The sequence below is a fragment of the Mucilaginibacter agri genome, assembly GCF_009928685.1.
Lineage (GTDB): Bacteria > Bacteroidota > Bacteroidia > Sphingobacteriales > Sphingobacteriaceae > Mucilaginibacter > Mucilaginibacter agri.
This window is the reverse complement of sequence record NZ_WWEO01000037.1, coordinates 1-114,096: the sequence shown is the minus strand read 5'-3', so window position 1 is coordinate 114,096 and position 114,096 is coordinate 1. Positions and strand designations below refer to the sequence as shown.

At 44.8% G+C, this 114,096-nt stretch carries 120 protein-coding genes and 2 pseudogenes; 36 read left to right on the top strand and 86 right to left on the bottom strand.

The window, feature by feature from the left end:
- Window positions 1-55: 55 nt before the first annotated feature.
- The gene (locus GSY63_RS03220; RefSeq protein WP_208094451.1) at window positions 56-766 is read right to left on the bottom strand and encodes a hypothetical protein; all 711 of its coding nucleotides are present in this window, start codon (window positions 764-766) and stop codon (window positions 56-58) included.
- Between the two features lie 204 nt (window positions 767-970).
- Here GSY63_RS03220 and GSY63_RS03215 point away from each other — a divergent pair, with 204 nt between their 5' ends.
- Both GSY63_RS03215 and GSY63_RS03210 read left to right on the top strand, forming a co-directional pair.
- The gene (locus tag GSY63_RS03215; protein WP_166584386.1) at window positions 971-1,444 is read left to right on the top strand and encodes a DUF1003 domain-containing protein; all 474 of its coding nucleotides are present in this window, start codon (window positions 971-973) and stop codon (window positions 1,442-1,444) included.
- A gap of 53 nt (window positions 1,445-1,497) precedes the next feature.
- A complete protein-coding gene (locus GSY63_RS03210) occupies window positions 1,498-1,965 on the top strand; it encodes a low affinity iron permease family protein (RefSeq protein WP_166584385.1) in 468 nt (155 codons plus the stop codon).
- Here GSY63_RS03210 and GSY63_RS24780 read toward each other — a convergent pair.
- From GSY63_RS24780 to GSY63_RS03195, 4 genes are all read right to left on the bottom strand, one after another.
- Complete coding sequence (locus GSY63_RS24780; protein ID WP_243749147.1) at window positions 1,877-2,086, bottom strand: PA2169 family four-helix-bundle protein; 210 nt, start codon at window positions 2,084-2,086, stop codon at window positions 1,877-1,879. The two genes, GSY63_RS03210 and GSY63_RS24780, sit on opposite strands and share 89 nt — an antisense overlap.
- A gap of 75 nt (window positions 2,087-2,161) precedes the next feature.
- Window positions 2,162-2,284 carry a PA2169 family four-helix-bundle protein gene (locus GSY63_RS24775; RefSeq protein ID WP_243749142.1) on the bottom strand — a complete coding sequence of 41 codons (123 nt, stop codon included), beginning with the start codon at window positions 2,282-2,284 and terminating at the stop codon, window positions 2,162-2,164.
- Between the two features lie 461 nt (window positions 2,285-2,745).
- A complete protein-coding gene (locus tag GSY63_RS03200) occupies window positions 2,746-3,012 on the bottom strand; it encodes a DoxX family protein (RefSeq protein WP_166584384.1) in 267 nt (88 codons plus the stop codon).
- A gap of 3 nt (window positions 3,013-3,015) precedes the next feature.
- Window positions 3,016-3,798, bottom strand: a complete 783-nt coding sequence (locus GSY63_RS03195) for an SDR family NAD(P)-dependent oxidoreductase (RefSeq protein ID WP_166584383.1) — start codon at window positions 3,796-3,798, stop codon at window positions 3,016-3,018.
- A gap of 129 nt (window positions 3,799-3,927) precedes the next feature.
- Here GSY63_RS03195 and GSY63_RS03190 point away from each other — a divergent pair, with 129 nt between their 5' ends.
- On the top strand, window positions 3,928-4,326 hold the full coding sequence (locus GSY63_RS03190; protein ID WP_166584382.1) for a winged helix-turn-helix transcriptional regulator: 399 nt from the start codon (window positions 3,928-3,930) through the stop codon (window positions 4,324-4,326).
- 144 nt (window positions 4,327-4,470) lie between these two features.
- Here GSY63_RS03190 and GSY63_RS03185 read toward each other — a convergent pair whose 3' ends face one another.
- A complete protein-coding gene (locus tag GSY63_RS03185; RefSeq protein ID WP_166584381.1) occupies window positions 4,471-5,613 on the bottom strand; it encodes a sensor histidine kinase in 1,143 nt (380 codons plus the stop codon).
- 929 nt (window positions 5,614-6,542) lie between these two features.
- A complete protein-coding gene (locus GSY63_RS03180) occupies window positions 6,543-7,331 on the bottom strand; it encodes an EamA family transporter (RefSeq protein ID WP_208094450.1) in 789 nt (262 codons plus the stop codon).
- A 114-nt stretch (window positions 7,332-7,445) separates the two neighbouring features.
- On the opposite strand from GSY63_RS03180, the gene GSY63_RS03175 reads away from it, so the two are divergent.
- On the top strand, window positions 7,446-8,072 hold the full coding sequence (locus GSY63_RS03175) for a CGNR zinc finger domain-containing protein (RefSeq protein ID WP_166584380.1): 627 nt from the start codon (window positions 7,446-7,448) through the stop codon (window positions 8,070-8,072).
- Window positions 8,073-8,364: 292 nt separating this feature from the next.
- Window positions 8,365-10,884, top strand: coding sequence for an excinuclease ABC subunit UvrA (gene uvrA, locus GSY63_RS03170; protein ID WP_166584379.1), 2,520 nt, complete (start codon window positions 8,365-8,367; stop codon window positions 10,882-10,884).
- 243 nt (window positions 10,885-11,127) lie between these two features.
- On the opposite strand, the gene GSY63_RS03165 is transcribed toward uvrA, so the two are convergent.
- Window positions 11,128-11,757: a hypothetical protein gene (locus tag GSY63_RS03165; protein WP_166584378.1), complete on the bottom strand. Its 630-nt coding sequence runs from the start codon at window positions 11,755-11,757 to the stop codon at window positions 11,128-11,130.
- A gap of 126 nt (window positions 11,758-11,883) precedes the next feature.
- Here GSY63_RS03165 and GSY63_RS03160 point away from each other — a divergent pair, with 126 nt between their 5' ends.
- Both GSY63_RS03160 and GSY63_RS03155 read left to right on the top strand, forming a co-directional pair.
- Window positions 11,884-12,282 (top strand): DUF1003 domain-containing protein, encoded by a 399-nt coding sequence (locus tag GSY63_RS03160; protein ID WP_166584377.1) that lies wholly within the window; start codon window positions 11,884-11,886, stop codon window positions 12,280-12,282.
- Between the two features lie 51 nt (window positions 12,283-12,333).
- Window positions 12,334-12,831, top strand: a complete 498-nt coding sequence (locus tag GSY63_RS03155) for a low affinity iron permease family protein (protein WP_317168534.1) — start codon at window positions 12,334-12,336, stop codon at window positions 12,829-12,831.
- A 470-nt stretch (window positions 12,832-13,301) separates the two neighbouring features.
- On the opposite strand, the gene GSY63_RS03150 is transcribed toward GSY63_RS03155, so the two are convergent.
- From GSY63_RS03150 to GSY63_RS03105, 10 genes are all read right to left on the bottom strand, one after another.
- On the bottom strand, window positions 13,302-13,490 hold the full coding sequence (locus GSY63_RS03150) for a YtxH domain-containing protein (RefSeq protein WP_166584375.1): 189 nt from the start codon (window positions 13,488-13,490) through the stop codon (window positions 13,302-13,304).
- A gap of 12 nt (window positions 13,491-13,502) precedes the next feature.
- Window positions 13,503-13,679: a hypothetical protein gene (locus tag GSY63_RS03145; protein WP_166584374.1), complete on the bottom strand. Its 177-nt coding sequence runs from the start codon at window positions 13,677-13,679 to the stop codon at window positions 13,503-13,505.
- A 180-nt stretch (window positions 13,680-13,859) separates the two neighbouring features.
- Window positions 13,860-14,363 (bottom strand): DUF4142 domain-containing protein, encoded by a 504-nt coding sequence (locus tag GSY63_RS03140; RefSeq protein WP_166584373.1) that lies wholly within the window; start codon window positions 14,361-14,363, stop codon window positions 13,860-13,862.
- Window positions 14,364-14,374: 11 nt separating this feature from the next.
- Complete coding sequence (locus GSY63_RS03135) at window positions 14,375-15,382, bottom strand: SDR family oxidoreductase (protein ID WP_166584372.1); 1,008 nt, start codon at window positions 15,380-15,382, stop codon at window positions 14,375-14,377.
- Between the two features lie 31 nt (window positions 15,383-15,413).
- A complete protein-coding gene (locus GSY63_RS03130) occupies window positions 15,414-15,983 on the bottom strand; it encodes a DUF4142 domain-containing protein (protein ID WP_166584371.1) in 570 nt (189 codons plus the stop codon).
- A gap of 11 nt (window positions 15,984-15,994) precedes the next feature.
- Window positions 15,995-16,798 carry an alpha/beta hydrolase gene (locus GSY63_RS03125; protein WP_166584370.1) on the bottom strand — a complete coding sequence of 268 codons (804 nt, stop codon included), beginning with the start codon at window positions 16,796-16,798 and terminating at the stop codon, window positions 15,995-15,997.
- A 41-nt stretch (window positions 16,799-16,839) separates the two neighbouring features.
- Window positions 16,840-17,685: an SDR family oxidoreductase gene (locus GSY63_RS03120; RefSeq protein ID WP_166584369.1), complete on the bottom strand. Its 846-nt coding sequence runs from the start codon at window positions 17,683-17,685 to the stop codon at window positions 16,840-16,842.
- Complete coding sequence (locus GSY63_RS03115; RefSeq protein WP_166584368.1) at window positions 17,685-18,797, bottom strand: NAD(P)-dependent alcohol dehydrogenase; 1,113 nt, start codon at window positions 18,795-18,797, stop codon at window positions 17,685-17,687. Before GSY63_RS03115 ends, GSY63_RS03120 begins: the two co-directional genes overlap by 1 nt.
- Window positions 18,798-18,807: 10 nt before the next feature.
- Window positions 18,808-19,614 (bottom strand): SDR family NAD(P)-dependent oxidoreductase, encoded by an 807-nt coding sequence (locus GSY63_RS03110; protein ID WP_166584367.1) that lies wholly within the window; start codon window positions 19,612-19,614, stop codon window positions 18,808-18,810.
- Window positions 19,615-19,629: 15 nt separating this feature from the next.
- Entirely contained in the window at window positions 19,630-20,841 is a 1,212-nt protein-coding gene (locus tag GSY63_RS03105; RefSeq protein WP_166584366.1) for a zinc-dependent alcohol dehydrogenase, read from the bottom strand.
- 181 nt (window positions 20,842-21,022) lie between these two features.
- On the opposite strand from GSY63_RS03105, the gene GSY63_RS03100 reads away from it, so the two are divergent.
- Together GSY63_RS03100 and GSY63_RS03095 are read left to right on the top strand one after the other, a co-directional pair.
- A complete protein-coding gene (locus GSY63_RS03100) occupies window positions 21,023-22,486 on the top strand; it encodes an FAD-dependent oxidoreductase (protein ID WP_166584365.1) in 1,464 nt (487 codons plus the stop codon).
- Between the two features lie 22 nt (window positions 22,487-22,508).
- On the top strand, window positions 22,509-23,240 hold the full coding sequence (locus tag GSY63_RS03095; RefSeq protein WP_166584364.1) for a DUF72 domain-containing protein: 732 nt from the start codon (window positions 22,509-22,511) through the stop codon (window positions 23,238-23,240).
- 586 nt (window positions 23,241-23,826) lie between these two features.
- On the opposite strand, the gene GSY63_RS03090 is transcribed toward GSY63_RS03095, so the two are convergent.
- Together GSY63_RS03090 and GSY63_RS03085 are read right to left on the bottom strand one after the other, a co-directional pair.
- Window positions 23,827-24,408, bottom strand: coding sequence for a hypothetical protein (locus GSY63_RS03090; RefSeq protein WP_166584363.1), 582 nt, complete (start codon window positions 24,406-24,408; stop codon window positions 23,827-23,829).
- 17 nt (window positions 24,409-24,425) lie between these two features.
- Window positions 24,426-25,754: an OmpA family protein gene (locus GSY63_RS03085; RefSeq protein ID WP_166584362.1), complete on the bottom strand. Its 1,329-nt coding sequence runs from the start codon at window positions 25,752-25,754 to the stop codon at window positions 24,426-24,428.
- A 1,262-nt stretch (window positions 25,755-27,016) separates the two neighbouring features.
- Here GSY63_RS03085 and GSY63_RS03080 point away from each other — a divergent pair.
- The 3 genes from GSY63_RS03080 to GSY63_RS03070 all read left to right on the top strand — a co-directional run bounded on the left by GSY63_RS03080 (window position 27,017) and on the right by GSY63_RS03070 (window position 29,262).
- Complete coding sequence (locus tag GSY63_RS03080; RefSeq protein ID WP_243749141.1) at window positions 27,017-27,454, top strand: hypothetical protein; 438 nt, start codon at window positions 27,017-27,019, stop codon at window positions 27,452-27,454.
- A gap of 126 nt (window positions 27,455-27,580) precedes the next feature.
- Window positions 27,581-28,549, top strand: a complete 969-nt coding sequence (locus tag GSY63_RS03075) for a YihY/virulence factor BrkB family protein (protein ID WP_166584360.1) — start codon at window positions 27,581-27,583, stop codon at window positions 28,547-28,549.
- Between the two features lie 335 nt (window positions 28,550-28,884).
- Complete coding sequence (locus tag GSY63_RS03070) at window positions 28,885-29,262, top strand: helix-turn-helix domain-containing protein (protein WP_166584359.1); 378 nt, start codon at window positions 28,885-28,887, stop codon at window positions 29,260-29,262.
- Between the two features lie 77 nt (window positions 29,263-29,339).
- Here the strand turns inward: GSY63_RS03070 and GSY63_RS03065 are convergent, their stop codons facing one another.
- From GSY63_RS03065 to GSY63_RS03055, 4 genes are all read right to left on the bottom strand, one after another.
- Complete coding sequence (locus GSY63_RS03065) at window positions 29,340-30,410, bottom strand: PAS domain-containing sensor histidine kinase (RefSeq protein WP_166584358.1); 1,071 nt, start codon at window positions 30,408-30,410, stop codon at window positions 29,340-29,342.
- Between the two features lie 412 nt (window positions 30,411-30,822).
- Complete coding sequence (locus tag GSY63_RS03060; RefSeq protein ID WP_166584357.1) at window positions 30,823-31,074, bottom strand: hypothetical protein; 252 nt, start codon at window positions 31,072-31,074, stop codon at window positions 30,823-30,825.
- A gap of 55 nt (window positions 31,075-31,129) precedes the next feature.
- Entirely contained in the window at window positions 31,130-31,261 is a 132-nt protein-coding gene (locus GSY63_RS24955; RefSeq protein WP_262887326.1) for a hypothetical protein, read from the bottom strand.
- Between the two features lie 152 nt (window positions 31,262-31,413).
- A complete protein-coding gene (locus GSY63_RS03055) occupies window positions 31,414-32,358 on the bottom strand; it encodes a manganese catalase family protein (RefSeq protein WP_166584356.1) in 945 nt (314 codons plus the stop codon).
- Between the two features lie 271 nt (window positions 32,359-32,629).
- On the opposite strand from GSY63_RS03055, the gene GSY63_RS03050 reads away from it, so the two are divergent.
- Window positions 32,630-34,834, top strand: a complete 2,205-nt coding sequence (locus GSY63_RS03050; protein ID WP_166584355.1) for a glycoside hydrolase family 88 protein — start codon at window positions 32,630-32,632, stop codon at window positions 34,832-34,834.
- Window positions 34,835-35,390: 556 nt separating this feature from the next.
- Here the strand turns inward: GSY63_RS03050 and GSY63_RS24770 are convergent.
- The 4 genes from GSY63_RS24770 to GSY63_RS03035 form a co-directional block, all read right to left on the bottom strand.
- On the bottom strand, window positions 35,391-35,801 hold the full coding sequence (locus GSY63_RS24770; RefSeq protein WP_317168535.1) for a fatty acid desaturase: 411 nt from the start codon (window positions 35,799-35,801) through the stop codon (window positions 35,391-35,393).
- 3 nt (window positions 35,802-35,804) lie between these two features.
- Window positions 35,805-36,026: a hypothetical protein gene (locus GSY63_RS24765; RefSeq protein ID WP_243749139.1), complete on the bottom strand. Its 222-nt coding sequence runs from the start codon at window positions 36,024-36,026 to the stop codon at window positions 35,805-35,807.
- Window positions 36,027-36,258: 232 nt separating this feature from the next.
- Window positions 36,259-36,603 carry a hypothetical protein gene (locus GSY63_RS03040; RefSeq protein WP_166584354.1) on the bottom strand — a complete coding sequence of 115 codons (345 nt, stop codon included), beginning with the start codon at window positions 36,601-36,603 and terminating at the stop codon, window positions 36,259-36,261.
- Window positions 36,604-36,693: 90 nt separating this feature from the next.
- Window positions 36,694-36,927, bottom strand: a complete 234-nt coding sequence (locus tag GSY63_RS03035) for a hypothetical protein (protein ID WP_166584353.1) — start codon at window positions 36,925-36,927, stop codon at window positions 36,694-36,696.
- 389 nt (window positions 36,928-37,316) lie between these two features.
- Between GSY63_RS03035 and GSY63_RS03030 the strand changes: the two genes are divergently transcribed.
- The 3 genes from GSY63_RS03030 to GSY63_RS03020 all read left to right on the top strand — a co-directional run bounded on the left by GSY63_RS03030 (window position 37,317) and on the right by GSY63_RS03020 (window position 38,816).
- Window positions 37,317-37,472: a hypothetical protein gene (locus tag GSY63_RS03030; RefSeq protein ID WP_166584352.1), complete on the top strand. Its 156-nt coding sequence runs from the start codon at window positions 37,317-37,319 to the stop codon at window positions 37,470-37,472.
- Between the two features lie 43 nt (window positions 37,473-37,515).
- Window positions 37,516-37,710, top strand: coding sequence for a hypothetical protein (locus GSY63_RS03025; RefSeq protein WP_166584351.1), 195 nt, complete (start codon window positions 37,516-37,518; stop codon window positions 37,708-37,710).
- A 923-nt stretch (window positions 37,711-38,633) separates the two neighbouring features.
- Complete coding sequence (locus GSY63_RS03020) at window positions 38,634-38,816, top strand: hypothetical protein (RefSeq protein WP_166584350.1); 183 nt, start codon at window positions 38,634-38,636, stop codon at window positions 38,814-38,816.
- A gap of 821 nt (window positions 38,817-39,637) precedes the next feature.
- Here the strand turns inward: GSY63_RS03020 and GSY63_RS03015 are convergent.
- On the bottom strand, window positions 39,638-39,775 hold the full coding sequence (locus GSY63_RS03015; RefSeq protein WP_166584349.1) for a response regulator: 138 nt from the start codon (window positions 39,773-39,775) through the stop codon (window positions 39,638-39,640).
- Between the two features lie 358 nt (window positions 39,776-40,133).
- Between GSY63_RS03015 and tal the strand changes: the two genes are divergently transcribed.
- Window positions 40,134-42,392 carry a transaldolase gene (gene tal / locus GSY63_RS03010; protein ID WP_166584348.1) on the top strand — a complete coding sequence of 753 codons (2,259 nt, stop codon included), beginning with the start codon at window positions 40,134-40,136 and terminating at the stop codon, window positions 42,390-42,392.
- A gap of 575 nt (window positions 42,393-42,967) precedes the next feature.
- Here the strand turns inward: tal and GSY63_RS24670 are convergent.
- The 9 genes from GSY63_RS24670 to GSY63_RS02970 form a co-directional block, all read right to left on the bottom strand.
- Entirely contained in the window at window positions 42,968-43,498 is a 531-nt protein-coding gene (locus tag GSY63_RS24670; RefSeq protein WP_208094449.1) for a hypothetical protein, read from the bottom strand.
- Window positions 43,495-44,052, bottom strand: a complete 558-nt coding sequence (locus GSY63_RS03000; RefSeq protein WP_166584347.1) for a DUF1543 domain-containing protein — start codon at window positions 44,050-44,052, stop codon at window positions 43,495-43,497. Before GSY63_RS03000 ends, GSY63_RS24670 begins: the two co-directional genes overlap by 4 nt.
- Window positions 44,053-44,249: 197 nt before the next feature.
- A complete protein-coding gene (locus GSY63_RS02995) occupies window positions 44,250-45,941 on the bottom strand; it encodes an FAD/NAD(P)-binding protein (protein WP_166584346.1) in 1,692 nt (563 codons plus the stop codon).
- A gap of 2 nt (window positions 45,942-45,943) precedes the next feature.
- Entirely contained in the window at window positions 45,944-46,066 is a 123-nt protein-coding gene (locus GSY63_RS24950; protein ID WP_262887325.1) for a hypothetical protein, read from the bottom strand.
- Window positions 46,067-46,622: 556 nt separating this feature from the next.
- Window positions 46,623-48,419, bottom strand: a complete 1,797-nt coding sequence (locus GSY63_RS02990) for a YjdF family protein (RefSeq protein ID WP_166584345.1) — start codon at window positions 48,417-48,419, stop codon at window positions 46,623-46,625.
- Window positions 48,420-48,600: 181 nt separating this feature from the next.
- Window positions 48,601-48,996, bottom strand: coding sequence for a response regulator (locus GSY63_RS02985; RefSeq protein WP_166584344.1), 396 nt, complete (start codon window positions 48,994-48,996; stop codon window positions 48,601-48,603).
- Window positions 48,989-49,258 (bottom strand): DUF3072 domain-containing protein, encoded by a 270-nt coding sequence (locus tag GSY63_RS02980; RefSeq protein ID WP_166584343.1) that lies wholly within the window; start codon window positions 49,256-49,258, stop codon window positions 48,989-48,991. Before GSY63_RS02980 ends, GSY63_RS02985 begins: the two co-directional genes overlap by 8 nt.
- Before the next feature lie 387 nt (window positions 49,259-49,645).
- Window positions 49,646-50,506, bottom strand: coding sequence for a sigma-70 family RNA polymerase sigma factor (locus tag GSY63_RS02975; RefSeq protein ID WP_166584342.1), 861 nt, complete (start codon window positions 50,504-50,506; stop codon window positions 49,646-49,648).
- A 269-nt stretch (window positions 50,507-50,775) separates the two neighbouring features.
- Entirely contained in the window at window positions 50,776-50,967 is a 192-nt protein-coding gene (locus GSY63_RS02970) for a hypothetical protein (protein WP_166584341.1), read from the bottom strand.
- A gap of 417 nt (window positions 50,968-51,384) precedes the next feature.
- Between GSY63_RS02970 and GSY63_RS02965 the strand changes: the two genes are divergently transcribed.
- The 3 genes from GSY63_RS02965 to GSY63_RS02955 all read left to right on the top strand — a co-directional run bounded on the left by GSY63_RS02965 (window position 51,385) and on the right by GSY63_RS02955 (window position 52,157).
- Window positions 51,385-51,594, top strand: coding sequence for a DUF2188 domain-containing protein (locus GSY63_RS02965; protein WP_166584340.1), 210 nt, complete (start codon window positions 51,385-51,387; stop codon window positions 51,592-51,594).
- 64 nt (window positions 51,595-51,658) lie between these two features.
- Complete coding sequence (locus GSY63_RS02960) at window positions 51,659-51,907, top strand: hypothetical protein (protein WP_166584339.1); 249 nt, start codon at window positions 51,659-51,661, stop codon at window positions 51,905-51,907.
- Between the two features lie 10 nt (window positions 51,908-51,917).
- Window positions 51,918-52,157, top strand: a complete 240-nt coding sequence (locus GSY63_RS02955) for a hypothetical protein (protein ID WP_166584338.1) — start codon at window positions 51,918-51,920, stop codon at window positions 52,155-52,157.
- 369 nt (window positions 52,158-52,526) lie between these two features.
- Here the strand turns inward: GSY63_RS02955 and GSY63_RS02950 are convergent, their stop codons facing one another.
- Window positions 52,527-53,129 (bottom strand): GIN domain-containing protein, encoded by a 603-nt coding sequence (locus GSY63_RS02950; RefSeq protein WP_166584337.1) that lies wholly within the window; start codon window positions 53,127-53,129, stop codon window positions 52,527-52,529.
- 260 nt (window positions 53,130-53,389) lie between these two features.
- On the opposite strand from GSY63_RS02950, the pseudogene GSY63_RS25160 reads away from it, so the two are divergent.
- The 3 genes and pseudogenes from GSY63_RS25160 to GSY63_RS02935 all read left to right on the top strand — a co-directional run bounded on the left by GSY63_RS25160 (window position 53,390) and on the right by GSY63_RS02935 (window position 54,422).
- Window positions 53,390-53,692, top strand: a pseudogene (locus GSY63_RS25160) (CHC2 zinc finger domain-containing protein).
- A gap of 39 nt (window positions 53,693-53,731) precedes the next feature.
- A pseudogene (locus GSY63_RS25155) lies at window positions 53,732-53,929 on the top strand (TraR/DksA family transcriptional regulator); the annotation flags it as partial.
- Window positions 53,930-54,143: 214 nt separating this feature from the next.
- The gene (locus GSY63_RS02935) at window positions 54,144-54,422 is read left to right on the top strand and encodes a hypothetical protein (RefSeq protein WP_166584335.1); all 279 of its coding nucleotides are present in this window, start codon (window positions 54,144-54,146) and stop codon (window positions 54,420-54,422) included.
- A gap of 72 nt (window positions 54,423-54,494) precedes the next feature.
- Here GSY63_RS02935 and GSY63_RS02930 read toward each other — a convergent pair whose 3' ends face one another.
- From GSY63_RS02930 to GSY63_RS02780, 31 genes are all read right to left on the bottom strand, one after another.
- Window positions 54,495-55,112, bottom strand: a complete 618-nt coding sequence (locus GSY63_RS02930) for an SOS response-associated peptidase (protein WP_166584334.1) — start codon at window positions 55,110-55,112, stop codon at window positions 54,495-54,497.
- 229 nt (window positions 55,113-55,341) lie between these two features.
- The gene (locus GSY63_RS02925) at window positions 55,342-56,595 is read right to left on the bottom strand and encodes a Y-family DNA polymerase (RefSeq protein WP_208094447.1); all 1,254 of its coding nucleotides are present in this window, start codon (window positions 56,593-56,595) and stop codon (window positions 55,342-55,344) included.
- Window positions 56,579-57,013: a LexA family protein gene (locus GSY63_RS02920; protein ID WP_166584332.1), complete on the bottom strand. Its 435-nt coding sequence runs from the start codon at window positions 57,011-57,013 to the stop codon at window positions 56,579-56,581. The genes GSY63_RS02925 and GSY63_RS02920 overlap by 17 nt, the downstream gene beginning before the upstream one ends.
- Window positions 57,014-57,909: 896 nt before the next feature.
- Entirely contained in the window at window positions 57,910-58,521 is a 612-nt protein-coding gene (locus GSY63_RS02915) for a hypothetical protein (protein WP_166584331.1), read from the bottom strand.
- Window positions 58,522-58,532: 11 nt separating this feature from the next.
- On the bottom strand, window positions 58,533-59,306 hold the full coding sequence (locus GSY63_RS02910; RefSeq protein ID WP_166584330.1) for a DUF4099 domain-containing protein: 774 nt from the start codon (window positions 59,304-59,306) through the stop codon (window positions 58,533-58,535).
- Between the two features lie 2 nt (window positions 59,307-59,308).
- On the bottom strand, window positions 59,309-60,466 hold the full coding sequence (locus tag GSY63_RS02905; protein ID WP_166584329.1) for an ArdC family protein: 1,158 nt from the start codon (window positions 60,464-60,466) through the stop codon (window positions 59,309-59,311).
- Window positions 60,459-60,893: a M23 family metallopeptidase gene (locus tag GSY63_RS02900; RefSeq protein WP_166584328.1), complete on the bottom strand. Its 435-nt coding sequence runs from the start codon at window positions 60,891-60,893 to the stop codon at window positions 60,459-60,461. The genes GSY63_RS02905 and GSY63_RS02900 overlap by 8 nt, the downstream gene beginning before the upstream one ends.
- Window positions 60,890-61,294 carry a hypothetical protein gene (locus tag GSY63_RS02895; RefSeq protein WP_166584327.1) on the bottom strand — a complete coding sequence of 135 codons (405 nt, stop codon included), beginning with the start codon at window positions 61,292-61,294 and terminating at the stop codon, window positions 60,890-60,892. Before GSY63_RS02895 ends, GSY63_RS02900 begins: the two co-directional genes overlap by 4 nt.
- A gap of 1 nt (window position 61,295) precedes the next feature.
- On the bottom strand, window positions 61,296-63,287 hold the full coding sequence (locus GSY63_RS02890; protein WP_166584326.1) for a type IV secretion system DNA-binding domain-containing protein: 1,992 nt from the start codon (window positions 63,285-63,287) through the stop codon (window positions 61,296-61,298).
- 64 nt (window positions 63,288-63,351) lie between these two features.
- Complete coding sequence (locus GSY63_RS02885; RefSeq protein ID WP_166584325.1) at window positions 63,352-68,787, bottom strand: helicase-related protein; 5,436 nt, start codon at window positions 68,785-68,787, stop codon at window positions 63,352-63,354.
- Between the two features lie 2 nt (window positions 68,788-68,789).
- Window positions 68,790-69,005, bottom strand: a complete 216-nt coding sequence (locus tag GSY63_RS02880) for a hypothetical protein (protein ID WP_166584324.1) — start codon at window positions 69,003-69,005, stop codon at window positions 68,790-68,792.
- A 6-nt stretch (window positions 69,006-69,011) separates the two neighbouring features.
- On the bottom strand, window positions 69,012-69,806 hold the full coding sequence (locus GSY63_RS02875; protein WP_166584323.1) for a DUF4138 domain-containing protein: 795 nt from the start codon (window positions 69,804-69,806) through the stop codon (window positions 69,012-69,014).
- 55 nt (window positions 69,807-69,861) lie between these two features.
- Complete coding sequence (locus GSY63_RS02870; protein WP_243749138.1) at window positions 69,862-71,067, bottom strand: conjugative transposon protein TraM; 1,206 nt, start codon at window positions 71,065-71,067, stop codon at window positions 69,862-69,864.
- On the bottom strand, window positions 71,015-71,434 hold the full coding sequence (locus GSY63_RS02865; RefSeq protein WP_166584322.1) for a hypothetical protein: 420 nt from the start codon (window positions 71,432-71,434) through the stop codon (window positions 71,015-71,017). Before GSY63_RS02865 ends, GSY63_RS02870 begins: the two co-directional genes overlap by 53 nt.
- On the bottom strand, window positions 71,412-72,026 hold the full coding sequence (traK, locus tag GSY63_RS02860) for a conjugative transposon protein TraK (protein WP_166584321.1): 615 nt from the start codon (window positions 72,024-72,026) through the stop codon (window positions 71,412-71,414). The genes GSY63_RS02865 and traK overlap by 23 nt, the downstream gene beginning before the upstream one ends.
- A 62-nt stretch (window positions 72,027-72,088) precedes the next feature.
- Window positions 72,089-73,258, bottom strand: coding sequence for a plasmid transfer protein (locus GSY63_RS02855; protein ID WP_166584320.1), 1,170 nt, complete (start codon window positions 73,256-73,258; stop codon window positions 72,089-72,091).
- Window positions 73,255-74,034, bottom strand: a complete 780-nt coding sequence (locus GSY63_RS02850) for a hypothetical protein (protein WP_166584319.1) — start codon at window positions 74,032-74,034, stop codon at window positions 73,255-73,257. Before GSY63_RS02850 ends, GSY63_RS02855 begins: the two co-directional genes overlap by 4 nt.
- A gap of 43 nt (window positions 74,035-74,077) precedes the next feature.
- On the bottom strand, window positions 74,078-74,743 hold the full coding sequence (locus tag GSY63_RS02845) for a hypothetical protein (protein WP_166584318.1): 666 nt from the start codon (window positions 74,741-74,743) through the stop codon (window positions 74,078-74,080).
- Window positions 74,740-75,405: a hypothetical protein gene (locus GSY63_RS02840; protein WP_166584317.1), complete on the bottom strand. Its 666-nt coding sequence runs from the start codon at window positions 75,403-75,405 to the stop codon at window positions 74,740-74,742. The genes GSY63_RS02845 and GSY63_RS02840 overlap by 4 nt, the downstream gene beginning before the upstream one ends.
- Window positions 75,402-76,064, bottom strand: a complete 663-nt coding sequence (locus GSY63_RS02835; RefSeq protein ID WP_166584316.1) for a hypothetical protein — start codon at window positions 76,062-76,064, stop codon at window positions 75,402-75,404. The genes GSY63_RS02840 and GSY63_RS02835 overlap by 4 nt, the downstream gene beginning before the upstream one ends.
- A complete protein-coding gene (locus GSY63_RS02830; RefSeq protein ID WP_166584315.1) occupies window positions 76,061-78,484 on the bottom strand; it encodes a TraG family conjugative transposon ATPase in 2,424 nt (807 codons plus the stop codon). Before GSY63_RS02830 ends, GSY63_RS02835 begins: the two co-directional genes overlap by 4 nt.
- Complete coding sequence (locus tag GSY63_RS02825; protein ID WP_166584314.1) at window positions 78,462-78,749, bottom strand: plasmid transfer protein; 288 nt, start codon at window positions 78,747-78,749, stop codon at window positions 78,462-78,464. The genes GSY63_RS02830 and GSY63_RS02825 overlap by 23 nt, the downstream gene beginning before the upstream one ends.
- 1 nt (window position 78,750) lies before the next feature.
- Complete coding sequence (locus tag GSY63_RS02820) at window positions 78,751-79,056, bottom strand: DUF4134 domain-containing protein (protein ID WP_166584313.1); 306 nt, start codon at window positions 79,054-79,056, stop codon at window positions 78,751-78,753.
- Window positions 79,057-79,271: 215 nt separating this feature from the next.
- Complete coding sequence (locus tag GSY63_RS02815) at window positions 79,272-79,562, bottom strand: DUF4134 family protein (protein WP_166584312.1); 291 nt, start codon at window positions 79,560-79,562, stop codon at window positions 79,272-79,274.
- Window positions 79,563-79,565: 3 nt separating this feature from the next.
- Window positions 79,566-79,847, bottom strand: coding sequence for a hypothetical protein (locus GSY63_RS02810; RefSeq protein WP_166584311.1), 282 nt, complete (start codon window positions 79,845-79,847; stop codon window positions 79,566-79,568).
- Window positions 79,844-80,206 carry a hypothetical protein gene (locus GSY63_RS02805; RefSeq protein ID WP_166584310.1) on the bottom strand — a complete coding sequence of 121 codons (363 nt, stop codon included), beginning with the start codon at window positions 80,204-80,206 and terminating at the stop codon, window positions 79,844-79,846. Before GSY63_RS02805 ends, GSY63_RS02810 begins: the two co-directional genes overlap by 4 nt.
- Window positions 80,157-80,822 (bottom strand): ParA family protein, encoded by a 666-nt coding sequence (locus GSY63_RS02800; protein WP_166584309.1) that lies wholly within the window; start codon window positions 80,820-80,822, stop codon window positions 80,157-80,159. Before GSY63_RS02800 ends, GSY63_RS02805 begins: the two co-directional genes overlap by 50 nt.
- Before the next feature lie 17 nt (window positions 80,823-80,839).
- Window positions 80,840-81,784 carry a relaxase/mobilization nuclease domain-containing protein gene (locus GSY63_RS02795; protein WP_166584308.1) on the bottom strand — a complete coding sequence of 315 codons (945 nt, stop codon included), beginning with the start codon at window positions 81,782-81,784 and terminating at the stop codon, window positions 80,840-80,842.
- 392 nt (window positions 81,785-82,176) lie between these two features.
- Window positions 82,177-82,587 carry a plasmid mobilization protein gene (locus tag GSY63_RS02790; RefSeq protein ID WP_166584307.1) on the bottom strand — a complete coding sequence of 137 codons (411 nt, stop codon included), beginning with the start codon at window positions 82,585-82,587 and terminating at the stop codon, window positions 82,177-82,179.
- Between the two features lie 152 nt (window positions 82,588-82,739).
- A complete protein-coding gene (locus tag GSY63_RS02785; RefSeq protein WP_166584306.1) occupies window positions 82,740-83,666 on the bottom strand; it encodes a toprim domain-containing protein in 927 nt (308 codons plus the stop codon).
- Between the two features lie 561 nt (window positions 83,667-84,227).
- The gene (locus GSY63_RS02780; protein WP_166584305.1) at window positions 84,228-85,058 is read right to left on the bottom strand and encodes an RteC domain-containing protein; all 831 of its coding nucleotides are present in this window, start codon (window positions 85,056-85,058) and stop codon (window positions 84,228-84,230) included.
- A 368-nt stretch (window positions 85,059-85,426) separates the two neighbouring features.
- Between GSY63_RS02780 and GSY63_RS02775 the strand changes: the two genes are divergently transcribed.
- The gene (locus tag GSY63_RS02775) at window positions 85,427-85,996 is read left to right on the top strand and encodes a Crp/Fnr family transcriptional regulator (RefSeq protein WP_166584304.1); all 570 of its coding nucleotides are present in this window, start codon (window positions 85,427-85,429) and stop codon (window positions 85,994-85,996) included.
- A gap of 210 nt (window positions 85,997-86,206) precedes the next feature.
- Here GSY63_RS02775 and GSY63_RS02770 read toward each other — a convergent pair whose 3' ends face one another.
- The 3 genes from GSY63_RS02770 to GSY63_RS02760 all read right to left on the bottom strand — a co-directional run bounded on the left by GSY63_RS02770 (window position 86,207) and on the right by GSY63_RS02760 (window position 88,710).
- Window positions 86,207-86,695: an Lrp/AsnC family transcriptional regulator gene (locus GSY63_RS02770; RefSeq protein ID WP_166584303.1), complete on the bottom strand. Its 489-nt coding sequence runs from the start codon at window positions 86,693-86,695 to the stop codon at window positions 86,207-86,209.
- 117 nt (window positions 86,696-86,812) lie between these two features.
- Window positions 86,813-87,670, bottom strand: coding sequence for a sigma-70 family RNA polymerase sigma factor (locus GSY63_RS02765; protein WP_166584302.1), 858 nt, complete (start codon window positions 87,668-87,670; stop codon window positions 86,813-86,815).
- Window positions 87,667-88,710 (bottom strand): DUF1015 domain-containing protein, encoded by a 1,044-nt coding sequence (locus tag GSY63_RS02760; RefSeq protein ID WP_166584301.1) that lies wholly within the window; start codon window positions 88,708-88,710, stop codon window positions 87,667-87,669. The genes GSY63_RS02765 and GSY63_RS02760 overlap by 4 nt, the downstream gene beginning before the upstream one ends.
- 583 nt (window positions 88,711-89,293) lie before the next feature.
- On the opposite strand from GSY63_RS02760, the gene fbp reads away from it, so the two are divergent.
- From fbp to GSY63_RS02745, 3 genes are all read left to right on the top strand, one after another.
- Window positions 89,294-90,304: a class 1 fructose-bisphosphatase gene (gene fbp, locus GSY63_RS02755; protein WP_166584300.1), complete on the top strand. Its 1,011-nt coding sequence runs from the start codon at window positions 89,294-89,296 to the stop codon at window positions 90,302-90,304.
- Window positions 90,305-90,315: 11 nt separating this feature from the next.
- Window positions 90,316-91,896, top strand: a complete 1,581-nt coding sequence (gene pckA, locus GSY63_RS02750) for a phosphoenolpyruvate carboxykinase (ATP) (RefSeq protein ID WP_166584299.1) — start codon at window positions 90,316-90,318, stop codon at window positions 91,894-91,896.
- A gap of 95 nt (window positions 91,897-91,991) precedes the next feature.
- Entirely contained in the window at window positions 91,992-92,171 is a 180-nt protein-coding gene (locus GSY63_RS02745; protein ID WP_166584298.1) for a histone H1, read from the top strand.
- A 144-nt stretch (window positions 92,172-92,315) separates the two neighbouring features.
- Here the strand turns inward: GSY63_RS02745 and GSY63_RS02740 are convergent, their stop codons facing one another.
- The 3 genes from GSY63_RS02740 to GSY63_RS02730 all read right to left on the bottom strand — a co-directional run bounded on the left by GSY63_RS02740 (window position 92,316) and on the right by GSY63_RS02730 (window position 93,301).
- Complete coding sequence (locus GSY63_RS02740; protein WP_166584297.1) at window positions 92,316-92,513, bottom strand: hypothetical protein; 198 nt, start codon at window positions 92,511-92,513, stop codon at window positions 92,316-92,318.
- Window positions 92,503-92,796: a hypothetical protein gene (locus GSY63_RS02735; RefSeq protein ID WP_166584296.1), complete on the bottom strand. Its 294-nt coding sequence runs from the start codon at window positions 92,794-92,796 to the stop codon at window positions 92,503-92,505. Before GSY63_RS02735 ends, GSY63_RS02740 begins: the two co-directional genes overlap by 11 nt.
- A gap of 61 nt (window positions 92,797-92,857) precedes the next feature.
- Window positions 92,858-93,301: an Hsp20/alpha crystallin family protein gene (locus tag GSY63_RS02730; RefSeq protein ID WP_166584295.1), complete on the bottom strand. Its 444-nt coding sequence runs from the start codon at window positions 93,299-93,301 to the stop codon at window positions 92,858-92,860.
- Window positions 93,302-93,633: 332 nt separating this feature from the next.
- Here GSY63_RS02730 and GSY63_RS02725 point away from each other — a divergent pair, with 332 nt between their 5' ends.
- Window positions 93,634-94,017, top strand: coding sequence for a TraR/DksA family transcriptional regulator (locus tag GSY63_RS02725; protein WP_166584294.1), 384 nt, complete (start codon window positions 93,634-93,636; stop codon window positions 94,015-94,017).
- A gap of 245 nt (window positions 94,018-94,262) precedes the next feature.
- Window positions 94,263-94,649, top strand: a complete 387-nt coding sequence (locus tag GSY63_RS02720; protein ID WP_166584293.1) for a helix-turn-helix domain-containing protein — start codon at window positions 94,263-94,265, stop codon at window positions 94,647-94,649.
- An 818-nt stretch (window positions 94,650-95,467) separates the two neighbouring features.
- Here the strand turns inward: GSY63_RS02720 and GSY63_RS02715 are convergent.
- The 4 genes from GSY63_RS02715 to GSY63_RS02705 are packed head-to-tail and all read right to left on the bottom strand — an operon-like array spanning window position 95,468 to window position 97,347.
- Complete coding sequence (locus GSY63_RS02715) at window positions 95,468-95,905, bottom strand: hypothetical protein (protein ID WP_166584292.1); 438 nt, start codon at window positions 95,903-95,905, stop codon at window positions 95,468-95,470.
- A 48-nt stretch (window positions 95,906-95,953) separates the two neighbouring features.
- A complete protein-coding gene (locus tag GSY63_RS24665) occupies window positions 95,954-96,337 on the bottom strand; it encodes a hypothetical protein (RefSeq protein WP_208094446.1) in 384 nt (127 codons plus the stop codon).
- Window positions 96,330-97,100: a DNA-formamidopyrimidine glycosylase family protein gene (locus GSY63_RS02710; protein WP_166584291.1), complete on the bottom strand. Its 771-nt coding sequence runs from the start codon at window positions 97,098-97,100 to the stop codon at window positions 96,330-96,332. The genes GSY63_RS24665 and GSY63_RS02710 overlap by 8 nt, the downstream gene beginning before the upstream one ends.
- Window positions 97,101-97,113: 13 nt before the next feature.
- Window positions 97,114-97,347, bottom strand: coding sequence for a hypothetical protein (locus tag GSY63_RS02705; protein WP_166584290.1), 234 nt, complete (start codon window positions 97,345-97,347; stop codon window positions 97,114-97,116).
- Between the two features lie 66 nt (window positions 97,348-97,413).
- On the opposite strand from GSY63_RS02705, the gene GSY63_RS02700 reads away from it, so the two are divergent.
- On the top strand, window positions 97,414-98,304 hold the full coding sequence (locus GSY63_RS02700; protein ID WP_166584289.1) for a DUF72 domain-containing protein: 891 nt from the start codon (window positions 97,414-97,416) through the stop codon (window positions 98,302-98,304).
- A gap of 409 nt (window positions 98,305-98,713) precedes the next feature.
- On the opposite strand, the gene GSY63_RS02695 is transcribed toward GSY63_RS02700, so the two are convergent.
- From GSY63_RS02695 to GSY63_RS02685, 3 genes are read right to left on the bottom strand one after another with little or no spacing between them, the layout of a single operon-like run.
- Window positions 98,714-99,631: an MsnO8 family LLM class oxidoreductase gene (locus GSY63_RS02695; protein ID WP_166584288.1), complete on the bottom strand. Its 918-nt coding sequence runs from the start codon at window positions 99,629-99,631 to the stop codon at window positions 98,714-98,716.
- A gap of 35 nt (window positions 99,632-99,666) precedes the next feature.
- A complete protein-coding gene (locus GSY63_RS02690; RefSeq protein ID WP_166584287.1) occupies window positions 99,667-102,015 on the bottom strand; it encodes a lanthionine synthetase LanC family protein in 2,349 nt (782 codons plus the stop codon).
- A gap of 5 nt (window positions 102,016-102,020) precedes the next feature.
- Window positions 102,021-102,815, bottom strand: coding sequence for a hypothetical protein (locus GSY63_RS02685; protein ID WP_166584286.1), 795 nt, complete (start codon window positions 102,813-102,815; stop codon window positions 102,021-102,023).
- A 401-nt stretch (window positions 102,816-103,216) separates the two neighbouring features.
- Here GSY63_RS02685 and GSY63_RS02680 point away from each other — a divergent pair, with 401 nt between their 5' ends.
- Entirely contained in the window at window positions 103,217-103,642 is a 426-nt protein-coding gene (locus tag GSY63_RS02680; protein ID WP_166584285.1) for a hypothetical protein, read from the top strand.
- A gap of 461 nt (window positions 103,643-104,103) precedes the next feature.
- Here GSY63_RS02680 and GSY63_RS02675 read toward each other — a convergent pair whose 3' ends face one another.
- Entirely contained in the window at window positions 104,104-105,354 is a 1,251-nt protein-coding gene (locus GSY63_RS02675; RefSeq protein WP_166584284.1) for an MFS transporter, read from the bottom strand.
- Between the two features lie 436 nt (window positions 105,355-105,790).
- Between GSY63_RS02675 and GSY63_RS02670 the strand changes: the two genes are divergently transcribed.
- From GSY63_RS02670 to GSY63_RS02660, 3 genes are all read left to right on the top strand, one after another.
- The gene (locus GSY63_RS02670) at window positions 105,791-108,445 is read left to right on the top strand and encodes a PAS domain-containing protein (protein WP_166584283.1); all 2,655 of its coding nucleotides are present in this window, start codon (window positions 105,791-105,793) and stop codon (window positions 108,443-108,445) included.
- Between the two features lie 302 nt (window positions 108,446-108,747).
- The gene (locus GSY63_RS02665; RefSeq protein WP_166584282.1) at window positions 108,748-110,259 is read left to right on the top strand and encodes an IS630 family transposase; all 1,512 of its coding nucleotides are present in this window, start codon (window positions 108,748-108,750) and stop codon (window positions 110,257-110,259) included.
- A 51-nt stretch (window positions 110,260-110,310) separates the two neighbouring features.
- Window positions 110,311-110,907, top strand: a complete 597-nt coding sequence (locus tag GSY63_RS02660; protein WP_166584281.1) for a hypothetical protein — start codon at window positions 110,311-110,313, stop codon at window positions 110,905-110,907.
- 11 nt (window positions 110,908-110,918) lie between these two features.
- On the opposite strand, the gene GSY63_RS02655 is transcribed toward GSY63_RS02660, so the two are convergent.
- Complete coding sequence (locus tag GSY63_RS02655) at window positions 110,919-111,617, bottom strand: S24 family peptidase (protein WP_166584280.1); 699 nt, start codon at window positions 111,615-111,617, stop codon at window positions 110,919-110,921.
- 238 nt (window positions 111,618-111,855) lie between these two features.
- On the opposite strand from GSY63_RS02655, the gene GSY63_RS02650 reads away from it, so the two are divergent.
- Entirely contained in the window at window positions 111,856-112,872 is a 1,017-nt protein-coding gene (locus GSY63_RS02650; RefSeq protein WP_166584279.1) for a type IV toxin-antitoxin system AbiEi family antitoxin, read from the top strand.
- Window positions 112,817-113,635, top strand: a complete 819-nt coding sequence (locus tag GSY63_RS02645) for a hypothetical protein (protein ID WP_166584278.1) — start codon at window positions 112,817-112,819, stop codon at window positions 113,633-113,635. Before GSY63_RS02650 ends, GSY63_RS02645 begins: the two co-directional genes overlap by 56 nt.
- A 240-nt stretch (window positions 113,636-113,875) precedes the next feature.
- Here GSY63_RS02645 and GSY63_RS02640 read toward each other — a convergent pair.
- Window positions 113,876-114,096: LamG domain-containing protein (locus tag GSY63_RS02640; protein ID WP_166584277.1), on the bottom strand; the 221-nt coding region annotated here is incomplete at its 5' end.

The window sequence follows — 114,096 nt, the reverse complement described above, 5'->3', positions numbered from 1 at the left end:
CGATTCAGATAATTAGGCACATGGTTTGGGAGAAGCAATGTTTCTATAGGTGCGACTACTTCCAAAGCTTGACAAGTCCTTTCCTTTTGGCATACAGCGGGTCGTTGGTCGGAATTGGGACTAGTTGAATTTGATGGTCAGCCTCAGGCCTTTCACCTTCCTCTCCATACTTGACATTGAATTTCATGCCGTGCGGATATGCACCTACGACACCTATACAATTTTCCGCACCCAGATTCTTATGCGCCACACCAGCCGGAATGATCAGCACGTCGCCTTTCTTAATGGTAAGGATTGGCCCTTGTTCTCCGCCTAGTTGCAGTGCGGTTTCACCAGAATAGACACCCAGCACCTCATGAGTGATGCTGTGATAGTGATGATATTCAAAAATCCCGGCGTCCCAGCTATTTGACCAGCCATGTTTATAAAATATCCTGGCTACATATTTTGCCGGGAAAGAATCGGGAATGTGTAATGCACCAGGGTAGAATAAAACAGGAAAGTCACTATTCGGAAATATGCCATCGTCAGATAGCAGAATCTGTTGAATGCTTGCGGATATAACTTTCACCCTTTGTCGATATATAATGTCAATAATATGGCGAACACGACTTCTTCCTTTTCTGAATTGGCCACGAACTTTTTCATTTTGAGCCCGACGTTTAAAAACTGGCAGAGCGGGATTTTGTTTACAGGATGATTTGAAAATGGTACCAGACGTTAAATTAGAATCGCTTGTTTCGTCGGATGCAGTGCCATTGATCAAAACCAACGGTTAGTAAAGGTCGCAAGTTTGGCTATCTTTTTACGATTGACCATGTTGCAGGATTGCATGGATCATAGCTGCCGGTGCTGGATTGCTTTACGCCTGGCAACATAGCGGGCTTAAGAAAGAATCAGCCCGGTCAAAAACTTGCGGATAGGTATTGAGTTTAATAATTAGTTAAGTTACTGCAATTATAAGAGAATTATGACAAAGCAAGCAAAACCGCTCAAATCAGAACTAGACTTTACTAAAACACCAGCCGACAAAATTACCTTAAAATTAATCGACTTTTTGGGCAGCGGCACGTTTCTCACTTTCTGCATCCTCGCCTTTACTTTTTGGATCGGCTGGAACCTCCTACCGCTTGTACATCATTTTGATCCGTTCCCTTTTCCCTTATTGGAAATGGGCGTTTCTATTTTCGCCATCATTTTATCAGTCACCGTGCTGATCAATCAAAACAGGCAGCGGAGGATTGAAAGCATTCAGCGCGATGTGGAATTCGAAGTTAATGTTCGAGCGGAAGAAGAGGTTACCCGCCTGTTAACGCTCGTACATGAAATCCACCGGAAATTAGGGCTCAACACCGCTATTGACGATCACGAACTGGAGGAAATGAAAAACGACACTGACCTGAAGGCGATTCACCGGGCTGTGGAACCCAAGCAAAAGGACTAACCTTTTCAAACAAATCAGGAATAGTACAGTTCTTCCAGCACACTCCTACTATTATGGCAAAGAAAAAAAATCTATTTGAGCGTTTCGCCAATTGGGCGACAACTGCTACCGGCAGTTCTGCGGCATTTATTGTTGCTGCGCTAACCGTCTTTATATGGGCAGTAACGGGACCGGTATTTCACTATTCCGAGACATGGCAGTTAATCATCAACACCGGTACGACCATTATTACTTTTTTGATGGTCTTCCTTATCCAAAAATCGCAAAATAAAGACTCCAAGGCCATTCATTTGAAACTGAATGAGCTCATTGCGTCGCATGAAGGTACAAGTAACCGCATGGTGGATATTGAAAATCTCACGGAAGAAGAATTGGACCGTATTCACAAATTTTACATTCGTTTATCGGCACTCGCAGAAAAAGAGAATGACATCACCTGCACCCATTCCATAGACGCCGCCGAAGAAAATCAAAGCCTGAAAAGTAGCCGCCATTCAAAGCATCGTTGTATGCTTTTTTGATAGCATCTTCTCCCCGCTCTGCTTCCGATAAGATTCCTTCACGGTCGTCTCCGCCAAATAGTGATTTGACATCAATCCAGGCACGATGTAAAGTTCCGCTTACACTTTTACCAGTTTCCAGTTCATCAGCATTGCCAATTAAGGCAGCCGGTTCCCGGCCATCCTTGCGGCTTTGCTCAGCATAACCGTGAAATAATCATTTTAGATCAATGTTCTCATCTTTAATGTCAGCAATTGCTTTCTCAAAACCGGCTATGCGGTCCTTGTTGATTTCAATAAGGTCGTTTAACACACCCGTTGCATTTTCTGAAGTTGCCATAATGTTTATAGTTTTAGATAGCGTTGGTAAAGCCCTAATATCATACCAAACCCATTTAAGGAATACCTTGAAAGTTGATTTGATTAGTGGAACGGTAGTTATGGGATTATTAGAATCAACATTCAGTAAGATGTCAACTAAAAAGAAAAAAGACCCCTGCTGGTCAGGCTATAGGAAAGAAGGAATGAAAAAAAAGGCTGGAAAAAGTCTCCCTAACTGCGTCAAAGATTCGTCCAAAAAGGACGATTAATTGTTTTGGTTTAAGGAAAGCGTTACTCAAATCTGACTGATGTTTTTCTACCGGACTTTCCAACACTATGATATCCTAAATTGAATGTCAACGGCATGGGAAACAAATCATGATAAACCGTGTGTTTGCTATGCGCTTACAAGGTTAGCCATGGGTTAGCACTGATCGGCCTTTCACCTGCAGGTAACCTTTGACAATTTGACGGCCGGGGTTAAACGGGGCGTTGTAAATGCGTGGCAATTGCCCCACCTAAATAGGAAGCCAGCAGCACCAGTCCTATTAATCCTGTCCGTGCTATTGCAAACAAAATTGCCGAGCACAGTTCGATGAATCCCAGGAAACGATAAACTGATGGAGGGATGCCGAAAGATGCCGTCATGTGAAGCGCATGTTCCGTACCGCGCATTTTATCAATAGATGAAGCTGCCATTAGCAGTACAACGACGCCGGTGAATATCCACCCGATTTTGTTTCTCATAACTTATATAGACTTCGTGTGACCGCCATCAACGCGTAATAATGCACCGGTGATATAATCTGACAGCGGACTAGCCAAGTAACTCACTGCTGTAGCCACTTCTTCCGGCCTGCCGAACCGGCCGATATCATTCTGAACAAATTGCGTAACCGCGTTATGTTCTATCTCAGTCCAATCTGTGCCCCAACCGTACTGCCCGGCCATATTCAACAGCATTTTTCGGGTGTTCTCAACCAGCATAGGTCCCGGGGCGACGGTATTGGAGGTAATTCCGGTGCCTTTCAGTTCACGGGCAAGTGAAACGGTCAGGTTATGCCGCGCGGCAGTGGCAGCTAAATAGTCGGGTTGCAGCGCAAAATGCTCTATACCGCCTGAAGATCCGAGCTGAATCATGCGCCCCCAACCCAGGGTTTTCATGGCGGGAAGCAGGCGGTGGATCATGCGGACATAGGCGAGTACATTCACATTATAACTTTCCGACCAGTTGGCCACGCTGGTATCCAGCCAGGCACGTGGTATATAAGAGCCCGCATTATTTATTAAGATGTCAACCGGCCCGGTTGCTAAAACTTCTTGGGTTATCTTATCTGCATCTCCATCAGTGGTCAGGTCACCCAGCACGTATGCTGCGCCGATACTTTCCGCAACAGCTTTCGCACGTTCTTGATCGCGGCCATGTACTATTACCGAAACGCCTTCGGCGGCTAAACTTCTGGCAATTGCTTCACCCAATCCGGAGCTCGAACCGGTAATTAAAGCTCTTTTCCCATTTAATTTCAAATCCATATTGCTTACTTTTGTATTGTTAGTTACTTTTAGTAAGTCAAAGTTAGAAACTGCTTTTACTAAAAACAAGAAGGCACTTGTCCGTCAGTCACTTACAGCGAAGTAACTAATATTGAAACACAAGGAGTTATGTCGAAAGAAAATTTGAGAAAATGTGAGGGTGACCGGAACGATTGTCCGATTAAGGATGTTTTGTACCGCGTTGGTGATAAATGGTCGATGCTGACGGTGATCATGTTGAGCGATCATGGCACGCTACGATTCAATGAACTGCATAACCTGATCGAGACGATTTCCCAGCGTATGTTGACGGTCACGCTCAAGACCCTGGAAGCCGATGGGCTGATTGCCCGTAAGATGTATGCGCAGATACCACCCAAAGTAGAATATTCCCTGACCGAACTTGGTCAAAGTTTAGTGCCACCATTGATGTCGCTTTATGAATGGGCTAATGTCAGCATGCCGGCGATAAAAGCCTCACGAGAGCGGCATCAAAAGCAAGACCTGGTTGCCCCCGATAATAGATAGGTCGTATAAAAAGTTTGCGTAGTTGCCCTGGAGTCATAAACCGCTTAACGCCCGGACTTAAACATTAATAACTTCACAGCGTAAGCACGACAGCGAGATTACGAGCGTTCCTTCCTCAGTTAAGGTGCGACGAAGCATATCAGATCAATTCGGTTTATTGAGGTCCTGGGGAAGCGTAAACCAAAATGTCGATCCTGTTCCGGGTTGACTGTCTACCCCTATTTCCCCGCCATGTTTCATGATAATTTCAGAGGAAATATATAGCCCAAGGCCCAAGCCGGAGATTTGGGCGCCTTTTTTTACGCGATAATAACGATCAAAAATATGAGGCAGGTCCTCAGGAGCAATACCTTCACCCTGATCGGTTACCGACACTTTGATGAAATTATTCTCCACCAGGACTTTGATAATAAATTCCTCGGATGCCGGAGCATATTTGACGGCATTATTTACAAGATTGATCATCACCTGTTCAATCTGATGATGATCAGCATAGATAGTCAGCGATTCCTGCCCGTCGATACGAAATTTGTATTTGCTATCTACCGATATAAGCGGACAGCAGCGTTTAATCAGCTCGGCTATATTAAAGTTCTCCTTATTAAGGTACAGTTGATGCTGCTCAGCTTTGGCAGCATTGAGCAAATCGTCTACTAAGTGGGTTAGTTTAGCTGCATGACGTTCACCGTTCCTGGCCAGTTGAACTAGTTTATCGTTAGCTGCAGAAGTATTCTCTAACAGGCGATTGATGAGTTGAAGTGTTGCCTTTAAGCTGGTAACCGGAGTTTTGAGTTCATGGCTGGCGACACTGATAAATTCGTCCTTCAAAAGCTGCATTTTTTGGGATTGCGCAAGTTCTTCTCGCATTGCTATTTCCTCTTTTTTTCTCAAGGAAATATCATTCTGGATTCCAATATAATGGGTGATTACACCCTTTTCATCTTTAATCGGTGCCACATGTAATTCATTCCAGAAAATGGTACCACATTTCCGGTAATTTGCCAGTTCGACGCTGCATTTTTCACCTTTTTGTAAAGCATCTTTCAGCTCGTAGCGCTGACTTTGCTCGCGATCGGCTCCTTGAAGAAAACGGCAGTTCCTCCCCAATATTTCAGCCTTGTCGTAGCCGGTCATTTCTACAAATGCTTTATTGCAAAAAATGATCGGATTATCCGGCAGTCGCCAATCGACTATAATAATTCCACTTTTAGATGCATCGAATGCAGCATCCAGCAACTGTCTTTGTAATCCTATATTCCCAAATAATGGTATTTCTTTGCCCCTCATTGTTCAAAAGGATTCCACAAATGGAATCACTATCGTTGAATGCAATTAGCGTTCCGCATCGAGAAAATATTCAATTTTAAATTAATAAAATAAATTTGAAGATAACTATCCGTAAAAATGTGTTGCATTTATAACCTGATTTATATCCCCTCCCACTAAAATCCCGGGGTTTGTCTGACGAAAAATTACGCTCAGTTAGACAGAAGAGGACTTAGGTCTTTGGCCACGAGAATTCCATAGGTTACTTTTACAACGCGAACATCCTTACCGGATCCCTTGAAAAATATACCTGGTCTGTTATCCCCAAAAAGCGCCGGGAACCTATTATTATCTAAGAAGGTACTAAAAGATAGACAGCCTCAACGCTGAACGATAAATTTACCTGATTGCCAATCAAACTATTTCTCTTAATATTTATTGCAAACCCAGCCAAAAAACAAGATGAACGCGAGCGCAGGGAATCGATTCAATACGAAGAAATGATGTTCGGTAGACCTTTTTACCATACCGAAATTCGAAAAAATGAATTCATCGGGATGGTCAGTCATGAACTGAAGACACCCTTAATGCGCTACTCCAGGTCGCTAACCTAAAACTACAAAATAGGCAGGATGACTTTTTAGCAGGTGCTGTCGACAAAGCTTATACGAACGCTTCGATAGCTTGTGAACTACGATAAGCTTTTATTCGGTTTAAAAATAACCGTATAGATAAACTAATATTCAAGCTACCTCATCCTAGTGGTATCATTGACATCTTTTTTTTACTCTCACATACAACTTCAATAAGCTCTCGGTTCGTTCAGCATCATCAAAATTTACTTACGAGTTTCTGTTTATTTAACTGCGTGATCACAACCCCTGTCAAAACCACGGTCAGTGCTATAACCTGCCCAAAAGACAATTGCTCCGAGGCTAGTAGCCAGCCTATTAAATGGCTATAACAGGATTAACGTAGGTATGGGTGCTCACAATTGCAGGCGGCTGAACTGTGATTAGCCAGGTAAATGACAAGTAAGCCACCAGTGATCCCATGACCACCAAATAAGCCAGCCCCGCCCAGGCACTGATTGGCACTAACATGGACGAAAAAGTTGACCATTCTCCTTTTCCGGCAGCGATCAAACCGGAAAACATACCGGCAGCCAGAAGCTGCACCACACTGTTAACGAGGTTATCACTATTTGCAGAAAGTTTTTGACTGGCGTATAAAGCACCGACCACCCAGCTTATGGCGCTCCCCAATGTAATTAATGTTCCCAGAATTAACCGGTGCGATGGTGAGGAGCCGGATGGCGCCAAATAAGTAAACAATGCAATTCCTGCGAAACCGATCAACAGGCCGGCAATTATCCCTCTGCTGGAGAAGTAGGCATTCCAGCGCCCTCGGTCAAGCAAGATGAAAAAAAGTGGTTCGGTAGCCACGATCACGGCTGCGAACCCGGAATTGATAAACAGTTCACCCACCACTACCAAACCGGAACCGCCAGTTAGCATTAAAATCCCACTGATAGACAACACCTTAATATCAATTTTTTCAGGCCAGTTGAGTTTCTTGTATCTTATCCACCCCGTTAGGATCAAACCCGCAGCCAGATACCTTAAGGCAGAAATGGTGAATGGTTGTAGTCCCTTTAACGCGAAGGAAATAGCCAGATAGCTAGTACCAGATAAAGTAAATAGCAACAAAAGCGAGAAATAGCAACAAAGGCTTGGCATTTCTAAAGTTTCTCATATCGCACAACACCAGTAAAGTATGTTTAGAGGGTGTTATTTAGAAATAAAATCCGGCAAAAATTGTTTTACTGGTGTGAAATTTTATAGTTTTATCACATGAACAACACATCAACAGTTATAACCATGACCCTGGACGGCGGCACGCCTTGCCTGGATTTTGTGAATACGGGGTACAATCACGAAAAGGGGATCATTGCGGAAAGGCTTCATACTTATGAAGATTTTTTGGAGTTCAGCCGCCGCCTCGAACTGTTGGATGATGGGTTTCTGGATGAATTGCGTCTCGCATCCCTACAATCGACCGCAGCGGCTGAACGGGCACTTATTTTAGCGCGGCAATGCCGGCAACAACTATATGAGCTTTTTAAGGCCTTGGCCCAGGGCTGCCTGGATCAACTCGATGAGCGCATACTAATTGAACTTAATGAACGATTTGCCGAAGCTCTTCAATACGACAAACTCCATATCAATGGTGGAAAACTGCTGGTTTCGTTTATGCCTGAATCGGGGGATTTAAACGCTCCCTTGTGGCGGCTTTTGCTTTCCGCTCATCATTTGATACGAGAAGAAGATATCCACTTGATCAAACAATGTCAGCGCTGCGCCTGGTTATTCCTGGATAGAACCAAAAACCACCGCAAGAAGTGGTGTTCGATGGAATCCTGTGGGAATTCAGAGAAGACCAAACGTTATTACCAACAGCGAAAGAGGAATTTGAGTTAACCCCAAAAGGTCACTGGTTTTTTTCGCCGAACCGGGACATCATTCAGCGTAACTATTATAACGATAACATATAATTCCACTGCGTATGCCCCAGCTATCAGGTAACGCTGGGAAAAAACCCACTGCTGAAAGTGAAACTCAAGAATTGACCTTTCGTGTCGAACTTTCTTTGCACCTTGGATGTCGACCACCTACAGATATAGTGTTTTAGGCCAACTACGGCTTTAATCGGAGACTTTAACTTACTTGTGAGATACCAAACAATCGTTTCACTGATTCGTTGAAATTAGCAATGAGCGATAGGATTGATTTTAGCGGATTTGTAAGGGTGCGGGGTGCCCGTGAACATAACTTAAAAAACATAAGCGTTGATATTCCAAGAGATGCCTTAGTTGTTTTTACCGGTATATCCGGGTCAGGAAAATCCTCATTAGCATTTGGTACGCTGTACGCCGAAGCCCAGCGGCGTTATCTGGAATCGGTTTCGCCATACGCACGCCGCCTGTTTAACCAGATGGCAATTCCTGAAGTGGATGAAATTGAAGGTTTGCCTCCTGCCGTTGCATTGCAGCAACAACGGGGTGCTGCGAGCACTAGATCATCCGTAGGGAGTGTAACTACCTTATCGAACTTATTACGCATGCTGTATTCCCGTGCAGGGGATTATCCGGAGGGTCAAGATATCATCTATGCAGAGTCGTTTTCACCAAACACCCCTGAAGGCGCCTGTCCGGAATGTCACGGCTTGGGTCGTGTTTATGAAATAACAGAAAAATCCATGGTACCCGATGATTCTTTAACGATTCGAGAGAAAGCAATTGCTGCATGGCCTTCAGCCTGGCAGGGGCAAAATCAGCGGGATATTTTGACGACGCTCGGTCACGATATTAATATTCCCTGGAGAGATTTGCCTAAGAAAGATCGTGACTGGATATTGTTTACGGAGGAGCAACCTTTAGTACCTGTGTATTCAGGTTACACTCACGAGGAAATTAAGCGCTTTATTAGAAACAAACGACAACCAGATTACATGGGAACGTTTACCGGAGCGCGTCGTTACGTTCGGCATACGTTTGCCAATACACAAAGTCAACTAATGAAAAAACGGGTTTCGCAATACATGATCAGCAGCGAATGCCCACTTTGCAAGGGCAAGCGTTTAAGGCAAGAATCTTTATCGATAAAGTTTGCCGGCTATGACATTGCAGATCTTTCGGGAATACCACTTAAAGCCTTAGCTGAAATATTTGCTCCTTACGCCACCGGGACAGCAAAAGTATTGAAACAGATAGAAGCACAACATCCGGAAAAAGTTGTCGTATCAAAGCGTATTGCTGAAGATCTTTTAACAAGACTACAAGTTATACTTGACCTGGGACTAGGGTATTTAACGATAGAGCGCGGCACACCAACTTTGTCGCCTGGTGAATTGCAGCGATTGAGATTAGCGACACAAATACGCTCTAATCTATTTGGTGTTGTTTATGTATTAGATGAACCCTCGGCAGGCTTACACCCTGCCGATACCGAAGCTTTACTGAAGGCTTTGGATAAATTAAAGGCATCTGGCAATTCGATATTTGTTGTTGAGCACGAAGTTGATGTGATTGGACATGCAGATTGGATCGTTGACGTAGGACCAGCTGCTGGTGAAAATGGAGGTCATATTCTGTATAGTGGATTGCCCGAAGGTTTAAAAAATGTAGCAGAGTCGCTCACGAGGCAGTATATTTTTGACAAAGCAAAAAGCACAAAACAGGTTTACAGACAACCGACGGGTTGGTTGCAGCTAAATGGCATAACGCGCAATAATTTAACTAACCTCGATGTAGGCTTTCCGTTGGGCGTATTAACGAGCGTAACCGGTGTTTCCGGTTCCGGAAAAAGCAGCCTCGTTAGCCAGGTATTGGTAGAACTCGTAGCCGAGCAATTAGGCTTCCAGGTCGATATTTCCGAAGACACAGATGCGGACCCACTCGAAAATAACGAAGTCCTCACATTAGGTGGTCGTATAATCTCTGGTTTAAAAAACATCGAGCGTATGGTGGTCGTAGACCAAAAGCCGATTGGCCGGACACCGAGATCTAACCTGGCGACCTATACTGGATTGTTTGATCATGTTAGAAAATCTTTTGCAGCAACTCCGATGGCTAAATCCCGCAAATATGATTCAGGGCGTTTTTCTTTCAACGTTGCCAAAGGGCGGTGCCCACACTGCGAAGGCGAAGGTATGGTTATGGTGGAATTACTTTTCCTGCCAAGCGTCTATACCCCCTGCCCTACCTGTGGTGGAACTCGTTACAACCCCGAGACCCTAACAATAAAATATAAGGACAAGAACATTGCAGAGGTACTGAGAATGACCGTGGACGAAGCTGCAATTTTCTTCGACGAAGAACCCGCTATCAGGCGTGTACTTGAAATTGTCCGGGAAGTGGGATTAGGATATTTGCGGCTGGGTCAGGCGGCTACCGAGCTTTCCGGCGGAGAAGCCCAACGGATTAAACTGGCCACAGAATTACAGCGCACTCAAAATGGACAAACATTATACATTTTGGACGAACCTACTACCGGTCTGCACCCGTCAGATGTCGAGCGTCTGCTATCGCAACTCAATCGTTTGGTTGATGCCGGAAATACCATAGTCCTAGTAGAACATGACATGGCTGTCATTGCAGAAAGCGACTGGGTGATCGACATGGGGCCCGGAGCCGGTGACGAAGGGGGACAAATTATAGCAGAAGGCACACCTGCAGCTATCGCGGAAGTAAAAGGAAGTAAAACAGCTTCGTACCTGGCAAAATATATTTAGGTTAAATATGGCTGGTTCCGACGAAGGCCTACCATTCCGGTATTTGCGAGACACCTTGCTCCTTGCTGCATTATCAGATAAAAAGCGTATTAATTTGCTACAGACGGTATGAGATAAATTATTTCGTTTATTTTATTTGTTATGTAAACAGCCAGGATGTGCTGTTTCGAAGCCATCTTATAATTTAAAGTTTCAGGCAGAACCAGTTGTCTTCATATTTGTATCCTGAAGTGTACGTAGAAGCTAATTGTCACTGACGATCGCAGCTTTTTTGCGTTGTTTATTGACACTATGTGGTTTCAAAAAGTTGTAGGTAAAACTAAAACCCATGTACTGCGCACTACGGTTATCATTAGTGCCGTCAAAAAAACAATACCCTTGGGTAACGGCTATCGCAACGTTCTCAGAGATATTAAAATTAATACTATTACAAATTTCAGTAACCAACCCTTCCCTGGCCTTGAACACGTAACCCGCACCCAGACAAAGGGCTTCCGAAAAACGGCCTTTTGTAAAAACATTGATAGTCGGCCGAAATTCCAAAAAACGCGCTGTATCGGCATGAATGGAATTAAACTGGCCGGTTGCGATACCAATGTCGAAAATACCATAGGTGCGTCCAAACTCCAAAGCCGGGGCAAATCGCTTCGCCACCCCTCCTTTCGTATTCACAAAGAAATTGGTGTAGGCAGATGCATAGAAGTACCGTGGTTCCTTGTTTTCTTTGGAAGTATCTGATTCCAGTGTGGTATCTTTTTTCGATTGACCATGATTCAAGATTGCATGGGTCATTGCTGCCGGGGCGGGATTGGATTGCGCCAGGCAACCTAACGAGGTGAAGCAAAGAATCAGCCCGATAAAAAACTTGAACATGGGGTATTTTGGGTTTAATAATTAGTTGATTTACTGCAATTATAAGAGAATTATGACAAAGCAAGCGAAACCACTCAAATCAGAACTGAACTTGCCAATACACCTGCCGATAAATTAACGGTCAAATTGATCGGCTTTTTGGGCAGTGGCAGGTTGCTCGCTGCTTGTGTCCTTGTCTTTAGTGGTTGGATTGGTTTGAACCTCTTGCCCAATGTCCATCATTTTGATCCCTTCCCATTTCCGTTATTGGAAATGGGCCTCTCCATTTTCGCCGTTATTTTGTCGGTAACGGTGCTGATCAATCAGAACCGCCAGGGAAGGATTGAGAGTATCCAGCGTAATGTTGAATTTGAAGTTAATGTTCGTGCTGAAGAAGAAGTGACCCGCTTATTAACGCTGGTCCACGAAATCCATCAGAAACTGGGGCTCAATGCGGTTATCGACAATAAGGAACTGGAAGAGATGAAGAGCGATACCGATCTGAAAGCGATTCACCGGGCCGTCGAACCGAAGCAAAAGGGTTAACACTCAAACAAATCGGGAATAGTAGAGTTGTTCCAGCATACTCCTATGATCATGACAAATAAGAAAAATCCAATAGAACGGTTCGCCAACTGGGCGACAACCGCTACCGGCAGTTCGGCAGCATTTATCATCGCCGCTGCGACGGTTTTGATATGGGCGGTAACCGGCCCGGTATTCCATTATTCCGAAACCTGGCAATTAATCATTAATACTGGTACCACCATTATTACTTTTCTGATGGTTTTCCTGATCCAAAAATCACAAAATAAAGATTCAAAAGCTATCCACCTGAAACTAAACGAGATCATAGCTTCCCATGAAGGCACGAGTAACCGCATGGTCGATATTGAAAACTTAACGGAAGACGAACTGGACCACATTCACAAGTTCTACTCTCGTTTATCGGTTCTCGCGGAAAAGGAAGATGACATCACTTGCACCCATTCCATTGATGCAGCCGACGAAAACCAGAGCCGCAAAAGTAGCCTTTACAAAAAAGCGAAAGTTAATGAAACAAAAAAACCGGTTAAAGTGATTGCGCATAGCTAGGGCAATCCAGAATGATGTGGGCTAAAGAACGTAAAGAAACGATCATGCGCCATTACTAAATTTACTCCCGTCTGAGTGCCTAAAATTGTTAATTGGCTTAGTGATTAAGAGGCACACCTATTCATATAGGTTGTATGTTTTTAAAGTACCCCAACAGATAATATCATTAACTTCAGCCAGTTATTAATTCATACCCCTATCGTTGGAAAAGTCATCCTGCTGTAAATGCGGCGCTCCATTTCATATCCGTGTCAGGCGCGGTTTTTGGGTTAAGCACATGCTATTCTTTCTTCCGCTCAGAAAATATTGGTGCGGTAGCTGTAATAAATCTCGTCTTATATGGTATAGCTAAGAAGCCTCGCAGCATTCTGATAGTGGATAAATTCAGGCTGCCGAATTCCCCGCGGCAAGAATAACAATTAAACTGCCGCTGCCATTTTTGAGGATTTATATTTCGATATTGGAGCTGATCAAGAAATTTTTTCCTTAATCGTTTCAATCGCCTCATCGACTGCCATATCTTTTGCCGCCTTAACTACACTGGCTGGATCATCTAAAAGATCGTCCAACAGAGATCTGCCGTTCTCGCGTTTCCTGGTGATATAATATACCCCGAGAGCAGTCGCAACGCCTAAAATGAAGGTTTTAAAGTGATTCATGGGATTTTATTTTTAGACCATTAATCGATTATTTATTTTTTGGATTACTTGTTCATTACTTTGACTGCACGTTTGGTACTCGTTTGGAATGTCAGCAATGGCTTCGGAAAACTCAGCCACAGCCAGTGTTAATCGGCCATTGGTTTCCTTGGTTAGCGTGGTCGCGTCAGCCGCGGGGCTTGGTTCCACGCCGGGAGCTTTATTAGCCAGCACCTGGCAGTCAGCGAAGTCGGTTCATTTCGGTCAAACGTTTCACATCAAATTCCAGTAATAGCTATTTCCGGTTGTACTAACGTACACACCAAACCCCTTTAATAATAACGGCGTGGCAAAAACTTTTTCTAAAGGAACATTGGGCATCATTTAATATCATCTCATTTTTTCTTCAATGGCTTTTATGTCATCTAAATGCTTTTTCAACGTCGGAAGCATTTGCGTGGCAAATGCTTTGACTACCGGATCTTTGCCCGTTGTTGCATAGTTTTGAAACACCTCCACCGTATTCAGATGCCCGGCAACCATACTATGCACATAATGCTCATCAAAATTACCGCCTGCATTTACCAACAGAAGATCGGGATTTATTCCTCCGGTGGCTGCGGGGGGAAGGGTGACGTTCCGGCTTTTGGCCAAAGCAAGCAGTTTCTGCTCGGCATCACCATGATCTTTCACCATCATCTGCCCAAAAGCTTTAACGTCGGGGCGGCGTGCTTTTTGTAACGCGAGCTGACCGGCGCTTACCTCCTGCAAATTTTTAATACTCGCCACAATCAAAAAGTGTTTAACCGTGGTGTCCGGATCTGGCTGCGGGATTTGTGCCCGGACAGTATCGACGCCAAGGCTGCTAATCAGAATTAAAATTAGTTTCTTCATTTCGATATCGGTTATGGCATACCTACGCCGCCTGATGAGCCATATATCTGTCCGGTGGCGAAGCTGGCGTCGGCAGCAGCTAATTGAACATAAATAGATGCTAGCTCTGCGGGTTGCCCTGGTCTTCCCAGCATCGTCCAGCTCCCAAACATCTGCTGTTTCTCGGGCTGCGCTCCGCCGCTGATTTGTAAAGCTGTCCAGATAGGTCCCGGCGCGACCCCATTTACACGGATGCCTTTAGGACCTAGTTGCTTGGCTAAAGATTTCACGTAATTCATCGTTGCAGCTTTGGTTTGGGCATAAGCATACAAATCGGGTGACGGATCGTAAGCCTGCTCTGAGGTGGTACCGATGATAGCCGACCCGGCAGGCAGATGTGGCAGTGCTTCGCGAATGATCCAGAACGGCGCATAAATATTAGTTTTCATGGTTGAATCAAACTCCTCGGTTGTCACGTCCGCTATCGAGCTGATTGACTGCTGGCGGCCGGCATTGTTAACAATAATATCCATCCCACCCAAACCCACGATGGCTTTTTGCACCAGGGATTTGCAGAAATCTTCACTACGGAGATCACCAGGGATGGCGATCGCTTTGCGACCTTCTTTTTTGATTAGGGCGATTACTTCCTGTGCATCCTGCTCTTCTGTAGGATAATAATTTATGGCCACGTCCGCGCCTTCGCGGGCGTACGCGATAGCAGCAGCACGTCCCATTCCGGAGTCACCGCCGGTAATCAGCGCTTTCCTCCCCATTAACCGGCCTGAACCTATATAACTGGTTTCGCCGCAATCGGGAACAGGGTCCATTTTACTTTGCAGACCTGGCCAGGGTTGTGGTTGACTTTTAAAAGGTGGTTTGGGATACAAGGTGGTCGGATTATTGATTTTCACCGGGGCATCAGTACTTTTTAAATTCAAACCATTACCCGCAAAGGCCGGGGCTACCGCTGCCGCAGCCAGCGTAGTCCCTAAACCCGCCACCACTTGGCGGCGGGTCATTCTGTTTTTTTCATTCATAAATTCTTGCTGTTTAAAAATGTCTGTGCGATTAAGCGCCCAGCTCTTTCAATATCCGACTAGTAATTGCCACGTGTTCTTTAAATACAGCCAGCGACAATGTCGCCAGGTGCCTTCCCTGATTTTCGGCTGGCCCCGCCAGCTTTCCTTTGCTGATGTAATTTTGTGCAAGGTCCCGTAAAAACTGGTGGTTCTCTAATTGTGCTTTGATGTAAACCTTGTCAAATTCTGGCCCTGAAGGTGTAGCTTTGATCTTTTCCAGCGTGGCTTTTGCCTTGGCATCCATTTGTGGTACAGGAGTTCCCAAGTTTTTCAATACACCAGTTACGGCAATTGCTTCTGTCAGTTCAAAGCCGGCAAATTCCTTGGCGTTTTTGTTGGTGGCTTTACTAACTGCAATTTGGCTGGTTGCCAGAGACAATTCAGCAGGGCCTATTACGCCCATTCGAAATTCCTTTTCGTTAGCCGCCATTGGATTATCGACAACAGCTGTCGCCCCGGCATTAAAGGATTGTAGCATACCGCCCGCTAGTGTCAGGCCTGCGCTTAATGCCATGGATTTTTTTAATAAATCTCTGCGCTCAATAGTGTTGTCTTTCATTTTGATTGTTTTTATAAAGTTGATGTAGATGTGGTTTCGTATTGGTGCACTTTGTGCTGCGTTACCCATTCGCTGATATAGGCTGCTACTTCTTCCCAACGCTCCTGGCCGCATGTCCAATGTCCGCGGTTTGGAAAGGATTTAAATTCGCTGATGCTCACCTCGTCGGTATAGGCTTCCGCATTTCTGCGGTTCAACTGATACGGAATAATTTCATCGTTTTCGCCGCCGATAAAAAGCAAGGGCGCGTGTGGTATTTCTATATCAATCTGTCCGGCTTCGCCCATGCAATCCCGTAATACATTCCGGCTATCATGTGTAGCGGTTTCATTATAAGCAATTTGCGTCTCGCCCATGCTCATCGTATTACAGAATGATTCGTGAAAGCTATCTATATCCATTAAAAAAGGCTCATTGCCTTGAAATGGATTCGCTATAAGGGCGCTGTTTTTCATAAAACCCCAATCAAATGCTAACATGGCATTGGGGGCAACCGAATCAATCGGAACACCCAATTCAACTAGGCCTTTTGCTGTTAACAATTGAGTAATTAGTCCACCTACCGAGTGACCAATTACTATTGGTTTTTCAGGCAGCGCGGTCACGATGTTTTCCAAATGGTCAACTATCGTTTGTAGATGAAGATCACCTAAGCCTGCTGGTGGATTATCTCTAAGTTCTGCGGGGTTGCCTTCATGCAATGGCCAGGCCGGAGCAATACATTCATACCCTTTTTCCGTAAAATAGGCAATCCATTCTTCCCAGCTCACCGGGTTCTGGAACATGCCGTGGATAAATACAATGGTCTTTTTCATAAGTAGTAGTGATGATTATTTGTTCATTATTTAAATTCTGATTAACCATTAACCACCTCGCCGCCGTTAACGTGGATGACCTGCCCCGTGATAAACGACGCATCGTTTGATGCAAGGAAGACGTAGGCCGGTCCCAGTTCTGAAGGTTGACCGGCACGTTTCATAGCCGTTTCGCTTCCAAAGGTTTTAATCTTTTCCTTATCAAATGTGGCAACGATCAGCGGCGTCCAGACCGGGCCGGGGGCAACCGCATTCACCCGGATCTTTTTATCGGTCAGATTAGTAGCCAGCGAGCGGGTGAAACTGGTGATGGCGCCTTTAGTCGAAGAATAATCGATCAGGTTGGGCGATGACCGGTACGCGGTGACGGAAGTTGTATTAATGATGCAATCACCCTCAGCCAGGTATTCCAACGCTTCATTCGCAAAATGAAAGTAAGCGAAGATGTTGGTACGAAACGTATCTTCCAATTGCTTTTCATCGATCGACTTTGGATCCTTTTGCGGGAATTGCATCCCAGCATTATTTACCAGGATATTTAATCTTCCGAGTTGACTAACTGTAGCTGCCACTGCCTTTTTGCAGAAGGCTGCTTTTTTTACATCGCCTTTCAACAGCAGGCATTTCTGACCTTCTGCTTCAACCAGACGCCGTGTTTCTTTTGCATCGACGTCTTCGTTAAGATATACAATAGCGACATCTGCGCCTTCCCTTGCAAAATGGATGCTGACAGCCCGCCCGATTCCGGAGTCACCTCCTGTGATGAGCGCCACCTTGCCAGCTAACTTTTGGGAACCAGTGTAGCTGCTTTTAATATATTCCGGTGCGGGGTCCATTTTAGCTTCAATACCCGGCTGTCGGTTTTGCTTTGCTGGAGTTTTTGCCATTATTTTGCGGTTTGATTATTGATGGAAGCCATGTCGATCACATAGCGGAAGCGAACATCCTCGTCCTTCACTTTTTCGTAGGCTTCGTTAATCTCCGGAATATCGATCAATTCGACCTGCGGCAGGATGTTATGCTCCGCACAGAAATCCAATACTTCCTGTGTCTCAGCAATCCCGCCTATTAAAGAGCCGCCAACGCTGCGGGCTTGGCTGGCGATTTCCATGTTGTTTAACGGTTTTTCATAAGGTGCCAGTAATCCTACGGTTACTAAGGAACCCCTCCGGTGGATGAGGCTGATGTAAGGCGTGATATCAAAAGGGTCAGGAATGGTCACTAAAATGAAGTTAAAGTATTTTTCATACCGCTTCATTTCCTCTTCATTATCCGATACGATTACGCTATCGGCGCCAAGTTCTTTGGCTAATTCCCTTTTCTCTTCTTTAGTAGTAATAGCCGTTACTTCCGCGCCCATCGCTTTGGCAATCATTACCCCCATGTGTCCCAGGCCGCCGATGCCCACAATAGCTACTTTATCACCCGCTTTTACCCCCCAGTGGTTTAATGGCGAGTAAGTCGTTATGCCGGCGCAAAGGATCGGTGCAGCTTTCCTGATATCCAGGCCGACCGGAATGCGCAAAACAAAGTCTTCTTTAACGACCAGATTATTTGAATAGCCACCAAAGGTGTTGTAGCCGCTGCCATCAGCAATAAAATAGCCATTATAGGTCATGGTTGGTCCATGCGGATGCTCGCAGAACTGCTCTTCCCCTTCCTGGCAAGCGGAGCACGTTTTGCAGCTGTCTACCATACAGCCCACTCCCACAACGTCCCCTACCTTAAATTTGGTAACGGCTTCGCCAGCGTAGGTAACACGACCGATCACTTCATGGCCGGGCACGCAGGGATAGATGGTATTTTTCCAATCGTTTTCTACCTGGTGCACATCAGAATGGCAGACCCCACAGTAGAGCACTTCAATTAAAAGTTCGTCAGCCTGGGGTGCATCCCGTTCGAAATCCATTGGCTTCAAAGTCTCGCCGCCAATCAGGGCGCCGGACGCGCCGTAGCCCCGGGTGATAATTTTATTGAATACAACTGTTGTAGTTTCCATTGGTAGATGATTAGTTATTTTGATTTTGCTGTTCCTGTCCTACGGGTTTTTGCTGCTCATACAGCTGGTGCGCCACAGCGCTATCCGGCATAAAGTTGGCAGCATTAACCTGAATTTTATTTTTAAAACCTGCAATCACGCGATCTTCACCTGCCATTAATGCATTGTAGCCTGCCTGGGCTACATCACCCGGATCGGCCATGGCTTCCTGATCCTGCACCGCTTTGCTTTCGTTCATGTCGGCTTTGTTAAAGAAATCGGTATCTGTAACGCCCGGCATTAAAGCCGTTAGGGTTACGCCGCTGTCTTTTACTTCCTCGCGCACCGCGGTGGTAAAGGACAATACAAATGCCTTGGTCGCATGATAAACCGCCTGCCATGGGCCTGGTAGTTTACCGGCTACGGATCCGAGATTCAGAATTTTACCTTCGCCGCGGGCGATCATTTCTTTCAAAAAATGCTTGGTAAGAATAACGGTAGCACTAATATTCAATTTCACGATATCGAGTTCGCGCTCCAGGTCGTTATCTTTGAATAAGCCATATACGCCTTGTCCGGCATCGTTAACCAATACGTCAACCGGTGTTGTAATCTCGGTACAGAGCGCTTTTACCTGCTCCAGATCAGAAAGATCTTTTGCAATGGTTGTAACCTGTATACATGAAGTCTGTAGTTCATTCTTAGTGCTATCCAGTTCGCCCACGTTGCGGGCGACAATGATCAGATTATATTGATCTTTGGCGAAAAGCTTAGCCAGTTCTTTGCCAATCCCGCTGGTGCCACCAGTGATCAGGGCTGTTTTTTGTTGGTTTTCCATAGCAGAAGTTTTTGCTTAGTTTTTAATTTTGATCGGATCATCTTCGTTTTTTGTTGGCTTCTGCTGCTCCCAAGGTTTAAGGACCACCTTCACGCAATCTTCTTCCTTCTTGTCAAAGATTTCGTAACCATGCGTTACCTCGCTTAAAGGCAGCGTATGAGTAATGATATCGTCCAGTACTACTTTTTCGGTTTTAACCAGTTCGATGAGATGATCGATATAATTGAGTACCGGCGCCTGGCCCATTTTCAACGTGATGCCTTTGTCAAATATGCGATGTAGCGGGAAGTTATCGAAGGGAGAACCATAAACACCCATAATTGAGACTGTTCCCATGCGACGGACGGCTTTGAATGCCATGTCCAGCACTTTCATACTGCCGACTTCAAAATTCACCAATGCTTTTGCCTTATCGAGCAAATTGCGTTCGGGTTCAAAACCTACGGCGTCTACACAGACATCTGCACCCCGGCCGCCGGTCATTTCGCGGATAGCCTCCACAACGTCCACATCGTGCGGGTTCAATGTATCCACTTTGTTTACTGCCCTGGCTTTGTCCAAACGATAGTTCAACGGATCGATCGCGATTACACGGCTGGCACCATTGATCCAGGCTGCTTTCTGAGCCATTAGCCCTACAGGACCGGAACCAAAAATGGCAACAACCTCGCCGCCTTTCAGTTGAGCCCAGTCAATTGCGGACCAGCCTGTCGGAAAGATATCGGTCAGGAATATTACCTGTTCATCCGTCATGTTTTCCGGAACAATGCGTGGGCTGATATCTGCGTACGGTACCCGCACATATTCTGCCTGCCCTCCCGAATAGCCACCGTACAGATCGGTGTAGCCAAAAAGCGCGGCTCCTTTTTGATCGGCCATATCTCCGTTTGGACCATAATGCTTGTAGTTGGAGTTTTCACATGCCGGTGAGGCATCATGCTGGCAAAAAAAGCAGTGGCCGCAGGAGATCGGGAATGGCACTACCACGCGGTCGCCTTTTTTTAGTTTGGTGACACCTTTACCCACCTCCTCTACAATCCCCATAAATTCGTGGCCCATTACCATAGGATGGGTTTGCGGAACGCCTCCGCTCAGGATGTGCAAATCGGAACCACAAATAGCCGTGGAGGTTACTTTAAGGATCACGTCGTTGTCTTGCTCCAGACGCGGATCTTCTACGGTGTCGTAACGGATGTCGCCGGGTTTATGGAATACTGCTGCTTTCATAGGTTCACATATTTTGATGTCTATATTTAACCTGTAGTAAATTTTTTTGTTTAATAATATATGAGAAGTTTTCAAACACACAGGCTCTGCCAGTTGTAGTAGGTCTATGGTAACAAAATCGGATCAACCTATTGCCCGTGATGGAGCTTTGCAAAGCCCCTGGCAGTCTCCTACGGTAGACATGTCTTCATCCAACGTTGAGTCAAGCACTATTTATGATGCAGTGGTGGTTGGAGGTGGTATTACCGGACTTACCACAGCCTTATTGCTGCAAGAGGCAGGCAAAAAGGTGGTGATTGCGGAAGCACATACTTTGGGCTTCGGTTCAACAAGTGGAACCAGCGCCCATATCAATACATTTGCCGATACCACGTTTACCGAAGCGGAAAGTGCGTTTGGAGCGAAAGGCGCGCAGTTATTTGCTGACGCTATCGCTGAAGGACTCGGCCTCATTAAGGGGTATATTAACAGGTATGGGATTGCGTGCGATTATGAAACGAAGCCTGGCTTTCTTTATGCAGAGAATGACGATGAAGCTAAGCAGCTGGAAGAAATTTACCACGGCGCCGTTAAGGTAGGCGTAGCTGTTAATTACACCGACGAAGTTCCTACGCCAGTCCCGTTTAAAAAGGCACTAATCTGGGATGGTCAAGCCCAGTTCCACCCAATCAACTATTTGCATGGTTTACAAAAAGCCTTCGTAGCGGCTGGCGGGGTCATCCGGGAAAATACAATAATTACAACGATCGAAACCAACTCTGGCATTCATTCGGCCGGTGATATCCGGGCGCGAGCAGTGATTTACGCAACCCATATGCCGCCGAACCTTAATCTTTTCAATTTTGAATGCGCGCCGTATCGTAGCTATGTGATAGCGGTAAAACTCAAGAGCGGCAAATATCCGAATGCCTTAATCTATGACTGTCAGGAGCCCTATCATTACGTGCGGTCACATGTAGTAGACGGTGAACGATTACTATTGGTTGGCGGACTCGATCATAAGACCGGGCATGAAGACCCTGCCAAAGCGTTTGCCGGCCTGGAGAATTACATCCGGAAATATTACAATGTTTCTTCAATCAAATATCAATGGTCTTCGCAGTACTATGTACCGGTGGATGGCTTGCCTTATATCGGACAAATGCCGATGGCGAAACAAGGCATTTACTGTGCAACCGGTTACAATGGTAACGGTATGATGCTCGGCAGCATATCCGGGAAGATTCTGAGTGACGCGGTGTTGGGTTTAGAAAATGAGTATGCGGATTTGTTTCGTCCATCACGCGTTAAACCGATCGATAGTTTCAGTGAACTAGTGAAAGAGAATGCTGATGTGGCTTATCATTTCATAGCTGACCGGTTTGGTATACATGAAAGCGATTCGCTGAAACGGTTAAAGCCCGGTACTGGAAAGGTAGTCGAGGTGGATGGAAAAAAAATTGCTGCTTATCGTGATGATGCAGGAACGATCCACGCCTTAAGCCCGGTATGTACCCATGCCGGCTGCGTGGTAGGTTGGAATAACGAAGAGAAGAGTTGGGATTGCCCCTGCCATGGCGCGCGGTTCGACATAGACGGGAAAGTGTTAACCGGTCCTGCAACACGCAGTCTAGCGAAGATCGAAAATACAAATCCGCAGCACTAGTTAACGTTAAAAAAGCCCTGATATGCCTGGACAATTTTACGGCGGTACAAGTGGAATCAAGATCCCGATGCCGAAAAGGGATTTTCCTAAGGAGCACGCGGAGAAATCACGCCTTGCCTATTATGCCCACCATTTAAACAGCCTCGAAGTCAACAATTCTTTTTATCAATTACCGATGGCCAAAACCGTCAGCAAATGGGCTGCCGATGTTCCCTTGGATTTTCGCTTTACCTTTAAGCTTTGGAAAGAAATCACGCATCAAAAAAACCTCATTTTTAAAGCTGAGGACGTAATCAGGTTTTTGCATGTTATTAATATCTCCGCCGAAAAAAGAGGCTGCCTTTTAGTACAATTTCCACCTAGCGTACAAATTGGTGCGCTCGGGCAGCTGGAAGAGCTATTGCAATTATTAAGTACCAGCGATTGGACCGTGGCAGTTGAGTTTCGCCACAACTCCTGGTATAACGATAAGGTGTACGAGTTACTAAACAGTTTTCAAGTTGCTATGGTCATTCAGGACATGCCCAAAGCGCCATCACCACTGGAAGTGACCTCCGACGAATTAATTTACCTTCGCTTTCACGGACCTGAGGGCAACTACAAAGGAAGTTATTCGGAAGATTTACTTTATGAATATGCAACATATATTCAGGATTGGTTGCAGGAAAACAAGAATGTATATTGTTATTTTAATAATACCGCAGGCGACGCTCTGAACAATTTAAATCTTTTAAAAAGCTACTTAAAAATATAAAGCTTGTGATATCGGTTAATCTATCTACCTAGAGATCAGATATTATATAATACTGGATTTTCTAAACAACAATTAGGCTGACAGCCGTTGAAAAATTGGAAATACTTTTCGCATCGCTTTGAGTTAAAATAGCCAAACAAATATTCGACTATAAATTTACAGGCTATAGTTATGATTCAGGAGAACAATGATACCGGTCTTCATTAATACAGGCCAATGATAACAGAGTCTGTCGCGTGGGAATCTAAAGCTTCAGGCTTCCTAAAAAAGTTCACTTATATTAACATTCAAATATCAGCTATTTGCCACAACCGTTCTAAAGTTAATTTCGACCAGCAAGATTCGATCTTACTATAAGCATTGCATGATATATTTAAATGGGCTTCCAGATCCTCAGCCTTCTATTTTTTGCTATTCTTACATTTTTAATGTTGGAAACAACATCCCGGCAATTGGATATTTCTTTTCCATAAAAATGCCACTTTATATTGATTAGATAATGATATTGAGATCTGTAATTCTATTGTATATGAAAAATAGGCAGCCCTTTTGTGGCTACCTATTTCACTTCTATATTCAAGCAATTCTATTTCATATCGCTTTTTACTTTTCGGGCAGTATTTCTACCTGGCAGGTAAACTTGTAGCCCAAAAGATAAGCCGAAAGTACTTTGATAGCCGGCATCGCCGAAACCACCTACTCCATTATATTTTAGCAACGTCTCTAACCCAATGCTGGGGGTAACAAAGTAGGCAAACCCGGGACCAAAACTAAAATCCAGGCCATTCGTGTGACCTCCACCATCGCTCACATTAATCCCGCCGACACCCACCGTTGCTTCACCGAAAATTCTGCCGTGGCGTAATATTTCGACGTCCTTACCTGTATAATAGCGGCCTAAGCCGCCAATACCATAATTGGTTGTTGTGCTGCTGTTATGTGCAGATTGAATTCCCAGATTAATGTAACCACCAATGGCAACGTTGTCTTTTACAAACCAAGCTGCCTTTGGTGTCAGATCAATACTGATGACCTTAGCGTTATCCAGTCCGAGACTAAGGTTTGCGAAATTACCGCCTACCAAAACATTGCCTTGCTGAATTTGCGCCCGAACGGCAGAACTTGTCGCGAACAGCGCAAGAAAAGAAAAGATTAAATATTTTTTCATGATTATTTGATTAAAGCTTAAAATAATGAGAACTCAACTCGTCTGTTTTTTTGTCGGCCTGCTGCTGTTTTGTTGGAAGCGATTGGCTGGGTTTGTCCGTAACCTGTGGCTTCAATTCTCGATGCATTGGCACCTTGGGCTACCAGGTAAGCTTTAATCGCCTCTGCGCGATCTTTTGAAAGACTTAAATTTAAAGCTGCTGATCCTGTGTTATCGGTATGTCCGGCCAACTTCAAACTAAAATTCTTCTCAACCAACAGGGCTGCGACCCGGTTTAGGGTTGGATATGACTTTTCGCGGATGGTAGATTTGCCTAAATCAAATTCGAGGTCTTTAATCGCTTCATTAACAACTTTACGGTCGGCATCAGTGACAATAACCCTTACTTTCTCAATCGGCGCAGGAACTTTTAGCGGGCAACCAGATCCATCAACTGCGGTACCAGCCGTGGTTCCGGGACATTTGTCGAATTTATTCGCTACGCCGTCCATATCTTCATCAGACATATCTTTGGTATATTGCTGTTCATCGGCTATACGTTGCTGTTCTGCAATGGCCAATTTGTTACGCAACTCCATACTTTCAGCTGCATTTGCTTCGCGTAGGGCTGCAATAGCACTGTAATTTTGTAATTGCGATGATTTCCTTTTACCCAAGGCAATTTCCACACCCGCGTGTGCATAAGTAAAGCGATCATTCATCGCGCTTGCCACGCCATCAAACTGATTAGTCTTCATAAAACTCACCGTGTACCCCAAGTCCAGATTTACGCCTTTCGACAGGCCTATTTTAAATCCGGCACCAACAGGAACAAACCAGTTGCGCTGGTAGCCCAAATTCTCTCCGCCCGGCGTGTTGAACGTTTGTGCGTTATAGGACATGTAACCGGCACCCGCAGTCAAGTACGGCGATAGAAAATTCCGTTTTTGATTCAGGCTTAAATTGGCAATTGTAAAATTGGCACTTACCGAACCAGACCATTCTATATGCGTTTTGAAATGGCTGTTATCCTGCGCTTGTGTTCCTGATGGCAATCCATTGTACCGGAACCCTTTAAGTTTGCCGGCGAGGAAATCTGCCTGAATACCAAAGCCTGGCAGGATTTGTTTTTTGATATATCCACCGTATCCCCATCTTTCTTGCGGCGTTTGAAAATCACCATTTGCATTATTATTAAAGGGTGTATAGTGCGTTAACATACCACCATTCACACCGATTGACCAAGTTCGAAATTGCTTTTTATCAAATCTTTTCGTCGTATCTGACATAGTTTGCTGAGCAAAAGCAGATGCGGATGCACCTATTAAGCCCAGAACTAACGCAGACTTTGTAAATTTAAATTTCATGTATTTTTATTAATTGCAGATTATTCTTGCATGCAGCTATAGGGATAACCGTGCCACAAATACACATTTAGTTAAATATTTATTTTATTAATTAAATTAATTGATATTAACATCAATAATAAAACTCATTTATGAGCTTTACAATCCTGTCTACTCGATTTTCGGCGTGTTCTAATCAATCATAAAATATTTGCCGAATTTTAAATAAGGCGCGGGCAACCTTTCGCAATAATTTTTTTATGTTAGAAATCTTCGATTTAGGACAGGTCGTGATCGAATACTTCAATAATTATGGATTTTGATACATTAACCTTGAAGCAGGTGACTCATGTTAAAAGTAACTAACGATGCTCTTCAGTTAATTATATTCCAGTTTGCGAAAAAGTTTTTAAGTGGTGAAATGGCAATTACGTTTATCATTTCTTATTCTCGCCAACACATATTAGTGTGACTAAGCCGTTATTTCCCATATTCAGTCAATTAAAGTGCGCTTCTTATGGTAATGAAAAACTTCCTTAATCTGTCGAATAGATTACCATTCGGCAGGCGTTAAACGTAAGATCCGGCACATAAATTTTGAAAATCGATACGATTTTATGTTCCATCCACACTCGTTTCAGAGTCGTTAACTTTTTTTCGCTGTGTAATGAAGCGTCATAAGGGTTTCAGTTGAATGCTCCACCGTCACTTCAAGATCAAGATGGATCTGTCCATCTGTTTAAAATGCCACCTTCTACAAAAATAATTGTAGATGGGTTAACACATTTCTCAGTTGATTGTAACGTTTAAAGGAATATTCTTTAGGAAAGCTTAACTGTTCTTCGAACTCATTTATTTTGTCGGGCACGCTTACAAAAATTATATGTGTTGATAGTTTAACCTTCCGAGAATCAGTCCAACGACCCGACCTCAAGCTGTGGTATAACTTTTTAGGGTACAAAAACCCTTTCTCAACAAACCCCAAATCTGCCAATTGTTTCCCCCAGGGTCATTACGATTTAAAATGAATTGTTTAAGCGTGCGAGTTAAATCAATCGTGATACTTAAATCGAACAGCACTTTATCGAGGCATGGAACATTTTAGAATGCATTAACTCTTAATGTCAATTTACTCAAACTATAACATCATGATATTGTTGTGAAAATAAATTAATTAGTAATTAAATCACACATCTCTTGTTCTACCAATACCAACAGTTTTTCATGGGCATATCAACTTTCGTGTCCAATTAGCAAAACGAAATCGGAATATGAAAAAAATCATGACGAATATTATTGCCGGCCTTGCTGGTGCAGTAGCATTAAATATTATCCATCAAACTATTAAGTGTTTTGACGATGATGCGCCCCGGGTGGATCTGGTAGGCGAGGAAGTACTAACCGAAAGTATGCTATCGTTAGGACTAATGCCACTCACAGGTAATGCGCTATTTGCAGCGACTTTCGCGGGAGATATTTTCAGCAACACCCTGTATTATAGCACCATTGGCTTTGCAAAGAATAAGTTCATCCTTTTAACAGGAACCCTTGTTGGCCTGACAGCGGGCATTGGCGCTTTAGAATTGCCAGGCCCGATGGGCCTGAGCGATGCACCGGTCAACCGTACGGAGAAAACAAAATTATTAACCGTTGCCTTGTACACTATCGGAGGATTGGTATCCGCGATCTCCCTTAAAGTCCTCCGGAAAAGGTCGCTTTAACAGTAAAGTAAATCAGGTGAATAAGTTTTGTAAGAAGCCGAGTGTACCACTACTTATCTCGCCATTTGTAATTAAGCACGAAACATTCAATTATCCATTATAAACATAAGCTTAACATCGTTCAATATGATACAAGAATACTTCACGAAAGACGCTTTGCGCAACGGTATAAAAATTGTTAAAGCTGCTTTCAATGGTTTTATGGATGACCGGGCCTTGAAGTTCAGTGCTTCGTTAGCCTATTACACGATATTTTCTTTAGCACCGCTGTTACTGCTGCTGATTTCCATGGCAGGAATTTTTTTAGGAAAGGACGCCATTCAGGGAAAAGTTTTTTCTGAAATAAATGGCATGGTTGGTAACGACGCCGCCAAGCAGATCCAAGACATGATCAAGCATCTGGAAATGTCAGGAAAATCCACAATGTCAGTGATCATCGGAATAATCACCCTGATTATCGGCGCGACTACGGTGTTTGGCGAGATTCAGGAGTCAATCAATATGATTTGGCAAGTAAAACCTAAACCAAAAAAAGGCTGGTTGAAGCTGGTGAAAGACCGATTGTTGTCCGGTTCTTTGATTGTCACACTAGGCTTTTTGTTGTTAGTTTCCCTTGTTCTAAACGGCGCATTATTGGCGCTTAGCGAACGGTTAAAAACCTTTCTTCCTGACATTACAGTAATCGTTTTTAACGTTATTAATATCGTCATCAGCTTTGTAGTAATTGCAGTACTTTTTGGCGTGATCTTTAAAGTACTTCCCGATGTCAAGATAGCCTGGAAAGACGTTCGGTCCGGAGCAATTTTCACTGCGGTACTCTTTATGATTGGACGTTTGCTTATTGGAATTTATATTGAGAAGTCCGGTACCAGTTCTACTTATGGTGCGGCAGGATCGTTAATCGTTATCCTGCTTTGGGTATACTATACAGCAGCCATACTATATTTTGGTGCAGAGTTTACGCGAGCTTATGCCGATTTTAAAGGAGTTAAAATCGCTCCGGCTGAATTTGCAGTCCATATCGAGCAAAAAGAATCGGAACAAGACGTTGATGTTTTACCCAAACAGCATAATATTGAACCTGAAAAAAGTTAGTCGATAAATGGGTTACTCACCATGTCATAGTATTAACAACAAATGGACACGGCTATTTAAAGACGAGACTAACATCAGGGTAGAAAACATCTAATTCTGCAGTTATGATTTCTGATAACGAAAGTTCCCCAAGAATTACTTAGCGTAATATAGCGTAATAATCAAAATTTATTAGGGCTAAAATACGCGAGTGGTAAAATTCCCATTTGTTAGAATTGTACCCAGCTTCGCGCTTCACTTGGTTTAGCGGTGCTGACTATTATCGTGTCGTTTCAATTGGCAATGTGATAAAGAACTTATCATCAAAAACCTAAACCACGTTTTAAATTAAGCTTATGGAATTACATTACGGTCGTATTATTGAGAGGAAAATTAAAATTAGCGGGTATAGCGTTGGCGATGTAGCACGTCTGACCGGAGTAAACAGGCGATCTGTTCACAATTGGTTTAATTGTCGCAAATTAAACATTCAAACCATTGAGCGAATTGCACACGCGTTGAATTGTGACTTTTCACCGGATTTTCCAGATCTTTTTCCAAAGGGTCACTTTAGTAGTCTCGAAAGTGAATTAGAAGATTCTCAAATGAAAAATGGGAACCCGGTTCCACCGGAGAGCTCTGAAGCTTATTGGATAAATAAATACCTGGTGCTCCTGAAATCTTACAACGGGCTTTTGGAGGGACTTGCACAACCGGTACAATGCAATGATTGACAACATACTTATCTATTTTTTACTGATTTTGCGAAAATAAATCCACGTGAGTAGTATAGGAGCTTTAAGTTCACAGGTTAGGATTTCGGCAACTCTATAAAAAAAGTCGTTCCTTGATTTTCAATACTTTCGAACCAGATTTTTCCATGATGCCATTCTACAATAGTTTTAATAATTGACATCCCTAGCCCGGTAGAGTGCTCGCCTTTTAAGCCAGTCCTCCTTGCTTCACTAAATTTTTCAAAAAGTGTTTCATGGAATCGTTCTGGTATACCAATACCATCATCCGCCACTTTGATCATAACACTCTGTTCGCGTTCTTCGACTGAAACAACGATTCTTCCGCCGTCTCTGGTGAATTTAAGGGCGTTTGAGAGTAAATTATTGATAACCTGCAAAAATTTATCTTCGTCGACCTCAATATAGATCTCGGATTGATTAACAACGAACGAAATTTCTTTATGAAGCTTATTTTGATTACGAAGGTACTGCTCCGTTTGGTCCTTTATTTTCTCCGTGAGGTTAACCCGCTTCTTCACCAGGCTAACGCCCGCACTTTCCAAAAACTCATGATCGAGAAAATCTCTGATCAGCTTAATGCAGCTTTTACTGATTTTATTGACCAACTCGATATATTCATTAGCTCTCGAGCTTTGCCATTGTACCGCTTCGCGATGTAGCAAATCAGATAAATTTTGTATCACGCCGATTGGACCCGCCAGATCATGCGCCAGGATACTTAGTACAGAATTCTTCTTTGCATTATGCTTACTGATAATGTTTAGCTGTGTTTTGGCGGCTGTTATGTCCTCGGCATACCCCATTAATAATCGCTCGTCGTCAGTTGAAACTAGATATGCTGAAATATTGATGTGCCGCATTTCTTCTCCCCTAACTATACGACATTCGATCTGTTCCACATTTTTCCCTGCCGTGCAGGCCACAAATCTCGAAATTACATAATCTTTATCCTCCCGGTGTACCATAGCCAGTAAGGCAGGAATGGTAAAGGTTGCTTCCTCCGCTTGGAAAAAATCCTTAAACGCTGGATTAAGGTAAATAACACGTTCACTTGCTAAGCTGTACGAAAAGTAGAGTTGTTGAGAGCTTTCAACCATCTGTAACAAGCTGTCGGAAACGTTAATCATGGCGTTTTTGTTAGATTATTTCCAGCGTACAAATGGTGGGCCGGTTTAGACTTTTCGGCAGCTTTTAAACAGTGCTCTTCTTCTTCCCATCGCCCGTCGGCGACGAATTCGTTTTTCGCGTGCGTCAATTGATTATCATCAGCAAACTTAACTGCTATCTGATTCCGTTTCGCCGATGCACGTACTCTTCCGTGTGTTTGGAACATTTTAATTTGAATTTATAATCTGCAAACTTAGCTTTCTGTAAACCAAGCACCTCGTCCAAAGTCGGGACGAGGTGCTTTCTTCAGAATGGTCAGTTAGTATCCGTTTGCTGGATTTCTTAAGGTATAGATAGATGCCGATATTTTTTTTCGCGTTGCTCTACAGTAAGTTGAAGTTCATGTAACCAATAATACCTACTTGAGCTTTTCTATTGTAAATGAGACTGATCGTGACCTTCCAGTTTCACCAACTTGTTGTAAATACCCAGAAGAAGAAATGGTGCTGCCCATTGGCCAACAAATAAAGCCGTGTGTTTTTTGGCCATAATCTTTAAAGTGAGCGAAACGGTCATTGACCCCAGCGCAGCCCAAAGAAATAAATCGGAAGGTAATTTGGCGGTTTGTTCTTCAATCGCCGTGGCAACCCTACCTTCACTTTTGTCGTTTTGTTTGTTTTCCATCGTTAATTATTAATTAGATTAATTCCCTATCTGGAGGTCAATTATCGCTCCGGACCTATTTCTTTTTGTTGTTAGTTGCTTCGTCTTTAGAAACCGTCTTTTTTCCTGCCTGGTAATCAGACGTACTTTTCTTCTCTTCACTGGCAGGTGCCTTTTTTATGTTCTTTCCGCCTTTATCTTTACTCATGTTATTTTTTGATTATCAATTAACCCTTAATTATATTTTCGTGACTTTTATTAAAAAATACGATTTCCATCTTTACCCTCTTTTGAAATGCACACACATGTACGCATTCAGTAAGTCCAGCTGCCGCCAGGATGCAAACCCAGTTCGTCAGCCTACTTTTCTATAGGTTCTGAATAGGCGCTCCACTGCGCAACACCTTCGGGCTCCGCATTTTTGACTTCAGTACTTTTAATGTCGCTCATTTCCATATCTAATTCCTTGCTGGCTTCTAATTCTTTGCTAAAATCTTCCGGCAAATTGGTTTGGCCTTCAGTTTCCTGTACCTGTTCTAATGGATTGGATACATATTTAAATTCTTTGCCCATACCTTTGATTTCGCCTTCATTCCATGGGCCGCGTACAGTACCGTCGGATAGATTATAAACATTTTGCAGGTAACGGGGATCGGCGCCTAATACCCCCGGAGGGAAGTTCGGCTGGATGCTATCTAAAGCCGCCTCGAACATTTTATAGTGGGTTACTTCCCGAGTCATTAAGAATGACAGCGTTTCCTTCACATACGGATCATCTGTAAATTTCATCAGGTGCTCATATACCAGTTTGGCACGAGATTCTGAGGCGAGGTTGCTGCGCAGATCAACAGTCAAATCACCATTAGAATGAATGTAGCTGGCACACCATGGTATTCCCTGGCTATTACGCAGTGTCGGACCGCCACCGGTAATGATCGGAAATTGTGGATTAGCGGTAAGCGCCGCATGAATTACACTTTCTTTTGCAGCCTTGCCGTTCATAGCCACCATGAAATCGGTTTGTTCGGCCGCGTCTTTCAGCTCGCCGTTGACGCCTTTCAATAACATTTGAATCGTAGCGCCTACGATCTCCAGGTGAGAAAACTCCTCGGTGGCAATATCCATCAGCATATCGTATTTGTCAGGATGGGGCATTTTAGCACCAAAAGCCTGAGTAAAATATTGCATAGCTGCTGCCAGTTCTCCATTTTCTCCGCCGAATTGTTCTAATAATAGGTTGGCAAAGCGAGGGTCGGGGCGTGAAACCCGAGCATTAAATTGTAGTGATTTAACGTGATGAAACATTTCTGTAATTTTAAAAGGTAAACGAATTTGATGTGCCGGACTAAGGCTTATATTGCGGAATAGCTGTGCTAATACAACTGGCCCCAACGATTAATGTTTTCACCTTTGGTTAATTTATTTTCTTATTTTTTAATATGCTTTGAAAAATTCAAACTGAGCGCAAAACATTTTCGAAAATATGCGGTTCTTGATACACAATTATTTTTATTGGCGCTTTACCGACGCGTTCTCGGTGTAATAAATTTTTATTCAGCAATTAAAATTTGATACAATGGACGCACTTTCACCTTGGGCCCGCGCAGTAGAAAATCTTTTCCATAAACGAGATCAGCCGACTATCGCCACCGAAGAAATTGATGGTTATACGTTCAAAGTCCACCTTCTCGGCAATTCGCTGTGGATCGTGGCCACCTGTCCTAAAGGCACCCAAGTGGTCCTTAGGCCCGCATACGCGCCCAACGGCTATTTGACTTCAGGCAAAATTGTCCGGGAGACAGACGGGATCAAGATCAACCTTAACTCCAGCATTGGCGATCATCAAGTTAATGTGAGTTTTCCCGAACCCGGTAAACCTTTGCTGCATTATACCACGACCTTAAAAACACGTGAGCAGCTTTTAATGCCATTCTGGCCCAGAGACATGGTGATTACGGGTCCTGTAGACAAGCAAGCAAAGCCTACAGGCACGGTGCATGTCAGCCAAATCGGCACGCGATCGGGCCTTCAGTATGTTACCTTGGATAAGCCGGCATCGGGCGCCCTGCTCTATTTCCAAAATTTAACAGCTTTAAATGCTTACGCACATGCAACGGAAACTTCGCTTGGCAATGTAGTCGGCGGCAGCTGGCCGGAGCTTGGCTTCGCTTTACCGCCGACCCTGAAAGAAAAGCCGCTGCCTGCGGATAAGGAGATCGTGCTTTCGGATGCCTTTATCGTCTTCAGCCCAGAGCAACCAAAAGATGAGTTGGAGCTTTCAAAGCAATTTCTGAACTTACTTGCCGATATTTATCTATATCTCCCGAAACCCGCAGTTGAATATTTTAATTGGCTGGGTATGGTCGACCAAGGCCTGCACGATTTAGAATTTAGTCATGGCTGCTGGTCACATGGCGCGGAAGAGGATTACCTGAATGCTTATGTAGCGGATTACGCAACGCCTCCTGAACTGATGGTGCAGCTGGCTGTATTGCTGCCACTTACAGACTATCACGACTGGTGCCAGGCTGAACTGCCAGCCATAAAGAAAATTAAAAACGGGCTGGATGCTTTTTATAGCGAAGAACTCAAGACGGTAGTCCGATTCCTTCCCGCACTGGCAAACCAATTAAGCGGCGATGAAGAACAATTGAAGCCCAATGTAATGGATTCTTGGTACCTGCATCATCCAATGCTGAATTTGGGCCGATTAGGTTTACGCGGCGATGAGCAAGCCAAAAAGTTGTTCCTGAATTCTTTGGATTTTACGATTCGGGTTGCACGTCATTTTAAATATAACTGGCCCGTAATGTATAACATGGAAACCTTGGAGGTTATTAAAGCCGAAACTCAGCCCGGTAAAGGCGGTGAGAAAGATGTTGCTGGTCTTTACGCGCTAGTTATGTTGCATGCCTGGCAACTAACCAAAGAAAATAAGTACCTGCTGGAGGCCAAAAAAGCCGCGAAAACACTGCACAGCAAAGGCTTTGACTTGTTTTACCAGGCCAACAACACCGCCTTCGGCGCCAACGCGATGCTTTGGCTTTACAAGGAGACAAAAGAAAAGAATTACCTCGATCTGGCTTACCTCTGTCTCGCCAATATATCCAAGAATTTTCAGTTATGGGAATGTAACTACGGATTTGCTAAGGACTACCGGACATTTTTTGCGATGTTTCCGCTAAATGATGCACCCTATACTGCAGCATATGAAGAGCAGGAGGTTTTTGCCGCATTACACAATTTCCTGTTGTATGCGGAGGATGAAGAGATCCTGCCATCGGTAACTATGCTAATTTCTGAATTTATCAAATACCTGTTACATCGAGCACCTTATTATTACCCGCCAAATCTGCCAAAGGAAATGCTGTCTGATGATGTAAAAACTGGCCAGGTGGACCACAAGCTATGGATTGCGATAGAAGATATTCATGACGGCTGGGAACAGTCCGGCACTGTCGGACAGGAAGTATACGGTGCCGGCGTGGCATTTGGAATTATACCTCGCCATTTCCATAAAATACCCGGCGAAGAGTTTATAATATTCAGTGACTACCCCACGGCTGATTTTAAGTACAATAAAGGGCAAGTGTCATTTACCGTAAAAGGTGACGAGCGGTTAAATTGCCGCTTGATGCTCATTAAGAATGGTAAATCGAAATTGCCTGATCTCAAACTAACGGGCGGCAATGCTGCCCTGTCAGGGGGGGTACATAAAGATGGACATATCGAATTTTTAATTAGCGGAAATCAGCTAATGAAAATCACATGGAAATCATGAACCAATAAAATTTACGTTCTAGCGCAACTCAAAAATTTCATTAGGTCTGCACCCAAGCAAATTAGCATTACACTAACATTCCCCCGCCGGTAGTGAATTCATGGTTTGTTATAGGGAAATGTTGTTCGCAGGTGACGGCCGTTTTGTTCTTGCATTGTTGAGTCAACTGATGGTATTCATCATTGCGCACAACACGGCGTTCGGAAGATTTATCAAGGGCAAAAGATTCTTCTTTTTCAGGACGAAATGATTATAAAAAAGAACATAAAAATGCGTTGCTATAACGTGAGTTAATGCGATGGCCAGTAAACCAGCGATAATGATAAAATATAGAAATAATTTTATGAATCGTGGAGCAAGCGACGAATAAATCAACACATTTTATAAAAGTTAAACTAGTGGAACAGAGTTTGCAGATTATCTGAAGATAAACAATGCAGTCTAATTTATCATTTCAAACATTAAATTCAACATCATGCCTACTACAAAAACAAGTTAAAAGGCGGCTGCAACAGTTGCAAGCCGCACGAAAGAAGCAGAAAGTGCTTTAAAAGAATTATATCCACGACAAAATGGCCCGGTACGGATTAACATACGAGCCCCACTGTTGATACTGGGCGTACGTGTTAGCATTAACGTCAGTGTGCTTTATTAATAATTTAACACGGTTATAGTCGCCATCGGACAAATCTTTAGCAATAGGTTGGTGATTTACATCAGCCAAAAAGCAATAGAGAAAACCGGCCTGCGCATTATAAGGATCACCCGGTTGATCGGACTTCGCATGATGGACGTGATGAGAGATCACATAAATTTCTTCAGGTATAAAGTTAATCGTGAGATTTTGAGTAATAAACCGCCAGAAATTATTTCGGAACTTATAGGCACCATGGGTACAATACCGATGATGCCATATGGTGCCATGCGTACCCATAATGATCATGCCGTAAACAAATGCCGCAAGAATAGTTCACCAGCTTAAATAGTCAATCAAAAACAGGCCAAAGAATACAGCCAGGCAGGCAACTTTTAACCAACTGAAAAACGGAAGCCAGTTTTTGCGGGATTTAAAAATGTTTAGTCGTGAAAAAAACTCGCGAAAAATCTGACTGGTGTTTGGTTTAATCAGTTCTCCATCCTTATTTTTCCATCCATAAGAAGGGATTTGTAATATATCACCTAAATACGGCATTAGTACATTTTGGTAAATTGGGGAAAGGAATCAGCTATTTGTGCTGAAACCAAATTTACCGCGAGCGATTTTTACATCGGTGGTTAAACCCACCATTAAGCGCTGGAAAATTACTCCGTTTACTAATATTTGTTAATATACAGCTACGACTATTGTAAAAAAGCACCCCTTTGAAAGACGAGCGCTTTTATAAGACCGTCTGCCTTGGAAAATCACTAAGTAGTTGCGTTTATCAGTCATTTGATGGCCAAAGGCTTGGGTTATCTCTAACGTTATTTAAGTATTCGATCAATTCGGTTACCTCTTCTAAATTCAGCTCCAGGTTAACATCGGCGGTGTAGGGAAACAATAAACCCGGTTTTTCAAAAGTGATAAAACCATAATAATCCGGGTCTTTGCTATTTTCCAAATGAGGTGTACTTTCTTTGCTTCTAATTAATAGCGGGTTACCGGTGTCAATATTGTTGAAAACGCTATAAGTGTGCGTAATGATAGTATGACCGTCTAAATGGGCCTCGGTGTCAGGAATGATCAACAACCGTAAATTGCTTTTCAATGTAACGCATAGGGTTGCCATGCATCTCTGCTATTAGTATTAGTTTGTGATTTTTACAAAGTGCGTTGACGATAAACTTAAACGAACTTTAGCAAGCCGTAATGTTCGTCCTTAATGTACGACCAGATGTTCAAGATTTTGCAGATCGGTTTTCTGCTTTTTCTTTTTGTGAATCCTTGCCTCCATATAGTCCGTAGCACGGTTTTTCTCCGGTTTCAAATCCATTTTTATAGCCCGTTTCTTCTCGTATAAATAAGTGATTGCAGCTGCGGCTACTACTCCGAATAAGGCTATAGCAACAATTCCAACAGTGCCTGTTTTACGTTTAGCCAATATGCTTCTCATGGCGTACTAACAATATATAAGTGATTCAGTTCCGATTATTTATAAATGGTTAAATATTTTTTAAATATTTAAAATTAGGTTTTTATAATTTGAGTTGCGCGCTTATTAAATACTCATTTAAGGAAGTGTTGACCTTCAACCAGAACCTTAATGTAAATACATCGGAAAATCTTCAAGTTAAGTAATTGTTACAATTCGATAACGATTTATAACAATTAAAAAGAATTCGTAAGTGGTGGGTAACATATGAAACACGATCCGATGTATATTCCGCGTCGGCCTCTACAGACTGACATGGAAATAAAGTAAAAAAATTCTTTTTTTAGCGATTTATACCACAAATGTAAAAACCGCTCGAGGTAAGTTTACAAAGACATAAGCTCGTAAACATGACAAAGCAGGATACAGTTGTGCTGTTAGATTTAATGGATAAGATCAAACGTCTTAACGCAGAAATAGCATCCTTAAAGGCAGAGCGCGAACGATTGTTTTCAGCCGCGAAACAATCTATACTTAAGAAGCGGAACATGCAGGCATCTAATTGATGAAAATTAGACATTGATTATTACATACCAGTAAACTATAATTATGAGAAAAAATTTGACAATTGTTGCGTTGATTATTTCTGTTATAATAACTTCTTCATGTAAGGAGGGATTCAGCGGGCAAAAATCGGACTCGACTATGCTGGATACCAATACACGCGATTCGGCTGCGGCATTAAGTGAAGCCGCACACCATGTGGATAGCCTAAAAGGCGATTCCAGCAAAAAGAGAAAATAAGCAAAACAATACTTTCACCCCTGAAATAACCTTCCTCATTATTAACAAATGGCAACAGTAATAACGTACCAAGTATGGGCTTATTGGCGTTCTCGCAGACCTAAATTCAGTAATAGCTGATACGTGATCGTACGGCAACTGTCCAATATGAGACCGGTTTGATTTAAGGTCTCTCCCAAAGGATAAAGCTTTAAGCTGTGGTTTATGCGAACGTGCCGGCAAATATCTTTCGATCGTAGTTAGTTCGTCGTCGGCATCAAGTGGCTTAGCTATAAAGTCGTCATACCCATAATGGCGTTGCTATTAATCATATTTATACTAGTTTATTTAGCAAAAGATAGCCTTAATTTGTGTTTTATTTAGTTGCTGACGGCTTAGCTGAGGAAATCGGTACGTTAACTTTAACAAAGCCCATGGGTCTAAGCGATGTGCCTATGACCCGAACCGGCAAGACCCAATTATTAACCGTAGCATGGTACACTTGGCGGAATTATTGCAGGTTCAGATATGAAAGCCTTACGTAAATAATAATAGGTATCCGTAAAAAAGGAGGAATTATGCCCTGGAATAACGGCGATTGTCCGCCATTTTACAAGAACCAACCAATATATGTTCGTGACGAAGTGTTGGCAGATGAAAATACATAATAAAATAGACACCCCCGCCATTTATTAAACAAAATCATCTAAAAATTAGACGTTGGAACATTTCTGCACGGAGGTGCTTATCGGCCTACAGAAAAGCACGAAGGTTGTATCCTATGTTGCATTTGCGGGTTGAAGTCTTTAAACTGGCAACTTGACTTTACATTTATATCTTTGAATCGCATGGACAACGTAATTGATATCCCAATAAGTTTTCGAGATGAGTTGCTTGAATTTAAGGGAATTGTATAACGTTTTGGTTACATTTATAGAATTACCGTGGACGTTCAGGATACAGTCATTCAATTCGAACAAGACGAAGAAGGAAATTATCGCGCTCTTTTCAAAGACAGCCCGGTGGCTTCCGAAAACCGTTGCGTAAATAAGCCATTTATTGAGGCTATTTCTAAAGTATTAACTTTAATGACCCGACGACAGCGGAATGAACCTGACGGAATTTAAAGGACTGCCTCCACATGATCAGGCAGAATTTAGCTCGACTGGAAGTCAATCGGTCAACGAACCGAAAGCTTCTTGAGAATTATGCGCTACTCTTTGCCGCAATTTTATGTGGAGGTAATTTATGATATGACACAGAGCAAAACGGGATCACGGCTATTGTATCATTTTCTAATTCGGACCGCCTTGCCTCTTATTAGCGAGGAAGGCCTTCAAAATTCCATTGATTGAATAATGATCAATTTGAAATACGGCAAAATATCGGATACCTGTGCAGTAAAGATTTATCCTCAGGACGGACAGTAAAACAGCTACTTTTGATGTTCGACATAAACATGACCATATCGGAGGTTCTGCAACCTATAATTTTTGAGCGTTAGATGAGCGATACCGGCTGGAAATAGCCCACTTCACACCAAATATATCAACTTTGGGATCAGTGTCTGGAGTTAGAGGCTTAGCCAACAGCTCCATAATGTCCACGTCTAGGATATCGGCAATTTAAAATAATGGTTGTAAAGTACGTTTGGATCTGTCCAATTCAATGTTACTGTAGGCGTTTTAGGAGATCTTCAGCTTGACCGCCAAGTAGTATTGGATATAGTCTTTTGGACACCCGTAGTGTTTTTAATGTTTGAGACCACCTCCCTATCGCTTACCATCTGATTTGTCATGAGGTAATGATTAAATAAGTTGAATTTGAAAAAGAGCCCTCGGGTTCGAAGATCAGGTAAATAGGCTGTGACAGCTAGGTCATTGATAGGATTTAGGAAATCCTCCAGATCGAAAGGTTTGGCAATAAGATCGTCGCAGCAAAGGTGCCTCTAGAAATAGCTATCATTAGAATAGGCGCTGAAGATAATTATCGGAATAACTGCAAATTCCGGATCACTTTTAAGTTTGGTGCACCAAAAACCGCCATCTATCCCATTTAACGCAAAGTCCAACAGAACTGATACCATCAACTAACGTTAATAATGATAAAGCCTTAACGATTTGAAAATCAATAAAAAGCTATTTCGTAGGAAATGGCTTTTTATTTTTCACACAGCTCGATTTATATATTTCTTTCCATTTGTTCAAATACTTCTTCCTATCGACAAAGCACTGCCTCTGAAGCTAAACGAAATAACGTTTTTCACCTTGCTACATCAAAACAGATGCTTTGTTTTAAATTAATTTATATTTAATTTCTTTAATTACAAATAAAAGGCACTGTAATTGCAACATTGGCGAAAGTGCTCGATAAGCGCCAACAGTTAGAAAAATAAGACACAAAATACTGTAAAATAAATTCACTATTAGTTAAACGATTATATAATGCAAGACATTAATAAAGTAAAACAAATCCACTCAGAATTTAAACAAAGCATCTGGTTAGATTTTATTGACCGTAACATCATGCATTCGGGCAAGCTGCAAAACCTGATTGATGAAGATGGCATTCGCGGCGTTACTTCTAATCCGGCAATTTTCGAGCAGGCTATCAATTCCAGTTCCGACTATGACGCCGATATATTAATGTTGTCAAAGTCCGACACAGATCCCGAGCGTATTTTCTTTCAGCTTGCTATCAGCGACATTCAAAATGCTGCTGATCTTTTCGCACCAGTTTATAACGAAGAAATAAGCGGAGCAGACGGATACGTAAGTCTCGAAGTATCACCCCTGTTGGCATTAGATGAACAGGGAACTATCGAACAAGCAAGAGAGCTTTGGCACAAGGTGGCACGCCAAAATGTAATGATCAAAATACCGGGCACGCTACCTTGCCTACCTGCTATCCGAACGGCCATAAGCGAGGGGATTAATATTAATGTGACCTTATTGTTTGGCCTCAAACGTTACGAAGCAGTTGCTATGGCTTATATCGAAGGTTTGGAAGATCGCCTGGCTTCAGGACAGGACGTTAGTAAAGTCGCCTCGGTTGCCAGCTTCTTTTTAAGTCGAATAGACCTCTTGGTAGATCCGCTACTGGACGCTAAAGACCAAAGCGAATTGAGAGGTGAAGCAGCTATTGCATCGGCTAAAGTAGCATATGCGCTATATCGTCGGCTTTTTAGCGGCGAACGTTGGCAAAAGCTTGCCGACGCTGGTGCCAAGCCCCAGCGATTACTCTGGGCCAGTACAGGCAATAAAAACCCGGTTTATCGCGACACGCGGTATGTTGAGGAATTAATTAGCCCGAATACTGTAAATACAGCTCCCCTGTCTACAATCGATGCTTTTCGTGATCATGGTAATGCTGCAGCCCGACTGGAGGTTGGCCTCGAAAAAGCTATCTACTTATTAGAAGCTTTAGCCAATGCCGGCATAAACATGGAGGCAATAGCCTTACAATTAGAAATAGAAGGCATTCATAAATTTAAAGTCCCTTACCAAAAACTGCTGGATGCAGTTAGCTCAAAAACTACCAATTATAAAATAGATATTAAAAAGGAAACTATGGAATTCAACGAAAAAGCAATTGATGTGATCAATGATTTGATCAAACTAAACAACGACAGAGTTGCCGGGTTCAATAAAGCTGCGGAGGATCTGAAGGACGACACAAGCGATGTTGTACCAATCTTCAGTCGGCTGGCGGGTGAAAGTAGTCAGTACGTTAACGAATTGACAAATGTTGCCCAACAACACAACGGCGAAGTAGCCAGGGGAACCAGCACATCTGGTAACTTGCACCGCGCTTGGATCGATATTAAATCGGCGTTTACCGGTAGCGATTTACTTTCCATTCTCAATGAATGCGAGCGAGGCGAGGACGCAGCTAAAGCTGCCTACCGCGATGCACTCGATCCAGATAATAATTTAAGCGCCGAATTGGCATTATTACTACAATCGCAGCAATTAGGTATTAGTGAGGGTCATGATCTCATCAAATCCTTGCGTGATGAAGTCAGCGCAACAAATGATGATAACGACTACCAAAATGAGATTGGTAACGATGAATCAATGACTGAATCAGCTAATGAAGATGCAGCCTACGAGTATGAAGGCCGGGCAGCTTTAGCTTATCAGCCTGAAACTAATGACCAGGAAAAAGAATGGCAAGAAGAGGAAGAAACTGTTGCCGGGGATTCCAAACTAATGGAATTTTTTATTGACGAGTTAAAAGATCTTCTTTGGGCCGAACGTGAACTAGTGGACACATTGCCGGATATTGCGGATGCTGCGACCTCAGTGGAGCTTAAAATGGCTTTCGAGCAGCACTTAACAGAAACCCGAACTCATGTTGCTCGGCTCGAACAAGCATTTGGTATACTTGGTCTCGAACCTGAGAGCCGTAAATGTGAAGCGATGTCGGGCATATTGGATGAGGGCGATGAAATTATCAGCGCTACTGAAGAGGGTACTGCCCAGCGCGATGTAGGATTGATCTTCGCAGGACAAAAAGTTGAACACTATGAAATTGCATCGTATGGCGGCATGATTGCACTGGCAAAAACGTTGGGCTATTACGAAATTGCCGAACTGTTCGTACTTACATTGGACGAAGAAAAAACTGCAGACGCTAAGCTGACTGACATTGCGGAAACCCAGGCCAACTATGAAGCCAGCGTCGAACCTTCAGACGATTAAGAGAACGCGTTAATTAACCGATCAATAATTCTGAAATATTTCGGTTAAACTTTTGAAATAAAATCCCTTGCGAAAACTACTTCACTGCAAGGGATTTTTTTGTTCTTATACTAGCAAATCTTCTCGAAGCCTGTAACGATTCTTATGAAACGTGATAAGTATAAAGTACCATAGTTACCCATTTACCGATAAATAACAGCGGGATAACTGTGGGAGAAACCGCTGGAATACCCTGTTTAGCTGACGACTGTATACAGGCGGGTAATTATTGTCGGAAGCCACGGCCCTGTATTTTTATGATGTCCACGCAATTGCGTATTTATGCCAAGTTAGAAATCACATTAAAAACCAATAATCATCCTAGTCGATTCTACCTATTTTCTTCTTGTAACTCTTTTACTTGAGCCGTATGACTAGTGAATCGTTTTTTGTTAAGCTTCTCCGATAAAATTCGATTTTTAGATCACTTAAGTGAGCAATTACAAAGACTTATTTTATTTGATCTTTGGCTTCATGTATACTACCTTCAACTCCTTTAAAACAAAAACTATCTTTGAATAAACATTCGCTGAAGCTCAATTCACTGACCCCAGAGACTGTATGAGCTCACGGTATAAAGACCCATCACCTTTACACATGACTTTTAACAGGAATTTCTTTTTCCGTAAATACTTTTTAAGGTGTTTAAGGTCAAAAGTCGACATCCAATTTATATTATATATCAGATCGGCATATTTAACCGTCTGGGCGAGCGGGCTAATTGTTGCTAACCGTTCCGCTTCTTTCTCTTTTCGTACAGATTTTTTCCATTCCGGAAACTTGTCTTTTGTGAAAACATTTGTAAGCTCTACCACCGCATTGACTATAACCAACGCGTGTGCTTTGCTATAATTAAAGTTAAGCAGCGCGCAGTGCAGTCCATCAATCGTAACAGCTGTATCTTCTAAAAGATCATGACAAAGGCCTATTTCATAGCCTAAAGGATCTACATCAGCCATTTCAGCAACTGCTTTTAAATGGTGAATGTAAGGTAATGTTGTTTTCCTGACCAACTGATCCTTATGCTGTCGTTCAACCCAAGTCAGGAGTTTTCCCCGGCTGGTCATCGGATTTTGTCCAGCTTGAAATATCCTAAATGGATTTTATCATCAGGCAGATTGTTTTGAGCATCGACTACGATCTTATATTTTACTTTGAGATGGGGGGCAATCAGATCTTCAATATGATGTATGCTGTCTATGTCGACGCCATACTTTTCATCAATATGAGCAGTTGCAATACCTTTTAAAGAGTTTGTTTTAAAAAACAGATCGTTTTTTGCCGCCTGGACCGCCTTAGACCGGCTCTCTTGAATGGTAAGAACGGTATAATGCTGCTCTTCGAGCTTACCTGACGTGTAACCCCCAAGGTTTAAGAAGAAAAGTTTATGAGTTGATATTGGCACTACTCCATTATTTTGAACAACCCGTACTGCGTAGTCATCCACTTTTGTAACTTCTCTCCAGCCGTCAATATGCAGGCTTGCACCGGCTTCTGGCCAAAATGCCTTTACATCGGGAATAAGCGCGGCTAAATTTTCAGCAATACCGAAAAAATAATCATGCTGTTCCACAACCCTTCCAGGAGCTTCCGCCCCTAATAATAATAAATAAAGCTTCATTGTATTAAACGTTCAATTATGATACCAGACGCCTGTTGCTACCGCTACATCATAAGTCTGGTTCTAGTTCTTAGCGACAGGTTAAAGCCCGTCGCTATATCCGAGCATTTATGCCCATTATAGTCATTATTCTAAAATATTTTAATTTCAATATTGGGTAATGTTAAATAACCGGATCCACTAATATTAATAGCTGCCTAAATAAGCTTTTCGACGATCCGGGCGGATGCCGCCTCACCAAAATCCAGACCTGAATAATCTGGATTAAACCCTCCAATGAATGGAACCGCCATCATAAATATTTTCTCATTAATTTCCCCGGAATTATTGATAACCCGAAAATAATCATCGATTGTGATGCCAGGAACTTTTAAATAGTAATCTCCTGTGGTATCACAATAAACATTTTTATTACCTCCATTAACGTAGGTTTTTGCAATTTGAGGGTCGCTGAATTTTATTTTGGCTGCAGACACGGTTTGGTCAGCGATCAAACTGGGGAATGGTATTTCGTCGTAATTGAGATGGGGTTGACCAATGCAATCAATAAATGTCTCATAATAAGACGACACTTTTTGTCCTGTCTCGTCGATATAATGGTAGTAAATACCCCCATCTTTTACGCTCTCAATCTGGCTTTTATCCCCTACTGTGATCAAATCCAAAAGCCCGGCATCATATAGCGCGATCATTTCTTCTACCGAGTCCTGCGGAGCGAATGCGATAACAATAGCGATCAATGGCATCAAAGTCTTCTGTAAGCGCAGCATATCTTCCGCTGAAAAATATTTCGCTGGATAATTCATCGCGAAACTTAAAATGGCCAGCATTTCTTTCCAGTATACCGAGCGCTTTAGCGCAATCGAACGTTCAGCTTCTGCATACTCTGCTTTTAATAGCTCAAAGGCTGGTGTATCTTCACGCCTGATCATCATCAGTTCCACAAAATCTTCCAGGCTAAGATCTTTGATTAACTCATAAAAATCAGGCCTGTTATGTTTCAGCCCTTCTAAAAAGTTTCGTTGATAAACATAGTCAAGCGGTAGAAAACCATGATGCTGCGCACGCACATGCTCCACCTCTTTCGGATCAAGTACTGAATCTTTCGCTAAGTGTGAATCTTCCAAGTGAAAGCGTACAGCAGGCAGCAAACCATTTCTTGAATGCAGTATAATTTTAAATTTAGGGCAGTCTTTGTTCAATCGGTAAATTTTCTTACCATGCTCATCAAGCGAGAACGATCCGTTATTCAACGATAATGTGCGTAGCGCATCAATCGCGGTAAGCGACGCCCCACGTATAGCGACGCTTTGATTGACCAGATGAGTTAATTTATGAGGCGGATAAGGCGAATCGAAATAGCCCGGTACAATATCTTCATAATGCTTCGACCAGTAATGGCCGCTGCACACAACAACTTTGTTAAACGAAAAGACGCGATTATCCCTGCTAATAAGTTCAACTTTGTTAATTGCCGCCAGGTCCCGGATATCTTTGATGTGCGTTTGGTAATGCACTATTACTTTTAAGCCCATTCGTTCGGCTTTTGCTAAAATGAAGCTAAATTGCTGAGAAAGGTATTCGCCAAACAACAGTCGCGGAAGAACTTTGTATTCATTGAAATTTTTGACGGTTATATCATAACTATTGGCAACGCTGTGATTCATACCCACCCAATCTTCAACAGTAGTGAAGAGGTCGGGTATTTCATTACCGGAAACATTAGTAATATGTTCCGCTCGTGCGCCTTCATCACTGTAAGGCATTCCGGCTCCCAATTTGTTCTTTTTTTCAAAGATATCAACGCGAAAGTCTGATCGTCCCAATTCGATAAGCCGTTTCAGCACAAACATCGCACTCGGGCCTCCCCCGATTATACCGATATGCATCACTACGCGGCGATAAGATTCTTGCCGTGTTTACGGTCTTTCAGTTTTTTTAGGTCAGCTTTTAAATCGATTAAGATTTTCAGATCGAATAATTGTACTTGACGTAATTTGTCTTCAGTTTTCATAATATATAGATTGCAATTCTTATTACATATATCGTTCCGAACTTTAAAATTGCCATTTAAGTGCATTTACTTGAATGGAAAATAAATTTCTTACTAGGATATGCCTGTTATTAAATGCACTGCGTACTGAATAAACTGCGGCAAGCGTTAATCAAACACTATCTATTAAAAATGTCCTTGAGCGCATAGTTTATGCAGACAATTAAAATCTCATAATGCCACTCATGACGGTGAAGCTGAAAATGAAGACGGCGGAATATAAGGGAGCCAGCACCGCGGATGGATTACCGTAAAAGAAGCTTACCGGGATTGACGATACGGCCTTAATAGAAGGGATCCAAACGGGTGAGAAAGCGGCAGTTGCCAAATATGACGAATATATTTCCGATCATGCCGACCATCTGGAATTATTAAAAAGCGAGCGCGAAGAGATTGAAACTGCATTGAACGAAATCGAAAGCCTTAAGCTGCAATAACAGGTAATACAGACAAAAGCGGCAGCGCTGAAGCGCTGCCGTATAGCTAACAATCGTCAAAGCAACACAAGATGTATCCTTTAGGCATGATCTTGTTTCCTTAACTGTTTCTGGTGTTCTTTATCTGCCCTTTTCTTTTGCTTTAAAGCCTTTTTGTTTGCCTTATTTAAAGCTTGCTGCTCTTTTGGAGCAAGTGGATGCGACACCGCTTGCTGTTGGGTATCACCAACCCCAACACATGGCTTTAATCCACTGAGCAGCGTTTGCCATAACGATTTGAAAAAAGAATAGCTCGCAGGACGTATAAAAAGTATCCTTGCGTGCCGTGGTGGCTGATCTTTGTTATCAGGGTTATCATTTTTAATCAACAGGTTATTGGCCACAAATGATTTTATGGGACTCAGCTCATATTTCTTGTGGACGCCTGAATTGAGCAAGGCAATATTCAGATTGTTATACAGCAGCGTTACGTCTCCGGTACTTTTTCTACGATTACTTTGAATATTAAAATCAAGGCTTTTGACCTGTCCGGTTTTGATCTCCACCAATGCCAGCGGCATAACTGCCGGATTAACCAATGGAATTTCCATTGGGCCCAGATGTCCTTTATAAGCAAAGGAGCATGCAATATCGATCAAATTAAAAGAAAATTGCAGGTCGAGCTTGCCTTTCCCCATGAAATAACTTTGCGTTATTACTTTACAATACGGATTCTTAACCAGGAAGGGCTTATAATTTGTAATGTTTAGAAACCTGCCTGAGATATTGTCAAATAAGATCCACCCTGTTTTCCCGGCATCTTTATTATATTCCTGATAAGAGACTTTAAATCTCCTGATATCAAGGGTATCTACTGCTAATATCGTCGACATCTTTCTTAACGCTTTATTCGGGAAAGTAACAACCCTATCAGATTTCTTTATCAGCCCGTGAGGATTACTGAAATCTTCGAATTCGCCATTATAACATGTAATTTTATGAACGAACAGCATTTGTTTAAGCCTGAAGGTTTCCAGATCTGCATGATTCAGGATCACGGAATCTAAATTCAAACTAAAGCGGTCATCACGACTTTTTTGAAAAAATGACGTTACGGGTAAGGGCTTTAATATAATACCCGCAAGTTTTAGACAGGCATCCTGGCTATTATAGGTAATGGAACGCAAGTTATACTGGTATAATCCACCGGCGGAAACCCCGTGGATATTGTGCAGGTCCGTATGAATATTACGGCAAAACAATGTGCGCGTCGTATCTGCCTGCGTTGCAGAATCAATTAAAAGATCGTAAGCCCGCAGACTCATATCCTTTAGCCGGATTGTTTCGGTCTTGGAAGAGCTATAATCTTTATAATTTAAGCGGATATGGTCGACAGCGATCAAGTCCACATCAATCAAACGGAGACTTTTTTTGATTTGCTGGTAAATGGTTTTGGCTTCCTTTTGAGGTTTGGCAAGAGCGCGGTCCGGATAGATGTTAAGTGCAACGTCCGGGCTATCCAAAGCAATTAAGCCAATTTCCAGCTTTCTATGTAGCAGATAAGCCCAGAGATGCGCACCGGAAAGCGACAAATGACCAGCCGAAATTTTTATCAGAAAGGATGGTTTGCCTTTATCGTTTCGCTGACGCTCAAAGACTGCGGTGTCCGGTATTAAGGTAATGTTTTTAAATGTGGCTTTGCCTTGCAGTACATGTAAGTCTAGACTGCTGAAATTCACCTGGTATAAGCCGTTACTAGCCTTGATAACAGCAGATTTAATTTTCCTGGTTAGTACGGGTGCTAAGAGGGTGTTAATCAATAAAAGGCTCATTAAAATAAAAAAGCCTATTGTGCCAATTACGAATAAGACAATACGCGATCTTTTTTTGATTTTCATTTAGTTGTTTTATAAGCAACCAAATGGCAGCAATAATACAACGTACCAAGTATTGATTTGTTAGCGTTCTTGCAAACCGAAATTCAGGAATAACTGATTACGTTGCAGTACCGCAATGTTCCAAATATGAGACCGGTTTGATTGAGCACCTTTCCCAAATGATAAAGCTTTTAGTCGTGGCTTATGTTGAACGTGCCGGCAAATATTTTTTGATCGTAGCCAGTACGTCGTCGACATCAAATGGCTTAGCAATAAAGTCATCATACCCATAATTTCCCGGTGATTCAATTACCCGCGAATGCGCCGATAAGAAAATCACCGGGATGTGTTTAGTATGTACGTTTTTCTTGATCTGCGCACAAAACTCCCCGCCGTTAATACCAGAAAGTATAAAATCCATCAAAATAATATCGGGTTGGCTATTGTCTATCTCAGTGAAAATGTCTTGTACCTGATTTAGTGTTGTCACCTGATATTCTTGCGGTTCTAATAGCTCTGTCATCAGATCGAGTACATCTTGCTGATCATCGATAATCAATATCCTTTGCCGCCTGTTGCGGCTTTCAGAGTTATTCACTGTCAAGTCCCCTGCCAGTTTTGTGCTGTAGTTCTTCGATCCTTTTCGAAGCTTGAGCCTTAGTTAAACTTTCATTAAACTCCTCACCTGCTTCAGTACTCAAGGTCGTCAGGTAAGATTGTTGAGCACCAGTCATCGGCTCATCGCCAGTGGTCCAGTCATCCGGATCTTTAATTGTATTTGATCCCTTGATCCCTGTTAAATCTTCAGCACTCTCGTCTCCCCGAAAAAGCTTCTCTTCGTTATCGTTGCTATAAATCATCTTATACTAATTTATTTAGCAACAGATAGCTTTAATTTGTGTTTTACTTAGTTGCAAATTGATTTATCACAAGTAATTGACGCTACTTCGAAAGTTGCAAGTATTTGATATCAATAACAGATAGGTGACCACTGATTACAGTCTGAACGGATCAACTTTTGAATGAGCAGATCAATAATTACAAGAATCAGAGTAGCGAAATCAATCAACAATCTTCGTTGAACTGGGGCTACTTTGTCGCCGTAATTTTGGGACTGGTTACTGGTGATTTAGTTAAAGTAAAAATAGCGGCTATCCCACAAATACAAATTTGATTCAGCATTAATTTTGGAAACATGTTTTACACGTTAAATAAGAACTCCCTATTGACGAGGGAGGTTTCTATTTTTAATCCAGGTAACCTTTTAAAACCCAGGCGCGTGAATTGCTACGTAATCTGGCTAATGCTTTATCCTTGATCTGCCTGACACGTTCCCTGGTAAGGTGATACCTGTCCCCTATTTCTTCCAGGCTCTGTGCCTGATGATCACCAAGTCCAAAAAATGCGGTTAATATATCTTTCTCCTTATCCCCAAGTACCTGCATAGAATTCGATAGCTCCACAGACAGGGACTCTTTCATCAATCCCACATCTGTACCAAGTTCATTACTTGATAATACATCCAGTAAGGTATTATCTTCCTCCGTAGAAAAAGGCGTGTCATAAGAAATGTGCCTTCCTGAGCGTCCCAGCGTATCGCTAACCTTGTCAGCCGTAATTTCAAGGGTCTCCGCCAGTTCTTCAGGTGTTGGCTGGCGTTCAAATTGCTGTTCCAATTGTGATGCAGCCTTGGCGATCCTGGCGATATCGCCGACTTTATTTGCGGGTAGTCTGACCATCCTTGATTGATCGTTGATAGCCGCGAGTATGGACTGGCGTATCCACCAAACCGCATACGATATAAATTTAAAGCCTTTGGTTTCGTCAAACCGCTTGGCGGCTTTAACTAAACCTACATTGCCTTCGTTGATCAGGTCACCTAGTGTCAGACCCGAACTTTGATATTGTTTTGCTACGGAAACCACGAACCGTAAATTGGCAGTTGTTAATCTTTCCAAAGCTGCCTGGTCCCCTTCCCTGATTTTTTGCGTCAATGTCACTTCTTCCTGCGGAGTAACCATCGGAATCTTGGCAATATCTGATAAATACTGATTCAACGATGCTGTCTCACGATTGGTGATTGACTCACTTATTTTAAGTTGCCTCATTTATAAAAATATATTTAAGTGAAATGCTTAAGATCTCGCCCCTTAGAATGCGTTGAAAGCAGAGTTGATGCTCAGAAGAGTTGCAGTGTTTAATGATGCCTGCGGAAGTACGCTGGTAAGAGATCCTTGCAATACAAATATAAGTACAAACGAAAAAAATCGTGTTATTTGGATGTCAGAATGCTATAATATCTACCTTTTATCAGGGTTGGGTATATAAAATCTAACCCTTGCAGCCAAATTGTTCCCAAAGTTAATTGACTAAAATTCTATTGTATATCGCTTGAATATCCATTGCCCCTTATTGATACGCAAGGTGCAACAGAGCTGCCAATAGAAAAAGGTAGATTATTATTAGTCCATCTTATTTTGCCTGTGCTCAGGTCTGCAGCTGTGATGGTACTGCTCGCCGGTAGCCCGGCAGCGAGGTTAAGCGTAAAGGTACCGCATGAGTACATCATATCATCCACCTGAAAATTCTGTCCACGAATGCCGGCTCTGTAATTCCATTTTTCAGCACCGGTATTAATATCAGGATTGCTATAGAAAACGCTATACGCAGGCTCATATTACCGGGAACACCCTATTTGCTGCCACCTTAACGGCTGATCTCGTCAGTAATGCCGCTTATTTCAGTATTGTCGGCATTTCTAAAAAAAAGCACCTACCCTACATAGGCGCATTGGCCGGCTTAGCGGCGGGTATCGGTGCCTTAACTTTAACAAAGCCTATTGGCCTCAGCGATGCACCCGTTACCCGAACCAGCAAAACCCAAATATTGACCGTAGCATGGTACACCTTTGGCGGAATTATTGCTAGTTCAGTAATGAAAAGCTTACGTGAATTATAGTATATATATCCGTAAAAAAGGAGGAATTATGCCTTGGTATAATGGCGATTATCCGCCATCATATAAGAACCAACCAAAATATCTTCGTGATAAGGCGGTGGAAATCGCTAACGAAGTTTTGAAGACAACCCATAATGAAGGAGAAGCTATCGCTACCGGCCTGAAACAGGCACGAATTCATTTTGAGCATCATCCGGATGAAGTACCGGCCAATCAAGAACATACGAATGGTGTTTAACCGTTAAGGTTTCGGTAATTTCTTTTGGCCGCTACTTAAATTTACATTTATATATTTGAGCTGAATGGACAACGTCATTTATATACCGGTAAAGTTCGAAGAAGAGCGGTTTGAATTTAAGGGAATCGTACAACGTTTTGGCTATTTCTACAGGATCAGTGTAGTGGTTCAGGATCAGGTCATTCAATTCGAACAAGACGAAGAGGGAAATTATCGTGCGCTTTTAAAAGAAAGTCCAGTCGTTGCTGAAATCTCTTCGGTCAGCAAGCCCTTAATTGAAGCCATTGCCAGGGTGCTAACTTCGATGACCTGATGACAACAAAATGAAGCTCGAGGAATTTACTGCATTATCAAAACTTGACCAGGCGGAATATACCTGGACAGGAAAGTTGATCGGTCAACGAAATGAAGGTTTTGCTAAAATAATGCTTTACACTTTACCGCAATTTTACGTGGAGGTGTTTTATGACACGGATCAAAACGGAATCACAGCTATTGAACCATTTTCGAACCTGGCTCGCCTTACACCTTATTTTACAAGGGAGACTTTTCAAAAAAAGTAATGTGAGATAAACGGAATCTAAAATTCGGCAACAACACTGAATACGTTGTAAATAACCGATGTTACTTCACACCCGCAATTCCTCGCTCAACGCAGCACCATTCCTTTGCTTTTGGGAAACGTTAAACATCGCCTTCGGCAGTGCAATGTCCTGCTTTTTAGTTGTCAAATACGTATTTAGACGCAAAGTCAGAACTAGCTGTAAATTCCTGCGTAGAGCGAAAATTGGCTATTTGAAGGCGATGTTTATCATCTCCAATCTCTACTAGCTGGCAGAAATCAACCAATTGGTCTTCTTCGCTCCATAAAAAAAGCCATCATTTTTTGATGGCTGGGCATATATTATATAGAACCTTTAAAAGGTGTAGTATTACAAACCGGCTACCTGCTCTGCTTTGTTAAAGCCTTCAAAGCTTACAGTACGTATTAGGTTATCTGCTACAAAGTTGGTGCTGTTTACACTTGCAGATTGATTGTGTTTTAAGTTACAGTTGGTAACAGTACCTGTAAGATCGGCAGCAGCCTGGTCGTTTACGGTGATGTTAGCAGTATAAGCGTCCAGTTTTAAGCTGGCAACTGCGTGGTTGTAAAGGTTAACATCCAGGTTGATACCAGATAATTCGCCGAAAGATTTAACGGTTGCGTTATCGTAGGCGCTGATGCTTTGTAATTCTGCTACGGTTACCCAAACCACCAGTTTTTCGGTTTTGTATGAGGAGATGCGTAACACGCTGTTTTGATTTTGAACCAAAGCATTTTCACTGTAGTATTTATCGTAAACTTTAACATTATCTGTTGTACCGTTTGACACATATAATTCTACGTTGCCACGAACCTCAATTTTGTTGATGTGTTTTACATCTGTTAAGGTGGTGCTTACTTTGCTGATATTTTTGTTTGCTGCGAAGGTTGCTGTACTGCTTGCTAATGCTAATGATAACACTGTTGCAATGGTTAAAATTTGAGTTTTCATATTCTGTAATGTTTTGATGATCTGTTGATTGTAATAGCTTATGTGCTAATTACGATAATAAGACGCCCCCATTTCAGAAACGTTACAGCACCCAATAGCCAATACCGGGTATAATATGTAAACAGGTAGTTTTACTCGGCGAACGATGAATTTTTATCGGCGAAAATATCAAGAATTAGGCCTCACTTAAGCCCTTAAACGTATGTGGCGGGAAGCCGGGGCTCGCTCTTTACACTTTGGAAGCATCTGTCTTTAAAGAAATGATAACTTTGAGGATCGACAGAACTATCACTTACATGTATCCGGAAATCAATCAGAACACATTCATAGAAATTCTCCCAATCATATCCAAACGTATTTTACTCACCGAAAGCCGCAGAAATTTAAAAGGTCAATGCCCGTTTCACGATGATCAGGCAACCTCATTGATGGTATCACCGGATTAAAACATTTTTAAGTGCATTGGTTGCGGTAAGGAAGGCGGACCAATTGAATTTGTAATGTATTTGGAAAACAAAAGCCGGGACGAAGCTATTCGTTTACTGGCAGGTCCGAATAGTTAAACAGTCCTATTCCAGCCAAATCACTTTAATAAGCATAAGTCATTTGAGCGGGAACACATTAACCAAATGGCGGCACGCCGGAAAAAATTCATAGCGTAATTAAAGGCCGGTATGATCCGGATTAATAATAAAACCTATGGCATTTGCAGGTCAACCGGAAAACTTATCCCTAAAGAGGGTCTTCGGGCAGTGCCTCATGCCGCTCAGACAATAGAAGGTAAACTAAAACAATTCTGATAAGGGATTCAATGCGGCGAATCGGTCATCAGACGATGTATTTGTTATTATTTGTTCTTGGAATTAAGCTACAGGTAATTCACAGGTAACTAATAGTTAATATTTTGTTCAAATACGCATAATGAACGGATTGGTGAAACAATATCGTTGTATAATGGTACTTCTGCCTGCTTAACCAATAGAGGTTGAGTTATCAACATATTCCCAAAACGCTATGGCAGTAGTATTGATTTACGACTTTAAGGAAGAAGACTCCTACAAGAAAGAATTGGTGAAAGCCTATATGATCCAATGCAATAATTTTAAAGATAAATGGTCAAACCCGGGATCTGAACAATCCGTCGAATTACCGGGCACGACGTTGTGGACGGAATCATGGACATCGTCAGTTTGCATTAAAATGCTGGAAGATGCGTGTAAAACCTATGGCGCAAAACTCGACAAGGTTTTCGCTGTAAACTTTGTCAAACATTCAATTCTTGAAGAAATTTAGTTGATTGGACCGTGTATGAGTTTACCTGCGGAATTCAATTAAAATTTGATATTCCTAGATCCTGTCTCTCCATTATTTATCCTGATTATGATCCTTGTGGATCTTGATTTCCAGGTTTCGGGATGGGCAGGGGGTTTGCCGCAGAAAATTTACCCGTTCCTCGCCACTTAAATGGCCATTAATCCAATGTTTAATGTTTTCCCTTTCCAGGATGGCGGGCATACGGTCATGTATGGCACAAATAGCTGAGTTAGGCGGTACGGTAATCATGAGAAAGGTTGGCAATAACATGCCCGATTTAATATCAAACCAAATATCCCATAAACCTGCTATGTAAAATGGCTTGCCGTCCGTGCGTTCTATCTTGTAAGTAATGTTCCGCGCCGGATTGTATTCAAAGTAGGCTTGCACCCGGACCGCGCAATGTTTCCGGCCAACCAGTTCTTTCCAGGCACTCACCAGGAATAGCGATTCGATCCTGGCATGTTTGTTTTTGCTATGGATACGATCATCATCCAGTGTCAGCAATCCCCAGCGGAATTGCTGCGCTTCAGCCGGATGCGCATCCGTTACCACCGGCAGCATGGAACCCGGCTTCCCACTCGCGTTAGTTCTAGCGGTATAAGCACCGCCGTCGCGCTTCATGATCTTAATATCTTTTTGTTCACCTATCTCTACGTGTCCACACATCTACTAAAAATATTAGAATACAAAACTAATTATTTTAGCAATTAGTTACAAATTTTTTTTATTAAGAAATTCTCCGTGGATTTTAGCATTATCCGGATAAGGGTAGTTAAAAGGTTTTTTTTAATGCTATTTCTTTAAAGTTTTCAAATTTGCCGCTTTAAAGCGAATGCCCAGGTATAAAGTAATTAAAGAAATGGTATTTAAAGCCATGAAACCGTTCAAGAGACGTTTATTTGGTAACGACGATATCTTTCCAGTTTGTGGTGAACTGTTTGCTTAAAAAATCCTGCTTCATAGCCCATTTACGTTCAAAGCTATCTGCCGCCAGGCGGACAGTTCCGCGGCCATACCGGCCGTTGAGCTCATCCATCAGCTCCGCCAGCGCCTGCTCCCGGCTGTGTTCATAATTCGAGAACAGGTTATACTGCACTTCACCCTCGGGGACGATGCCTGTTGCGCGTACACCAGTTTTCAGATAGTGAAATCCCGGCTGCCAGATGGCCCTGATGGCTTGCGCGGCAACCCGTGTCAGCTGGTGGGTGCTGTTAGCAGCAAATGGCACTTTAACGGTGATGCTGGGGTAATGCTGATCATGTTTAGGGTTATGTTTGTTCGTTCGCAGGTAAATAGTTAGTGTCATCGCCATGCTATTTTGCTGACGTAGTTTTAAGGCGACGGTTGCCGCATGCATCGCGACCGCCTCTTCGATCGCCTCTATGTCGGTTTGATAGGTGTTGAAACTCTGGCTGCTTTCAATCCCTTTGGACCGGTCAGCAACATCTTTAATCACATTACAAGGCTTCCCCCATAACTCCTGATGCAGCCGCCAACCTTGTACCGTCATATGCTGGCGTACAAAATCCGCCTGAAGGTCCCGGAAATCCCGGGCTGTTTTAATCCCAAATTCAGTCAATTTATGATAATATTGCAATCCGATACCCCAGACGTCTTCGATAGGAAAATCGCTGACGGTATCGCTGATTTTCTGATCCGTATCTAGTACGAGGAAAGGCCGCTTTCGTTTCTTTGCCGCTTTATTGGCGAGTTTAGCTAGCGCCATCGTCGGCCCCACCCCTATCGTAATCGGCAGGCCGGTGTGCTGCATGACATTCCGGCTGATCATCGCGGTGTGATCATTCAGGTTCAGGTGCTGAATGTTATCCAACGCTAAAAATGCTTCATCAATGCTGTAGACCATCAGCGTGTAAGTATAACGCGCCAAATTGTTCATCAGACGCGCACTCATATCCGCATACAAGGGGTAATTGGAACTGAACATTACCGCATCATGTTCCTTTAACAGCCGGCGTACCATAAATTCGGCGTCGGCCATCCTGATCCCGATGGCTTTGGCTTCATTACTCCTTGCGATTACACAACCATCGTTATTCGACAACACCACCACTACCCGGTCTTTAAGACCGGGATTGAAGAGCCGTTCGCAACTGACGTAGCAGTTATTGATATCAACATGCGCAAACACGGGCGTACCTCCCAATGCGTAATTGCGGCTGCAAAACCGGGTTGAGGGTCAGGGTGACCACGCCCCAGCAGGTCCAGTTTTCGGAGGATTCAATGATAATGGTATCAATTGCTTCATCTGCCTGAAGAATAAGCTTACCTGGTTTCGGGTCATATTCGCGGGTATAAAAATGGCCTTCATGGACAAAAACGACAATACTGCCCGGTACCGGTTCCAAGGCGCGGTCGATTACCAGGACCTGGTCTTTTAAGATATGATGGCTGCGCAGCGCGTCACTGCCCATCCGCATAAAATACGTGTTATCGGGGTCGATGACCGTAATATCTGTGATATCGAGTTCCGGTTCCTCATGCGTGAGCATGGGGAGCCGAAAGCCTAGTACGTCTCTTTTTTCGCGATGCCGCTTCTGCCTGATCATATCCTTTCCTTTACCGGGCTTCAAAAATATAAACTCCGCTTTGTATTTACTAATATTTTTAGCATAATTTTAAACAGCTGATGAGTAAGACGAATGGTCTTTCGGCGTTGACTGTATAGCGGATTAGCTAAGAACCAATCTAATTGGTATACGATCGGGATTTGATATATCTGAACCGGACTAAAAAGATAGGCATATTACCATGGCGAGGAGGTGTACGATCTCCATCCTTATTACTATTCCACTTACATCGGTGTCGTGGCGATTTAAGGAACACCGGGCTGAATTAAAAAAAAGGACATTTAGCATGTCCCTTTTTCCTTTAATCTGAGCAGAAATTGATTGGGGCTTGGACATCCAGATTAAAAGCATGACCAAATTAACAGCAAAGCTACTCCAGCGGACTGTAACTTTTGCAAAGCTCATCAGCAATAGCCGCCCGATAATTTTGTCCGTGGCATCCCCACCAATCGGCCGGATCACTATTTGAACCTGCCACATGGAAGGTATGGCATTCCGGTTCTCACAGATTGCCAGCACGACGTGTTTCAGCGCGCATCAAATCCCTGAAAATCCTTTGCGGGAATCTCTAGTTTGCTTTCCTTTTTGAGCTGAGGTTCAAGCGCCGAACAAAAAGCGACCACGCTGCAAATGAAATCGAAAAAAACGCCAACGACTTCTTTTAATTAAGACCGCCAACAACCCGAGATTGTAAGGCAAACAGGTTAACCAGAAATAGAAGGGGCTTCCTATTACGAGCGATGATCAGTGTGCCGGGTTACCTCAAGGCAATCCAAGGTATTTTCGAATAAAGGCCTATACTAGGGCGGATGGGACTTATAGCCGTGTAGTTCGGTAGGGAAACTTTTTTACCGGGCGGAATTGGGCATAACTAATTATCCGGCAACACTCAAGCTTTTCAAATTCGTTTGAAGAGGTTGGTTCCGTAGCTGCTCTAAGAAAGAATTTTGCTGATTCGGTTTTCTGGTTCGTATTTGTGTCCTGATCGCGCATGCCTTTTCAAAAGCATGTAGACTAAGCTGATCGGGTTCCGTCAGGAACGTGCGGGTGCCGGCACAGCAGAGGACCTTTCCGTTTTGCCATTCGACGCTGACCATTTTGCAACGGATACCCATCGCCAGCACGATGTCTGCCAAACGGCCAGTCAGGTCGTTCGGGAAAACAAGGGTTATTTTCCTTTTTTGGGCGGCCAGCCTGATCGCCTCGAAATGGCTGGGATGTGGCAGATTGCCAATCGCCATAAACAATAACGCATAGGGCGCTTGATAGCGAAAAGCATTTAGGCTGAGGTAGGCAATGGCCTCCATGGCACTGGAGGTGATGATCACCTCCCGGAATCCGCCCGGTCCTACTCTCCACAAACCTGTAGTTACCGGCACCAGGTGAAAATCATTTGAAAACTGTTCGACCTCTCCCCCATAATCAAACGACGGCCCTTCCACATTGAAAAAATCCTGGATGTCAGGCGGCACGCCAAGGTCATCCAAAAAAGTATGTGTCAACGCCCACCCCGATTATACCCAAACCTGATATGTTGATTGTCATCGAACGGTCGCTGGTCCTCCAGGTCTTCGATCGCCGCGTGATAGCCGGGACTCAATTCTTCCGCTTCCGGGGAATTATGCTCTTTCCCAAAGGCGGCATTTAAGCCCTGGTAAACCATATACGAAAGACCGCCATCAACCAATAAGGAGGCGACAAGGGCGAGCCGGTTGGAGCGAATGCCGTGGACATCCGTTCCGGAATAGGTAAGTGTTGTCTTATCCGCTATCTCTACTTCTTTCCCCTTTCGGTAGTTTTCTTTCTGACCGGCCGTCAAAAACTCACTGTTGACCATATCAGGTGCCAGGATCTTCTCTGTATCGGATACGATGAACTCCCGTGTTTCCGGATCATACTCGACCAATACGTCTTTTTTATTGCCTATTTGGTCGGTCGTTACTTTCAGCAGGCTGGCGACCTCACCTTTTTCCAGTTGATGGGCCTCGTTATCTTCTAAAAAGTCAGGTGTTGCCGGTTTGCGGTAGATCGGATGTATCAGCAAGCGCGTTTTACCAAACTCATTGCGTTGCAATGAGATTTTGGCGTCGATGGCTTTAATCCGGATGTTTTTCGCTTCCAGGTTTTGCAGGTGCAGCAGTGCGGTCCTTCTGCCTGAAAGCAGGGCTTTGAGGTCGCCTGGATTGAGCAGGAGCTGGCCCCGTGAGGCCAGTCCGATTGTTTCCAGGTCTTCGAAAGGCAGTTCGCCTTCGTCAAAATTGATGAGGTTCATGTTTATCTTCCGATTTTATGGGTTTGTTCCGCTGTTAATTCCATTTCTTGCGAGGCCGGGTTGTTCCGTGCATCGATAAGGTTGCCGAACAGTTTATCGGTCGGCTTCAGTTTGAACTTCTCGCCGGTATCTGCTTTCTCCATCTCGAAATTCCTGCCTTTTTTATCCAGCACTTTATAGGATGTTCCATTGTAGGGGATCTCCTCCCCTTTGGAAAGGGAAGTATTTAATGTGGCTTCCTGTATGATCTCGCGTTTTTCTTCCCTTCCCAACAATTTGTTGGCAATTTTTTGGGCATCCGCCGCAGCGCGGGACATTTCGAAGGGTTCATCCTTCAGCATTTTTGACCAGGTACCGGTGTAGGCCGGGTGTTGGCCGAAGCTATGACCGATCTTTAATTCCGCGCCGATCAGCATAGCGGCAATGGACGCCCGCAGCTCTTCGGGCGCATACTTTACGGAGCCCAGGTTACCGTCCATCTGGCGGTTCAGACGGCTTTCGTGCCCGGTCCAGTGGGCAAGCTGGTGTATGGCCGCCTGGTAATACCTGGTATCGTTGTCAAATTGCTCGATTTCCGGCAGGTGGATCTCGTCCTTAATTTTATCGTAGAATGCTTCCTCGCCCCCATGTACAATGACTGCGCCGCTATCGCGGATCAGCTTTTCCGCTTTTTCAACAGGCGAAAGATCACCGGGCCTTTGGGTGGCCTTTAGCCATTCGGCCAATGGCGGGATGTCTTTGATCTGGGTTGCGTTAAACAAGAACGCCTTGCCATTTTGCACCTTATCGAACTCTACGGTCCTGGTCACCGTATTGCCGTCATCATCTTTGATCTTGGAACCATCCGGTCGGCGCACAGCTTGTATTTCGTTTTTTTTAGGGAAATTGATCAGCGTTCCTTTTGATCCTTCTTTCACCTGGTAGTTGTTGAAACTGGCGGTATCAGCTGACATCCAACGGGGATCGTCATGGCCTTTAAGTGCCAGATTAATAGCGTTCAAGGCGCTATAGCCTTTACCGGTGATCGGATTTACCGGTGCCACGAAAGCAGGCAAACCATTTTCTTTAATTGGTTTTTGGATTGGGGATGTACCCTCCTTGAACTGTGCCGTCAGTTTTTCTGCTACCTGTACGTACAGTGGTTTGAAGTTTTTACTCATGATGTTTATTGTTTTTTATTGCTTGATAAATGAATTCGAGCGGGTCGACACAGCGCTGATGTAGATAGAGGCTGAAATGCAGGTGCTCACCGGTAATCCGACCGGTTTTCCCGGTAATGGCGATGGGCTGTCCTGCTATGACTTCTTCTCCAGGTAATACCAGCACGTGGCTGAGGTGGCCCGAGACAGATGTAATTCCGTTGCCGTGATCAATCCTGATATGAGTGCCGGACAGATCGTCGTAGGCGACAGCTGCTACGGTACCGTCCATCATGGCAAAGACCGTGTCTGATCTGGCCTTGAAATCGACACCGTTATGAAACGCATATTTGCCGGTGAGGGGATGAAGCCGGTAACCGAAGGAAGAGTTGATCGACAATTTGAGCAGCGGCAGGCAAATGATCCATAGTCCTGCTGCTGTTCTCATCGGGCTTGAGATTTTTCGAGTGCCTGCTCCACCGTGAAGGCCGGTTGGGTTGCCAGATCTAAAAGCTGCGGACGTTCCTGTACGATCTGCAGCGCCTGACCGGAAGACTTCAGCGTGCCGCGATCCTGCAGCAGGGTGATCTTATAAAGCTCCAAATAGTCCCTTTCGCTGACCTTCGGATCAATATCCGAGAGGGCCGCAATGATGTCTTCTTTGGGTTTCAGTTTTAAAAGTTCTTCGCGATCATAAACAGCCTCCCTTCCGGTTTCGAGTGAAACATAGACCTTATTGTCCAGACTTTCATAGTTGACCATGGCAAGCCTGCCCTGTCCCCTCGCCGGGTCATTTTCCAGGCGCGGATCAACGAGCACGAAAGCGCCGTTTAATTCTTGATTTTTCATGTTACATAGTTTTTGGTTTTTGTGGATTCTGCGGCTGCCTGAACAGCAGCACCATGTTTTCTATTTCCTGGGTGATCCGGTTGAAGTTTTGGGTCAGTATCTCGTTGCAGCGGTCACCGAAATCGTAATAGGCCGGTAGCGGTTTATAGTTCTTTTCCTCGCCGGAGATCTCGGCCATATCGAGGTTGATGCGGCAGTTCACTGCGGCCGTTTCAAACTGCCCCGTGAATTTTTCCTGAACGTCAGCTGCAATCACGCCTACCATTTCTCCGGAGTTGAGGGAGGCGATCTTACCGGCAGGAATCAGCACTTCCAGTTTTTCATTCAGGGAGGTGGATGTCTTGTTGCGGTCGATTGACAGCCCTTCGCCAATCTGTTTGGACTTCCCGAAAAGGCGTTCAAGCCATTCCAGCGTTTCCTTATTCCGGACGGATCCCGACAGGACGTTACCAACCACGGCAGTGATTGTTGCTGCGGTATCTTTACCGTACTGCTGGTTAAACTGGGGCAGCTCCTGCAGGCCCATTAAAACGGCGACCTTATTACTTCTGGCCGTTGCGATCAGGTTCTCGACCTTATGAACAAACAATGTGGGCACCTCATCGACGATCAGTGCCGAGGGCAGGTTTCCTTTGGTATTGATGAGCCTGGTCAACCGGTTGATGACGATGGAATAGCAGGCGGAGTTGATGTTCTGGGTGTTGGGATCATTGGCCAGCACGAGCATGCCCGGTGTTTTGTTGTCCGATATTTTCAGGTCGAAATCGTCGCCCGAAAACACCCAGTACGTTTCTTTCGTGGCCAGCCTGCTGATAAATACTTTCAGCGTTCCGATCTGCCCTTCGAGCTGGTCGAATGCTTTGGCATGATAGGCAGTCATGAAGGGCGACATCAATGAGCGCAGTTCCGGTTCTGAAACGAGCGCATTAAAAATTTCCTCGTAAGTGCGGTTAAGCATCGCCAGCACATGCGGCAAACTGGAATATCTGCCATCGGCATATTTGCTCAGAAAATAGATGCAGGATGCCAGAAAGTTGATGGCAGATTGGGTAAAGAACTGATCGCTGCCACCGGACTTATCGCCTTTTTTCAGTGCCTCAACCAATCCTTCGGCAGTTTCGGCGGCATCGGCCAGCGTTCGGATATAATCCGCGCGCCAGGGATTGATGCGGCGGCTTTTCTTGGGATCATTCAGGTTAAGGACATGGAAGGCATAGCCTTTCAATTTACCTTCCTGCCTGGCCTTCAGGAAATGATAGTAAGCGATCTGCCCAAGATCGGGGAATTTAAAGTCGTAAAGACAAACGGCAAATTCCTTGGCGATCAGCTGCCGGATAAAAGGGTTCACAATGGAAAAGCTCTTACCTGAACCGGGCGTACCGATCACGATCGTACCGCGAAAGACGTTGCAGATATTGATCCAGCCGCTGCGCACTTTTCGGTCGTGATAGAACAACATCGGTATATTCACCGAATAGGGCGTTTCTACTTTTTTGACCGGCTGCATGAAGCTTTCGGCTTCCGTATTCCATTTATCCTTACCAAGGCCGGAACTGATCATTTTAGAAATGTTGTCCATCGCCATGCTGATGAGCATAGCGCCGATGACTGAACAGAAAAGGTAGGCCAGGTCGTAACGGCTGGTAAAAGGAAAAACCATCGGCGAGGCTCGTCCCTGGAATGCCTGACAGCCGAAAAAGAGCAACATACCCAGTGCGAGCGGATAAACGATATGTTTTTGGGGATCGAGATCCGTTTTCTTTTTTGCCAGCGTCCCGACACTTACCAGGCAGATCAGCCCGAAGGTGGCCAGTTTACTGTAAAGGAGACAGCTGTATACTGGTATATGGCTGATCTTTTCCAGCGGGGAATGAAAAACGCCCCAAAACGGCGCGTTACGATAAATAAATATGGCGGCTTCCAAAAGAATAGATATATAGATGCCGCATTGCAGGAAGCCATGCAGCTTCTGCTGTTCACGCGTTTCTTCCATAAAGCATTTGTTAATAGATGCTGATGATTATCAGCTGTTTGGGACTGTAAAATTCAGCTGATTATCAGCGCTTAGGTTTGTAAACTACTTCTTCAGCCTCGATATCTTCATTGAGGACATCTTCGATCCCGGGTTCCTGATCTCGTTCCGTGATCGCACGGCTGATCTCCAGTTCGAGGTCTGCCAATTCTGTTTTTAGCTTGACGAGCTGCTTTTCCTGTTCAAAAGGTTTTTCTGTCAACGCTTTGATAGCGGGAATTTCCTTTTCAAGGTCGGCAAGCTTACCCCGGTAAGTGGCTGCAAGTGAAGCCACATGGTCAATGGCATTCAGGAAATACCTTGCGGCATTTTTGGGATTATCTGTATTGGGGATTCCATTGTTTCGCCTGTATTTAACACCTGTTTCCCGGCTCTGCGCATACAGGCTGCGTACATGTTCATATTTGCTGCCTTCCTTGTGCTGCACCCAGGCCATTTCGCGGGAAACAAAAAGATTGAACCCATACAATTCCCCGATCTTCATTTCATGCTGACCCGGATTTTTAGGTTCCCATTTTCTGTAGAGCCGGATTATCTCCGCACCGATAAGGGCAGGGTCAGCTGAATGAAGGGAGGACAGGCTGATCGCGTTGATCTTATTACCTTTTGTATCTTCTTTTAAGACTTTATGGTAAGCATGCTGATCGGCCAGCAATTTGCCGAGCATAGAAGCAGTTCCGCTGCGTTCCTTTTCCTTGTCTTCGAGCAGATAGCGGCTGCGGGCTACATCTTTAAAATGCGAAGATTTATGAGCCTCCAGCTCGGCTACTTTCTTCTCCAGCTTGGTTTTTTCCAGCAAAGAAGTATTTCCGGATAGAATAGCGATATATTCAGAAAAGTTCATCCCGCTTTGTTCATCCATTGCACCTTCGTCGATGACACGTTTGCTCAGCTCGGAATTTTTCATCTGGCTGATGAAGGTTTGTTTGTTTTTCAGCAACCCGAATTTGTAATTGTCCAGCGATTGTTCTACTGCATAGATATAATTACGAACCGTGTTGCCGTAAAACATTTTTGCGACCCAGTTACCCGGTCTTGCACCGCGTCCGTCGCGTTGTTCCAACTCTGATGGCTTCCAGGGGATATCCAGATGGTGAAGTGCAACAATTCGTTCCTGAACATTAAGCCCGGTACCTGCTTTGTCCGTGCTTCCCAGCAATACCCGTATCCCGCCGGCGTTCATCCTGCGAAACAGTTCAGGTTTTTGCTTGTCGGTCCAGTTATGGATGAAGGTGATCTCTCCCTCGGGGATATCGAAATCTTCAACCAGTTTTGTTTTCAGCGCATCATAAACGTTGAAACCATCCGACTTTGGCGTGCCGATGTCACTAAAGATGATCTGCGTGCCCTTATGCTCCGCACTTTCCTTGTATTCCCGCGCGACATTTCGGGCACAATAACTCAGTTTATTGCCGGGATCATCGCTGTAGGCCGAGTCGCTGACAAGCCGGAGATCGACCGCCATTTTTTTGGCATAGTTAGTGGCAATCAGCATTCGGGCCATATCTTCCGCACTACTGAGCGGAGCGCGTCCAATCAGCGTGGCATCGCCTGTTTTCGCGAATTTCATTAACCGTTTGGTGAAGTCCTGCTGTTCGGGTGTCGGCGGAATATTGACCAGTCTTTCGTCAATAACCGGCCTGTCCTGATTAATGTGTTTAGCCGTTTTGTAATCCGTGATCTCATTATAGAAACGCGCAAGTTCCGGCACTTTGATAAAGTAGCGGAACCTTTCTTTAGCCCTGATCTCGTTGGTTACACTGAACTCGAAATCTACTGTTTTCCTTGCATAGACTGCTGCCCAGGCATCGAAGTTGCTGATCTGCTGTCGCTCCATTTCTTTCGGACGGAGGTATTTGAAGATCAGATACATCTCGGTCAGGCTGTTGGATATGGCCGTTCCTGATAAAAAGGTTACGCTGAGATCCATGTCGAACTGCTGCTGCAGCGTCCTGATCGCAAAAAGCATATTCAGCGCTTTTTGACTGCCGGCCATATTCCCCAATCCTGCTACCCTATTGTGCCTGGTCGTGAAGGTGAGGTTCTTGAATTTGTGCGACTCATCAATGAAGAGGTGATCCACCCCCATTTCCTGGAAATTGATGCCGGTGTCCTTGCGGCTTTCCATGGCATAGAGGATAGCGCTTAACTGGGTGGTTAGGTTCTTTTTCCGCACCTCCAACCCTTTCAGCATCGCTTTATTGATGGCAACACCCAGCGTACTTAGGGTTGTCAAATCGGCGGTCACGTTGTCCAGTTCCGTTTGAAAGATCAAACGCTGCATTTCCGGCGACTGCGGAATCATTCCGAACTGATCGTGGGTAAGTATTACGCAGTCCCAGTTATTGTTTTTGATCTCATGGAAGAGGCGCTGCCTTTTGGCCGGCAGGTAGTCATTTTCCCCGGGCGCAAGAATCATCGCGTTCGGATAGGCCTGGCGAAAAGTATCCCTGATTGCGCTGACATTGGCTTTCAAAGCAAGGATCATCGGTTTGTGAACGATGCCGAGCCGCTTCATTTCGACCGCCGAAATAATCATCGTGAGCGTTTTACCAAGCCCTACTTCGTGATCGATCAGGCCGCCCTGATTTTGAATGATACGCCAGGCGGCATCGCGTTGCGAGCTGAAGAGGGACGGAATTCCAAGTGCCTTTAAATCCAGTCCCGGGAATTTAAGAGGACTGCCGTCATACTGGCGAAGCACATAGCAGTTGAACGTTTCATTGTACAGCTTTTCGATGAATTGCTTGTCTTCCGGAGGCAGTTCATCAAGCCATTCGTTATAGCGGTTCCTGATCGTTTCGATCTTACGGTGAGCCGCCTGAATGGCTTCGGTATCGGGTACACGCCGTTCCTTTCCGTCTGCATCTTTAACCGGAAAAGTGATGTGCGGTGCGGTGTTTTCCAGGGCATGCTCTAATAAGGGTCGTCCGGTCAGCTTATCACTTTGTTTGGGAACAACAGAAAACTCCTCATCGGTGGTTGTATTCCCATGACTGTAGGAAACTTTAAAAGTATCAACAGAAGGAAAATAGTTGATCTGGACCGGAAGCTTAAACAGGTCGGACGCGAACCGGGCATAATAACTGACCGGCAACCACCGTTCGCCAAGGTTAAAGTCCAGCAATTCGAAAGGAATAAATGCCGGTTGCACCCGGCGTATCTCCGTCAGGCTGCGCAGGTATTGAAAGTTTTCCGGGTCATCCAAGACAGCCTGTTCGGCCACTTTCATTTTTTCAACCACGTTACCTGCTAAGTAGGCGTCGGTGGTTTCCCAGGCTCCGCTGCCTGGATTTAGCAGTATCTGCTTATCGAGGCGATAAATGATATCCTCCTCGGCAAGACCAGTGAACCCACTGATCAGCCCAAGGTCTACGCGGCCGGTGTCGTTCAGGCATTTCGCCAGCGCGTCAGCCGGATCGGCCGTTTTGAATTCCTGTTCGTTCGGAAACAGCGGGCCTTTGAAGATATCCGAGCGTTCAAACATATCGCCCCGCTTTAATTCCAGTGACGATAGTACCCTAAAACCGAAAGCCTTGTCGAGCAGTAGTCTGGAGCGGTTACCCTGCCTGTTCAGTTCGCCATAGCTATCCAGGAATGAATCGTAATGACGGTTAAGGGCGCTGCGCAGTTCCGGGTAGGCCGTTTTAAATTCACTCTCTTGGAGCGAAAGCTGAAAGTAGGTATCGCGAAGCGACACATAGTTGCGGTAATAAGCCAAGCGTTCACCGGTCTCCAGCGGCGTAAATGTTGCTTCCCCGTTTTGAGGTTCACCAATCAAACCGGGTTTGCCTTCAAACAAAACCAGCGTGTCTTTTTCATACCATGGCCGGAGGTCGGAGAACATTTTGGGGCGATCCGCAGCTAATTTAAAAGATGGTTCGATGCTGGTATCGCCTTCGTACCTGAAATCATAAGCGAAATATTTGAGCCTTGCCGAAAGGGCATCCAGCTCATTCCCCAGTGCTGTGCCGGTATGCCATTTCGCAGGCAATGGTATCTCAGCAATGTTGCTGAATAATTTGTAGAGATACCGGCTGTTTGTTTTCGCCCTTGCGGTCAGCATGACGATACTGTCATGCATGGGTTTCGCTGTCGTACGTACCGTGCTGATGATCCGTGCCGTCTGCTCATCCACCGTGGCCTTATCCATTTCCTTGAGGTAAGCAACCGCCTTATTATTGTTCTCTGCGGGAACGGTATCGAATAACCCGAGCTGGCCAATGGCATTGCCTTCCGTCACTTCAGGCACAGGCAAAAAAGTAAACTTCAGGCCACTGGTTTGTTGTTTTCCAAAATCGATCGCTTCCCAGCGCTGACGGTCAATAAATGCAGCGAGATCATTTTCAAGCTGAGTTTGCAATCCTGCCGCTACGTCGGCCATATCACCGTTTTGCCAGATATACCGGTTAGGTTGTCCGTAAGCATTGGTATCCTCAATAACTTCGTCGCCGATTGCCAATTCCGGATGATCCTGCAGGTAGCCATTCATGTGGTAGTTCCCTTTGGGCCCCACACATTCAACGAGTTCCAGCAACCGGCTTTCAGCCTCACTTAAAGACTGTTTTTTATCGTTCTTTTGAACAACGATCAGGTGCGTACCAACTTCGACGTTCGCATTTTCTTTCATCAGGTTTGCCGGCATTACGGTCAAGCTGATCAGGTCGGCGGAGGTCATCAGATATTTACGCGCAATATCATTGCCCGGGCTGTTCAGGAAACCGTCAGTGACTAAATAAGCCAGGATTCCGCCATCCGCCAGTTTATCGAGGCCTTTGGCAAAAAAATAATTATGGATACGCGAAGAGATGCCGGCGTTGTTGAAGGCCGGATCGTAGACCGAATAATTGCCGAACGGAATGTTGCTGATCACCAAATCGGACTGCCCTTTTTCGTGGGGCCCTGTTTCCTCCAGGCCGCTGACCTGTATGTTGATTTTCGGATCTAACGCCTGGGCAAGCACGGTCAGAATCCTTCCGGTCAACAAGTCTTTTTCCACGGCATTGACTGTTTCCAGGGCGGGAAAGGCCTTAAGGGCTTCCCGTATAAAAACCCCCGCTCCGGCACTTGGTTCATAAAGCCGGCGCGGCAAAATACCGGTTCCACTAAGCGCTCCATAAATCGCCTGCGGTATGGATGGCGGGGTGAAAAATGCGGTAGCTACGCTTGCCGTGATAGAATCGAAGGTGCGTTTATAATCTTTCTCCGAAAGTTTACTTTTTAGCAGTTCATGAAGCTGAACAACCTGGGGCCAAAGTTTGAGATCCGCATTGGACATGTCAAACTGCTGCCCGTCATCTTCACGTCCTGCGGGGTAAAGCACTGCTTTGATACCACCAAATCCCGCGTAGCTGCTCAGCGTTTCAATTTCTTGAGGGGATAGTTCCTGCCCGATATAGTTCAGGGCAATATGAATAGCTGACATATTATCAGCCAGTTGTTTACTGCTGCTAAATGCCATAGCTATTCCTCCTCTAAATAATCAGTAATGGTTCCGATGATCTCGTAGCGCAGGAACCTGTCGTCCTCGTCGAGTCCTTCCAGCAGCGGTGCACATATTTCCTGGATGTTGGTCAGTTCATAGTGCAGTATGCCCTGGTTGATAAAGCGCAGGTAGGCTGCCAGGAATTCCTCTTCCAGTATGAGCCTCAGGTAATCATAGGCTGTCGGCTGTGTCATAAGATTTCAGTTGGGAAGGGTATCCGCTTCGAGGATATCCTTGTAGGAGATTTTCAGACTCATGATGCGTCCTGAAATTTGCTTTTCGCTCAGTTCCGCGATGAATACTTTATTCCCCGGAAAGCTTATTTTTTTAAATACCAGGATATTCCGGTAGCTTTTGGCGAAAGACGGCACGGGAAACAAGGAGAATTCCGGCCGGAGTTCGACGGACTGTACGTTGGAGGCTTTATTTACCTTTTTATCGTCGATCCGGAAACGAAGGTCTTCGATATCGTATTTAAGCCTTGTCGAATTCTTGTAGCTGATATCCAGAAACAGGTAGTCGCCGGCACTGTAGACGTGGTTCAGCTGCCCTGTCAGCCCGAATTGCTTCACTTTCTCCACCTTGCCGGATGGCTTTTCCGCAAATATGGACAGGGCCATGGTTTTCAGTTGATTTTCTGAAAACCCGATACCGGATATGTCCAGCGGCTTCATTGCCGCAGGCAGGATGTTGATCGCTGTTGGGCTGACGTTGGTGCCGGGAACGACGTGGTATTGTGCAATGAACTTTTGGCCGGCGATCGTCACCACGGCATCTTTAAATTTAGAGACCGAGTCTTTGAGCCGGATGCGCAGCACGTTTTTAAGCGGCAGGTCACCTGCCAGTGCTTTTGACGAGATATCAACGTATTGGATGGGTTCAGGTGAAACGAAATGAACTGTCAGGTTTTGCGGTAAATAAACCGTTGGTATGGTGTCCTGCGCATGAACAGCGGCGGAAACCAAAAGGGAGATATAAAAAATCAGCTTTTTCATTTAAATGGGCTTTAAGAAAATTTTAGTTATGCACCTGCGGCGCAGGCATTTGGGATCAATAGCTTTTCTGCGTGTTCTGCAGGGCGCCGGTATCGATCAGGTAGATATAGGAGTTGTATTTCATTTTGGCCTTATTCTTTCGGATCAGGCTGGCTATAGCGGAGGAGGTCGACTGGAACATTTTGTCAACTGAACTCATGATAAACTGGCTGCCGGTCGAATTGCCGTCAATCGTCACCCCCTGAACCGAATTGCTACCCAGATCGCGTGTAAATTCCCGGAATGCCGATGAAGGCACATAAAGTCCGGGCAAACCGTCCAGGTCATAAACTTCCATTTTGACCGGCAGTATTTTGCCGTCTGACAGGATGGTGCTAATACTCAGCGTAACCCGCTGTTCCGAGAAACCGCTGATGCGTGCAAAAACGTAGGTACCTTTGGAGACAGCGTTACCGCCTGCCTTAATGTCTTCCAGGAGCCGCAGTCGCAAACGGGAACCCGCGTAGGCGGTGACGTTCTCATCGATTGCCGCAGTAATAAAATGGTCATTAACGGCAGGCTTTACGGTATTAAAATCATTGTCCGGCGCATCTGCTTTAGTAACTGTGAGGATCTTTTCAGCGGCTTTTTGCCGGGCAGCTTTTTCCTGGGCCAGTTTTTTCTGCTGTTCGGCTTTATAGGCAGGATCGTTCATTTTGCTGACGCTGTCCATATAGGCCATTTGCTGTTTAAAAACCTCCATGGGATCCTTTTCCCGCACGGGATTACCTGTAATGCTTTGTCTTTGCTGACGGGGTGTGCTGTTAAGCATACCGGCAATGGCGCGGTCATGATCGGCTTTGGGAACCGGATTATTATACTTCGCCTTCATAGCATGGTCGATGGAATCCAGGATTTGTTTTTCTTTCCCGGTATAGTTGTCTTTAAACGAGCCACTGGAGGAAGCCTCTTTAGGGATGACATTAACGGCAGAGTAGCCATCAGCGTCTTTGTAGGTATTCCGGTAGGCGTCGAGTTTATCGGCCAGTTCCTTTTTTCTGACAACAGCCGAAACATTGCCGACCGAGCTGTTAAGGCCGGCGTCCTGTTTGACCTCGGTTTCAGGTTTTGAAAAGCCGCTGTGCCAGACATAAAAGAACAGGCAAAGAAACGGCAGGGCGAGCAGGGGCAGCACGTATTTGGGCTGCCTGAAGTTGATCTTCATAGCGTTATTGATTAGCATTAGTGTGAATAATCCGCAGGCAGTCCAAGGCGCTATCAAGCGCCAGGCTGTCTGCGCTGGTAAGCTGCTTTTTAGCGGTGAGGCTGTCAACGGTATGTTTGAGCTGCAGTGTTTGAAGCAGTTCACCGGTTGCCTTCATGATGCGGCTGAAACCTTCGCCGACCGGATCCGGGCGCTCCTTTATGGTAGCTTGTGGTTTATGGTCAGGATGACGAAATACCGTAAAGGAAAGCACGGCAGAAAGCAGCAGCGAAGCGGTCATACCCCCAAAAAAGAACCGGGGATAATTTTTAAGGACTGATCGCATTCCCTTGTGGACTTTGAACAGATAAGGACTGAATTCCTTTTTAAGTTCGCTGAACAGCGTATCCCTTGGATCGCGGTTAGAATGTATTTTTCTCCACATTGTTCAGGTCTTTATTTTCAAGTGTTTTCCAGCCGGTGATGAGCACCCCATGCGGGTTATTGTCACTGCGCGGGATGTCTTTGAGGTAGCCTTCCGTTATTAGTGAGCGGATCACCGTGGAGCTTTTGCGGTCGATCTTCAATTTGCCGTAATACCTGAAATAGCGTTTGGGCATGTCCAGGGTGACAGAGTCCGTTTCCAGCGTGAGTACAGAACTGGAAGAAAGTATGGAGTTAAAAAATCCCTTTTCCTTGAGGTCGTTATACTGCCGCATACCTGTTTCATCAATGAGATACATAGCCTTTTTCATCTGGTATTCCATGTACTTATCGTCAGGTGTTAAGGAAAAAAACAGGGAATGAAAAAGGTCGACGTGTGCGCGGTACTCTGCAGGCCTGTTCAGCTGCATATCGGTCTGACGCGCAAGTATGGGCACGTTATTGTCGAGGATATAGATGTTCTTTTGGGAACCGGCTACCATCCTGTAGGCATAAAAGGCGTTGACGGCAACAATAAGCAGCGCGGTCAGCAGGCTGCCGGCCGACACAAAAATGGCCAGCCTGATCTTGGATTCCATATTTTTGATGATCATGTTTTTGAAATAAAAAAGGCCGCCTTTGAGGGGCAGCCTTCATGTAGCTAGATAGGTTGTTTTTAAAAGAAGCTTCCGGAAGCTTTCCGGGCTACGGACGCAACCGTGCCTGCGCTTCTGCCAAAGGTGGAAGTTGCCGAGCTAACACCGGAGGTCGAAATGATCCAGGTCGATATACTTGGAACGGTGAACATGCAGATGGCGCCGATCAAAAAAGTGATCATGACCGTGCCAAATGACAGGACGCCGTTTCCGGCGAACCAGGCCATCTTCTCCAAATTGGCGCTTAGCCCGTCTTTGCCTACCAATTCCTGGTATTTACTGATCTCAGAAGTGAGCGCATATTCCTGCATCAAACCAATGATATACATGATCAGGTAGGCAATTCCCGAATAGAGGTTTACCGAAATAAAGCGGGCAATCCAGGTGCTAAAGCTATCCCGAAAGGCCGGCAGAATGCTCGCCGCAACCGCGAACGGACCAAGAATGATCAGGATCGTGGAATAGATGATCTGCAGCATAAAGATGACATATACTGACGTTCGGAGTATCCATATCCCGAGCAGTTCCAGCAGCTGGGTAAACAATAACTGCATGCCTATGGTGAGCCGGTTTTTTAACTCGATCAGCGGTGATACTACGGTGCTGATGCCTTGCTTGATGGTGCTGGTCACAGCATCCCAGGCCTGACCATACCACGTATCGCTCTCTTTTTCGGCGACTTCCGTCTGGGCCTGAAATGTGTAGAGGGAATTGGCGACTGCCAGCATCAGGTTAGCGCGGTTTAGCCGCAGATCATTTACAATTGTCTGTTCGCTTTGAAACATCTGTTCGGTTTGATTGGCCACGAGATCGGTCGGGAATGCCAAAACTTTAACAAAAGTTCCCCACCAGAGAATGATCATGGCCAGGCCAAACGGGCGGAGCAGCGGCATGATTTCCATGCGCTTGTCTCCGACCATCATTTCATAGGATTTGATGGCAAAGAATATGATCATCAAGATCGCGGCCAATGCTTTGGCATCCGTGATAAATAAATCGAAGTGATTCCAGACAGAATCTTTCAATCCTTTTAGAAAGGTCATGACCCCGGTTTCATAGACACCGTCACCCTGTAGGTATTCCAGCGTTTTACTGTTCGCAGTATTATCGCCGGAGCTACCTGTCGACTGTGCAAATACTGCCGTCACACCCAGTGACAGCAGGAGGATTAAACTCATAAACTTTTTCATTGGAGATGCTGAAGGACTTTGTTAGCGATCCGGATGTCTGTTTGCGGCGTCCAGTCGGGAACGCCGACCTGGTTGGTTTTCAGCCTTTGCTGCTGTGCGGCCATGGTGATCGTACGCTGCGCTGATGCGGTCCGTATTGCCCAGACCCCTGCAAGCCGGCGGTATTCCTGAAGCATTCGATAATAGGCCATGATCCTTGCCCCCCGGTCCATGTCCGAGTTGTGCGCCCCTTCGATCCGCTCTTTCAACCGGTCGAGCTCATTTTTGTACCAGTCATAAAGGCCTTCAGCTACCAGCTTTGCACTTACCTGCGGGTTAAGCCCGGATAAAATAGATTCGCTAGAATTATCCAATACCGGACTGAATTGATGTTGATAGTACAGCAGCCATAACGGATCTGCGTCTGAAAGTGCGCCAGACTGGTTTGCGATTTCTGCAAGTGCTGTATTGCGTACCGTATCAGACTGGAGTTTATAGTTATTGTCCGTATTGTTCATGGCGGCTACCAGCGACAGCCGCTGGGTTTGTGGTCCCGAGGCGCTTAGCGGCCTTAAATCCGTCTTATGATAATTGGGGTAAAAGAAACCCCAGGTTAGCCAGTAATACGGATTCAGCCCAAGAAAGCCGGAGGTTGGCGTGAATTTGTTTTGATCCCACTGCGTGAAGACCATGCGTTCCTGCTGATAGCGAATGCTTTTGTCATTCACGACAGATTGCGCAAAGGTATGCAGTGCAAAAAGCAGGCAGCTGCAGGTCATTAAGATTTTCTGTTTCATGATTTTTGAATTAGTGATTTAAACGGGTCGTTGAGCTGGCCTATCATTCCCGGAGATACCTGGCATTCTGAATGACGCGGGCCACCGTTGCCTCGTCCGTATTGATATATCCGGCAAAGGGGTTTAGCGAAGCAATGACCCCGCGCTCTCTTGCCCAGTACATGGCTTTCCAGGCACCATAAGCCAACCCATCCAAAATCTGCAGCTGACGGGTAACGCGGTGCAGCAGCTGATCACGTGAATTATAGTCTGCAAGCACATTATCGCCGTCCTTTAGTATGTAGTTCGAGACGTCATTTACAAGTGCCAGGCTCCTTGTCCGCATTTCTACTGAAAGGTTCCCGGCAAATACCAGCAGGTACGGTTCCGTTTTAGCCATCTCCAGTGCCTGACTGATGTACCCCGTCATATCGCTGATGATGAATGCCATGTTCTTTACTTCCAGCCCATCCTTCAGTGCCGAGTTCACATTAGCGAGCGCCTTATAGATGATTGTTTGGGCTAAGAACACTGAACCGACATTCGTGTTCAGATTATTAATATTGTTGGTGATCTTGCCGAGGTACTGGTCGTGCGCCGATTCAGCAGAACTCCTGACCACCCCATTTTGAAGAACCGCGATAAGGTGCTTCGGATCAATAACATATTGTTGTGCACTGACTGAAAAAGAAACGATCAGATCAGCTATCCATAGACAGACCTTTTTCATTTCTTCAGGTATTTTGGGTTTTGAATAATATCGCCTGCAATGGATTTATCGGCGTCAATAAAATTTTGGAAAGGGTTGGCGGCGCGCAGCAATGAATACAGGTTATTGTATTGAAGCATAGCCAGCATGTTACCGGAAAGATTCTGAATACTGCTCAATTCAGCGATTACATAGTCGAAGAGTATTTTCCTGTCAGATGCTTTCATTTGGTTTACGTCTCCGATGGACAAAATTAAACCCGCAACATAACCCAGCAGGTCTTTGGCCTGTTCGGCAAAATGCAATTCAGACTGGTAACTAATGGCTATAAAAGCGGGGTTCTTTTCTGCCAGTTGAATAATCTGCGCCTGGTTACTGATGATCCGGTTCACTATCGGCGAGGCAGTAATGCCAACTTCTGCGACATTGATCGCCGTGCCAAGGGTATTGAACCGCTGTTGAAGCGTCCGGTAGGTTCCCTTTAGTTTTGTCAGCAGGGTTAGGTTGGCCTGTTCGTTGGCTGTTGCTGCCGCCTGCTTATTCCTGGCATCTTTTTGCAGCTTATTCTCTGAAATGGACTCATCAACCAACTGGTGAATCCCGACGATGTCGAGGGTGTTTTGCTGTGCGAGAGCTGCAATCGTTGGGACGTTTAAAAAAATAGCGATTAGCAGTTTTTTCATGGCTTAAGGTATTTAGCGTTTTTTAACACATCATTGGCAATCCTAACGTCCTGATTCTGCCATTCCGCCCAGGGATTGAGGGAACGGAAGATGCCATTCATTTTGGCCCAGTACATCGAGCGGTTCATACCGTAAGCGATCCCGCGGAGGATGCGCATTTCCTGGGCGATGTGATTGAGCAGTTTAACCCGTTCGCCGGAATCCATCAGGTTGTTGTTGCCGCCTTTCAGTACAAAAGCGCTGACATCTGCGGCCAGTGTCGCGGCGCGTGTTTGAAAATCACGCGCGCCCTGTTCGGCAAACAGCAGCAAAACCGGATTGGACCTGGCCAGATTGACCGTGCTTTCCATGTCAGCGACGATATCACTGCCGCATTCGGCGATCTCTTTTATCGTTGTCAGGTTACTGATCACGGACGCAACCTGGCTTAGTCCCGTGTAGATCTTATTTTGAAGATCGTTGACGATCACCAATTGACCGGTCACTGCCAGTTGGCCTTTTTGTATAAGATCGAGTTTATTATTGGTGGTGTTCAGTTGTCCATTGATGAGGCCGGCATTTACCGCTATTGCGGCGGAAGTTAGCGGATCAACGACAATCTCCTGGGCGAAAGCGAATTTCGCGGCCAGAAAAAGAAGTACCAGTAATAGCTTTTTCATGATGTTGAATTTTGGTTAACATATTGGATGAATTGCGGCAAACTGAGCTTACTTTCCTCGAAGTCGGCGACAAAGGCGTCGAGGCCTTCCCGGTAAGAACCGTACCGGTTAGTGTAACTTTCCACGGCAGACTTTTCCGGTTTTTCGGTGGTATAAGTCAGGTACTGGTGGAGCGAAACTTCGACGCCGTAAACTTCGCCAACGGCTCCGCGACGGATGTAGACCTCTTTAAAGCGGCCCCGTCCATCCGTGTTATCCAACTGGTTAATGGTGAATATTTTGCGGCGTTCCGTTTCATTGATCGAAAGCAGTGCGGCGATGTCGTTGTAATTATCCCTGAACTTGGTTTGATCGAGCAGGCAGATCGTATCGGAGTTGTTGATGATACTATCCTTTACAACTGCGTTGCCGATGATATCTCCGAGTTCCTGCGTTACCACGATAGCTTCACCCCAGAATTTCCTTACAGTTTTGTACAGGTAAAGGAGGTATCCTGCCATTAGTGGGCTGGCGATCGCTTTCCAGGCCTCTTCCACAACAAGCGCTTTACGACGGTCGGAACGGTAGCGCATTTTTTGAATGAAAACATCCATAATGATCAGCGTCACGATCGGAAAGAGGATCTTGTGCTCTTTAATAGAGTCAATTTCGAAAACGATAAAGCGTTCGGTAAAAAGCGATTTGTCGGCTTCCTTGTTCAGGATCGGCGCAAACTCCCCGCCTTTGTAGAATTTTTTAAGGACATAACGAAACTCGTCGAAATCGAAAAGGATCTTTTCTTCGGCTTTGATCTCCGGTATTTTGATCAGCGCAAACTCGTAGAAAGTATCGAATTTAAGATCGCCGTTTTCTCCGAAGCATTTGCTGTAATAGGCAGCTATGACATTAGCTACCACATCCCGCTCTACCGGGCTGAATGTCCCTTCGGCACCTTTCCATGCCACGCCGATCAGGGTGCAGAGGAAATCTTTCTTTTCAATATTGTACTCTTCCTCAGTGATCCGGAAGGGATTCATCGTAATCGGTGACTTGTCCGAATAGGTAATGTATTTGCCGTTATAATAAGAGCATAAACCCGAGTAGGAATGGCCGGTATCTACGATAACCATATCCATGTTGTAAAGCATGTACTGCTCGATGAGCGAGTTCATAAAAAAGCTTTTCCCTGAACCACTTGGGCCAAGGCAGAACCGGTTGCGGTTGTTGACCCGGCCGTTACGCATGACCAGATCGGAAGGATCGATCCCTACCGGGATCCCCTGGCGGTCGGTAAAGCGTATCAGAAAATCCGAAGGCTCGTTTTTGGGCAGGGATTCTTTAAAAAAAAAGCAGGCAGCAGCGTCGCATGTTGTGAGAAACCAGTCGTAATTTTTCAGTTCAACTGCGTTTCCGGGCAAAACACTGCGAAAGAGTTCCAGCTGATTGTAGGCGTTCCGGCTGGGAATGATGCCGAGTTGAAAAAGAGAGCTTTCCACGAAATTCGCAGCTTTGTCCAGCGCTCTTTCGGGTGCTGATACAACAATATTAAAATGGCAGTTGACCAGTAGCTGATTTTCCCGGGCGACGTCATTCAGTAACTGATCGATATCTTCCACGCATAATACATTTGCAGGATCGGGTATGCCCGAATGTCTTTTCTTTTTCTGTTCCAATTTGCGCAGGACCATCACCTGGTTAGGTATTTCGATCACCTGGTTAAAAATGATCAGGTCGCAACCCGGAACTTTAAAAAGGAACGAAAGAAAATCCACCGGAAATCCCCGGATGCTCTCTTTATCATTTAGTTCGATATGTGTGGTTACTTCTGGGGGCAGGTCTATACTGTCAATGTTTATGAGGCTAATATTACGGGCCATTTTATCGCCAATGCGGATCGTCGTATCCGAAGGCGCGATGTTGTTAAGGGCAAGGTGGCTGCTTCTAAAATCCAAGCTCAGGATCTGCATCACCAGCTTATTGATCCGTTGTTCCTTAAGCACCTGAGGCGAAGGGAGGATGTCCAATACTTTGGTGAGCGCCTGCCGGAAATCACGCATGGCTTTGGGGTCATACACATAAAAAGCTCCTTTTTTTACCTGGCGGGTAATGGTGAGATAGGTGTCTACCTGAAGGCATTCGCGCCCCTCGAAATGTTCATTGTATTTCTGCTGTAGATATTCGCTGGCGGCCTTGCCTTTCCAGGGAGAGCGGCTGATCATATCCTGTTTCTGAAGGATGTAACCGTCGCCCAGGATTTTGACAACATTGAGCAGGAGATTATGGAATTCGTCATATCCGGCAGGATAGGCGGAATACCGGATCACCGGGTTAACGATCTGTATGATTACGGAAAACTCACCATTTAGTCCAATCAGCAGATCATACGCGCCGTTCTTATCGATACCCGCATAGGGTATATTAAATAAAGTCTTTACGGCCATAGTGGTTGAGGATTAAAATGTTGGAGTTGCGGCCTTTAGCGTGAAGTCCGCCTTTTTGTTTGCCGGCTGTGAAAAGCAGGCCGCCGACAACGCTGCCGATCAGGACGATAGCGCCAAGCCACATATTGATGAGTGACATCGTGAGCGCACCAAATACCAATCCCGCGAGCAGGAAACCAAGGCCCCAGTAGATGTACTTTCCTTTGAAGCCTTTGAAAATAAGGGGCTTCTGCAGCCCCTTATAAACAGCGTATTTTCGCGCCATTTTACAAGCCGAAAAAGGCTTTAACTACCAACGCTGATACGACAAGCAAGACACAGGAGCCCCCCCACCCCATTAACTCTTTGTTGATATCCTGGTCTCCGCTGTTCCACTTCGAGTAGACACGGATGGCGCCGACGATCCCGACGATGCCACCAATGACCAGGGTAATGTTGGTTACGGGATCAACATAGGTTTTAAGGGTTGATGTAGCGGTTGTCAGGCCGTTAACGCCGCTTTGGGCAAATGTCTGCGCAGACAGGAGCAACAGGATCGCTGATGCCCACCATGGTTTTGTTTTGTTAAACATTAAAAAGGAATGAAAAATATCGGCGGAGATCTTTTAGCTGCAGTCGGGAGGCAACAGAGGAAATTCACAGACCGGCGTTCAGATCACGAACAACGCCATAAAGAATTCCCAGTAAGGAGACCGGTCAAGTTTGCCGGTCCGGGATTAAAATTTTGGAGAAATGAAGACGGGTATCTTTTATGCTTCCAGGAAAAAGCTTTTTGATAGCAGGGTGTTCAGATACCGAACAACGCCCTGAGGAATGCGCCTGCGATGATCATAAAAAAAGCGGCGAAGAACCAGGCGGCCACATCGGCATCGATGCGGTCTTTGCCCATTTGCCAGTTATGATAGATCTTGATAGCGCCATTGAGGCCAAGCAGCGTGGCCATAACGAGAGAAAAATCAAATACTGAAAAGAAGTCGTTGGTCAGATCGCTTTTTGCCTGCTGCATTTCAGCAATGCCGGGCTGCGCGAACGCGCTTAGATTAAGCAGGCAGCATCCGAAGGTAAGTGCTCCTTTCATGGATCAGTAGCTTACCGGACGGGTGTATTCGATCACTTCTTCCCGTGCAAGGTTGAACAGCTGCTTAAGGCTGACACCTCCGGACGAAAGCACGGATGCATCGTAAATTTCAGGTGTGGAACCCGCGATTTCCCGCACCGGTTCGATATGTTCTTCAAAGGAAAGTTCGTGGGATCTTTCGGCGTCGGGTTGTTTGCCGCTGCGCAGAAAATCCCATAACAATACTGCCGCGTAATAGATCAGGTAGATGCCGCCCATCCAGAGCGCGAATTTTAGCCAGGTCATAAGTCTGAGTTTTGAATGAATTGTTTAATGATTGATTTGATTTCCGGGCGGTTTTCCAGGAGTTCGCGAACCGCGAAAGAGACGAGCCGGGTTACATCAACACCGGTAGCCATTTTAAACTGGTTCAGTGTGCGCACCGTTTTCTCGTCGAAACGCACATGAACCATGCTTTTATGCCGGGAGGTGTCGAATCCGGCAAGGGCGGTCAGGATCTCTGAAGGCTGTTCTTTGGGTCTGACCTGCTTTTCTTTAAGCTTCGCTGTTCCGCTGGCTTTTGGAGCGGTGGGCGACTGCTTATTTGCAGCTGGTTTAACCAGTTCCTCCCGGATTTGGTCGGCCAGGGTTTTCATGTTTTCCATGCAGGTAGTCGTTATAAATCTGTTCGAAGACGGGAATGATTACAGGATATAGAATAGCTGGTGTATGAATGGTATTGACTCGTTGGAAGTCAACCCTGTCAGGCAATACCGGTGTCAGCTTACCAAACCTGGAGAGTTGCTCATTCACTTCCATCATGATTTCGTAACGTGCGTTGGATTTGATCCGGTTGGGAACAAAGACCATGGAAATTTTAGGGTTGATCTTGCGCAGCACTACAGTGAACAGCACGGTGGATTCAAAGGTAAATTCGTCGTACGCAAAGGGACATATGACAAGATCGGCTGAATTAAATACCGGCAGCAACCCGTCGTCGTCAAGCTTTCCGGGCAGGTCTATCAGGATAATATCCCTTTGGTTACGCGCCAGCAGATTTTTCAGGACCGGGTAAGTTTCCAGCGTTGCAGGGATCACCTGGTAGGGTTCCTCATTCTCAAGCACTTTTGCTTTATCGAATTTTTGGGAGATCGACTGCTGGTAGTCCATGTCGATGACGGTAACCGAACAGTTTTTTGCGGCAGTCAGGAAATTGGCCAGCAACAGTGTGAGCGTGCTTTTTCCGGCTCCCCCTTTCTGGTTTCCAATAATGATGATCATATAAAATTGATTAATAATTAGCGGGTATTTGTTCTTGCCTTGCGCTGCCGCCTCCGGCGCATGCCGTGGATCTGCTGGTCGTCAACGTCGTCTGCGATGGAAACCGGACGGATGTAGTCCCCGGATACTTCATTTTCTTTTTCAGCCAGCCCTTTCCCGTATTTGAAATCGTCCCCGGCGGTCGACAGCAATTCCCGTAATGGCAATACTTCACTTCCCTTAAAAACCATTTTTCCTTCGTGGTCGATGATGGAGTAGCCATAAGGTTTTTTGCCATCTGATGAATGGAAAATCAATTCGATCTGGTGGTGCTTAAGGAGCAAGTCAGGAAAGTCAGATCGCCCACGATGTTTTAAAAGAACCGTTTTGATCTGCGCAGCTCGTTCCCTGTCCAGCGTGTAACCGGCAATCTTTTTGTTGATCTTTTTTTCATCGGGGTCTATACCGGGATAGCCACGGCTTTCCAGGATCATAAAAAACTGCGCCCGGGTACTGAACCGGTATTGCAAGGCAAATTCGTATCCGAGAACGCGGCAGAGCATCTGCTGTCCGCGTTTCCATTCAAAGGCACTGTTGATCTTCTCGCCGGTGCGGTCAACTCTCGAAGACACCATGTGAACATGGTTATTGCCCGTATCTTTATGGAAAACGATGAGGTAAGGCTGTTCGCCGTAACCCATTTCGCGCAGCCAGTTTTCGGCGATAGCCGTTAAGGTGGTCTTATCATAATTGCGTCTTTTAGCGGAGATAACCGCATGGAATTGCGGCAGCTCAACGTTTTTATTTAATGAAGCGAGGGCGGTCAGGTAGTTGATGTAATCTTGCGGGCGCAGTTGCCCGAAGGCCTGTAACGGACCAAAATTGGCGACTTTCATCAGTTCCCCTTTGTTATTATCGACCTTAGCGGTATTGTATTTAACACCGCCAAATCTTGCGGTTGGCCTGAATATTTTTAAGATCATAACCGGGTATTACAATGCGAAACCGGGCACAACCGATCTATCATTTAGGATACAAGGGTGGAGATGGTAGCTTGCATGGGCGCGCCATGACTAACCAGCATGAAAGGAGTATCCGAACACCGAGCAGTATATCATTGTAACAAACGATCAGCAGATCAGCCGATCAATAGTTCAATCCATCTGTATAGCTGAAGACCCCAGTAGCAGTATATCGAAGTACCTACGTAGCCATATGGTTGGATAGCAATATAACAACATAGCAAGCTAACTGTAGAATAACCATACCAGTTGTCAGCCTAACAAAGTATCGGTGGACCAATATGTCGAAGTATCCTTGTATCAATTGATCGAGGTAACCACCGATCATGGTACCTATATATCAACAGAACAGTTTATCTGTGCATCATGCGAATTATTTTGCGCAGGCAGACCTCCAACTCCTTCTGGACGTTGATGTGCTGATCCATTAAAAAATTATACCTGGTCAAAACGGACGTCGGCGGATCTCCTGTCATGGCGATGGTATTGGCATGCCGAGCCAGCTGGTTGATATTATTACCAGATCGCGCCAGTTCAACGCCTACCTTGTCAATCTGAAGGATCAGTTCCCTGGCGTTAACCAGTATCAGTTCTGCATCGTAAAGCACCCGCTTCCGAACGAGATCTGAGCGGCTTATGCCAAACTCTTTTTCGAGTCCCCGCAGGGCTTTGTCTTCATCTTCCGTGATACGTACTTTAATTTGCTCCGTCCGTTTCCCGCTTTGCTTTGGGGGGCGTCCCCCTTTATTTTTAAGTTTATCCATCAGAAAAAATGAGTTGCGAATTTTTGGCCGTTCCCCCGGAGGGCAAGATCCTTTTTGGGTACCAAAAAGACATCTTGCCCTGGCAGAATCAAAGCCAGGAAAGGGTATATAAGACAACAAAAAAGGCAATAAAAGGAACGGTTATTAGGATATTAAATTGAAAACCCTTTTTGAAATTCAGGACCATTTCCCAATTTATTGGCCGTTTTAAACGAGGCAAGCAACTTGTCATTATAGTCGTTGAAACCTTCAAAAGCGGCTGACCGGTCAGTTGCATACGGCAGGGCTGCATGGAGTGCTTTAAACGCCTGGAATCCTGCCGGATCCCTATCAAAGTAGACATCGACCACCGAAAACTGCTTTGCTTTTTCTATACCCGCTGTAAGAAGCGAAAGTGTGTTTAGTACGATGATACTGCGGCTGGTATCCTGATATTCTGAAAGCCAGCTCAGGTAATTGAGATAGCCTTCAAAAAGAACCACATGCCGTGGGTCTCCGGGAACGACCGTTATGCCTTTTGACCCGATGCAGCCTTTGAAATACTTGTTTCTTACCTCCCAGCCGCCGGCTTCATTTTGCCAGCCTGCCGCAAAAAAAGCCTTTCGGGCACCGTTGATTTCCAGGAAATAATAAACCTCACTTAAATGCCCCCTGGCTGCTTCAAAAATGCCCCGGTTTAAAAGATAATTGCTGATTGCCGGATTTCCTCCGAGCGGACAAACGCGGTCTATTACATAATTACGGTTTTTCACCGGTAACCGTGGACGAAAACTTCTGGGGCCTTGTACTGATTCGCTACTTAACTGTTGCAGTTTATCTACGACCTCGCTAAAAGTCAAAGCCGGCCAGTACGCGAGCCCAAAGTCAATGATGTTCCCACCCTTTCCACTCCCGTGGTCATACCAAGCCCCGATATGATCATTTACACTTAATGATGGTGTACGATCACCATCACGTAGCATACTGTGATACATCAATTCTTTACCGCTTTTCCTGACCGGTTCATAGCCCAGGTGCTTTAGCAGACTTACGATGGAAGCCCGTTCCTTCAATTCTTTTGCGTTCAGTAGTTCTGGCATAATTAGTTTTTTAGATTTAGGATCAAACGATTGGCACCGGCAGCGGGCATCGAACCCGGATAATCCGCTTCTGCCGGTTTGAAAGTTCGGGACTACCCACGTCGGCATCTACATGCCGGGCCTCCGCCTGCCAATGCGTTTTCGGTTTCTTGATATGATCTCACCTTCGCAAAATTTTCCGCTCCCCGCGGAATAATGTTTCGTCCCCATATGTCAAAGAGCGCGGAACCTGTTTCCAGCTTCCCCTTGCCCCCTGCCGGGCTTTTCTATTCCCGGCAGTACAGGCCTCGTAATATTTGACCATGCTTAACCTGGTCACCTTCATTTGGCGCCGGCTATCCGGTTAAAATCTGTTCCCTTGGCTGGAGAATGCTGGACTGGCTTAAAACCGAGTACTGCTCCTGCCTGTGAAACATGCCTAGTGACCGGCATTGTCTGGATCAAAAGTCATTGCATATTGCGAGCTTGTATGAGGAGCTTTACGGTACTACCGAAAAATAAATTCCAATTTTCCGGGTACAAAAAAGCCCGTTCACTGAACGGGCTCACCTAGTCTGGTAATCAGGAATTACCATTTTCTATCTTTCGCAGAATATGCTCTTTCATTTGATCGATAAACCTTGTGGGACTTAGCCGCTTTCGCCGTTCGATTTCATTGAAACGGCGCTGAATGATTCCAATCGTGATCTGTAAGGTAGACTCCAGCCATTTCACGATCTGATTCAGGCTGGCATTGCCATGATTCAACTGCCCTGTAAGCCATATTCCGTATGCCAACTCCACAATATTTACCGAATCCCCGGTCCACTTGAGTTCGTTGCTGTAGGCTAAGGCATTTGGGGACATATCCCGACCATGCAACAGCATGATCTTTTTCAGGATAAATTGCTGAAGATGTTCAAATGCTAAAAATTTCGCGAAAAGGTGGCTCATTGGCACTTCTACATCCGCAGCCGTCACATCGAGCACGGGGACGGTCAACGGTTCGGTATTGCGCAGAAAGTATAAGTTATCCATTTCTGTCAAGCCGTTTTTATAATATTGATAATAGAAATTATTCATATTAAAAAAACTACGTTCAGCCTTAAGCACCTCTTCGTAGTATTCAATTTGAATTTCCGGTGTTCCCACCGGCACGTTTACGGATAGGTGATACTCAATAATCAGCTCAGTCCTTTTACAAAGGATGCCTGGTTTCTGAACTTTAAAGAAATAAATTTCCTCCGGTATGGTGTCAAATCCTAAAAAGCGGACTTGTTCGTCCAGCGCTTTCACTGCCTGGTCAATCAATGCCAGTGACGCATTCAAAAAAACAAGATCTCCCGATCCGTGGCCCAACTCGTCCAATTTCGTATTTAAATCGGCAATTATTGCCTGTACATAGTGCTGCATGAAAAATGGTTTAGGTTAAAAAAATAAGATGATTTCATTCAAGCGGACGGCTCAGCAATCGCAGCCGCGCACCTTGACATCAGGATAAAGATGAGCATCCATCTAAGATAAAATCACCATTTATCCAACGTCTGCCCGATCCTCTCGATGATCAATATCAATAATAGGGGTAAAATTGCCAGGCTGATTTGGCGCGAAGAATAAGCGCTAAGTCAGGCAATCGATTCGGGTAATGTTAAGTTTACGTAACTAAATTACAGCCAATACGTACAATTACTTAACAAACCAAACTTTAATCACGTCGAACGGAGTACAATTTAAGGATGTACCTCCTCAAATCGAGTTGATATTTATCAAAAAAAGCACCGATGCATGCCGCAGGATTGATCAACACCTTAAACGCCATCAAAACGGTTTCCAAGCCGTTGGAATCTTATATCAGATCGATAGTTAAGGAAGAGCATTTCGCTAAAAGGGACATTCTATTGAAGCCAGGACAAATTGCCCAGCGTGTCTACTTTATTAACAAGGGATTTTGCCGGGCTTTTTATGAATGTGCAGAAAAAGATTATACCACCTGGTTCACCGGGGAGGGCCATATCATGCTGTCTGTTTACAGCTTCTTCACCCGAAACCCATCATTCGAAAGCATTGAGGTTTTGGAAGATGCTGCATTTGTCTCGATTGACTGGAAACAGTTACAGGAATTGTATAAAAACTTTCCTGAATTCAATATATACGGCAGGATAATAACAGAACAATATTACCTCAAAAGCGAAGAAAGGGCCATTGCATTACGAACATTAACCGCGGGTGAGCGTTATGAAAAATTGATCACACGGTATCCGCAAATCCTGCAACGCGCCACATTAGGGCAAATCGCTTCCCATTTGGGCATTAGCCAGGAAACCTTAAGTCGCATCAGGGCCAAAAGATGAGCGACATGGTAAAGGTGCTATCTGGGTCTTATAAACTACCGGCCGGAAATTTTGTCTGCCCCAGATTAAGTCACGGAGAACCCAGCTATACCATCCTGAATGCACCTCCTCTTATGACCCTTTTCAAACGCCTTTCCTTATTTCGTCATCAACAACACCGCCATGTGCGTCGTCAGGTCTTTAACGTCCCATTGAACCCGATCGGGCTTGTTATACTTCCTGAAATTTCGCCTGACCAATCGGAAGAACGGTACCGGTTTTCACTTCCTGAAGTACAAACGTTGACTGTAAATTGGCCAGCGGCACTAATTTCGAAACAACCTGATCTAGAAAATCATGATAGGCTGCGGTGTCCTTTGAAGCGATCCGCAGCATAAAGTCAAATTCCCCGGATACCTTGAAGCACTCCAGCACCTGTTCATGCTTAATGATTTCGCGGGCAAAACGGCTGACGTCTTCATGTAGGTGGTCTTTAATTTTGACGTGCGTGAAACATATTAAGGCAAGTCCAACTTTTAAGTGGTCGATTTGTACGCCGTAGCCCCGAATATAGCCGTCATCCTGAATTCGTTTGATCCGGTCATTGATACTGCTGGTGCTTTTATTTAGTTTTTCACCAAGCTCTTTAAGCGTAAACCGGCCATTCTGTTGTAACAGTCGTAAAATGCCGACATCAGTATCGTCAAGCGGATGTAACATAGGTTTTTAAAAATTTAATGGTTGACTTAAGGTCTGTCGAATTGGTCAACAATAGTAGTTAATATTATCGGGATTAACAGAACTGGCGATCCTTTCGTTCAATGTTCTATTCATCCCTCAATTAAAAAACAATCCACGCCTTCCCTCTACGATAGCCTCCAACTTCCGGATGCTACTTCTTTTCAGTTGGCGTACCCTGGCGGTACTTATGCTGAGTTGATTTGCGATATCTTCGGGTGTCAGCTGCATTTCGCCATTGAGCCCATAACACCGCTCGATGACCATCTTTTCCCGTTGGGTCAGCTGGTCAAGCAATTGTTTAATGGAGGCCTTAAGTGCTTGCTGTCGCAGGTCTTGATCGGCCAGGTGTTCCTCATCCCATAGTTGATCAATAAGCCGGTAATCTTCGTTGGAACCAACCTGGATATCGAAACTCACCGTACGTCCGCTGGTTCCGATCAAATCGTTTAATTTGCTTTCCCTGGCTTGCATAAAGCCGGCAAGTTCGCTTGTTTCCGGAACCCTTTCCAGGCGTTGTTCCAACGCTGCGGCACAAGACTTCATTTTAGTCAGCAGGCTAATTCGGTTCATCGGCAGCCGGACCAAACGCGTTTGCTCAGCGATAGCCGCCATAATGGTCTGCCTTATCCACCAAACTGCAAAGGAGATGAAGCGGAAACCTTTTGTTTCGTCAAAAAGCGTGGCGGCTTTGATCAGGCCGGTATTGCCCTCAGCGATCAGGTCGCTTAAAGGAAGCCCTTGCCGCTGATATTTCTTAGCCACGGAAACGACAAACCTCAGATTAGAGGTGACCAGTTTTTGCAACGCTGCTTCATCCCCCGCCCTGATCTTCCTGGCCAGGGTGGTCTCCTCATCGGCAGTGATCAGGGAAGTCCGGGCTACCTCCTGCAGATAACTGGAAACTACCGGCGACTCCGGATCTGTAAAACTAGCGGTGATCTGTAAATTTCTCATTTTACAACCTCCCCATTCATCGCTACCGCATTATTCGGGCTATAACTTGCTGGTTGTATCCAAAACGAGCCCTTATTCAAGGGGATGTCCAGATAGGCGGCCGATATTAATTGGTTCAACGAAGCCGGATGCAACGTAAATGCGATAAGGTTACGGTCCTTTTGAAGCATATCCAATACCTTGGCAAGGGCATTCGGACCAGGACAACAGCAGATTGGTTGTGGGCTTCCGCTAAGCAGACGCGTAGGCGAAAGAATCCGGAAATGCAATATATGGCCATCTAAACGCTCTTCATAACCAGCAGTAGAAAGTACCTCTCTTTTAAGAGTCAGCTGGTACCAACACCCATAAATGCAGACGCCAAACTGGTGCATGACATCTGGTTCAATGGGCGCATTGCCAGGAGAAATTCGGATCTCAAAATCTTTGCAAATGAGTTGAAAGAAACTCTCAGGATCGATCGGGAATCCAGGTTTAAGAAGCTGATGACAAGGCGCCGACCTTAGCTGCTTTTCGGAGACATAGATGGCTGGCACCAGGGGCCCAAAACATTCACTGTTAATAAGGTCTTTACCTGTACCAAAATTCACATGGCTGAAAACGCCACTTACGGGGATGTGAAATACCGATCCCAGCTTTCCGAATATCACTATTAACCTTTTGATCTCATTTTCGTCGTTGATGAGCCATAACCTGTGTTGCGCCGCACCTTTATTGGATTGCTTCATGGGAACCGTGCGTTTTACCTTGCCGATCATTTCGTCAATATATTTGTCCGACGCATAAGTTATGATGACAGCGGTTTCGCGATTCTCCAGAGCAGCATTAATCGGGTTGACGACAACTGAATTATTCTCCAGGCGCAAAGATTTAATCGTTCCATTATGAAAATCTTCCGCTGCGGTAAGTGCCCAAAAACCGGTAAGCGATTCGCCAGGGCTTTCATATTCGTAAATAAAAAATGCATCTAATGCCTCCGGTATGCCGTCCCCGTCGTCATGCAGGGATTCCTTTGCTAGTCCGGAGGGTCCGCAATTCACCAGCATTGTTGCTGAACAGGCCTTTCGTACCTCCCGGAGTAAGTGGCTTGGATGTTGTAAAAGTTCAGGAACGGAAAATTCCGTGGCTTCGTAGATTTCCTGGTTACTCCAGTTAGGGTTACCAGATTTCAGTGGACTAATTTGGGACATAGGCTATTGGTTTTATCATAAAATCCTGAACCTGCTTTCAGCGATTTCCGATTACCTGGCTCAAGTGTTGAATCAGGGAAAAGTTTAGCCAAATCGTTCAGGTTTCTTAATGGTTAGTTCAAAGGTCTGCTTTCGGGAAATCAGTTGCCAGCAACCCCAAAAAAAGGGGAGATTTTCCGCTCATTATACCTGTTTTCCCTTGCTTTTCCGAAATGTGGGGATATTCCGTATTTAAAACCACAAAATTTCCTGTGTGAGAAATTAGATTGTGTAAATAGTACAAGAACATTTTACACTAAGTACAAAATGAACTACTAAAAACTATTCCAAAAAAATTTACCAAACAGCCTTCCGTTTTGCCTTGGTTGTGAATTAGCTTCGATTTCAGATTTGCGTTTTATCGTTTTATTTTGAATTAACAACACTAAGCATCATGAACAATGTCAAAACACTGGGTCAATTCATTATTGAAAAACAGGCCGACTTTCCTTTCGCCAAAGGGGAGCTTTCGCGGTTATTGAGAGATCTTGGTATCGCAGCAAAGATCGTTAACCGGGAGGTCAACAAAGCAGGGCTAGTCAATATGTTGGGGAGCGCCGGGAGCGGAAATATACAAGGAGAAAATCAACAGAAACTTGATGTATATGCCAATGAACAGTTCATTGCGGCATTAAAACACGGTGGGGAATGTTGCATCGTCGCGTCTGAGGAGAATGAAGAGATCCAGTACCTCGATACGGACGTATCAACGGATGCCTCCTATATCGTAGCGATCGATCCATTGGACGGCTCCTCGAATATCGACGTAAACATCGCGGTGGGAACTATTTTTTCGATCTTCCGCAAGCGTTCGTCCAGCCGGGCTACCCTCGATGACGTTCTACAAAAGGGGACTTGCCAGGTCGCAGCCGGCTATATTATTTATGGCTCTTCAACCATGCTTGTCTACACCACGGGAAAAGGGGTGAATGGTTTTACACTGGATCCCTCGATTGGTGAGTTTTGCCTGTCGCATCCGCAAATGGAAATCCCGGCAAATGGCAAGCTCATCTCGATCAATGAAGGTAATTACGTACACTTTCCGGAAGGCGTTAAAAATTTTATCAAATATTGCCAGGCTGAAGACCTGTCAACTAACCGACCATTTACCTCGCGTTACACCGGGGCTATGGTTGCCGACATCCACCGTATCCTGATCAAGGGAGGTATTTTCATCTATCCTGCTACCGCAGCCTACCGCAACGGTAAATTGCGACTAATGTACGAATGTAACCCGATGGCCATGATTGTGGAACAGGCGGGCGGAAAAGCCACAGATGGACATCACCGGATATTAGATCTGGAACCCCAAATGCTACATCAACGAACACCGGTATTTATTGGTTCTTCCGAACTGGTTATCAAAGCGGAACTCATGATGGAGGCAGCCGATTTCGTTTATTAAATTTTAAGAAAATGAATATACCGAATTTTTTATATCCAATTACCCATTTGGACCTATGTTACCTAGGCTTTTCCAAGCCTGCAGACTGTTTTTACCAGCTCTCACCTGAAGTACTAACGCAATATGCTGTTGAATATGGGGAAGGCTCCCTGACTGACCAACAGGTATTAAGCGTGGATACCGGGAAATTCACGGGGAGATCACCGAAAGACCGTTTCCTGGTTAAAGATGAAACCACCAGCGAACTGGTGTGGTGGAATGACGTCAACATCCCTTTTACCAAAGATGCTTTTGACCGGCTTCGTTTGCAAATGGCAGACTATTTATCCCGTCGGCCGTTCTTTGTCAGGGATGCTGCGGTTTGTGCGGATCCGGCTTATCGCCTTAGCCTGCGGATTATCACCGAAACGGCTTATCAAAGCCTTTTTGCCTATAATCTTTTTATGGAACCGGACCAAGAAATTAGACCAGTGCCAGAATGGACGATCATTGCCGCGCCAGGATTTCGTGCCGACCCGGAAGAAGACCATACCCGACAGGCCAATTTTTCGATTATCGACTTCAGTCAGAAAATGATCCTGATTGGGGGAACTGGATATACCGGGGAAATCAAAAAGGCCGTTTTTTCGGTGCTTAATTTCCTACTACCACAAGTGGGCGTCCTACCCATGCATTGCGCTGCCAATGTTGGGAAAGACGGGAACAGTGCTATTTTCTTCGGACTTTCCGGAACCGGGAAAACAACCTTGTCGGCAGATCCGGAGCGTAAACTGATCGGTGACGACGAGCACGGCTGGAGCGAGGAAGCGCTCTTTAATTTTGAAGGTGGTTGTTACGCCAAAACCGTCAATCTCAGCGCGGAGCACGAGCCACAAATATTCGCAGCGATCCGTCCGGGCGCCTTACTCGAAAATGTCCGATGCTATCCTCAAACACGAACCGTCAACTTCAATGATATATCGGTTACGGAAAACACGCGGGTCTCCTACCCCACCCAATTTATTGCGAACGCGGTACAACCTTCTATCGGCAGACCACCTAAGCACATATTTTTCCTGACTGCCGATGCGTTTGGTGTACTGCCTCCTGTATCACGACTTAGCAACGCGCAAGCGCGCTATTATTTCCTGTCCGGCTATACGGCTAAAATTGCAGGCACGGAGTTCGGCATTAATGAGCCGCAGGCAACCTTTTCTGCGTGTTTCGGGAAGGCATTTATTCCCCTGCATCCCACCTGCTATGCCGAGCTTTTGGAAGAACGAATCGAAAAAGGCGGTGTTCAGGTATGGCTGATCAATACTGGTTGGACAGGCGGTCCGTACGGTACGGGCGAAAGAATATCACTTTGTTTCACCAGGGCAATTATTAATGCGGTAATGAACGGGCAATTGAACCAGGTCAGTTATAATACGCTGCCGCTATTCAATCTCATGTTTCCGAATCATTGTCCGGGTGTTCCTGATCAACTGTTAAACCCTGCAGAAAATTGGGACGACCGGGACGCCTACCGTTTTCAAGCCTCAAAATTATTGCGATTGTTTAAAGCAAATGCAAAACTTAACTCGGGCAGCCATGCCGAACTTCCTATATGAATAAAAAGACCTGAAGAAAATGATGAAAGCGAACGAATCAAAGCATTTAGATTTCCACTATATTAGCAGCTATTTTTTATTTAAAAACACCGATAATGGACAAATTCAATCAGGTAAAAGAAGCGATTGCCGCCGCAGAAGCGGATTTTAATGCTTTTTATAAAAAGGGAAACAAAGCTGCGGGTACGCGTGTCCGCAATGCTATGCAACTGTTGAAAACACTCGCACAGGAAATTCGCACAGAAGTGACAGAAAAAAAGAACGAAGCGAAATAATACTAAGGAAACTGTTGAGGGAAAAAGGGCTGCTTGCAGCCCTTTTTTGATCATGCAGAATTTGGGATAAAGCAATAAATTAATTTCTGTCTTGGTTTTTGGCCTCCCATTGCGGCATACAACTGCTCAGCTGAAGGGGGCTGTTTAATAGGCCCAGTCATCGTCTTCACGTCGCTTTCGTAAAAGCACAAACACCAGCCAGCATAAAAATGCCGAGGCCAACACCTGCTTGGTCAACTCCGGGGATTCTCTCTCCTGAATAAATGCTGTTACTTTCCAAAGGATGGCAAGAAGCGCCGACGAAAATAAAACACCTACGATCAATCCTCTTTTATTCTTCATACGCCTTCAGATTTTTTTGGCAGAAAACTGCGCGGGTGATCAGTTTGCAGTTGGTGGCCAGCTCATCCAGCCGGCAGCCTTTCATGCGAACTTTCTCCGGCAACGGTTCCGTAGTTTCCATTAGATCGATATATAATATCTGATCGCTTAAGCTTTCATCTCCCTGTAAACTGTCAAACAAGTGATGGGCAGCTTCAGGGTCATCACCTATACTAAATTCGCCGAACACCACGAAACCAGCCGGCGTTTTCAAATTAAGCAACAAAGAAAAACGATGTCCCATAACTTCAAATTGTAAAAGGCCCCGCAAGCAGGGCCCTGTTAAAAACTATTACACTTAGAACTTATTTAATCTCGATCTGACGGCGTATTTGCTTTGCTTCTTCGCACTTAGCAATATCAATTTTTAGTACCCCTTCGGTATAAGCCGCTTCAATGCTTTCTGCGTTAGCGCTGTCGGGGAGGGTAAACGAGCGCACCCAGGATGCATAGCTGTATTCGCGTTTGCTGTAGTTCTTTTGATCCTCGTTATTTCCGTTACGTTGTTCCACCGAAATATTCAGCACCTTACGGTCCAGGTTCAATTTGAAATCTTCTTTTTTCAGACCCGGGGCCGCCAGTTCTACATGGAAATGATCTTCCGTTTCGCTAATGTTAGCTGCCGGTACCCGGCTGGTCAGTCGGTCGTTAAAAAAAGTGTCGCTGAAAAAGGAGTCGAATACGTCATTAAAGCCTGGCAATAATGAACCACTTTTAGGATTATTGGAATTGAATTTAACCAGTGTCATAGGTCTTTCCTCCTTAATGAATTAATGATTGAAACTTATAATTAATTAAACTGGTCTGTATAGTTCAAGTCCTGTGCCAACCTCAACCCAACCCCTTCTGACTGAAAAAATTTCAGTCATCGTGAAAAAATTTCAGTCCACAGATGCCATAATTTCCCACCATTAACGATCTTCCTATAATTGGATCATCAGCTTACTGATTTGTATCTCGACTGAAAGCATTGAACTGTCCGATTATTCGCAAACTCGCCCTCTATGCGGATCAATTTATGCATATTCAAAATTGCTCTGAACTAATTACAACTATTCGAAAGATTTTTTGTTCAGCGAGGATGCAAAAGGAAATCACTAAAACGAAATACAGCGAGAGTGAACTCGACGAGTTCAGGATTTTAATACAAACTAAAATCAACTCGGCGCGTGAAGAACTTTATGACCTCGCGGGTACGCTCAGCGCAACCAATTCCAATGGCGATGAGGCAGCCATAGCCGGCAAAACGCTTGAAGACGGATCGGCAACATTTGAAAAGGAATACATTAATCAAATGGCTGCGCGACAGAAAAAATTTATAGAACAGTTAGAGGCCGCGATCCAACGGATTGATAATAAAACATATGGCATTTGCAGATCTACAGGCAAACTTATTCCCAAAGAACGTCTCCGCGCTGTTCCTCACACCACACAGACCATGGAAGCCAAACTTAAACAATCATAATTCATAAAGTAGGTTGGGGCCTCAGCGAATCAGTGTCTAACTGCCTACCCAAGCGAATTGTTAATGGCTTATCCTTTCACCTAAACGACAATAGTTTAACCCTTAGTTGCTGTACAGGTAATATTTTGCATTACCTAAAACAAATGTGGGGTCGCACGGTTCCCGGGAATCAGTGACCTTTAACAATGTCTGTTAATTTGGAGTTGCTATTATTATCAGGATCATAAAGTAAATCACCATTAAAAATGCATTTCGGTCATATTGTAGAGAAAAAAATTAAATTAAGTGGTTTTAGTGTAGGCGAAGTTGCCCGGCTTTTGGCTGTTGAAAAAAGGACAGTGTACAACTGGTTTAATTCACCCAGGTTAAGCCTGATTACAATTGAAAGGATAGGATTCACGCTAAACTGCGATTTCGCTCCTGAGTTTCCAGAACTGTTTCCTCCGGCACATTTTACGGCGCAAGATGCTGATCCAAACTCGCCCAACCATCATTCAGAGATTTTAACTGCAGAAGAAATGGCGGAAAACGTCTGGAGGAATAAATACCTGACGTTACTCGAAGCCTATAACAAGTTTCAACATAATCGTAATTTGATTGAGATGTCGACGCCGGTAATATCTGAATACTGAAAGGCCTATTGCTCCCTGGTGTAAATCTGATATCGAATGAATGCCGTCATTTCCCCTTCAATACACTAAGGCAATGAGTTACGAAACTTAGGGTTTAATACCATCCTCATTTAAGGGTGCTCGAATATCTAAGTATAAATGGAGATTTAGCTAACATTGAAAGGCAATTTATCATATAAATTATCTCTCCAGTGCAAACTTATGAACTATTTGTTCGATCATAACGCGTGAACGACATCTTGAACGTTTTTTAGGTACTAATGTTTGTTATGCAAACTAACCTGACAATTGTCCATCTTAAAAAATAAACCGGAATTTTTATATTTTAATTATCAGCAAACGCTAAATATTATTAGGCAGGCAAACTATCGTTTTGCCCTTGTTTAAAGATCGCGTCGCTCAACACAACTTCCAAGTGGCGGTATTGTTCCGGACATTGGTGAGGATCAGTAATTAAAAACCGGTCTCCCGACAATTGCATATGAAAACGCTCCCTACTTCCAGACACATTTACATAGACCTGAAAATTTAACAATTTTCGGACCTGCATCGTAAAAAACTCGAATTCGGCATCAACTAGATGGATCTTAAAATTATTGGTCATCTTGCAAATGTAACAATCGTTTCTAGATCATCGCTCAGCACAACCGAAACGGTCGAATAACTTAAGTTTAGAGAATATTTTATTATAAGTACTTCTAACGCATTTTCCGTATTCAATAACCGGGGGATTTTATAAAGGTCACTTAAATCTGGAAATTGAGCATCACTGCAGTTTTGGTTACCTGGAATCTCTCTCGATTACACCGCGGATCTGTTTAAGCATCCAAATTCGACGCTTTTAAGTGAAAATCGAGCGTGGGATGACGTCCGCTATACCTCATATACTGTTCCTCTTCCATGTTTGACAGCTTTCTATATAAATAATTGCTGAAAAGCCTGTTACATTTCGGCGGCCTGGTGTCATAAAACCATTCGATTAAATCACCTCTAGTCACCCCTTCCGGCCATTCCACAAAATCATGAGATTCCAGGAAATTCAGAAATTCATATCGCATGGCGATGACCGAAGAAGGCATCACGTGATTATCGACGGTTTTAAAAAAGACAGTCTTCCCATTGATCTCGCTTTGACCAAAACCGGCTTCTTTAAGCCATTGATAAAGGTTCGCCTGCTGTTCATCTGAACTGGTCGAGGCGGCCTTCCCATTTTTTGATAAGGTAACAAAGTTATTTATCGAATACTGCTTTCCCATTTATAAGCTCCAACCGGATGATGTCATTGCTAAAATAGGAACGTCAAGTTAACTTGATCCCGTTTGTTGAAAAGTTAACGCAATGTGGAAATCTTGGTTAAGCAATTGCCAGTTTAATTTTCTGTGAAGCAACATACTATTTTGATTAGTATTGTTGGATCGAATGATTAGCGATTTTTTACGGTCAGATTGGCTCAATGCACCGAAGTAATTTCCGCTGTTTAGTAATAACAATGTCCCGCTTGCCCTAATAATCAAAATCACTTTACGGCTAACGGTGATGGGCATGGCTGTCAAATTTTTACCCAGGCTTTTTGGTTTCAAAAGTGCTGCCCGATTCCGATGGAGGATATCTAGCAAGAACCCGAAATTAAGAAGTAAAATCAAATGGAAACTGAAATGGAGAGCTGCACTGGTATGTTCTTTATTCAAATAATTCCTGCGCTTTCGTGTAGTATGTTTTTCGCGATGCGATCTCTGCCACCAAAATTTCTTCGGCATTCGGCGTAACTTTATGTTTAGGCAGGTGAACCTGGAGAAAATCACGCTCCTTTTCTGTGATGGTATCCGGGAAGTTTTGCCGGATATGCGCTTCCGCATCCGTTAATACTTTTTTGACCGCTTTCGTCAGCACCATAATTTTTTCGTTCGGAATTTTAGCTGCTATTGAAAAAGGCGACAGCTTCGCCGCATAAAGGATTTCGTCTACATATGCATTGCCAATCCCCTGAACTACTTTGCCGTCGGTTAGCACCGTTTTGATCGGGCGGCTGATTTTCTTTAGCGCTGTTTGCAAATAACCGTCTTGCAACTCCATGGCATCAGGAACTGTTGATATTTCCGGGTCAAGTGACAGCATCACGGATTTCTGCCAGTCTGTGATGGCGAGGCCGGTACCGTCGGAAAACTTGAGTTCGGCGATGGTAAACTTATTCTCGTTGTTGCCCTCATACCAGTGCATCGATCCGTACAGCATCAAATGCAGGCCTAAAACGTGCCCTGCAAATTTAAAATACAATTGCTTGCCCACTCGGTTAATCGCATTCAGTTGTTGTCCTTCAAGCGCTTCTTTAAAGGCAGCTTCCGGCTCCTTGAGCTTTCGCGGGACTAGGATGTCAATACTGTCTAATGTCTTGCCGACGAGCTGCTTAGCCAGATTACTGCTGAATATGTTGAGGTCGGGAATTTCGGGCATAACTTATTTCTGTTTATTGATAATACCTTTCTATTTTAAGACCGATTTCCGCGATCGTTTCGTCATTAAGGATAACACCGGATGTCTGTAACCAATCCCAGTCAACATTATGTGCGATCGAGGCTGTCAGTTCCCCATTAAAAAGCACATCATAATAATTATCACGCATGATCACTTCACAATAAATCAATTGATTGGCGTAGTCCAGTCCGAAACCTATAGCGGGATAATGCTCGTCCTTCATCATTGCAAAATAAAACATTTAAAATAAGGATTTGTGCTGTAGAAATTTCTTAATCTTTAATTTTACCAGATGCAATTTGGACATGTTAACGACTCGCTGGAAGCTATTAACTTTTCACTGCCACCGGATACGACCGGGACAAAGCGTACATTGGCGACAGCTAATCAGGATGGTGATTTGAAAGTATTTGTCGGTGCAGCAAAATGGGGCGAAAAAGGCTGGATTGGCAAAATATATCCTGAAAAAACGCCTGATAAAGCATTGCTTCCTATCTACAGCAAAAATTTCAATACTGTTGAATTTGGTCCTACCTTCTATACGATCTACACTGCAGATCAGCTTTTCAAGTGGGTACAGCAGGTGGCGGAGGTGCCGGATTTCAAGTTTTGCCCGAAATTCCCACAGCACATCACCCATATTCGCAAACTCGCAAATGCGGAAGAACAAACGGCCAAGTTCTACCAGAGTCTAACTGCTTTCGGAGATCATCTTGGTCCCTTACTGCTGCAGTTGGGCGAAAATTTCTCCCCTAAGAGCTTCCCGCAGCTTAAAGCTTACCTGGAAGCGTTACCGGCTTCTATTAAGGTCGGGGTAGAACTGCGTCATAAAGACTGGTTTGGCAACCTGTCAAACCGTAAGGATCTTTTTGAATTGCTTCGCAAACTCCATATAGGTACAGTAATATCAGACACCGCTGGAAGAAGGGATTGCGTTCATATGGAACTGACTACTAACGAAGCTATTATACGTTTTGTCGGGAACGATCTGGCACCAAGCGATTACACCCGGATGGACGAGTGGGTGGAAAGGCTGAAAGCCTGGAAAGGCATAGGGTTGAAAACCATATGGTTCTTTATGCACCAGAACAACGAAAAATTTGTGCCCGAAGCCTGTGACTACTTTATTAAAAGACTTAACCACGCGCTAGGCAGCACTATTTCTGGGCCAAGATTTGTATAATACAGAACTACAACTTATCCGATGCCTGATTCCTTCAATGAATACTGCGCGATATGCTGCGTTAGGCCGCCTGTTTGACGGTTTTAAAACCCAAACATATTTGACTTAAGGCAATTTTTAGATTACTATGAAGAAATTAAGGCTGATCCGGGTCTTCATGGCCCTCGACAATTCGGCAACAGTGATGCCACTTTCATGTAGCTAGCTCTTCATCAATTAAAAGGAGCTATCTTACTAAAAGATGAATATTTTTTGTTGTGATCGCCCTTACAGCGTATCGCAAAACTATGCAACTTACCAAACGTTAACAAACTATCATGCGGGCGTTTTCTAGCTATTAAGATTGCCACTAAGCGAGGGGACGGAATATCTGCCAAACGATTTTTCAATTTCTCACACCTAACGTCATTCAAATTTCTGCAAGCAGCCCGTATGTATCCATACGTTCGTTAATATCACGGGAAAAAGTAGTAATTAATAGCTCATCCATCTCAAAGCGGGTCAGCAAATCCAATAATTTCTGAGACACATTTCGGTAAGAGCCGACAAAGTTGCTTTGCATGTTTCCGTTGTTAATTAAGTCTTGATGCTTTAGCATTGCCTGATCATCCGTGTCGGCACATACCACACTTACAGCTAATATTGATTTTAGATCAGCATCGCTTTCCGTTACGCGACTCTTATAGAGGTTATTAACGGCAAGCGCTTTATCTTCATCCTTGCTTATAAATAAAGGGATGGCCAGGCGTATGCCCATTTTTTTAGCAAGTTCGAGGATATGGGGATTTGTACCGAGGTACCAAATTGGGGGTAATGTATCAGCGGGGGTATGTATCTGGATTCCGTTACTAACCTGTTTTCCCATACGAATCAACGCGACAGTTCTTTTAATTTTGCTGAAGAAGGCATCATCGTTCAACTCCCAACTATTTCCGCTAACCAATTCCTGGGCGATGCTATCATCAATGACACCAGGGCCCCGGCAAAGTCCCAGGTCAAAACGTTCTGCACTTATGGTTTGCAGCGTGCTTGCAATTTCTGCAACCCTGTATGGGCTGTAATACCGAATGATCATTCCTCCTGTTCCAATACGTAATCTTTTTGTACGTGCAGCAATTAAGGGGAGTAATAGCTCCGGCGCGGATGATACAGCGTACGGAACGTGGTGCTCAGCAACCCAGTAACGATTATAGCCTAATTTGTCTGCAAATTCAGCGAGATTTAACATATCACGAATAGCACTTCCAGGGGATTGCGCTTCATGACGCTTACATAGATCAAGAATACCAAAAGGCAAAACGTTACTTGATAATGATGTTTTATTCATTCAGCAGCAGGGTTTTCATAATTTCAAAACGATTGTTAATCAAAAAAAGGCATTCTGGCGGCTAATGGGTTTTCCATGTCAAGTAGTAGCAGATGTACACCCAAGCGGCCCTTATATAAACTGCCGGCTAACTTTAATTCCGAGTTGGCTGCACGATCAGCCAGCACCTGAGCCCGTCCAACATATTTATCTTCCCGCGTCCTCTGGAACATCGAAAGCTGAGCATAAGCCATGCCAGCATCACCACAACACAACGATGCCCCATTTTGTGGTGCGGTAAAAGTAAAATCAGCGGCCTCCCCCGCAATTTCTAAATAGTCGGGCTTGTTAAATAACTGAGCAGCCAATCCAAAGAGGTGTACAAATCCCGTTGAGCCCTTGCACCAGCTACCCATGAAACGCTCCGTCTTACGATGAGGGGTGTTAGTACGAATAGGCCAGCTCCGACCCTCTGCAGTTAAGATGGAACATTGAATCAGTTCGTTAAGGTAATCTTCGACGGTTGGATGTGGTAGCGTCTGAGTCGTTTCAGCCCACTTCATTATTGCATAGAGTGCTCCAGCCCATCCGTGCGCCATACCTAAATCTACTAAAATATTATTTGTAGCGATCTGCCCCAGGGATTGAAGTGCTGTTGTTATAGCTGACACTAACTGTTCACCGGTTTCCAGAATGGAATGCTTCATTGGTAACAAAGGATCATCGGGAATCGTCGCCAGCAGCAATGCACATCCCAATAAACTTCCGGGTTTTCCATACGTAAGATCAAAATCATTCGATGAAGTTAACGCGAGATGACAAACATCAGCAAGCGTTTGGTTTAACACGGTATAATCCCATCGGGCATAAGCGATCAGCGCCTCACATACACATACGCCAAGCTTTCCATAGTGTAAGGAACCAGGTGCTGCTACTTCGGAGGTAAGTCCCATGCTTTCGTCCTGATAAGCCTGAAGCATTTTGGATTCTTTAGCCCGGGTTATCCAGATATCGGCATCGCTTAATACAGCTTGGTCTTTACCTTTTTCCGCGCATTTTAAAAGCGCATATGCTATTCCTGCACCTCCGAAATGAACCGGAGCCGTTGGAGCGGGTAAAGGCCAGTCAAAATCCAGCCCCTTTGTCTGATACCTGGCAATTGCGGCCAACGATGCTGTAGGATTTGCTTTCTGTACGATTTTTTTGCTTTCGCCAGGTGTAAAATGCAATATTGCCAGCGCATCTGCGAATTCGCGAACCGACGAAAACCGCTCTTTTTCATCTTTCGACAAAGCTTTTGAAAGAACAGCTTCGATCTCCCACCAGCTTGGCACACCGACAGCGTGGAATGATCTTTGGGGTTCAGATTTTATTTGCTCATAGAAATGTTCGTGCGTCAGCCGGAAAGGAAGATAATGATGACCTGTAAGCAAAAAGAAGGACAGGGCCGCCAGGCTATAGAGATCGGTACCCTCGTCCGCCATACGAGGTGTAGTGTGGTTCAGATATGCAGTTGCGAAAGACGGATCATAAAAATACGGTACGCCTGTTCGTTCATGGCAAGCCAGGGCATCATTACCGACAATATAAAGTGACAACCCAAAATCAATAATGTGAATGTTCCCTTCTCTAGTGGTGAGGCAATTGTTGGGGTGAATATCGCCGTGGATGATTTTCGCCTGATGTAGCCACTCATAAGCCCGAAGGATATGGACAACGAGGTCCTTCAACGGATTAAAAGGATAAACATCACGGTTAGCGTTCCTAAGCTGGTTAGCTACCGTCAAAATATCCTGTCCATCACACCAATCCATTAATAAAAAAGACCTATTCTGATATTTTCCTATCCGGTGGGGATATGGTGTAAGCGGATGCGGAGCCACAGATAAAATATCGAATTCTCGCTTGATCAGGTTTTCTGTCCGCTCGTCTCCTTCTGATTTGGCGATCTTCATGACCATTTGCTTATGATCAGGATCGTGACAACGGTAAATCTCCGTGTCATCCATGATGTTGATACCATGCGAGATCGTTACATCGCCAACCACCTGCCCTGCAACTAAGCTGTAATCTGCCGCCAGATGAGAACCTGATACAATCAAAAATCTGGCTTTGAGCAGCAGCTTAACCGAATCTTCAATGTCCCTAAGAAAAGCATCCGCGTCCATCTCCTTTTGCTTTGAAAAGAGTGTTATCGCCTGAGCAAAAGTAATGGGTTGCCGGAACGTTTCCAGGAACTCTGCGACCTCCCGTTCAATGACCAGGGAACGCGCACGGCCTTGCGGCCGTGTGACAACAAAATCAGTTTCCTCGCAAATGAATTGCTGGCGTATATCCGGTCTTAAATTCAGAACCGATGTGATAATAACATCGCCGGCAAGCTCGAGCGTATTGGTGATTTCCACGGACTTTAAAGATTATAAAATACTTTAGGAAGCCATTTTTCTGTGTCAATGCCAATGGCGTCCAGCTTAAAGTTTACATTTTGAACAAGCTCCTTCCTGGCCATATTTGAACGATACCCTTCGGATAATGCCCGCGCGATAAGCTCAGTAATGACACTCCGCCAGCTTGTTGCCGCAAACGACTGTGTAAGTTTTGCGGGTGGATCGAACCCGCATGATACAACTCCTGATTCATCGAATGCTGCCGTGAATGGCAAAGGTTGAACTTTAGCTGATTTCAATGCGACTGATAGCGCCTTGCCCAAAGTAATCAGGGTATTAAAATCCATTAAGTAAGCGACAATCTTATCGGGACGCAGTAAATTAAAAACGTCTTTCGAAAACTTGAAAATAGGCACGTCAAAAGTGGCAAAGTGGTTGACAACCGTGTTAAATTCGTCCAGTATGCTGTCCGGATGTAAATTGACATAAAGTTTGTACGGCGCTGAACTGAAAGACTTTCGCTCCCAATTCTTGTTTAAAAATATCGTCCAGCGATCATTATGTATGGGGGCTTGCTTTTCTATCCATTGCGACGTAAGCAATTCCGCAGCGTTCTGATTGTTTACAATGATTGCTTCATATAAAGTCTTTGATTGCGGAAACTGCAAAAGCCAATCAGGAGATATGGGAATCCGACCATATAGATACAGGCGCGTACCGATATTTTTCACACCTAACAAGGCAAGATTACTTGCATACTCAATAGCTTTAAATGACAACATTCGATTAGCATCGGAAAAAATAGGTATATTTTCCACGTAACTTGTCCCTTCTTATTGGCGTCAGGGTCTCATTGGGCTCAGCATTATTAAGACTCTGATTTACCTGATGTGCACTTATAAAATTTGGCGGAAGCCAAGAGCCATATTTATGGCCCAGGCTTTTCTAGAGTTCTCTCGACCTGCGAGATTTCAAGGCGATATGGCTTTGGACTTCTTTGAGTGCATCCTGAAGCTTATTCTCCAGCGCATTAAGTTCTGTTAAATCTGTTTCCGGAGAAATGTTATGATATTGGCTCAATTGTAATAGTTCCAGCATTTCACCACGTGTATTCTCGTTGACCAGTAAACGGTCGATTTGAGCAGCCTTAATAATCGATTCTGCTTCCGTCCACCATCTGGCAATGTTGCCAGTTGACCCGAAATCAGTTCCTGAAGTCGTGCCGCAGCCCGGTTCATTCGAAGTTCCACAGCCTGTCCCAGATGTCGTGCCGCAGCCCGGCTCATTCGAAGTCCCGCAACCGGTTCCTGATGTAGTGCCGCAGCCAGGCTCGTTCGAGGTCCCGCAACCGGTTCCTGATGTTGTACCACAGCCGGGCTCGTTCGAGGTCCCGCAACCGGTTCCTGAAGTTGTGCCGCAGCCGGGTTCATTCGAGGTGCCGCAACCTGTTCCTGAGGTTGTGCCGCAGCCGGGTTCATTCGAAGTTCCGCAACCGGTTCCTGAGGTTGTACCGCAACCTGGTTCATTGGACGTTCCACAATCCGTACCCGAGGTTGTGCCACACTCTAAATTCCAACCGTGGCCGGGGATTAAGTGTGCCCTATCAATTGTAATTACAAGCTCATTAATACGATATTTCATATAAAAAAAGTTTAATATTAATTTCTAAGAAATAATAGATATTCAGGCTATTATACGGCTGGGCAAGGTTGAAAAAATACGATAGGGAGCGTTACTTCAGGAAATAACTATCGTTTGGATCGGTTCTGATATGGTTTTGGAAAGGTAATAACAAAAAACCCTTATTGCAAATTTTTTCATAGGCGTCCTGTTAAACACCGCATTTTCGCTTAAGGAAAATCTTCCAAGATAGAATTTTCTAAAGAAGCTTTTAAGTTATTTGGGGCTGAACCAAACGAATAGAAAATGAGAAAGAATTGAAAAAGCGACTTGTCCCAAATGGCTTAAAGCTTTTACAATTCGGTTTTTGCTCCTATTCTCAGTATAACAGATTCGCAACTCACCGATTATATGGCTGATCGAAAAGGGTTAAGGCTTTCTCAAAGTTTGAGGTATTTAATTACTAGCGTTTATAGCCGGTAATATTTATACATCCTTAATCAACGATCTAATTTCCCTCTTGCCTGGAAGATCAGCAGTTTTTCGGCTATTTATCCATGCGAGTACTAATAAGGAAATGACCACAAAGATACCACCGAGTATACTTTCGGTGAGCAGCATTGCCCTGATTCCGGACCGGTCATAGGTCAAGCCATCCAAAGCAGTCATATAAACAGGTGCTAAATTACTGATGGACGACACCAGGGCATATTTGGTAGAACCCAAATCCGAACCGATAGCCAGCAAAGCTACCGCAGAGAACGCAGCGGATGCCCAGCCAAAAGAAAAGGCATAAAATAGTATACCAGCTGTGTAAGTAAAAGGCGTAAAAACTGAAAGTGCCATGATGGAGCTGACTAATGCCATTACTGATCCTGCACCGAAGAAAGACCACCACCGTCCACACCTGTCCGCCACCCAGCCGCCGAATATACAACCTAATACAGTTACAGATGCGCCGAGCAAACCATTAACAAATGCAACCAGATCAGGCCCGGCATGCCAGTCCCCGCCGACTGAGGACCAGATGTAAGCCGCCGCGCCGATGCCCACAGGTGTGGTAATGACGACGATGGAATAAAGGGAAATGGTTGAACGTGATAGCGTTTTCAGATCAGCTAACATCGACCAGAATCGGCTGGACAATTTTTGAGATTGGGCAGCCACAACAGGAACTACTACATACAACGTCGGCATACATATCAGCATGATCAGCGCTAACAATACGATAGCGATCTGGTAAGAATAGTGGGTGGAAAGCCAGATCCCTGCGCCGCCGCCAAAGCCCATTCCACCAACATTCCCCGCCTGGTACCAGCCACCGGCAAGTCCTTTCCGATCCGAACGCACAGTGCTTGCCATAAAGCCCCCGACTGGGGAGACCACCAGTGTAGCCGCGATTTGTGAAATAAAAACGATAACGGTTAACCAAAATGATGAAGCCACTTTCAATGGAATCCCACAGATTAACAAAAGTGTTAGGGCACAAAGAACGGTGCCGATCAGGTACCATTTATGAAGGCTTAATGTCAGGTCGGTCAGTGGCGCCCATAAGAACCGCCACAGGTTAGCTGATAAGCCCAATGCCGTAATGGACGCAGTTGCAGCCACACTAAAACCGTGTTGTACCAACAAGAAAGGTAAGGTAACGGCTACAAATCCGGAGCTGATTCCGTAAGGAAGAACCAGAAAAAAAATGGCAACGGGTGCAGTTTGTGTTAAGTCGTTCGGCCGCATTATTAAATATAATAAATTACGTTGATTACGAACTGATTAACCGATAGAATACGATTGATAATAAAAACATATGGTATTTGCAGCTTCTACTTGAAAACTTATCCCCAAAAGTACATCTCCAGGCTGTCCCGCATACGACGCAGACCAAGGAAACTAAACTTAAACAACCATGATTATTAGCTTACGCAGAAGGCTCAGTCAATCGGTTTTCCCGTTCTAGCTGTTACTATCCGAATGACAGGGTGGTCTAACATCGGTATAATTACAATAGTTTAAGACCTAACTGTTGAGATAATATTTTTTCAGACTTGACAATTAGCTGATTAACCGATCACCCATGCCGACTGCTCTATCCAGACCGTTATCTGGATCTCTATTAAACAAAAGCCTGTAATTTTTGTTATTTTGGCCAGCTACTTATACTGCCGAATAACCTATGCAATTGACCGACGACCAAGACTTACGCTACATGGTGCTTCACGCACCAATCGGTATTTGCCTATTAGATTCCAAAACGCTGGTAATTGAACTCGTCAACGATAAATTTCTCGAAGTCGCCGGCAGGTCAAAAGAAGCACTTCTCGGGAAAAACTGCTGGAACCCCTTCGCGGAACTCCGGACTACACTGGAACAGGAACTGATCAAAGTAGCTGAAACCGGTGAGCCTTTTTATGCTGACGAGGCGGAAATGAAACTCATCCGGCACGGAAAAGAAGAAGTGGTTTTTATGACTTTTGTGTACAATCCTGTCAAAAACAGTGACGGCAAAGTAACTAAAATTGCCGCCTGGGTGTTGGAGTCTACCAAACAGGTCAGGGAACGACAGCTGGTTACTACCAGTGAGAAGCGTTTCCGGGCATTGGTTACCGCGAGTTCCGATGTGATTTATAGTCTGAGCGCGGATTGGAAAGTCATGCAGGAACTGGACGGACGAGGCTTCCTGAAAGACACTTATGAGCCCATCAGCTACTGGCGGGAACGGAATGTTCACCCGGATGATTTAAAAATGGTAAATCTCCGGATTAAGGACGCCATTCGGTATAAAAAGATATTTGAAATGGAACATAGGGTCATACGTGCCGATGGTTCACCGGGCTGGACCTTTTCACGTGCCGTCCCTATCCTTGATTCACAAGGAGAAATTGTCGAATGGTTCGGTACCGCCAGTGATATTACAGAACGTAAGCGGATCGAAGATGCGTTACGCAACGCAAAAGAAGTTTCCGGTCAACAACAAAGACTGTATGAAGCCATCACCTCCGGAACACCTGACCTGATGTATGTATTTGACCTGAATTACCGTTTTATTTACGTCAACAGCGCCCTGTTATCCATGTGGGGTAAAACTTATGAGACTGCTATAGGTAAAAGCCTGCTGGAAAACGGATATGAACCCTGGCACGCCGAAATGCACGAACGCGAAATCGACCAGGTTAAGGCTACCGGTCTGCAGGTGCGTGGTGAAGTGTCCTTTCCGCATTCAACTCTCGGCCGGCGTATGTACGATTATATCCTTAGCCCCGTTTTCAACGAGCAAGGTCAAGTCGAAGCCGTATCCGGTATTACCCGGGATATTACAGAACAAAAAAATAACGAACAGCGGCTACAATTACTGATCAACATGCTGCCTGCCGCCGTTGTTGTCATTCGCGGGCCAGAGCTTGTTGTGGAAATGATCAACCAGGCCAACCTGGACTATTGGAAAAAAAGCGCAGCGGAGGTTGTTGGTAAACCCTTTTTGGAAATCCTGCCTGACCTTGCTGACCAGCCTTTCGCCGGCCAGTTGCGTCATGTAATGGCGACCGGTGAGGTGATCGACGTTAAGGAGAGTCCGGTATTATTTGAGAACCCGGATGGCAGTATCCGGGAAACTTTTGTGGATTATACCTACCAGCCACTCGCAGATATCAATGGCGACTATACTGGCGTTCTGGTGATGTCGTTCGAAATCACAGACCGTGTACTGGCCAGGCGACAAGTCGAGCAAAGTGAAGAGAACCTGAGAGCCATGATCAGTCAGGCACCAGTGGCCATGTGCATCCTTTCAGGAGCTGACCATGTGATCACGGTAGCCAATCAGCTGATGGTCGAACTTTGGGGTAAACCACAATCTGATGTCATGAACAGACCGGTATTCGACGCCTTGCCTGATGCCCGCGGCCAGGGACTTGAGGAGGTTATGAAAGCAGTTTATGAGACCGGTGAGACCTTTTACGCCAACGAATTACCGGTATCATTAATCCGGCACGGGCGGCCGGAGGTAGTTTATCAGAATTTTGTTTATCAGGCCTATCGCGATGCAACCGGCGCCATTGGCGGCGTAATAGCGATAACGGTAGATGTAACGGAACAGGTGCAGGCCCGCAAAACCATCGAAAAGACCCAGCAGCAACTGGAGGCAGAACTAGCCAAAAAGGATGGTTTTATCGGCATGGCCAGCCATGAACTGAAAACACCCCTGACTTCGCTGAATGCGATTATTCAAGTGGCCAATGCTAAGCTCAAACAGCATCAGGATCCTTTCCTGGTGGGCGCCATGGGAAAAGCGAACCAGCAGGTCCGACGGATGATGAACATGATCAATGGGTTTTTAAATATTTCCCGTTTGGAGTCCGGTAAGATCCATATTGAAAAACGGGATTTCGATATCAGGGAGCTCATCTCGGAAATTGTAGAAGAACTGAGCCTGACTCCCGGCACACAGGAAATCCGGTTTACCAGATGCGACACCATTGAGGTACATGCCGATCGCGACAAAATCGGCTCCGTTGTCTCTAATTTGATCAGCAATGCCCTAAAATATTCACCTAAAACCACGAAGATTAAAGTCGACTGCACGGCTTCGCAGCAAGAGGTCGTCATCAGTATTAAGGATTCGGGCATTGGGATTGCACCAGACGACCTGGCGAAAATATTTGACCGTTATTACCGGGTAGAGGCCGATCAAACACGTCATATTGCTGGTTTTGGAATCGGGCTATACCTCAGTTCCGAGATCGTCCAACGTCACGGCGGTAAGATATGGGCAAAAAGCGAGCCGGGAAAAGGAAGCATTTTTTACTTCAGCCTTCCGCTTAATAGGACCAGCTGAATTGTTCAGCAGGGTTGGAGACTTCATTGCCCGGTTCTACAATTGACCGGTAACTTGGGTTTGCGGCGGCGCTAAGGCCTTTCGTTAGAAAAACCATTCCGGTAATAAAAACTGGCTAAAAAAATTACTACCTGCTGTTCCGAAAATACAATCTGAAACTAATCCCCATTCCCTTTGTTCATTTTGTAATGAGGCTGATATTTCGATATCCACGAAAAAGCTCACCTCATTCGGCTAATTCGGCGCCTATGCAAGTCCACCGTATCCCCGCTTCCAAGATCAACGCACTACGGAAACTTTTTTTGAACGACAACAAGTTTAACAAAGTGCAGGCCGCCCTGGACCTTAACTTATCCCGTTATTGCGTACAATGTTACGTTGCAGAATTCCGGAAGATCCGGGATCAGTACCCGGAAAAAATAAAAACGAAAGATTTTTTTATGCCGGTTGGCATACCGGACCACCGGACGACGGCGAAATATGTGGAAATGATCCGCGTGATCCCGGAGATCATCCGGCAATTGGCCGGCGGCGACCTGGGGGCGCAAGCCGCTTTTGAAAAATACAGGCTGCTTTGTCCTGAAGGCTATGCTTATTCCACATTCAAGGAAAATTTCTTTTCCTGGTGTGAAAAGAATCAGATCAGCCGCCAACGCACCTATGTTTTTCCGGAAGCGGATATGGCCATTTTAAAACAATGGCGAAGTGGTAATGATCACCAGCGCTGGCAGATAGCAGTGGCCCTGATGGAAAGCGCTGACCGGCGGTTTGTCAATGATATCGCGGCAAAAGAGGAGGTCTGCCGGGATACGGTTTTGATCTGGCTGCGAACGTACCGAAAAAAGGGGCTCGACGGATTTCAGCGCACCCATACGATCAACGATACCAAACTTGCCGAAATTAAAGAACGCGAAGATAACCTGATCCATCTATTACGGCAGACACCCAAGATCTACAATATTAACCGGACGACCTGGAAATTAATAGATCTTGCACGCGTATACGAGCAACTTTATCACGTCCGCATCAGCAGTACGCTTGTCTCCCGCGGGCTTAGGAACCGGGGGTACCGCATCCTCAAATCCAGGGAAAAACTGACCAGTCCGGATCCCCTGTACCGTGAAAAATTTGCAGCCATCCAGGATATTCTGCGCAACCTGCGGCCAGGTGAAAAGTTTTTCTCAATCGACGAGTACGGCCCTTTCAGCGTCAAAATGAAAGGTGGCCGGTCTTTTGTAAAAAAGGGGGACTATATCACGATCCCCGCGATTCAAAAAAGCAGTGGCTGGTTGATCTGTACAGCGGCCGTGGAACTTTCTACCAACCAGGTCACCCATTTCTACTCGCTGAAAAAGAACACTGCAGAAATGATCCGGCTTATCGACGTGCTGGTCCTGCAGTATCCGGACCAGGAACGGCTGTACCTGTCCTGGGATAAAGCAAGCTGGCACTGCTCTAAAGACCTGGTGACTTATATTGAAAAGTTGAACAGCGATGACTACAGGGAAGCGCTCCATAATCCCGTGATCGCGCTGGCCCCGCTCCCCGCCTCTTCCCAGTTTCTGAATGTGATCGAATCAGTGTTCAGCGGACTGGCCAGGGCCGTCATCCACCATAGCAATTATCCGGACGTGGCAGCCTGTAAAGAAGCTATAGACCGCCATTTCCACGAACGGAACGAACATTATAAGGCGAACCCTAAACGCGCAGGAAAAAAGATCTGGGGCGAAGAACTGGTTGTCCCCGTATTTGATAAAGCAAATATCTGCAGAACGGAGAACAGCCTGCATAACAAAGCGGCAAAGAAATACTAATTTTTTTAGTATTTTATGAAACTTTGCTGATGGGATGCCGTTTAAAAAGGTATGACTACCAACACAATTGCACTGGTTAGTGCCTTTTCAGGCTTAGCGGGTGTGCTGCTGAGCCAGCTCATGACCGGCCTGTTCAGTTATTACAGCGACCGGCGAAAGAACCGCTCTGCATCCAGGATCGCCTTCCGGGATAAAAAGGTAGAAATCGGCGAATACCTTTATTATGTGAACACCGAAACGATGGCCATTCTTCAAAAGAATATCCTGTATTGGAAAAACTGGAATGATTCCAGAAGTCCTTTGAGTATCGATTTTCTGCAAAAAGAGCGGAATACGGTAAACGAACGCCTGTCGAAGATTAATGCGGAGAACTGGAAATACAATTTGGCCACGCTTTATTTTGAAGTGGAACTTTCCATCGCCCGGATCCATGAGCTCAACTCGAAATCCCAGTTGCTTTTTCTGGCCGTCCTGGATGTGACCGACCGGTTGAAACACACCGGTACCCAGGAAAGCGAAGCTTTATATGCGACCTATGCCATCAACGTATTCGATCTATGCGGTCAGTATCAGCAGATACACGACCTGTTGGAAAGCGACATCCGGCGGATCAAAGCGGCATTGTCCCAATCGTTCCGGCAGCCATAACCGCGATGTTATCAATGGTTATGTTTTTTGTGAATGTCTTTAACGAGGCAAAGCCTTTTGATCTCGGACCGCTTAATCACAAAAGGAGGATATTTTAACTGGTCGCCGATCATTTCCGCCGTGTTATCAGAGTGAGCCACAACTTCATCCTCGGTTACGCCGGGCAGCAGGCGCTTATACATCCGGTAATCGCCCCATTCGATATAATAGACCTCACCTGGTAATATTTTGCGGTCATGGATCACTTTCAAAGCCACCCAGCAACCATTCTCAAGATAAGGGTACATCGAATGGCCCCAGACCGGCAAAGCGAAGTCACATTCCTCAATCCCGGGGAAGTTCATACGACCCACCGGCTGCATATCATTGACATCGTTATACACCTCGACCCCAGAGGCAGTTGCGGTGATATCATACATGGGAATACCTTCAAAAGCTACTTTAGGGGTACGTTTAACGATAACAGGCTTTTCTGTATTCAGCGCAGCCTGATAAAGCTCTTTAAAAATACGCAGTTTTTCCGGATCAATATTCTGCCGGCTCTTGATTATTTCTGTAATGGAACTCGGCGAATTAAAGCCCAGTTTTTCTGCCAGTTCTGCGTTGCCATTAAAGGCCTTACCACGTAATTGGTTATATAAAATGATAAATTCCAGCGTTTCAGGGCGTATGTTTTTTATTTTATTCGACCTCGTTTCTTCCATAGCCATCTATTTATTTTTTTATAAATTTAATAAATTAAAGACAAATACAGAATATTTACAGAAAATATCCCATCACGACTATCTATGCTTTGTCGTGGGATGTTAACATTCCGTCATTGATAGTCTTTCCCTGGCATGTTCATGAATATAAATTGTTCATGATTCATGAACAAAGTTTGCAATTTTCCCATTCGTTCACTAAATTTAAATGTTCATGATTCATGAACATTTAAATTTAGTGAACATGAAAGAGCATGAAATATTTCATGAAGCGACCGCAAAACTGCAGGAACTTACCGGTGGCGAGATCCTGGAATTAGCCGGTGAGTATACGCAAACCGGCCGGCAGTATGATGGTCTGATCGATTTGAACCTGGGTAAGCGCAAAGAAACTTTTATAATAGAAATCAAAAACGAACTGCGCAATAATACCCTCCCGGCGATCAAAAATATAGCGGCTGCTGCCGATAAAGCATTTCTGCTGATCTGCCAGTATATTCCCCTGCCAATAAAAAAGGAGCTAAAAGACCTTAAGATCAACTATCTGGAGGTGGCCGGCAATTGCTTTATCGAGACAGAAAAGTTATTTATTTTCATCAACGACCAGCAGGTAACCGCCACCCGCTTGCCGGTAGAAGGCAAACTATGGAAAGCGGCCGGCCTGAAATTTCTGTTCGCGATCCTGCGCTATCCGGAACTGCTCAACAGGCCTTACCGCCAGGTTGCTAACGAAGCAGGTATCGCCTTAGGTAATGTAGGCGGCTATCTGGAGGAACTGCGCAAAGAGGGCTTTTTACGAAAAGGCATCATCAACAACGAAAAAGCTGATTTCATAGAAAATAAAACCCGCTTGATCCAGCGGTGGGTGGAAGCTTACCGGAATAACCTGCGCCCTAAAGAATGGGTGGGTAAATTCCGGTTCATGAACCCAGAAGACCTGAAGAACTGGAGAAATATTCAACCTGATGGCTTCAAATGGGGCGGCGAAAATGCGGCAGCCCTGATGACCGGCTATCTGCACCCCGAGAAATTCACGCTGTATATCAAACAAAGCCGCTTGCCCCTGATCCGTCAGCTCAAGCTTGTACCGGATCCAAACGGCAATGTGGAACTGCTTGAGCAGTTCTGGCCGGATAAGGAACAGCCGGAGGCAGCACCTGGTCTGGTACCGCCTTTATTGGTCTATGCTGATCTGGCGACCAATTATGACAGCAGAAATACCGAAACCGCAGAACGCGTTAAACAAAACTACCTTGACTGAGCCCTTATTACACCCGGAAATCGCAGCCATGCTGAAGGACATCGAGCCTGTATTTAAAGCTTATAGTATCGACTACTATGTTGTCGGTGCGGTGGCCCGGGATATCCAACTCAGCACCGACACCGGTTCGGCCGCATTAAGGAAAACCAATGATGTCGACCTGGCTATCCTGATCCGCAACGAAGGGCAGTTCCGGGAGTTGAAACAGGCCCTGGCGGCAACCGGGCATTTTACGCTGCACCCAACGGAAACTATCAAGCTGTTCTATCATGGAGCGATAGAGGTTGACCTGCTACCCTTCGGTGAAATAGAAGAAGCTGACCGACACGTCCGCCTGACCGATCCGCGATTTGTTTTCCATATGCCGGGGTTCAAAGAGATCTATCCTTTCGTAGATTCGGTACAGGTAGACGAAGAGCTCAACATCAAGGTCTGTACCATGGAAGGCATCATACTTTTAAAACTGATCTCCAATAACGATCGCCCGCAACGTACGAAAGACATCACTGATATCGAGCATATCATCCGGGTCTACTTTGATCTTTACTCCGGAGATATCTATGAAGAGCATTTTGATACCATGGAGCTTTATGAAACCACTGAGAGTGATTATCTACAGCTGGTTTGTGCCCGTGTGATCGGCCGCAAATTAAAGCTGCTGCTAAATGATTCGGAATCCCTGTCGCAAAGGGTCGCCGTCATTTTAGCGAACAGGCCGACAACCTGGTGGAATGCCATGCTGAATGGTTTGAATGATGCATGAATACAAACGTAAGGTATATTTATAAGGGTTAAGAGCTAGCTTGTTTGATGCGCTGTAAACTAAACCTAGCGGATAAATAATCCGGCGTTTTTGGGAACTTAGTATAACTATGATCAAAAATAATTCCGGGAGTATGATCTTTTGCCTGGTTAGTTTAAAAGCCGGATCAAAAAAGGACATTCAACTGAATGCCCTCTTTTGATTTTTAATAGTTTAACCGACACAGAAACAACCTCACTTTCAGGGTTGCTCCATCGTATACAAAGAATTTACTTCGGTATCGCTTAGTACTTTATTATACAGTCTGATATCGTCGATTGAGCCAACAAAGAAATTGGCCCCGTAAAAAGCACTTGGACTGTCCGGATCGGTAAAATTATAAGCTGTTTTTGGCATCTCGTTTCCGATAGCCAGGTTCGGTGGCGAGGTCAAGGTAACCGGCGTGCCGGTTACATTCGCAT

What these genes read in the sequence shown, in the direction of transcription:
- fbp (WP_166584300.1), top strand. Translation starts at nt 89,294, where the DNA reads ATGAACAATGTCAAAACACTGGGTCAATTCATTATTGAAAAACAGGCC.
- GSY63_RS02805 (WP_166584310.1), bottom strand. Translation starts at nt 80,206, where the DNA reads ATGGAAAACATGAAAACCCTGGCCGACCAAATCCGGGAGGAACTGGTT.
- traK (WP_166584321.1), bottom strand. Translation starts at nt 72,026, where the DNA reads ATGATCATCAAAAATATGGAATCCAAGATCAGGCTGGCCATTTTTGTG.
- GSY63_RS03215 (WP_166584386.1), top strand. Translation starts at nt 971, where the DNA reads ATGACAAAGCAAGCAAAACCGCTCAAATCAGAACTAGACTTTACTAAA.
- GSY63_RS02975 (WP_166584342.1), bottom strand. Translation starts at nt 50,506, where the DNA reads ATGAGGCAACTTAAAATAAGTGAGTCAATCACCAATCGTGAGACAGCA.
- GSY63_RS03165 (WP_166584378.1), bottom strand. Translation starts at nt 11,757, where the DNA reads ATGTTCAAGTTTTTTATCGGGCTGATTCTTTGCTTCACCTCGTTAGGT.
- GSY63_RS02990 (WP_166584345.1), bottom strand. Translation starts at nt 48,419, where the DNA reads ATGAAAATCAAAAAAAGATCGCGTATTGTCTTATTCGTAATTGGCACA.
- GSY63_RS02900 (WP_166584328.1), bottom strand. Translation starts at nt 60,893, where the DNA reads ATGAGAACAGCAGCAGGACTATGGATCATTTGCCTGCCGCTGCTCAAA.
- GSY63_RS02730 (WP_166584295.1), bottom strand. Translation starts at nt 93,301, where the DNA reads ATGACACTGGTTAAATTCAATTCCAATAATCCTAAAAGTGGTTCATTA.
- GSY63_RS03060 (WP_166584357.1), bottom strand. Translation starts at nt 31,074, where the DNA reads ATGGAAAACAAACAAAACGACAAAAGTGAAGGTAGGGTTGCCACGGCG.
- GSY63_RS02645 (WP_166584278.1), top strand. Translation starts at nt 112,817, where the DNA reads ATGACAGCAGAAATACCGAAACCGCAGAACGCGTTAAACAAAACTACC.
- GSY63_RS03100 (WP_166584365.1), top strand. Translation starts at nt 21,023, where the DNA reads ATGTCTTCATCCAACGTTGAGTCAAGCACTATTTATGATGCAGTGGTG.
- GSY63_RS02670 (WP_166584283.1), top strand. Translation starts at nt 105,791, where the DNA reads ATGCAATTGACCGACGACCAAGACTTACGCTACATGGTGCTTCACGCA.
- GSY63_RS02820 (WP_166584313.1), bottom strand. Translation starts at nt 79,056, where the DNA reads ATGTTTAACAAAACAAAACCATGGTGGGCATCAGCGATCCTGTTGCTC.
- GSY63_RS03035 (WP_166584353.1), bottom strand. Translation starts at nt 36,927, where the DNA reads ATGAGAAGCATATTGGCTAAACGTAAAACAGGCACTGTTGGAATTGTT.
- GSY63_RS02735 (WP_166584296.1), bottom strand. Translation starts at nt 92,796, where the DNA reads ATGGGACATCGTTTTTCTTTGTTGCTTAATTTGAAAACGCCGGCTGGT.
- pckA (WP_166584299.1), top strand. Translation starts at nt 90,316, where the DNA reads ATGAATATACCGAATTTTTTATATCCAATTACCCATTTGGACCTATGT.
- GSY63_RS02745 (WP_166584298.1), top strand. Translation starts at nt 91,992, where the DNA reads ATGGACAAATTCAATCAGGTAAAAGAAGCGATTGCCGCCGCAGAAGCG.
- GSY63_RS03155 (WP_317168534.1), top strand. Translation starts at nt 12,334, where the DNA reads ATGACAAATAAGAAAAATCCAATAGAACGGTTCGCCAACTGGGCGACA.
- GSY63_RS02720 (WP_166584293.1), top strand. Translation starts at nt 94,263, where the DNA reads ATGCATTTCGGTCATATTGTAGAGAAAAAAATTAAATTAAGTGGTTTT.
- GSY63_RS02740 (WP_166584297.1), bottom strand. Translation starts at nt 92,513, where the DNA reads ATGAAGAATAAAAGAGGATTGATCGTAGGTGTTTTATTTTCGTCGGCG.
- GSY63_RS03090 (WP_166584363.1), bottom strand. Translation starts at nt 24,408, where the DNA reads ATGAAAAAATATTTAATCTTTTCTTTTCTTGCGCTGTTCGCGACAAGT.
- GSY63_RS02700 (WP_166584289.1), top strand. Translation starts at nt 97,414, where the DNA reads ATGCAATTTGGACATGTTAACGACTCGCTGGAAGCTATTAACTTTTCA.
- GSY63_RS02660 (WP_166584281.1), top strand. Translation starts at nt 110,311, where the DNA reads ATGACTACCAACACAATTGCACTGGTTAGTGCCTTTTCAGGCTTAGCG.
- GSY63_RS02875 (WP_166584323.1), bottom strand. Translation starts at nt 69,806, where the DNA reads ATGAAAAAGCTGATTTTTTATATCTCCCTTTTGGTTTCCGCCGCTGTT.
- GSY63_RS02970 (WP_166584341.1), bottom strand. Translation starts at nt 50,967, where the DNA reads ATGATGTACTCATGCGGTACCTTTACGCTTAACCTCGCTGCCGGGCTA.
- GSY63_RS02910 (WP_166584330.1), bottom strand. Translation starts at nt 59,306, where the DNA reads ATGAACCTCATCAATTTTGACGAAGGCGAACTGCCTTTCGAAGACCTG.
- GSY63_RS03105 (WP_166584366.1), bottom strand. Translation starts at nt 20,841, where the DNA reads ATGAAAGCAGCAGTATTCCATAAACCCGGCGACATCCGTTACGACACC.
- GSY63_RS03210 (WP_166584385.1), top strand. Translation starts at nt 1,498, where the DNA reads ATGGCAAAGAAAAAAAATCTATTTGAGCGTTTCGCCAATTGGGCGACA.
- GSY63_RS24775 (WP_243749142.1), bottom strand. Translation starts at nt 2,284, where the DNA reads ATGGCAACTTCAGAAAATGCAACGGGTGTGTTAAACGACCTTATTGAA.
- GSY63_RS02855 (WP_166584320.1), bottom strand. Translation starts at nt 73,258, where the DNA reads ATGAAAAAGTTTATGAGTTTAATCCTCCTGCTGTCACTGGGTGTGACG.
- GSY63_RS02775 (WP_166584304.1), top strand. Translation starts at nt 85,427, where the DNA reads ATGCATGCCGCAGGATTGATCAACACCTTAAACGCCATCAAAACGGTT.
- uvrA (WP_166584379.1), top strand. Translation starts at nt 8,365, where the DNA reads ATGAGCGATAGGATTGATTTTAGCGGATTTGTAAGGGTGCGGGGTGCC.
- GSY63_RS03000 (WP_166584347.1), bottom strand. Translation starts at nt 44,052, where the DNA reads ATGAAGCTTTATTTATTATTATTAGGGGCGGAAGCTCCTGGAAGGGTT.
- GSY63_RS02920 (WP_166584332.1), bottom strand. Translation starts at nt 57,013, where the DNA reads ATGATCAGGCAGAAGCGGCATCGCGAAAAAAGAGACGTACTAGGCTTT.
- GSY63_RS02800 (WP_166584309.1), bottom strand. Translation starts at nt 80,822, where the DNA reads ATGATCATCATTATTGGAAACCAGAAAGGGGGAGCCGGAAAAAGCACG.
- GSY63_RS03190 (WP_166584382.1), top strand. Translation starts at nt 3,928, where the DNA reads ATGTCGAAAGAAAATTTGAGAAAATGTGAGGGTGACCGGAACGATTGT.
- GSY63_RS03115 (WP_166584368.1), bottom strand. Translation starts at nt 18,797, where the DNA reads ATGGAAACTACAACAGTTGTATTCAATAAAATTATCACCCGGGGCTAC.
- GSY63_RS02790 (WP_166584307.1), bottom strand. Translation starts at nt 82,587, where the DNA reads ATGGATAAACTTAAAAATAAAGGGGGACGCCCCCCAAAGCAAAGCGGG.
- GSY63_RS02725 (WP_166584294.1), top strand. Translation starts at nt 93,634, where the DNA reads ATGCAAAAGGAAATCACTAAAACGAAATACAGCGAGAGTGAACTCGAC.
- GSY63_RS02890 (WP_166584326.1), bottom strand. Translation starts at nt 63,287, where the DNA reads ATGGAAGAAACGCGTGAACAGCAGAAGCTGCATGGCTTCCTGCAATGC.
- GSY63_RS02930 (WP_166584334.1), bottom strand. Translation starts at nt 55,112, where the DNA reads ATGTGTGGACACGTAGAGATAGGTGAACAAAAAGATATTAAGATCATG.
- GSY63_RS02835 (WP_166584316.1), bottom strand. Translation starts at nt 76,064, where the DNA reads ATGAAAAAGCTATTACTGGTACTTCTTTTTCTGGCCGCGAAATTCGCT.
- GSY63_RS03085 (WP_166584362.1), bottom strand. Translation starts at nt 25,754, where the DNA reads ATGAAATTTAAATTTACAAAGTCTGCGTTAGTTCTGGGCTTAATAGGT.
- GSY63_RS24670 (WP_208094449.1), bottom strand. Translation starts at nt 43,498, where the DNA reads ATGACCAGCCGGGGAAAACTCCTGACTTGGGTTGAACGACAGCATAAG.
- GSY63_RS02830 (WP_166584315.1), bottom strand. Translation starts at nt 78,484, where the DNA reads ATGGCCGTAAAGACTTTATTTAATATACCCTATGCGGGTATCGATAAG.
- GSY63_RS02850 (WP_166584319.1), bottom strand. Translation starts at nt 74,034, where the DNA reads ATGAAACAGAAAATCTTAATGACCTGCAGCTGCCTGCTTTTTGCACTG.
- GSY63_RS02865 (WP_166584322.1), bottom strand. Translation starts at nt 71,434, where the DNA reads ATGTGGAGAAAAATACATTCTAACCGCGATCCAAGGGATACGCTGTTC.
- GSY63_RS02895 (WP_166584327.1), bottom strand. Translation starts at nt 61,294, where the DNA reads ATGAAAAATCAAGAATTAAACGGCGCTTTCGTGCTCGTTGATCCGCGC.
- GSY63_RS02655 (WP_166584280.1), bottom strand. Translation starts at nt 111,617, where the DNA reads ATGGCTATGGAAGAAACGAGGTCGAATAAAATAAAAAACATACGCCCT.
- GSY63_RS03040 (WP_166584354.1), bottom strand. Translation starts at nt 36,603, where the DNA reads ATGGCAACCCTATGCGTTACATTGAAAAGCAATTTACGGTTGTTGATC.
- GSY63_RS03110 (WP_166584367.1), bottom strand. Translation starts at nt 19,614, where the DNA reads ATGGAAAACCAACAAAAAACAGCCCTGATCACTGGTGGCACCAGCGGG.
- GSY63_RS02840 (WP_166584317.1), bottom strand. Translation starts at nt 75,405, where the DNA reads ATGAAAAAACTGCTAATCGCTATTTTTTTAAACGTCCCAACGATTGCA.
- GSY63_RS02815 (WP_166584312.1), bottom strand. Translation starts at nt 79,562, where the DNA reads ATGAAAGGAGCACTTACCTTCGGATGCTGCCTGCTTAATCTAAGCGCG.
- GSY63_RS03015 (WP_166584349.1), bottom strand. Translation starts at nt 39,775, where the DNA reads ATGGTATCAGTTCTGTTGGACTTTGCGTTAAATGGGATAGATGGCGGT.
- GSY63_RS02885 (WP_166584325.1), bottom strand. Translation starts at nt 68,787, where the DNA reads ATGGCATTTAGCAGCAGTAAACAACTGGCTGATAATATGTCAGCTATT.
- GSY63_RS02950 (WP_166584337.1), bottom strand. Translation starts at nt 53,129, where the DNA reads ATGAAAACTCAAATTTTAACCATTGCAACAGTGTTATCATTAGCATTA.
- GSY63_RS03200 (WP_166584384.1), bottom strand. Translation starts at nt 3,012, where the DNA reads ATGAGAAACAAAATCGGGTGGATATTCACCGGCGTCGTTGTACTGCTA.
- GSY63_RS02795 (WP_166584308.1), bottom strand. Translation starts at nt 81,784, where the DNA reads ATGATCTTAAAAATATTCAGGCCAACCGCAAGATTTGGCGGTGTTAAA.
- GSY63_RS02995 (WP_166584346.1), bottom strand. Translation starts at nt 45,941, where the DNA reads ATGCATATCGGTATAATCGGGGGAGGCCCGAGTGCGATGTTTGTGCTG.
- GSY63_RS02845 (WP_166584318.1), bottom strand. Translation starts at nt 74,743, where the DNA reads ATGAAAAAGGTCTGTCTATGGATAGCTGATCTGATCGTTTCTTTTTCA.
- GSY63_RS02960 (WP_166584339.1), top strand. Translation starts at nt 51,659, where the DNA reads ATGGACAACGTCATTTATATACCGGTAAAGTTCGAAGAAGAGCGGTTT.
- GSY63_RS03180 (WP_208094450.1), bottom strand. Translation starts at nt 7,331, where the DNA reads ATGCCAAGCCTTTGTTGCTATTTCTCGCTTTTGTTGCTATTTACTTTA.
- GSY63_RS03055 (WP_166584356.1), bottom strand. Translation starts at nt 32,358, where the DNA reads ATGTTTCATCACGTTAAATCACTACAATTTAATGCTCGGGTTTCACGC.
- GSY63_RS02880 (WP_166584324.1), bottom strand. Translation starts at nt 69,005, where the DNA reads ATGACACAGCCGACAGCCTATGATTACCTGAGGCTCATACTGGAAGAG.
- GSY63_RS03175 (WP_166584380.1), top strand. Translation starts at nt 7,446, where the DNA reads ATGAACAACACATCAACAGTTATAACCATGACCCTGGACGGCGGCACG.
- GSY63_RS02765 (WP_166584302.1), bottom strand. Translation starts at nt 87,670, where the DNA reads ATGAGAAATTTACAGATCACCGCTAGTTTTACAGATCCGGAGTCGCCG.
- GSY63_RS03025 (WP_166584351.1), top strand. Translation starts at nt 37,516, where the DNA reads ATGAGAAAAAATTTGACAATTGTTGCGTTGATTATTTCTGTTATAATA.
- GSY63_RS02825 (WP_166584314.1), bottom strand. Translation starts at nt 78,749, where the DNA reads ATGGCGCGAAAATACGCTGTTTATAAGGGGCTGCAGAAGCCCCTTATT.
- GSY63_RS03185 (WP_166584381.1), bottom strand. Translation starts at nt 5,613, where the DNA reads ATGAGGGGCAAAGAAATACCATTATTTGGGAATATAGGATTACAAAGA.
- GSY63_RS03065 (WP_166584358.1), bottom strand. Translation starts at nt 30,410, where the DNA reads ATGATTAACGTTTCCGACAGCTTGTTACAGATGGTTGAAAGCTCTCAA.
- GSY63_RS03080 (WP_243749141.1), top strand. Translation starts at nt 27,017, where the DNA reads ATGACGAATATTATTGCCGGCCTTGCTGGTGCAGTAGCATTAAATATT.
- GSY63_RS02905 (WP_166584329.1), bottom strand. Translation starts at nt 60,466, where the DNA reads ATGAGTAAAAACTTCAAACCACTGTACGTACAGGTAGCAGAAAAACTG.
- GSY63_RS02810 (WP_166584311.1), bottom strand. Translation starts at nt 79,847, where the DNA reads ATGACCTGGCTAAAATTCGCGCTCTGGATGGGCGGCATCTACCTGATC.
- GSY63_RS03135 (WP_166584372.1), bottom strand. Translation starts at nt 15,382, where the DNA reads ATGAATGAAAAAAACAGAATGACCCGCCGCCAAGTGGTGGCGGGTTTA.
- GSY63_RS02785 (WP_166584306.1), bottom strand. Translation starts at nt 83,666, where the DNA reads ATGCCAGAACTACTGAACGCAAAAGAATTGAAGGAACGGGCTTCCATC.
- GSY63_RS03120 (WP_166584369.1), bottom strand. Translation starts at nt 17,685, where the DNA reads ATGGCAAAAACTCCAGCAAAGCAAAACCGACAGCCGGGTATTGAAGCT.
- GSY63_RS03075 (WP_166584360.1), top strand. Translation starts at nt 27,581, where the DNA reads ATGATACAAGAATACTTCACGAAAGACGCTTTGCGCAACGGTATAAAA.
- GSY63_RS02965 (WP_166584340.1), top strand. Translation starts at nt 51,385, where the DNA reads ATGCCTTGGTATAATGGCGATTATCCGCCATCATATAAGAACCAACCA.
- GSY63_RS03095 (WP_166584364.1), top strand. Translation starts at nt 22,509, where the DNA reads ATGCCTGGACAATTTTACGGCGGTACAAGTGGAATCAAGATCCCGATG.
- GSY63_RS03125 (WP_166584370.1), bottom strand. Translation starts at nt 16,798, where the DNA reads ATGAAAAAGACCATTGTATTTATCCACGGCATGTTCCAGAACCCGGTG.
- GSY63_RS03150 (WP_166584375.1), bottom strand. Translation starts at nt 13,490, where the DNA reads ATGAATCACTTTAAAACCTTCATTTTAGGCGTTGCGACTGCTCTCGGG.
- GSY63_RS02935 (WP_166584335.1), top strand. Translation starts at nt 54,144, where the DNA reads ATGGCAGTAGTATTGATTTACGACTTTAAGGAAGAAGACTCCTACAAG.
- GSY63_RS02650 (WP_166584279.1), top strand. Translation starts at nt 111,856, where the DNA reads ATGAAAGAGCATGAAATATTTCATGAAGCGACCGCAAAACTGCAGGAA.
- tal (WP_166584348.1), top strand. Translation starts at nt 40,134, where the DNA reads ATGCAAGACATTAATAAAGTAAAACAAATCCACTCAGAATTTAAACAA.
- GSY63_RS02770 (WP_166584303.1), bottom strand. Translation starts at nt 86,695, where the DNA reads ATGTTACATCCGCTTGACGATACTGATGTCGGCATTTTACGACTGTTA.
- GSY63_RS02980 (WP_166584343.1), bottom strand. Translation starts at nt 49,258, where the DNA reads ATGATTTATAGCAACGATAACGAAGAGAAGCTTTTTCGGGGAGACGAG.
- GSY63_RS02780 (WP_166584305.1), bottom strand. Translation starts at nt 85,058, where the DNA reads ATGCAGCACTATGTACAGGCAATAATTGCCGATTTAAATACGAAATTG.
- GSY63_RS24950 (WP_262887325.1), bottom strand. Translation starts at nt 46,066, where the DNA reads ATGAAAACTGAAGACAAATTACGTCAAGTACAATTATTCGATCTGAAA.
- GSY63_RS03050 (WP_166584355.1), top strand. Translation starts at nt 32,630, where the DNA reads ATGGACGCACTTTCACCTTGGGCCCGCGCAGTAGAAAATCTTTTCCAT.
- GSY63_RS02715 (WP_166584292.1), bottom strand. Translation starts at nt 95,905, where the DNA reads ATGGGAAAGCAGTATTCGATAAATAACTTTGTTACCTTATCAAAAAAT.
- GSY63_RS24955 (WP_262887326.1), bottom strand. Translation starts at nt 31,261, where the DNA reads ATGAGTAAAGATAAAGGCGGAAAGAACATAAAAAAGGCACCTGCCAGT.
- GSY63_RS03140 (WP_166584373.1), bottom strand. Translation starts at nt 14,363, where the DNA reads ATGAAGAAACTAATTTTAATTCTGATTAGCAGCCTTGGCGTCGATACT.
- GSY63_RS02695 (WP_166584288.1), bottom strand. Translation starts at nt 99,631, where the DNA reads ATGAATAAAACATCATTATCAAGTAACGTTTTGCCTTTTGGTATTCTT.
- GSY63_RS24765 (WP_243749139.1), bottom strand. Translation starts at nt 36,026, where the DNA reads ATGCCGTATTTAGGTGATATATTACAAATCCCTTCTTATGGATGGAAA.
- GSY63_RS02955 (WP_166584338.1), top strand. Translation starts at nt 51,918, where the DNA reads ATGAAGCTCGAGGAATTTACTGCATTATCAAAACTTGACCAGGCGGAA.
- GSY63_RS03030 (WP_166584352.1), top strand. Translation starts at nt 37,317, where the DNA reads ATGACAAAGCAGGATACAGTTGTGCTGTTAGATTTAATGGATAAGATC.
- GSY63_RS03195 (WP_166584383.1), bottom strand. Translation starts at nt 3,798, where the DNA reads ATGGATTTGAAATTAAATGGGAAAAGAGCTTTAATTACCGGTTCGAGC.
- GSY63_RS03070 (WP_166584359.1), top strand. Translation starts at nt 28,885, where the DNA reads ATGGAATTACATTACGGTCGTATTATTGAGAGGAAAATTAAAATTAGC.
- GSY63_RS02705 (WP_166584290.1), bottom strand. Translation starts at nt 97,347, where the DNA reads ATGATGAAGGACGAGCATTATCCCGCTATAGGTTTCGGACTGGACTAC.
- GSY63_RS02675 (WP_166584284.1), bottom strand. Translation starts at nt 105,354, where the DNA reads ATGCGGCCGAACGACTTAACACAAACTGCACCCGTTGCCATTTTTTTT.
- GSY63_RS03130 (WP_166584371.1), bottom strand. Translation starts at nt 15,983, where the DNA reads ATGAAAGACAACACTATTGAGCGCAGAGATTTATTAAAAAAATCCATG.
- GSY63_RS02710 (WP_166584291.1), bottom strand. Translation starts at nt 97,100, where the DNA reads ATGCCCGAAATTCCCGACCTCAACATATTCAGCAGTAATCTGGCTAAG.